This is a genomic window from Pseudoalteromonas sp. TAE79, from assembly GCF_000498015.1.
Classification (GTDB): Bacteria; Pseudomonadota; Gammaproteobacteria; order Enterobacterales; family Alteromonadaceae; genus Pseudoalteromonas.
On record NZ_AUTL01000266.1, the window covers coordinates 57,672 to 149,318 of the forward strand.

At 39.5% G+C, this 91,647-nt stretch carries 95 protein-coding genes, 1 tRNA gene and 1 pseudogene (1 of these 97 cut by a window edge); 20 read left to right on the forward strand and 77 right to left on the reverse strand.

Annotated features, from left to right (window positions below):
• A protein-coding gene (gene ilvC, locus L655_RS0121025) for a ketol-acid reductoisomerase (protein ID WP_024589917.1) crosses the window boundary here: on the forward strand, nucleotides 1–1,079 show its 3' portion. It extends 394 nt beyond the left edge of the window; the window shows 1,079 of its 1,473 coding nt (coding positions 395–1,473); its start codon lies off the left edge, out of view; the stop codon is at nucleotides 1,077–1,079.
• A 194-nt stretch (nucleotides 1,080–1,273) separates the two neighbouring features.
• Nucleotides 1,274–3,193, forward strand: a complete 1,920-nt coding sequence (locus tag L655_RS0121030) for a methyl-accepting chemotaxis protein (protein ID WP_024606188.1) — start codon at nucleotides 1,274–1,276, stop codon at nucleotides 3,191–3,193.
• Nucleotides 3,194–3,281: 88 nt separating this feature from the next.
• On the opposite strand, the gene L655_RS0121035 is transcribed toward L655_RS0121030, so the two are convergent.
• Nucleotides 3,282–3,611, reverse strand: coding sequence for a GIY-YIG nuclease family protein (locus tag L655_RS0121035; protein WP_024606189.1), 330 nt, complete (start codon nucleotides 3,609–3,611; stop codon nucleotides 3,282–3,284).
• 107 nt (nucleotides 3,612–3,718) lie between these two features.
• Here L655_RS0121035 and bamE point away from each other — a divergent pair, with 107 nt between their 5' ends.
• Nucleotides 3,719–4,078: an outer membrane protein assembly factor BamE gene (gene bamE, locus L655_RS0121040; RefSeq protein ID WP_004335706.1), complete on the forward strand. Its 360-nt coding sequence runs from the start codon at nucleotides 3,719–3,721 to the stop codon at nucleotides 4,076–4,078.
• Between the two features lie 133 nt (nucleotides 4,079–4,211).
• On the opposite strand, the gene L655_RS0121045 is transcribed toward bamE, so the two are convergent.
• On the reverse strand, nucleotides 4,212–4,535 hold the full coding sequence (locus L655_RS0121045) for an RnfH family protein (protein ID WP_007584122.1): 324 nt from the start codon (nucleotides 4,533–4,535) through the stop codon (nucleotides 4,212–4,214).
• Nucleotides 4,532–4,972: a type II toxin-antitoxin system RatA family toxin gene (locus L655_RS0121050; protein WP_007584120.1), complete on the reverse strand. Its 441-nt coding sequence runs from the start codon at nucleotides 4,970–4,972 to the stop codon at nucleotides 4,532–4,534. Before L655_RS0121050 ends, L655_RS0121045 begins: the two co-directional genes overlap by 4 nt.
• Nucleotides 4,973–5,118: 146 nt before the next feature.
• On the opposite strand from L655_RS0121050, the gene smpB reads away from it, so the two are divergent.
• Nucleotides 5,119–5,598, forward strand: coding sequence for an SsrA-binding protein SmpB (smpB, locus tag L655_RS0121055; RefSeq protein WP_004335699.1), 480 nt, complete (start codon nucleotides 5,119–5,121; stop codon nucleotides 5,596–5,598).
• 462 nt (nucleotides 5,599–6,060) lie between these two features.
• The gene (locus tag L655_RS01000000125990; RefSeq protein WP_050582232.1) at nucleotides 6,061–8,616 is read left to right on the forward strand and encodes a TonB-dependent receptor; all 2,556 of its coding nucleotides are present in this window, start codon (nucleotides 6,061–6,063) and stop codon (nucleotides 8,614–8,616) included.
• Between the two features lie 87 nt (nucleotides 8,617–8,703).
• Here the strand turns inward: L655_RS01000000125990 and L655_RS0121065 are convergent, their stop codons facing one another.
• Both L655_RS0121065 and fadR read right to left on the reverse strand, forming a co-directional pair.
• Entirely contained in the window at nucleotides 8,704–9,309 is a 606-nt protein-coding gene (locus L655_RS0121065) for a peroxiredoxin C (protein WP_007378637.1), read from the reverse strand.
• Nucleotides 9,310–9,671: 362 nt separating this feature from the next.
• Entirely contained in the window at nucleotides 9,672–10,385 is a 714-nt protein-coding gene (gene fadR, locus L655_RS0121070) for a fatty acid metabolism transcriptional regulator FadR (RefSeq protein ID WP_024606190.1), read from the reverse strand.
• Nucleotides 10,386–10,929: 544 nt separating this feature from the next.
• Between fadR and dsbB the strand changes: the two genes are divergently transcribed.
• On the forward strand, nucleotides 10,930–11,448 hold the full coding sequence (gene dsbB / locus L655_RS0121075) for a disulfide bond formation protein DsbB (protein ID WP_007584117.1): 519 nt from the start codon (nucleotides 10,930–10,932) through the stop codon (nucleotides 11,446–11,448).
• Between the two features lies 1 nt (nucleotide 11,449).
• Entirely contained in the window at nucleotides 11,450–11,752 is a 303-nt protein-coding gene (locus L655_RS0121080) for a DUF6170 family protein (RefSeq protein ID WP_024606191.1), read from the forward strand.
• Nucleotides 11,753–11,776: 24 nt separating this feature from the next.
• Here L655_RS0121080 and L655_RS0121085 read toward each other — a convergent pair whose 3' ends face one another.
• The gene (locus L655_RS0121085) at nucleotides 11,777–12,073 is read right to left on the reverse strand and encodes a ComEA family DNA-binding protein (protein WP_024606192.1); all 297 of its coding nucleotides are present in this window, start codon (nucleotides 12,071–12,073) and stop codon (nucleotides 11,777–11,779) included.
• 313 nt (nucleotides 12,074–12,386) lie between these two features.
• Here L655_RS0121085 and L655_RS0121090 point away from each other — a divergent pair, with 313 nt between their 5' ends.
• Nucleotides 12,387–12,704: a YebG family protein gene (locus L655_RS0121090; protein WP_024606193.1), complete on the forward strand. Its 318-nt coding sequence runs from the start codon at nucleotides 12,387–12,389 to the stop codon at nucleotides 12,702–12,704.
• A 273-nt stretch (nucleotides 12,705–12,977) separates the two neighbouring features.
• Here L655_RS0121090 and putP read toward each other — a convergent pair whose 3' ends face one another.
• Nucleotides 12,978–14,456 carry a sodium/proline symporter PutP gene (gene putP, locus L655_RS0121095; protein WP_024606194.1) on the reverse strand — a complete coding sequence of 493 codons (1,479 nt, stop codon included), beginning with the start codon at nucleotides 14,454–14,456 and terminating at the stop codon, nucleotides 12,978–12,980.
• A gap of 332 nt (nucleotides 14,457–14,788) precedes the next feature.
• Here putP and L655_RS0121100 point away from each other — a divergent pair, with 332 nt between their 5' ends.
• Nucleotides 14,789–16,015, forward strand: coding sequence for an HDOD domain-containing protein (locus L655_RS0121100; RefSeq protein WP_024606195.1), 1,227 nt, complete (start codon nucleotides 14,789–14,791; stop codon nucleotides 16,013–16,015).
• Nucleotides 16,016–16,162: 147 nt separating this feature from the next.
• Here the strand turns inward: L655_RS0121100 and L655_RS0121105 are convergent, their stop codons facing one another.
• Genes L655_RS0121105 through ccmA form a run of 10 tightly spaced genes read right to left on the reverse strand, consistent with a single transcriptional unit; the run spans nucleotide 16,163 to nucleotide 23,880 of the window.
• Nucleotides 16,163–16,894: a VacJ family lipoprotein gene (locus tag L655_RS0121105; RefSeq protein WP_024606196.1), complete on the reverse strand. Its 732-nt coding sequence runs from the start codon at nucleotides 16,892–16,894 to the stop codon at nucleotides 16,163–16,165.
• A gap of 9 nt (nucleotides 16,895–16,903) precedes the next feature.
• Nucleotides 16,904–18,154: a c-type cytochrome biogenesis protein CcmI gene (gene ccmI, locus L655_RS0121110; protein WP_024606197.1), complete on the reverse strand. Its 1,251-nt coding sequence runs from the start codon at nucleotides 18,152–18,154 to the stop codon at nucleotides 16,904–16,906.
• Nucleotides 18,155–18,616, reverse strand: coding sequence for a cytochrome c-type biogenesis protein (locus L655_RS0121115; protein ID WP_007585854.1), 462 nt, complete (start codon nucleotides 18,614–18,616; stop codon nucleotides 18,155–18,157).
• On the reverse strand, nucleotides 18,616–19,185 hold the full coding sequence (locus tag L655_RS0121120) for a redoxin family protein (protein ID WP_007585852.1): 570 nt from the start codon (nucleotides 19,183–19,185) through the stop codon (nucleotides 18,616–18,618). Before L655_RS0121120 ends, L655_RS0121115 begins: the two co-directional genes overlap by 1 nt.
• Complete coding sequence (locus tag L655_RS0121125; protein WP_024589932.1) at nucleotides 19,182–21,152, reverse strand: heme lyase CcmF/NrfE family subunit; 1,971 nt, start codon at nucleotides 21,150–21,152, stop codon at nucleotides 19,182–19,184. Before L655_RS0121125 ends, L655_RS0121120 begins: the two co-directional genes overlap by 4 nt.
• Before the next feature lie 2 nt (nucleotides 21,153–21,154).
• Nucleotides 21,155–21,634 carry a cytochrome c maturation protein CcmE gene (gene ccmE / locus L655_RS0121130; protein ID WP_007585848.1) on the reverse strand — a complete coding sequence of 160 codons (480 nt, stop codon included), beginning with the start codon at nucleotides 21,632–21,634 and terminating at the stop codon, nucleotides 21,155–21,157.
• Nucleotides 21,631–21,834 (reverse strand): heme exporter protein CcmD, encoded by a 204-nt coding sequence (ccmD, locus tag L655_RS0121135; protein WP_007585846.1) that lies wholly within the window; start codon nucleotides 21,832–21,834, stop codon nucleotides 21,631–21,633. The genes ccmE and ccmD overlap by 4 nt, the downstream gene beginning before the upstream one ends.
• Before the next feature lie 2 nt (nucleotides 21,835–21,836).
• Nucleotides 21,837–22,574: a heme ABC transporter permease gene (locus L655_RS0121140; protein ID WP_024606198.1), complete on the reverse strand. Its 738-nt coding sequence runs from the start codon at nucleotides 22,572–22,574 to the stop codon at nucleotides 21,837–21,839.
• Nucleotides 22,574–23,260 (reverse strand): heme exporter protein CcmB, encoded by a 687-nt coding sequence (gene ccmB / locus L655_RS0121145; protein WP_002959286.1) that lies wholly within the window; start codon nucleotides 23,258–23,260, stop codon nucleotides 22,574–22,576. The genes L655_RS0121140 and ccmB overlap by 1 nt, the downstream gene beginning before the upstream one ends.
• On the reverse strand, nucleotides 23,260–23,880 hold the full coding sequence (gene ccmA, locus L655_RS0121150) for a cytochrome c biogenesis heme-transporting ATPase CcmA (protein WP_076915300.1): 621 nt from the start codon (nucleotides 23,878–23,880) through the stop codon (nucleotides 23,260–23,262). The genes ccmB and ccmA overlap by 1 nt, the downstream gene beginning before the upstream one ends.
• 113 nt (nucleotides 23,881–23,993) lie before the next feature.
• On the opposite strand from ccmA, the gene L655_RS0121155 reads away from it, so the two are divergent.
• Both L655_RS0121155 and L655_RS0121160 read left to right on the forward strand, forming a co-directional pair.
• Nucleotides 23,994–26,447 (forward strand): flagellar hook-length control protein FliK, encoded by a 2,454-nt coding sequence (locus L655_RS0121155; protein ID WP_024606200.1) that lies wholly within the window; start codon nucleotides 23,994–23,996, stop codon nucleotides 26,445–26,447.
• A 2-nt stretch (nucleotides 26,448–26,449) separates the two neighbouring features.
• Nucleotides 26,450–26,758, forward strand: coding sequence for an EscU/YscU/HrcU family type III secretion system export apparatus switch protein (locus L655_RS0121160; protein WP_024606201.1), 309 nt, complete (start codon nucleotides 26,450–26,452; stop codon nucleotides 26,756–26,758).
• 29 nt (nucleotides 26,759–26,787) lie between these two features.
• On the opposite strand, the gene L655_RS0121165 is transcribed toward L655_RS0121160, so the two are convergent.
• The 31 genes from L655_RS0121165 to L655_RS0121315 form a co-directional block, all read right to left on the reverse strand.
• A complete protein-coding gene (locus tag L655_RS0121165; RefSeq protein WP_024595394.1) occupies nucleotides 26,788–27,189 on the reverse strand; it encodes a DUF2802 domain-containing protein in 402 nt (133 codons plus the stop codon).
• A gap of 17 nt (nucleotides 27,190–27,206) precedes the next feature.
• Nucleotides 27,207–27,704: a chemotaxis protein CheW gene (locus L655_RS0121170; protein WP_002959294.1), complete on the reverse strand. Its 498-nt coding sequence runs from the start codon at nucleotides 27,702–27,704 to the stop codon at nucleotides 27,207–27,209.
• A gap of 24 nt (nucleotides 27,705–27,728) precedes the next feature.
• Nucleotides 27,729–28,523, reverse strand: a complete 795-nt coding sequence (locus L655_RS0121175; protein WP_024606202.1) for a chemotaxis protein CheW — start codon at nucleotides 28,521–28,523, stop codon at nucleotides 27,729–27,731.
• Nucleotides 28,524–28,526: 3 nt separating this feature from the next.
• Nucleotides 28,527–29,297 (reverse strand): ParA family protein, encoded by a 771-nt coding sequence (locus L655_RS0121180; protein ID WP_002959298.1) that lies wholly within the window; start codon nucleotides 29,295–29,297, stop codon nucleotides 28,527–28,529.
• A gap of 12 nt (nucleotides 29,298–29,309) precedes the next feature.
• A complete protein-coding gene (locus L655_RS0121185) occupies nucleotides 29,310–30,269 on the reverse strand; it encodes a flagellar motor protein MotB (protein ID WP_024606203.1) in 960 nt (319 codons plus the stop codon).
• Nucleotide 30,270: 1 nt separating this feature from the next.
• Nucleotides 30,271–31,035, reverse strand: coding sequence for a flagellar motor protein (locus tag L655_RS0121190; RefSeq protein WP_024606204.1), 765 nt, complete (start codon nucleotides 31,033–31,035; stop codon nucleotides 30,271–30,273).
• On the reverse strand, nucleotides 31,028–32,191 hold the full coding sequence (locus tag L655_RS0121195; protein WP_024606205.1) for a chemotaxis response regulator protein-glutamate methylesterase: 1,164 nt from the start codon (nucleotides 32,189–32,191) through the stop codon (nucleotides 31,028–31,030). Before L655_RS0121195 ends, L655_RS0121190 begins: the two co-directional genes overlap by 8 nt.
• A gap of 58 nt (nucleotides 32,192–32,249) precedes the next feature.
• Nucleotides 32,250–34,472, reverse strand: a complete 2,223-nt coding sequence (locus L655_RS0121200; RefSeq protein WP_024606206.1) for a chemotaxis protein CheA — start codon at nucleotides 34,470–34,472, stop codon at nucleotides 32,250–32,252.
• A gap of 15 nt (nucleotides 34,473–34,487) precedes the next feature.
• Nucleotides 34,488–35,261, reverse strand: a complete 774-nt coding sequence (locus L655_RS0121205) for a protein phosphatase CheZ (RefSeq protein WP_024606207.1) — start codon at nucleotides 35,259–35,261, stop codon at nucleotides 34,488–34,490.
• 17 nt (nucleotides 35,262–35,278) lie between these two features.
• Nucleotides 35,279–35,662 carry a chemotaxis response regulator CheY gene (cheY, locus tag L655_RS0121210; RefSeq protein ID WP_004588308.1) on the reverse strand — a complete coding sequence of 128 codons (384 nt, stop codon included), beginning with the start codon at nucleotides 35,660–35,662 and terminating at the stop codon, nucleotides 35,279–35,281.
• Between the two features lie 40 nt (nucleotides 35,663–35,702).
• The gene (locus tag L655_RS0121215) at nucleotides 35,703–36,413 is read right to left on the reverse strand and encodes an RNA polymerase sigma factor FliA (RefSeq protein ID WP_002959310.1); all 711 of its coding nucleotides are present in this window, start codon (nucleotides 36,411–36,413) and stop codon (nucleotides 35,703–35,705) included.
• 26 nt (nucleotides 36,414–36,439) lie between these two features.
• Nucleotides 36,440–37,300, reverse strand: a complete 861-nt coding sequence (locus L655_RS0121220) for a MinD/ParA family protein (RefSeq protein WP_002959312.1) — start codon at nucleotides 37,298–37,300, stop codon at nucleotides 36,440–36,442.
• A complete protein-coding gene (gene flhF, locus L655_RS0121225) occupies nucleotides 37,293–38,774 on the reverse strand; it encodes a flagellar biosynthesis protein FlhF (protein ID WP_010553900.1) in 1,482 nt (493 codons plus the stop codon). The genes L655_RS0121220 and flhF overlap by 8 nt, the downstream gene beginning before the upstream one ends.
• A 21-nt stretch (nucleotides 38,775–38,795) precedes the next feature.
• Nucleotides 38,796–40,907, reverse strand: a complete 2,112-nt coding sequence (gene flhA / locus L655_RS0121230; RefSeq protein ID WP_024606208.1) for a flagellar biosynthesis protein FlhA — start codon at nucleotides 40,905–40,907, stop codon at nucleotides 38,796–38,798.
• Nucleotides 40,908–40,979: 72 nt separating this feature from the next.
• The gene (gene flhB / locus L655_RS0121235; protein ID WP_007585806.1) at nucleotides 40,980–42,110 is read right to left on the reverse strand and encodes a flagellar biosynthesis protein FlhB; all 1,131 of its coding nucleotides are present in this window, start codon (nucleotides 42,108–42,110) and stop codon (nucleotides 40,980–40,982) included.
• Nucleotides 42,111–42,119: 9 nt separating this feature from the next.
• Nucleotides 42,120–42,899, reverse strand: coding sequence for a flagellar biosynthetic protein FliR (fliR, locus tag L655_RS0121240; protein WP_024606209.1), 780 nt, complete (start codon nucleotides 42,897–42,899; stop codon nucleotides 42,120–42,122).
• Between the two features lie 2 nt (nucleotides 42,900–42,901).
• Entirely contained in the window at nucleotides 42,902–43,171 is a 270-nt protein-coding gene (gene fliQ / locus L655_RS0121245; protein ID WP_002959325.1) for a flagellar biosynthesis protein FliQ, read from the reverse strand.
• Nucleotides 43,172–43,211: 40 nt separating this feature from the next.
• Nucleotides 43,212–43,952: a flagellar type III secretion system pore protein FliP gene (fliP, locus tag L655_RS0121250; RefSeq protein ID WP_024606210.1), complete on the reverse strand. Its 741-nt coding sequence runs from the start codon at nucleotides 43,950–43,952 to the stop codon at nucleotides 43,212–43,214.
• 4 nt (nucleotides 43,953–43,956) lie between these two features.
• The gene (gene fliO, locus L655_RS0121255) at nucleotides 43,957–44,340 is read right to left on the reverse strand and encodes a flagellar biosynthetic protein FliO (RefSeq protein WP_007377952.1); all 384 of its coding nucleotides are present in this window, start codon (nucleotides 44,338–44,340) and stop codon (nucleotides 43,957–43,959) included.
• Entirely contained in the window at nucleotides 44,337–44,735 is a 399-nt protein-coding gene (gene fliN, locus L655_RS0121260; RefSeq protein WP_024599211.1) for a flagellar motor switch protein FliN, read from the reverse strand. The genes fliO and fliN overlap by 4 nt, the downstream gene beginning before the upstream one ends.
• Nucleotides 44,736–44,755: 20 nt before the next feature.
• Entirely contained in the window at nucleotides 44,756–45,847 is a 1,092-nt protein-coding gene (gene fliM / locus L655_RS0121265) for a flagellar motor switch protein FliM (protein WP_024606211.1), read from the reverse strand.
• A 9-nt stretch (nucleotides 45,848–45,856) separates the two neighbouring features.
• Nucleotides 45,857–46,384 (reverse strand): flagellar basal body-associated protein FliL, encoded by a 528-nt coding sequence (gene fliL, locus L655_RS0121270; protein WP_024606212.1) that lies wholly within the window; start codon nucleotides 46,382–46,384, stop codon nucleotides 45,857–45,859.
• Nucleotides 46,385–46,441: 57 nt separating this feature from the next.
• Nucleotides 46,442–48,520 carry a flagellar hook-length control protein FliK gene (locus L655_RS0121275; RefSeq protein ID WP_050582233.1) on the reverse strand — a complete coding sequence of 693 codons (2,079 nt, stop codon included), beginning with the start codon at nucleotides 48,518–48,520 and terminating at the stop codon, nucleotides 46,442–46,444.
• 89 nt (nucleotides 48,521–48,609) lie between these two features.
• Complete coding sequence (gene fliJ, locus L655_RS0121280; RefSeq protein ID WP_010553907.1) at nucleotides 48,610–49,056, reverse strand: flagellar export protein FliJ; 447 nt, start codon at nucleotides 49,054–49,056, stop codon at nucleotides 48,610–48,612.
• Entirely contained in the window at nucleotides 49,056–50,393 is a 1,338-nt protein-coding gene (gene fliI / locus L655_RS0121285) for a flagellar protein export ATPase FliI (protein WP_024606214.1), read from the reverse strand. The genes fliJ and fliI overlap by 1 nt, the downstream gene beginning before the upstream one ends.
• A gap of 18 nt (nucleotides 50,394–50,411) precedes the next feature.
• A complete protein-coding gene (gene fliH / locus L655_RS0121290; protein ID WP_024606215.1) occupies nucleotides 50,412–51,218 on the reverse strand; it encodes a flagellar assembly protein FliH in 807 nt (268 codons plus the stop codon).
• 3 nt (nucleotides 51,219–51,221) lie between these two features.
• Complete coding sequence (gene fliG, locus L655_RS0121295) at nucleotides 51,222–52,262, reverse strand: flagellar motor switch protein FliG (protein WP_007581881.1); 1,041 nt, start codon at nucleotides 52,260–52,262, stop codon at nucleotides 51,222–51,224.
• Nucleotides 52,255–53,970, reverse strand: coding sequence for a flagellar basal-body MS-ring/collar protein FliF (gene fliF, locus L655_RS0121300; protein WP_024606216.1), 1,716 nt, complete (start codon nucleotides 53,968–53,970; stop codon nucleotides 52,255–52,257). The genes fliG and fliF overlap by 8 nt, the downstream gene beginning before the upstream one ends.
• Before the next feature lie 20 nt (nucleotides 53,971–53,990).
• Nucleotides 53,991–54,323 carry a flagellar hook-basal body complex protein FliE gene (gene fliE, locus L655_RS0121305; RefSeq protein ID WP_008168784.1) on the reverse strand — a complete coding sequence of 111 codons (333 nt, stop codon included), beginning with the start codon at nucleotides 54,321–54,323 and terminating at the stop codon, nucleotides 53,991–53,993.
• Nucleotides 54,324–54,479: 156 nt separating this feature from the next.
• A complete protein-coding gene (locus tag L655_RS0121310) occupies nucleotides 54,480–55,946 on the reverse strand; it encodes a sigma-54 dependent transcriptional regulator (protein ID WP_024606217.1) in 1,467 nt (488 codons plus the stop codon).
• The gene (locus L655_RS0121315) at nucleotides 55,943–57,055 is read right to left on the reverse strand and encodes an ATP-binding protein (protein ID WP_007581877.1); all 1,113 of its coding nucleotides are present in this window, start codon (nucleotides 57,053–57,055) and stop codon (nucleotides 55,943–55,945) included. Before L655_RS0121315 ends, L655_RS0121310 begins: the two co-directional genes overlap by 4 nt.
• 132 nt (nucleotides 57,056–57,187) lie before the next feature.
• Between L655_RS0121315 and L655_RS0121320 the strand changes: the two genes are divergently transcribed.
• The gene (locus L655_RS0121320; protein ID WP_024606218.1) at nucleotides 57,188–57,784 is read left to right on the forward strand and encodes a DNA-3-methyladenine glycosylase I; all 597 of its coding nucleotides are present in this window, start codon (nucleotides 57,188–57,190) and stop codon (nucleotides 57,782–57,784) included.
• Between the two features lie 302 nt (nucleotides 57,785–58,086).
• Here the strand turns inward: L655_RS0121320 and L655_RS0121330 are convergent, their stop codons facing one another.
• The gene (locus L655_RS0121330; RefSeq protein ID WP_024606219.1) at nucleotides 58,087–59,523 is read right to left on the reverse strand and encodes a sigma-54-dependent Fis family transcriptional regulator; all 1,437 of its coding nucleotides are present in this window, start codon (nucleotides 59,521–59,523) and stop codon (nucleotides 58,087–58,089) included.
• 409 nt (nucleotides 59,524–59,932) lie between these two features.
• Here L655_RS0121330 and fliS point away from each other — a divergent pair, with 409 nt between their 5' ends.
• Nucleotides 59,933–60,334 carry a flagellar export chaperone FliS gene (gene fliS / locus L655_RS0121335; RefSeq protein ID WP_024606220.1) on the forward strand — a complete coding sequence of 134 codons (402 nt, stop codon included), beginning with the start codon at nucleotides 59,933–59,935 and terminating at the stop codon, nucleotides 60,332–60,334.
• Nucleotides 60,335–60,342: 8 nt separating this feature from the next.
• Nucleotides 60,343–60,657: a hypothetical protein gene (locus L655_RS0121340; protein WP_024606221.1), complete on the forward strand. Its 315-nt coding sequence runs from the start codon at nucleotides 60,343–60,345 to the stop codon at nucleotides 60,655–60,657.
• 94 nt (nucleotides 60,658–60,751) lie between these two features.
• Here the strand turns inward: L655_RS0121340 and fliD are convergent, their stop codons facing one another.
• From fliD to L655_RS0121425, 17 genes and pseudogenes are all read right to left on the reverse strand, one after another.
• Nucleotides 60,752–62,185, reverse strand: coding sequence for a flagellar filament capping protein FliD (fliD, locus tag L655_RS0121345; RefSeq protein ID WP_024606222.1), 1,434 nt, complete (start codon nucleotides 62,183–62,185; stop codon nucleotides 60,752–60,754).
• Nucleotides 62,186–62,246: 61 nt separating this feature from the next.
• Nucleotides 62,247–62,669 (reverse strand): flagellar protein FlaG, encoded by a 423-nt coding sequence (locus L655_RS0121350; RefSeq protein ID WP_024606223.1) that lies wholly within the window; start codon nucleotides 62,667–62,669, stop codon nucleotides 62,247–62,249.
• Nucleotides 62,670–62,816: 147 nt separating this feature from the next.
• Entirely contained in the window at nucleotides 62,817–63,653 is an 837-nt protein-coding gene (locus L655_RS0121355) for a flagellin domain-containing protein (protein ID WP_024606224.1), read from the reverse strand.
• Nucleotides 63,654–63,961: 308 nt separating this feature from the next.
• On the reverse strand, nucleotides 63,962–65,485 hold the full coding sequence (locus tag L655_RS0121360) for a flagellin (RefSeq protein WP_024606225.1): 1,524 nt from the start codon (nucleotides 65,483–65,485) through the stop codon (nucleotides 63,962–63,964).
• A gap of 298 nt (nucleotides 65,486–65,783) precedes the next feature.
• The gene (gene flgL, locus L655_RS0121365; protein WP_024606226.1) at nucleotides 65,784–67,049 is read right to left on the reverse strand and encodes a flagellar hook-associated protein FlgL; all 1,266 of its coding nucleotides are present in this window, start codon (nucleotides 67,047–67,049) and stop codon (nucleotides 65,784–65,786) included.
• Between the two features lie 2 nt (nucleotides 67,050–67,051).
• Entirely contained in the window at nucleotides 67,052–69,148 is a 2,097-nt protein-coding gene (flgK, locus tag L655_RS0121370; protein ID WP_024606227.1) for a flagellar hook-associated protein FlgK, read from the reverse strand.
• A gap of 1 nt (nucleotide 69,149) precedes the next feature.
• Nucleotides 69,150–70,166 carry a flagellar assembly peptidoglycan hydrolase FlgJ gene (gene flgJ / locus L655_RS0121375; protein WP_024606228.1) on the reverse strand — a complete coding sequence of 339 codons (1,017 nt, stop codon included), beginning with the start codon at nucleotides 70,164–70,166 and terminating at the stop codon, nucleotides 69,150–69,152.
• 166 nt (nucleotides 70,167–70,332) lie between these two features.
• Nucleotides 70,333–71,427, reverse strand: coding sequence for a flagellar basal body P-ring protein FlgI (locus tag L655_RS0121380; protein WP_024592771.1), 1,095 nt, complete (start codon nucleotides 71,425–71,427; stop codon nucleotides 70,333–70,335).
• An 11-nt stretch (nucleotides 71,428–71,438) separates the two neighbouring features.
• Complete coding sequence (gene flgH / locus L655_RS0121385) at nucleotides 71,439–72,122, reverse strand: flagellar basal body L-ring protein FlgH (protein ID WP_002959418.1); 684 nt, start codon at nucleotides 72,120–72,122, stop codon at nucleotides 71,439–71,441.
• Between the two features lie 16 nt (nucleotides 72,123–72,138).
• Nucleotides 72,139–72,927: a flagellar basal-body rod protein FlgG gene (flgG, locus tag L655_RS0121390; RefSeq protein WP_002959420.1), complete on the reverse strand. Its 789-nt coding sequence runs from the start codon at nucleotides 72,925–72,927 to the stop codon at nucleotides 72,139–72,141.
• A gap of 21 nt (nucleotides 72,928–72,948) precedes the next feature.
• On the reverse strand, nucleotides 72,949–73,692 hold the full coding sequence (locus L655_RS0121395; RefSeq protein WP_024606229.1) for a flagellar basal body rod protein FlgF: 744 nt from the start codon (nucleotides 73,690–73,692) through the stop codon (nucleotides 72,949–72,951).
• 157 nt (nucleotides 73,693–73,849) lie between these two features.
• Complete coding sequence (flgE, locus tag L655_RS0121400; protein ID WP_024606230.1) at nucleotides 73,850–75,217, reverse strand: flagellar hook protein FlgE; 1,368 nt, start codon at nucleotides 75,215–75,217, stop codon at nucleotides 73,850–73,852.
• A 59-nt stretch (nucleotides 75,218–75,276) separates the two neighbouring features.
• A pseudogene (locus L655_RS01000000125995) lies at nucleotides 75,277–75,949 on the reverse strand (flagellar hook assembly protein FlgD).
• A 13-nt stretch (nucleotides 75,950–75,962) separates the two neighbouring features.
• A complete protein-coding gene (gene flgC / locus L655_RS0121410) occupies nucleotides 75,963–76,394 on the reverse strand; it encodes a flagellar basal body rod protein FlgC (protein ID WP_010553247.1) in 432 nt (143 codons plus the stop codon).
• Between the two features lie 5 nt (nucleotides 76,395–76,399).
• Complete coding sequence (gene flgB, locus L655_RS0121415; RefSeq protein ID WP_024606231.1) at nucleotides 76,400–76,807, reverse strand: flagellar basal body rod protein FlgB; 408 nt, start codon at nucleotides 76,805–76,807, stop codon at nucleotides 76,400–76,402.
• Between the two features lie 145 nt (nucleotides 76,808–76,952).
• Nucleotides 76,953–77,783, reverse strand: a complete 831-nt coding sequence (locus tag L655_RS0121420; RefSeq protein WP_010553245.1) for a protein-glutamate O-methyltransferase CheR — start codon at nucleotides 77,781–77,783, stop codon at nucleotides 76,953–76,955.
• 17 nt (nucleotides 77,784–77,800) lie between these two features.
• The gene (locus tag L655_RS0121425; protein WP_010553244.1) at nucleotides 77,801–78,736 is read right to left on the reverse strand and encodes a chemotaxis protein CheV; all 936 of its coding nucleotides are present in this window, start codon (nucleotides 78,734–78,736) and stop codon (nucleotides 77,801–77,803) included.
• 140 nt (nucleotides 78,737–78,876) lie between these two features.
• Here L655_RS0121425 and flgA point away from each other — a divergent pair, with 140 nt between their 5' ends.
• From flgA to L655_RS0121440, 3 genes are all read left to right on the forward strand, one after another.
• Nucleotides 78,877–79,584 (forward strand): flagellar basal body P-ring formation chaperone FlgA, encoded by a 708-nt coding sequence (gene flgA, locus L655_RS0121430; protein ID WP_024606232.1) that lies wholly within the window; start codon nucleotides 78,877–78,879, stop codon nucleotides 79,582–79,584.
• Nucleotides 79,585–79,660: 76 nt separating this feature from the next.
• Nucleotides 79,661–79,981: a flagellar biosynthesis anti-sigma factor FlgM gene (flgM, locus tag L655_RS0121435; protein ID WP_024606233.1), complete on the forward strand. Its 321-nt coding sequence runs from the start codon at nucleotides 79,661–79,663 to the stop codon at nucleotides 79,979–79,981.
• Nucleotides 79,974–80,405 (forward strand): flagellar protein FlgN, encoded by a 432-nt coding sequence (locus L655_RS0121440; RefSeq protein WP_024595784.1) that lies wholly within the window; start codon nucleotides 79,974–79,976, stop codon nucleotides 80,403–80,405. Before flgM ends, L655_RS0121440 begins: the two co-directional genes overlap by 8 nt.
• Nucleotides 80,406–80,555: 150 nt before the next feature.
• Here the strand turns inward: L655_RS0121440 and L655_RS0121445 are convergent, their stop codons facing one another.
• Complete coding sequence (locus L655_RS0121445; RefSeq protein WP_024606234.1) at nucleotides 80,556–80,822, reverse strand: hypothetical protein; 267 nt, start codon at nucleotides 80,820–80,822, stop codon at nucleotides 80,556–80,558.
• Nucleotides 80,823–81,030: 208 nt separating this feature from the next.
• The gene (locus L655_RS0121450) at nucleotides 81,031–81,489 is read right to left on the reverse strand and encodes an LPP20 family lipoprotein (protein ID WP_008168853.1); all 459 of its coding nucleotides are present in this window, start codon (nucleotides 81,487–81,489) and stop codon (nucleotides 81,031–81,033) included.
• Between the two features lie 130 nt (nucleotides 81,490–81,619).
• Here L655_RS0121450 and L655_RS0121455 point away from each other — a divergent pair, with 130 nt between their 5' ends.
• Nucleotides 81,620–82,813 (forward strand): flagellar assembly protein FlgT, encoded by a 1,194-nt coding sequence (locus tag L655_RS0121455; protein WP_024606235.1) that lies wholly within the window; start codon nucleotides 81,620–81,622, stop codon nucleotides 82,811–82,813.
• Here L655_RS0121455 and L655_RS0121460 read toward each other — a convergent pair.
• A complete protein-coding gene (locus L655_RS0121460) occupies nucleotides 82,810–83,709 on the reverse strand; it encodes a LysR substrate-binding domain-containing protein (protein WP_010553232.1) in 900 nt (299 codons plus the stop codon). The two genes, L655_RS0121455 and L655_RS0121460, sit on opposite strands and share 4 nt — an antisense overlap.
• Before the next feature lie 112 nt (nucleotides 83,710–83,821).
• On the opposite strand from L655_RS0121460, the gene L655_RS0121465 reads away from it, so the two are divergent.
• Both L655_RS0121465 and L655_RS0121470 read left to right on the forward strand, forming a co-directional pair.
• The gene (locus tag L655_RS0121465; protein WP_024606236.1) at nucleotides 83,822–84,550 is read left to right on the forward strand and encodes a glutathione peroxidase; all 729 of its coding nucleotides are present in this window, start codon (nucleotides 83,822–83,824) and stop codon (nucleotides 84,548–84,550) included.
• A 70-nt stretch (nucleotides 84,551–84,620) separates the two neighbouring features.
• Nucleotides 84,621–86,069, forward strand: a complete 1,449-nt coding sequence (locus L655_RS0121470) for a dihydrolipoyl dehydrogenase (protein ID WP_024606237.1) — start codon at nucleotides 84,621–84,623, stop codon at nucleotides 86,067–86,069.
• A gap of 408 nt (nucleotides 86,070–86,477) precedes the next feature.
• Here L655_RS0121470 and L655_RS0121475 read toward each other — a convergent pair.
• From L655_RS0121475 to L655_RS0121510, 8 genes are all read right to left on the reverse strand, one after another.
• Nucleotides 86,478–86,552, reverse strand: a tRNA-Arg gene (locus L655_RS0121475).
• 72 nt (nucleotides 86,553–86,624) lie between these two features.
• Entirely contained in the window at nucleotides 86,625–87,299 is a 675-nt protein-coding gene (locus L655_RS0121480) for a FlgO family outer membrane protein (protein ID WP_024606238.1), read from the reverse strand.
• An 8-nt stretch (nucleotides 87,300–87,307) separates the two neighbouring features.
• Entirely contained in the window at nucleotides 87,308–88,009 is a 702-nt protein-coding gene (locus tag L655_RS0121485; RefSeq protein WP_010553226.1) for a FlgO family outer membrane protein, read from the reverse strand.
• A gap of 13 nt (nucleotides 88,010–88,022) precedes the next feature.
• Complete coding sequence (locus tag L655_RS0121490) at nucleotides 88,023–88,616, reverse strand: FlgO family outer membrane protein (RefSeq protein WP_024606239.1); 594 nt, start codon at nucleotides 88,614–88,616, stop codon at nucleotides 88,023–88,025.
• Between the two features lie 55 nt (nucleotides 88,617–88,671).
• Entirely contained in the window at nucleotides 88,672–89,256 is a 585-nt protein-coding gene (locus L655_RS0121495; protein WP_029752277.1) for an SPOR domain-containing protein, read from the reverse strand.
• Between the two features lie 111 nt (nucleotides 89,257–89,367).
• On the reverse strand, nucleotides 89,368–90,051 hold the full coding sequence (locus tag L655_RS0121500) for an SPOR domain-containing protein (protein ID WP_024592961.1): 684 nt from the start codon (nucleotides 90,049–90,051) through the stop codon (nucleotides 89,368–89,370).
• A gap of 498 nt (nucleotides 90,052–90,549) precedes the next feature.
• Nucleotides 90,550–91,005: an IS110 family transposase gene (locus L655_RS0121505; RefSeq protein WP_050582234.1), complete on the reverse strand. Its 456-nt coding sequence runs from the start codon at nucleotides 91,003–91,005 to the stop codon at nucleotides 90,550–90,552.
• Nucleotides 91,006–91,086: 81 nt separating this feature from the next.
• On the reverse strand, nucleotides 91,087–91,647 hold a 561-nt coding region (locus L655_RS0121510; protein ID WP_024604693.1), incomplete at its 5' end, for a transposase.

Here is a 91,647-nt window from a genome sequence, read left to right on the forward strand (position 1 = left end):
ATGGTTTTAATATCGTTGAAGAAGGCATGCAAGTACGTGAAGACATTACTGTAATCATGGTTGCACCTAAGTGTCCTGGTTCTGAAGTACGTGAAGAATACAAACGCGGTTTTGGTGTACCAACTCTGATCGCAGTTCACCCAGAAAATGACCCTCAAGGTCTTGGTTTAGCACAAGCTAAAGCGTATGCAGCGGGTACGGGCGGACATCGCGCAGGTGTACTTAAATCATCATTTATTGCTGAGGTTAAGTCTGACCTAATGGGCGAGCAAACCATTTTATGTGGCATGTTACAAACTGGCTCTATTTTATGTTTTGATAAAATGGTAGAAAAAGGCGTTGATGCGGGTTATGCATCAAAACTAATTCAATACGGCTGGGAAGTAATTACCGAAGCACTTAAGTACGGTGGCGTTACTAACATGCTTGACCGCCTTTCAAACCCAGCAAAAGTAAAAGCGTTTGAACTAAGTGAAGAGCTAAAACTAATTATGCGCCCGCTTTATAATAAGCATCAAGATGACATCATCGACGGCACTTTCTCACGCACTATGATGGAAGACTGGAATAACGATGACGTAAACTTACTTAAATGGCGCGCAGAAACGGCAGAAACTAACTTTGAAAAGACCCCTGCTGGCGATGTGGAAATCTCAGAACAAGAATTTTTTGATAACGGTATTTTAATGGTAGCAATGGTTAAGGCAGGTGTTGAACTTGCATTTGAAACCATGACAGCAGCCGGCATTATCGAAGAGTCGGCCTACTACGAGTCATTACACGAAACGCCATTAATCGCCAATACTATTGCCCGTAAAAAGCTTTTTGAAATGAACCGTACTATCTCTGATACTGCAGAATACGGCTGTTATTTATATAACCATGCATGTTTACCATTACTTGCTGATTTTATGAAAAACGTTGATACAGACATTATCGGTAAAGGCCTTGGCGAGCACAGTAACCAAGTTGATAACCAAACATTAATTCAAATTAACGCTGCATTGCGCGAACACCCAGTTGAGAAAGTAGGTGCTAAATTACGTGGCTACATGTCAGCAATGAAAAAGATTGTTTAACCCTAAACAGTAAATGTTTCGCTTGTTAGAAACCAAGCCCGTATGCTTTTTGCATGTGGGCTTTTTTATGCTCATTCATAAAACTTTAATCATCCAACGCTACCTTTTATCCATCCCTTTATAGGCAATATTTAGATCAAAATAAATAATGTGCTAATATAGTCCTCTACTCAGTTGTAAAATTAATTAATATCATGACGATACAAAACCTTTCTATTACTCAAAAAATCACAGCTTTAGGCAGTGCTATTGCTATATGTGTAGCCGCGCTTATTGGCTTGACCTCTTTATACAGCTCAGAAGATATAATTGAGCAACGTATGATTGAGTCAGAGCTCCCTAGTAAACTGCAAACAATCAGCAATCACATAGGCGGTGAAATCAACGAGTTACTCGGTGCTGCTCAGCAACTATCATCAAACGAATTTATTTTACAATGGGCTCAATCAAACAACCAAGACGATACATTACTATTAAAAGAATTAAATCGCGTTGCCCAGCAATACGATTTAGCCACAGCATCTTGGGCAAATAGAGACACTGCACAGTACTGGAACCAGAATGGGTTTTTGCGTGTGTTAAAAAACGATGCAGCCGATGGCTGGTTTTTTGCTTTTAAGCAATCAAAACAACCTTACTCTATCAGTATTTATCAAGAGTCAGCCAATGATGTGAAAATGTTTGTAAACCATCAGCAGGCCAATGGTACTGGTTTAGCAGGTCTTGCAAAAAGCATCACTGATATGCAAAAGCTATTACAGCAATTTAAAATTGAGCAAACAGGCTTTGTATTCATTGCAGATAAAAATGGATTGATTCAGCTTCATAAAGATGCAAGTAAAGTAGCTAAAGCAAATATTGATGATTTGTATACTGCAAATATCCACAGCCAACTATTTAATAGTAATGGCTTTGCACTAGAAGAAATTAATTTAAATGGCGAACCGACACTTGTAGCTGCTACGCCTATTAAAAACACCGATTTATATGTTGTAGCTCAAGTACCAAAAAGTGAAGTTTTCGCAAGTGTAAATACCTTACAATGGCAAATTTTTACCTTTACGATAATTACAGCATTAGTTGCGAGTTTAATCAGTTACTTACTTGCACGCTCACTTTCATCTCCACTTTCTAAAATGGCTGAGTTATTTTCACGATTAGGCTCAGGCGATGCAAATTTAGCGTACCGCTTACCAGAATCGAGCCAACCAGAGCTTAACAACCTAAGTAATGGCTTTAATCAGTTTATTAACAAAATAGAAACAGCCATTACTCAGGTTGCAAGCGAAAGCCACGATATACGTCAAAGCTCTGATCATGTATTTGAACAAGCCAAACGAAATTCTCAAGCAATAGATCACCAAAAAGAACAAACAATATCTGTCGCAGCAGCAATCAACGAAATGGGCGCCACAGTACAAGAAATAGCGCAAAGCGCAGCAAATACAGCTAAATTAACCGATAACAGCCGCGAAAACACCATTCAAAGTCACAAACAAGTACTCCAAAGCCAAGCAACTATATCAGCCCTTGCCAGCGATATTGATGGCATAACAGAGCAAGTTACTTTGCTTTCTAAAAAAACGGTTGATATTGCAAGTATTGTTGACTCAATTAGAGGCATATCGGATCAAACTAATCTACTTGCTTTAAATGCTGCAATTGAATCTGCTCGCGCAGGTGAACACGGACGCGGCTTTGCTGTTGTTGCTGATGAAGTACGTGCACTGGCAAACCGTACATCGCAATCAACCACCGAAATTCAATCTATGATTGAAGAGCTTACAAGAATATCTGACGATGTAGTTAACGATATTGGTCAATCGAAAGATAAAGCTCAGCAAAGCGTTGGTGCTATGCAAAGCTCTGTTGAATTACTTGATACAATAACCGAAACAGCAAATGAGATAAACGATATGGCTACGCTCATAGCGACTGCAACTGAGCAGCAAAGTAATGTGGTTGCCGATGTAAGTCGTAATATTGAGCAGATTAGCGAAATTAGCGATAAAGCAATGAGCGAACAAATCAATACAGAGCAAGCTATTCGAGACTTAGCAAACAGCGCACAAACCCTTGATGCACTTGTAGCTACCTTTGAAAAGCATCGCTAAGCGACTCTAATATTACACGCCAGCTATGAGCAAAAACTATATTCGAAGATAGTTTTTGCTCATAGCTAATATGCTTAATTTATACAAACTAAGTGTTTTCACTATCGCCGCTATTAAACGCTAAAACGTACGCTTCCTTTTTAGCTCTAGGAAGCTTTTTTAATTGATACTCAAGCTTACTTGCTTCACTTTTATTACCTACTTGTTGTTGATGGATAAGTAAAAGAGGCCCTTTTCCTCTAAGGTTTTTAGCTCCTTTACCAGCCTGATGAGTTGCAAAGCGTTTTTCAACATTAGTCGTGATCCCTGTGTACCAATGACCAAATCGTGTTTCAACTATATATAAAAACCAAGTAGACTCAGTTTTTAAAATATTCGTTTCAATATACTGTAAACTTTTTTCATTATCATTGGTCAAAACATTACCTTAACGCCCTTAACATAAAACAATTGCTTAAAAGGGTTTTACCTTCAGTGACTAATCGGTATCATGCAGATTATAAAAAATAAGGATCACAACTAACAATGCAGTCGTTAAAAACTTTTTCTCTTTGGCTTATCGTCGCTTTAACACTTAGCTCAGCAGCAGGTTGCTCTAGCTGGGTATACCGAATTAACATCCCACAAGGCAACTTTTTAGAGCAATCGGATGTTGAAAAACTTCGTGTAAATATGACCCGAGAGCAAGTTGTTTATGTATTAGGTAGACCTATTGCCGAGGACGCCTTTGATAACAATACTTGGCGCTATATTTACAGCTTTAATAAAGGCCGTAAAAACGAACAAAATAAAGAGTTAGTAATTAACTTTGAAAATGAAAAGTTAGTTTCAATCTCAGGTGATTATGACCAACCTGAAAACTTTACTACACCGCTAGAGCAATAAACGTCTCAGGTAGTAAAAAAGGTGAGCATGGCTCACCTTTTTTATTGGTTTACTTAAAAAGCTTTTACCATTTTAAACGACGTTAGCGTGTGATTTAATCTGTTAAATTGTTCGAAGTTTATGCCGATTGGTATTACTTCTCGAGTGGGCGACCACCCGTTATTTTATTTGCACGCCCCTCTTCTTTTGCTTTTTCTGCACGTTTTCTGCGGGCATCTTTAGGATCTGCAATTAGTGGACGGTATATTTCTATACGGTCACCGTCTTTTAATTCATAGTTAGCTTTTACAGTTCGATTCCACACACCTAACGTTAGCGATGTGGCATCTATTTCTGGGCACTTTTCTATAATACCTGACTGAATAACAGCTTGCTCGACTGTAGTCCCTTGTGGCACTTCAATTGATAAACACGTGGCCGTGGTCGGTAATGCAAAGACCACTTCAACATTAATCATACTCGCGCTCCATAAACCTGTTTTGCACGTTGAGTAAATGCACTCACCATATTTTTTGCTACATCGTTAAAAATCTTTCCAAAGGCAAGCTCTATTAACTTACTTGAAAATTCAAACTCTAGGTGCAAATGAACCTTACATGCTTTGGCGTCAAGCTCTTGAAAATGCCAGCGCCCTTTTAACGTCTTAAACGGACCATCAACAAGGCGCAGTAACACGGTTTGCTCATCAACAAAGGTGTTTTCGGTGGTAAACCACTTTTTTATACCCGCCTTAGATATTTCTAAACTCGCGGTCATGTTATTATCATGCTGTGAAACAATTTTTGAGTCTGAGCAATTTGGTAAAAACTGCGAATAAGCTTCTACATCATTAACTAGATCAAACATCTCTTTAGTGCTGTACATAACCAGCGCACTTTTTTCTATTTGTGGCATACTCACTCCCAACTGTGTGGGCGAATTTTAGCAAGCTTTGCGCGTTTCCCCAAATTTTCATGCTGCTTAAGTTACAGCTTAATTTTTAAAAGCATTATTAAAAAATCGATGTAAAACATCTCACATTACGTATATTATAGGGCACTATGGCTAAGAAAAATTCATCAAAATCGACAAGTAATACCATCGCGCTAAACAAAAAAGCGCGACATGAGTATTTTTTACACGATAAGTTTGAAGCAGGTGTTGAACTACAAGGCTGGGAAGTTAAAAGCATCCGAGCTGGTAAGGTAAACATCACCGAAACTTATATTCATCTTAAAAATGGCGAAGCATTTTTGCTTGGCGCGCAAATCCAGCCACTTAATAGTGCTTCAACCCATGTAATTTGCGATCCGTTGCGTTATCGTAAGTTACTATTAAGCAGACGCGAACTTGACCGTCTACTCGGTGCAACAGAGCGAGATGGCTATTCATTAATTGCTACAGCTATGTACTGGAAAAAATGTTGGGTGAAACTTGAATTTCATCTAGCAAAAGGTAAAAAGTTGCACGATAAACGTGACGACGGGAAAAATAAAGATTGGTCTCGCGAAAAAGAACGTTTAATGAAACACAAAGTATAAGCACAACGCCTAACTAACAAGTTAGGCGTTTTTTTTTATTAAAAAAAACCAACTATTATTTGTTTTATTAATATACAACAAGATTACTATTCATTCAGAATATACATGTAAATAATTTATTACAATTTTATTGTGAATTAATTAATTTAATTATTACTCGCATTTAGGCTGTATTTGTTATTTCCAAAATAAAGCATATGCGCCTATTTCAACCTTCTTCAGCGCATAACATCTGTTTTAAAATCATCCAAAAACACACAAAAAACCATACTAAAATCACATTTCAGTCTAATTGCTAACACTTAAGTTACATGATATTAATGTCGTCGCTTGTTATATCAATCCGCTTAAATATGGGATTTATTTAACAGTTTAAAAAGGATTGGTATAGAGCAACTAAATTTATAACATATCAACAAGGACTTAAGGATGAAGTAATCAACTGCATTTACACCCAGCTTAATTGTAGGTGCTACAATCGCACTTTCAGCAGGTTTTACAACAACTTACGCTGCTGAAGAAGCTAACAAAGTAGAGCGCATTGAAGTAACTGGCTCACGAATCAAACGTTCAGATATCGAAGGACCTTCTCCGGTTCAATCAATCGCAAGAGCTGATATTGAGAACATGGGTTATGACAACCTACAACAACTCCTCGAAAGAATGCCTGTCGCGGGTAGCGGTACTTTCTCAACACGTGGTAACAACCAAGACTCAACTGCAAATGGGTCTGCTGCTGTTAGTTTACGTGGCTTAGGTGCTGATGCTACGCTCGTACTAATCAATGGCCGTCGTGTCTCTATTAGTGCATTTGCCGAAGGTATCACAAACTCATTTGTAGATATTAACAGTATCCCAGTTTCTGCCATTGAGCGAATCGATATACTAAAAGATGGTGCTTCAGCTATCTACGGCTCAGACGCAGTGGCGGGTGTTGTAAACGTTATCTTGAAAAAAGACATTGACGGTGTTGAAGTTAATTTGGGCTACGGTGGTACTGATGATCCCAATTATGAAGAAACGACAGCAAGTTTAGTATGGGGTACTACTAGCGAGAAAAGTAGCGCGTCAGTTATTATCGATTACTTTAAAAATACATCTCTTTCTTCTGATGAAATGGGCAGCTTAGGTACAGCAAATCAATCACCTTATGGTGGTGAAGATTTTCGCTCATCTCGTGGCTTCCCTGGATATTTTTATGTAGACGGTGTTAAAACAATTGATCCGGCTTGTCCTGCTGAAAATGCAACTTCAAGCGGCAGTTGTTTATTTGATTACGGCCCTTACGGTTATATCGCACCAGCGTCTGAACGCGTGGGTGCTATTTCTCAATTTGAATATAACTTTGATAATGGCATTACGGGCTTTTTAGAAATGGCAGTACAGCACAATACGTCTGTTGCGGCCGGAGCCCCTACCCCACTTGATGAAGATGCAGGCTTAACTGTCCCAGCTAGCCACCCTAACAATCCATTTGGTGAAGACATTCAAATTGGTCGTTACCGTACAGTTGATGCTGGCGCACGCCAATGGGATATTGAATCAGATACTCTTCGCTTTGTTGCAGGGCTTAGAGGTGAGTTTAATGATTGGAGTTGGGAAACCGCTGTACAAAAAGGCCGAAGTAAATCTCTGCAAACAGGTGATAGAACACAAGGTTGGGTGCGTACTGATTTCTTACAACAAGAAATTGATGCAGGAAACTACAATCCATTTGGTGGTACATACAACGACCCTGCTGTAATTGATCGTATTACAACAAGCTTAGTGCGTCGTGGTGAGTCTCACATGACTTCCTTTGATGCAAACATTACAGGTGAAGCATTTAGTTTTGGCGATGATGTAGTAATGATGGCTGCAGGTATTGAGTACCGTGAAGAAGACGTTAATGACATTCCTGATGATCAATTTCAACGTGGTTTAATATTTGGCACAGAGTCTGTATCTGCATCTGCAGATCGTGAACAATACGCAGCCTATGTCGAGTTTTCTATCCCTCTTGCTGATAATTTAGAGCTACAACTTGCTGGCCGTTACGATGACTACAGTGACTTCGGTACAACAACAAACCCTAAAGTAGCTCTTCGCTGGGCGCCTACTGATGAAATCACAGTGCGTGGCTCTTGGGCACAAGGCTTTAGAGCGCCTTATTTGGCACAAGTTGGTTTAGGTCCATCTCAAGAAAGCCAATTCTTTGTAGATACATACCGATGTGAAGCAACGGGCCTTGATTGTGATGCACTTGATTACAACATTGAATTTGCTGGTAACCCTGACCTTGAAGCTGAAGAATCAGAATCATGGAATGTCGGCTTTATTTGGGCGCCTTCTGCAGAGTTTGGTTTAAGTGTCGATGTGTGGAGCATCACTCAAGATAACAAAATTGATGAGCAAGAGTTTGGTCCAATTTATAACTCTGAGTGTAATAACCAAGATAGTACTGTATGTGTACGCTTAACACCTACAGGTGGCGATAGCTTAGGAACAATTCAAAAAATTTACAGCACATTTGAAAACGTTTCCTCGCAAGAAGTATCTGGGGTTGATGTTTCAGCTAACTACAATCACTCACTTGATGACTTAGGTTTATTGAAATTTAATTTAGAATGGGCATACCAAGATAAATTTGAAAAAGATGGCCGCGATTACACCGGTGAGTATGGCTATCCAGAGCACCGCTGGATTTTCTCTACAAACTGGGAAATTGGCGAGTTTAATACAAACGTAAACATCAGTTATGTAGGTGAGTTTGAAGATACCCCAGATATTGATTTTGACGGTAATTTAGACTTTGATAGCAATACATCACGTATGGTTGATTCGCAAACATTGGTAGATTTACAAACATCTTATCGTGTTACTGACTCAACTAAAGTATCGTTAGGTGTAAATAACTTATTTGATGAAGAGCCACCATTTGCAATTGGTGATGGCGACGCTGATCTATACGGTTATGCTTCAGGTGTACACAACCCTAGAGGCCGATACTTCTACACTAAAGCTAGCTTCTCGTTTTAACTTTGCGAGCTTATTTTAAAGTGAGCTAACGCTACAAATAAAAAAACCGCCAATTGGCGGTTTTTTTATTTAAAACTAAGGGCTAAATTATAGCTCGCCTTCGTTTTCAGATAAGAACTTAGCAACGCCTTCAGGGCTTGCGTCCATACCTTTTTTACCTTCAGTCCAACCAGCAGGACATACTTCACCGTGCTCAGTATGGAACGCTAGCGCGTCAACCATGCGAAGCATTTCGTCTATGTTACGACCTAGTGGTAAATCGTTCACTACTTGGTGACGTACGTTACCTTCTTCATCAATTAAGAAAGAACCACGGAACGCAACACCCGCTTCTGGATGCTCAACGTCGTATGCTTTACAAATTTCGTGTTTAACGTCTGCAACTAGTGCGTATTGAACTTTACCAATACCGCCGTCTGCAACAGCAGTGTTACGCCATGCGTTATGTGAGAATTGTGAATCGATAGAAACACCAATTACTTCTACGCCACGCTTTTGAAACTCTTCAAAACGCTTATCAAATGCAATAAGTTCAGAAGGACATACAAACGTGAAATCTAGTGGGTAAAAGAAGATAACTGCTTTTTTACCTTTAATTGTTTCATGAAGGTTATAGCTATCTACAATTTCACCGTTACCAAGAACAGCTGCAGCGGTAAAGTCTGGTGCCTGGCGGCCTACTAATACACCCATTTTATTCTCCAAATATTTTGAGTTTGTTTTCAATTGCTTTCGCAATGCTGGTACTTATATGGGCGCTAAAAATTAAAAACCAATAGCGCATACATATAATTAATTGGTATTCTAAAGTTATTCACTACAAAAGAACAATCGCATTTAACGATGTGAGCAATCGAAAATAACGAACACTTGCAACTTGCGCTAATATGCTTAAATAATAGGTCTAATTTAAAGTGTAAGTTGCGTTGTAACTAAGTAGAAATTTTAAAAATATCGAAGTGGTTTATGCATTAAACTTTTTAGAATTTCATATACGGTGGCGCTAAATTTTACAGATATAAAAAAACCTGCAAATGCAGGTTTCTCGCTTAGACTTAGTCCATTATATCTGAGGGCATATCACCACGGATTTTTTGCCAAATCTCACCCGTTTGATGACCATATTTACGCATCATAGAAATAGCACCATCATGCTCTTTCTTTTCTGCCAAAATGGTTAAATCTTTATAAAACTGACGAGCAAGTTCACGAGTTCCAGCATCAGAGAAGTAATGACAACCAATCTTTGAATAAAAGCCTCTAAAGCCGTTAAGTATTAATACATAAATACGGTTATTACCCGCAACGGCTAATTCGTGATGCACTTTATAATCATAGTCAGCAAATGCTTGAGCGGTGTCTTCTAGCTCATGGCTTTGTGATAAAATTTCAATCACGCGTTCAGGATTTAACTTAATTGCAGCACGTGTATAAATAGCACTAATATTAGTACGTGCAGATAAAAGCTGATCTGTCAGCTCTGGCATCTTGTCTTCATCTAAGCGCGCTAATGTTTCAAGAATGTTTAAGCCAGACGTTTCCCAAAAGTTATTTACTTTTGTTGGTTTACCATGCTGAATTGTTAACCAACCATCACGTGCTAAACGCTGTAATACTTCTCTCAAGGTCGTTCTTGTTACACCAATTAACTCTGAAAGTTCTCGCTCGGCAGGTAGAATTGAACCTGGAGGGAAATCGCCGTTCCAAATAGATTCAACTATATATTCTTCAGCAAATCCTGCTGGGCTTTTCGCTTTAAAAATTCTCATCCAGTTCCCACTCGAATTAATCAACACTCATCGTTTTACACGAATAACTGACTGATTGTACCAGAGGAAGCATAACTAACAAGTAAAGTCAGGTATATTAATAAGCAAATGAGTAGAAATTAAAGATTAATAAATAATAAAATTTAGGTTTTTCTAATATAGCTACAATGTATAAATATACAGAGCAATATTCATTGTAGGTACATTGTAATTATTGGTATTTTTTATTTACACCATACCTAGCTGAATCAACTTAAAACACATAAGTACATTAAAAAGGAACACCTATGCAACAGAGCGTTCTAACCGCAACTTTAAAGAATTGATTAGGCAATGTACCAATGTTGTATAAGTAAGCGATATAACTAAGCTTATGTATCAATGGGAACTAAGTCGAGCGTCATGTAGCCTCTGCTGAGGCTGCATTGAGTGGTCAAAAATTTCATCTTATAAAAAGCGACTTCGGTAGCTTTTTTTTCCTTTTTGTTGTCGCATACATTATCCTAGGTCATAATCTAACGTCTTATTTAAACGCGGAATTTTTATGAACTGGCTTGCGCAATTACCCACCCAACGTACCCCGTGGCTTTTATTTACAGCTATCGTTTTTTTACTTGAAGTGACCGCCCTTTTCTTTCAATACCAAATGGGATTGGCGCCTTGCATAATGTGCATATATCAACGTACAGCCGTACTGGGTCTATTAGGCGCAGGAATTGTAGGTTCGACTAAACCACAGAGCAAAGCAGTTCGTATATTAGCGTATGTAATTTGGGGTGTATCGAGTGTTTGGGGATATTTAATTGCTCGCGAGCATATTGATATGCAAACCACCACGGACCCTTTTGCATTTAGCTGTGAGTTTGAACCAAACTTCCCATCGTTTATGCCGTTACATGAATGGATACCTAGCTTTTTTCAGGCGACCGGGGATTGTGGAAATATAGATTGGCAATTTGTTGGTTTGAGCATGCCTGCTTGGATGGAAATTATATTTGGGATTTTCTCACTAACACTATTTATTATAGTTATTGGCCGTTTATTAATTAAAAAGTCGATTTGATATGTTCACATTTTTTTCAAGCCAATTAGATGAGCTTAAGCACCTAAAGGTACGCAAGCGTCAGGATGTAATAGCACTTTCTTTAAGTATGTTATCGCCAACTGATAAAGTGTTACTACGTATTATTAAATTAATATTACTAAGTCCACTATTTTTAATATTCACAGTATTTAAAGGTTGGATATTAATCCCGTTTTTGGTACTCGGCGGACTTTGCTACCCACTTTTAACAACACCTATTGAAATCAACTTTGCTAAAAAACACTTAAGCGATGCATTAAAACAATTTAATCAGGGCGCATAGCGCCCTGATTGTTATCTACTGCTATTAAAGTGAAATTTTCCCCTCTAATTTGGCTAATAGTTTTTTACCAATTCCTTTAACTTGCGATAAATCACTGACGCTTTTAAATTCGCAATTTTCTTCACGGAAGTCCACTATTGCCTGCGCTTTTTTCTTACCTATACCAGGTAACTTAGCAAGCTTCTCTGCATCGGCATTATTTATACTAATTGTCTCAACTTGAGGCATTTGCTTAGTTACTTCTGATAATTGTGCATACGCGGTAGTCGCGGGTAGTAAGCATAATAAGCTTATTATGAATAAATTTTTTAACGTTTTCATCAAACTTGTCCCTATTCTTCTTTTCTTAATTTTGAATATTGCTCAGGAAAACCAAAAAGTAAGGAACTGAAAAGCTCATCATTTAAAGTGTACCTAAACGCATTATCACTATGATCCGAAATCCTGAAAATGCAGCTGGTACAACAAGTGATTGCTTAACTAAAGTAAAGTTACCGTTTTTTGTCAAATTTAAGACACCTAAAAATTAATACTTCGCGCTTGCAAATTTACGCCCAAACCATTACTGTACATAAAAACAGTAATCTAATGGTTTTTACAAACCACGGTGCCAAGCAATTTTGCAGGAGAAATCATGGCTGTTGTTGTTAAATATGTTGTAGAACGAAACGGAGTCGAGCGTATGACGTTTACTACCAAAAAAGAAGCTGATGCTTATGATAAGATGCTCGATATAGCAGAATCACTTGAGCTAATGCTAGAAAAGGTAGACGTACCGCTTAGTGAGCAACAAATTGAATCACTTGCTTTAGAAATAGCGAAAAGCAAAGATGACTTTATGACCATATTAAAGGGCGGCAAAGATCCAGTTGTTACCAAAGCGCCAGCAAAAAGTAAAAAGTCAGATAACGTTGCATCAATTGAAGATAACAACGATAAAAAAGTAAGTTAATTCATAGAATGTTCCCTCCTCGAACGGGACAAACTAAATAAAAAAGGGAGCAACTAAGTTGCTCCCTTTTTTATTATACCAATTCGCTTAATTAAGTGATCTCTTTGAGGGTGGAAAAACGTGTTGATAGCTAGGCAAAAATTCGATATTTAGTTGTACTAAATGAGAATTTTTTAACGCCGGTAGCAACACGTTTAGCCCCGCAAAATGATTAAGTATTATTGCGGATTGGTATTAATTACTACTCACTTTAAAATAAGTAGTAATTGCTAATTAAAGCTCTTTTTCTACTTCATCAAATAAAGCAGTGATGTTTTGCTCTGGCTCTTTTGTTACTAAGCTAACAACAACAATTGCAATACTCGCTAAAATAAAGCCAGGTACTATTTCGTACATAAAGCTACTTAAGCTTTCACCATTGATAGTAAATGGTCCATATATCCAAATTAGCACAGTAAATGCGCCTACTAACATACCAGCTAACGCACCAGCAAAGTTCATGCGTTTCCAATAAAGGCTAAACAATACAAGTGGTCCAAACGCAGCACCAAAGCCAGCCCACGCATTACTTACTAGGTCTAAAATAGAGCTATCTCTATCGTAAGCCAAATAAATAGCGAACATAGCAACTACGGCAACACTAATACGGCCAACAGCAACTAGCTCTTTATCACTGGCATCTTTACGTAAGAATGTTTTATAGAAATCTTCTGTTAATGAACTTGAACTAACCAATAATTGAGATGAGATAGTACTCATAATCGCAGCCAAAATTGCAGCAAGTAAAAAGCCAGCAATAAGTGGGTGGAACAGCAACTCAGAAAGAATTAAGAAAATTGTTTCAGGATCTTCAACTACAATGTTGTTCTCATAAGTATAAGCTGCACCAAATATACCAGTACCAACAGCACCAATGGCAGCAACAATCATCCATGTCATACCAATACGGCGTGCTTTAGGCATATCTTTAACACTACGCACCGACATAAAACGAACAATGATATGTGGTTGGCCAAAATAACCTAAACCCCAAGCCATTGCAGAAATAATACCTAATGCAGAACCTGCACCAATCCAGTTAAGCATATCTGGATTTACGCTATGTAAAGTTGATTCTAAAGGTTGTTCAAGCAAAGAGTATGCAACCGTTGGTACTAGAATAAGTGCAATGAACATAATACAACCTTGCACAAAGTCAGTTAAGCTGACAGCTAAAAAACCACCAAACAAGGTATATAAAACAACTACGCCCGTTGTAATGTATAAACCCATCTCATAAGTTAAACCAAATGAGCTTTCAAACAATTTACCACCAGCGACAACACCAGATGAAGTATAAAGAGTAAAGAAAACAATAATTACCACAGCTGATACAACACGTAATAGGTTGGATTTATCATTGAAGCGATTTGAAAAGTAATCTGGGATGGTTATAGAGTCATTTGCTTTTTCAGTGTAAACACGTAATCTCGGTGCAACTAACAAATAGTTTAACCAAGCACCAATCACCAAGCCAATTGCTATCCATGTACTACTAAAACCAGTAACAAACATCGCACCAGGTAGGCCCATTAAAATCCAGCCACTCATATCAGATGCACCTGCAGACAGTGCAGCTACACTTGGAGATAGATTTCGTCCACCTAACATGTAACCAGATACATCGTCAGTAGATTGCTTATATGCATATAGTCCGATACCTAACATTACAACAAAATATAATGCTAGTGAAATAATCATTCCTGTTTCCAAATTAGCCTCCGCATAATTATTAATAACAGGCTCTTGATCCGAATATTGACTCTTAAAATATTATAATAAAGACACTATTAGGATAAAAACCATTCTCGCTGACTATATCATGCCTAACAATAAAATCTCCAACTTGTTGCTTCCAGCTGATACAAAAATACTCATGTTGAATAATTTTAAAGCGAATTGGTAAAATATAATAAATTAAATAGAAGAAACACCTTAATTTATAATGATAATTTATTAATCTAGCAAATATACGTAATGCTATTTTGAGTCTTTTGCCATATATTATTACAATAACTAATTACATTAATCTTACGGAACTATTTATGTATTTTTACGCTGCACGCCAACCAATTTTAGACAGAGATAAAAAACTCATCGGATATGAGCTTTTATTTCGCGATGGCGTTGATAACGTATTCCCCGATATAGATGGTGACGAAGCAACAACACGACTTATAGAGGGTAGCCAGTTTAATTTTGGTTTAGAAGATTTAACCGACAATAAACCTGCCTATATAAACTTCACCCTAGAAACACTATCAAAGGGTTACCCTACACTACTAGGTAAAGACACTATAGTTGTAGAAATACTTGAAACTATCCAGCCTGGTAAGCGTTTATTAGCTATCGTTAAAGATTTAAAAGATAAAGGTTACACTATTGCTCTTGATGACTATATTCATCAACCTGTATGGCGTCATTTTTACCCATTTATTGATATTATTAAAATAGACTTTTTAGCATCTGATATAGATACAATAAAAACGGTTCTTAATGATTTAAAACTGCACTCGCATATTAAGTTACTTGCCGAAAAAGTAGAAACCTATGAAATTTACCAACAAGCTCTAGAGCTTGGTTTTGATTATTTCCAAGGATTTTTCTTCTCAAAACCTGAAATGGTACAAAGTAAGGCTCTACCGCCTTCAGAAATGGCATTAGCTGAATTACTTTACGAAACATCAAGCGTTGATATGGATCTTAAAAAAATCACTGATGTGTTTGAGCGTGATGTAAACCTATCTTACAAATTACTTAGGTATTCAAATTCTGCTGCCTTTGCAAGGCGTGCTGAAATAAGTACCATTAAGCAAGCCCTTATAGTGCTTGGTGCTAACGAAATTAAAAAACTATTATCATTATTATTTGCAGCGCAAGTATCAGCAGATAAACCTGTAGAGCTAATTAGGCTATCGCTTACGCGCGCTCGTTTTGGTGAGTTACTCGCTATATCCCATGGACAATTTAAAGATACCGGCATGGCATTTTTAACCGGTATGATGTCTCTTATGGATGCTATTTTAGATGAGAGTATGGAAAGCGTTATGAAAAAGCTTCCACTTTCGAATGACATAAAAGCAGCGTTATTAAACGATGAGGGGTTGCTGGCAAAATATTTAAACTTAGTTAAGTATTATGAACAAGCTAACTGGTCAGCCGCAAACGAATTAACGAAAGAGCTAAACCTAGGTGAAAAAGTTCCTGATGCCTATCATGAAGCACTCACTTGGGTTAATGAGCAAATGCAGTTAATAGTTAACGAAAAATAAGTAACCCGAACTCTGGTTAAGGTATTTACTAATATATTGAATCATAATGATACTTAAGTTTATTTTTCTCTAGCCAAAGTTCAGATTATATATAAACAGTCAATAAAAACGCCAGCATTTAGCTGGCGTTTTTATCATTGGCTTCAATTATAAACTTTCTAAAAAGTCTTCATCAAAATCAGCTGGCTCTTCTTTTATAGGTGGGTTGCCATCGTACAGCTCATAAATTTGACGCTGGAAGTAAATATCTTTTACAAATAAGTACGGATCAAGTGAATCATTTAATAGCCCTTCTTGTGGGATTAATGATGCACGCGCCTCAACTGCTTTTAAAACAAATACTAAAATAGTTTGTGGAGTCGTTAGCGCAACTTCAGGTAATACAAAGTTATCGACTACATCACCGGTCAGGTTACGTACTGTTGTAGGACCCATGCCAGGTAGCATTAAATAAGCGCCATCACCCACGCCCCATACACCTAACGTTTGTCCAAAGTCTTCATCTACAATTTCAAGACCAAGTGAACTGGCAACATCAAAAATACCAAAAATACCAACCGTAGAGTTAACTAAAAAACGCGCTAAGCTCACACTTGCATTACCCGGCTTACCTTGCAAACCCGCATTAATCATATCGACAGGTGCTGTAATATTACCTGTAAAATTAACAATACCGTTTCTTACCGGTACAGGCGTTACTTCAACATAACCTACAGCAACTGGGCGCAATAAATAAGCATCCAGTACATCCATATTAAAGTCATATAATGGACGATTAATACTTTGCAGCGGATCTCTATCATCTACTTTGCTTTGTGGTACTTGAGCACACCCGGCTAGTATCAATAAACATAAAAAAGTAAAACTGTGTTTTAACATTTAACGTCCTTAAGGTATTAATGTATCAATTTGAAGTTGGTAGTCACTTACACTTTCACGCTTTAACGACTCTGAATGACCTTCTAGCTCACCAGAACTTGGCATAACCGAGTCATCTATAGAAATACGCGCCGAAATAATAATATTTTCTGCACTAGATAAGTTAAGCCCTGCAACCATTGCACTACTATCACTCAACTCAACTGTAATTGGAAATGAATATTTAGCGAGTTTAACAGCAGCTAATGGCATTGGCGAACCACTTGCTGCTTTTGCAAATATAAACAAGATACCGTCTTTTGGCTGTTTATCTATAAGCTCTTTTGCAATGTCGACTGTAACTGCAATAGCACCCGTTGTAGTAACTGGCATAACAGAGCCATCCGTTTGCATTTGCTTCTCTATATCAGCGATACGCTCAGAGATCATGCTATAACGAGAATCATTTTTTTCCATACTCGCAAGTAAAACTTCAAATGCAGCTTTGGCTTGAGGCCAATCTTTACGCTCATAAGCAATGAGTGCTAATAACGAAATTGCATCTAAATTGGTAGGCTCTACTTTTAGTACTTTTGAGAGCATACCTGCCGCACGGGTCATATTAGCTTCGCTGCCTTCTAGTAATAAAACTTGGCTGTAACTAATAAGTACCTGCATATTATCAGGGTTCATACGAAGTGCTTTATCAAATGACTGCTGCGCCATGTCAAATTCATTAAGCGACATAGCAACTCGTCCAAGTAGCATCCAAGCAACTTCGTCATCACCTGAGCGGCTAAGCTTTGTACGAAGTGCTAATGCAAAAGCCTGCAGCTCATTTTGGCTAAGCGGCTCACCTTTTTGCATTACAGCACGCTCGCCGTAATCAGCTAAATTATCCATTGCATCATGCCAAGCCGAAATTTGCTGCTGGCTACCCGTTAAACCATAAAAAACACCTGTTAGAGCAAGAACAAATGCGCCACCAGTTAAAGCAAAAATACGATTATTACCTTTGCTGTTTAGTGATTTTTCTGGTGATAACTCATTCAATAAACGGCGTTTTAATTCAATAATTGATTCTGCATGATTTACGGTATCAATACGCTGATTATCTAAATCGGTTTGTAAATCAACTAAACGCTGCTCATAAATGCTAATTAGCTCAGCATTGGCGTTATGAGTAATTGTTTGAACGCGCTCTTTTTTTAAAAAAGGCAACATCACAAACCCAAGAGCAACCAGTGTGAGTAAAGCAAAACACGCCCACATTAAAATCATTTAACTTTGCTCCTGACGTTTATTTTGTTCAATTAGCTTCGCTAACAGCATTTCGTCGTCACTGCTCCACGTTTGTTTTACTGATGCTTTTCGCTGGCGAATAACAATAAAACCAAAGCCGACTATGACAATTAATACAGGTAATACCCAAAGTACTAAAGTCGCTGGTGTAACTGGTGGGTCGTAATGAACAAAATAGCCAAAGCGGTCAATCATGTAATCAATCACTTCGTCTTTGCTCTTACCTTCTTTAACCAATACGAGCACTTTATCGCGCAAGTCTTTAGCAACAACAGCGTCAGAGTCCGCAATGTTTTGATTTTGACACTTAGGACAGCGCAGCTCTTTAGTTAGCTCTTCAAACAATATCGCTTGTTTGTTGTTATCAAATTGATAGCGATCTTGCTCTGCAAACGCACTGATGCTTACAAAAAGGCTAAGCGTAAGTAGTAACCATTTCATTATTTAAGCTCCTGCATAATTGGCGCAAATTTAGCTCGCCATACTCGCGGGTTTATATCGCCCGTGTGATGCAACAAAATAGTGCCGTTTTTATCGACTAAAAATGTTTCAGGCGCACCCGAAACACCTAAATCCAACGACAAAGTACGATGTAAATCCAAGATATTAAATTGATATGGGTCACCCGCACGTTGCAGCATATCGCTCACTTCTGTTCGAAGTGATTGCATATCAAACGGGCCATCAAAGTCGGCGTCGTAACCTTGTACGTAATAAAGCCCAATAATTTTAACGCCTTGCTCACGTAACTTAGTTAAATAACCAAGTTCAACTAAACATGTTGGGCACCAAGTACCCCATACATTTAGTAAGTAAACTTCGCCTTTTAAAGACTCGTTAGTCCACGGCTTATTGTCTTGCATTAAATCAGGTAAATTAAATGCTGGCATTTCTTGACCTAACCGACCCGTTTGAATTTCACGAGGATTAGCAAAAAGGCCTTGGTATAAAAATACACATACAAAAGCAAATACTAAAAGCGGCGCAATAGCTAAAATTTTACGGTTCATAAAACATTCTCCGATGCAGCTCTACGCGCTGTTTTAGCTGATGTGCGGTAGCGTTTATCAAATAAAATCATAAATCCAGCTAGGGAAATAAGCACACCACCAATCCACATCCAACGAACAAACGGTTTATGATAAATGCGAAGTGACCATGCACCTTGGCTCAACTGCTCACCTAACGCTAAGTATAAATCACGTGTAAAGCCTGCATCTATGGCCGCCTCGGTCATAAACTGCATACCAATATCATACTTACGTTTTTCGGCATGTAAGCGTGTTACTAGCTCATTATTTTTAAGCACCGATACAACACCAGCATGACCACTGTAGTTCGGCCCGCGAATAGTTTTAACACCATCAAAACGGTATTCATACTCGTTAAGCTGAACTGTGTCGCCTTGTTTCATCGATACATCACGCTCAACCGAATACGCCGATGTAAGCGTTACACCTGCAATAACAAACGAAATACCAATATGCCCAAGCACCATAGCCCAGTAACTTACACCTAAGCGTTTTAAACCTTCTTTTAAGGTGCCATGCACAGCAGATTTAGTGTAAATGTCGATCCCAGTTGATATGGCAATCCAAACCGCAAGCGTAGTGGCTAGTAGCGTAAGTGGTTTTACTAAATCGTAACTTGAAAACAACCAAGCACAGGTAATCACTACACTGGCTAATACGCCCATTAATATTTTGTTTTGTAAGAAAGCCCATTTATTTTGCTTCCAGCGTAAAAATGGTCCTATACCCATCAAAATAGCAAATGGTACTAAAATTATTGCAAACATCTTATTAAAAAATGGTTCGCCAATAGAAATACTGCCCAAGCCCATTTCTTTATGAACCATAGGTAATAACGTACCCAGTAATACGATTAATGTAGCAACTACTAAAAATATATTATTGAGCCATAACGCCACTTCGCGTGATACAAACTTGTATCGGCCTTCACTATGTACTTGCGATACACGCAGTGCATATAACGCTAAGCCACCACCTACAACGATGCCTAAAAAGGCGAGTATAAATAAGCCTCTATCAGGGTCTGTTGCAAAAGCATGCACCGATACAATAATACCCGAACGTACAATAAAGGTGCCTAACAAGCTTAATGAAAATGCTGCGATAGCAAGTAGTACGGTCCACGATTTAAATACACCACGTTTTTCGGTTACGCTTAATGAGTGTAGTAATGCTGTTGCAACAAGCCATGGCATTAATGATGCGTTTTCGACTGGATCCCAGAACCACCAGCCGCCCCAGCCAAGCTCTGAATATGCCCACCAGCTACCAATTGTGATTCCTAGCGTTAAAAAGCCCCATGCAGTCATTGTCCACGGACGTGACCACTTAGCCCATGTGTTATCAAGTTTGCCGGTTAACAACGCAGCAATAGCAAAAGAGAAAGCAACTGATAGCCCTACATAACCCATGTACAGTAATGGCGGGTGAATAATCATGCCCGGATCTTGAAGTAACGGATTTAAATCACGCCCTTCAACAGGGAAATAAGGAAGTAGGCGCTCAAACGGGCTTGAAAGTAGTAAGGTGTACATCATAAAACCCACACCTAAAAAGCCAAGTACGCCCAATACGCGAGCACGTAACACCCAAGGCAATGATTTAGAACGCGCAGCGACAACGGCGGTCCAACCTGCTTGCATTACTAACCACAGTAAAATAGCGCCTTCATGGCCGCCCCATGTAGAGGTAATTTTATAATACCAAGGCAGTGTGCTACTTGAATGATATGCCACGTACGATACGGTAAAATCATCCGTTACACTGGCATAGATAAGTGCTGCAAAAGAAATTAATACAAAGGCAAACTGCCCTATTGCTAAAGAGGGAGCCGCACGCATTAAGCGAAGATTACCGGTATGCGCGCCCCAAAGAGGAAAAATACACAGTAAAACGCTTAGCACCATGGCAAGCGTTAAAGAAAAATAACCAATTTCTGGGATCATAGCTAATTACCACTATCTAAGTTGTATTTTGGTTTTTCGTGCTTAATACCTTTAACTGCCTCAGCAACTTCTGCTGGCATATATTCTTCGTCATGCTTTGCGAGCACTTCAAATGCTTCAATAACATTAGGTTCGATTAATACGCCCTGCGCTACAATGCCTTGCCCCTCACGAAACAAGTCTGGCAATATGCCTTGATAACGCACGGTCACTAATGGACCTGTATCAATTAGCTTAAAGCTTACTTGTAAGCTCTGTTCATTACGCTCAACCGTGCCTGGTACAACCATGCCACCAATACGTAGCTTTTGGCCAATGAATGGTTTTTCTTTATTAGGCCCTTTGCCATCAATAAGTTCGCTTGGCGTATAAAAAAGATTAATATTTTCTTGAAGTGCATAAAGCACTAAACCAATTGATCCACCAATACCAAACAGTACGGCAATAATTACCAATAGGCGCTTTTTACGTCTTGGATTCATGAGGCTTGTTCCTGTTTAGCTTTTTTAATTCGCGCTTCACGTATTATTTGCTGCTCAACTGAAGCCATAATACGTTTAGTATCTCTTAAAGAGTTCACTAAAATACCAAGTAAAATAAGAGCGCATGTACCAAAAGAAAGCCAGATATAAAACCCATAGCCTCCCATTGCAATAAAATCAGAAAAAGAGTCAAACTGCATAATTACCCCTTATTTAACAACAAACGCACCCACGGTCGGTGCTTTTCGCGTTGTAAAATTTCATTTTTAAGACGAATTAAAGTCACTGTTCCTACAAAAGCAGCAAAAGCTAAAATATTAACCATAAGTGGCCAAAACATACTTGGGTCTATTGCTTTGGTGTCTAGTTTTGTAATGCTTGCGCCTTGGTGTAGCGTATTCCACCACTCAACAGAGTAATGAATAATAGGTAAATTAATTACGCCCACAATCGCTAAAATAGAAGCCGCACGCCCTGCTGACTTCTTATCTTCAAATGCATGGTAAAGCGAAAGCACGCCAAGATATAAAAATAATAAAATAAGTTCAGACGTTAAACGCGCATCCCATACCCACCAAGCACCCCACATAGGTTTACCCCATGCAGCGCCAGTAATAAGCGCTATAGCAGTAATACAAGCACCAACAGGCGCTATAGCAATAACGGCAAGTTCGGCATTTCGTAGTTGCCATACAAGTGCAACAACAGCTGCAATAGCCATTGATGAGTAAGCCCCCATAGACAAAATGGCAGAAGGAACATGAATAAAGATGATACGGTAGCTGTCTTTTTGTTGGTAATCGGCAGGTGAAAAACCAAGCCCCCATACCCATCCAACAATCATACTAACTACAGTAACTACGGCAAAATAAGGCAGTAACGTATTGCATAACTGGTATGCACGCTCTGCTTTAGCATAGGGATGTAACCACTTCCACATTAACTTACACTCACTTTTAAAGCTGACGATATGGCAATTGGTGCGCTAATAATAGCAATAAGTAACATTGCACCAAGGATGGCAAGCTGCCCACTATAATCCAGCGACATGGTGCTGGTATCGATAGCCGACGTTGCAAAAATCAAAACAGGAATATACAAAGGCAGTACGAGTAAACTCATCAAAATACCCCCTTTTTGTAGCCCCACAGTAAGCCCTGCGCCTATTGCGCCAATAAAGCTCAATAGTGGTGTGCCTAATAATAATGTTAAAACAGTCGCTGTTAACGCCGTACTTTCTAGGTTTAACAACAATGCAAACAGCGGCGTCATTAATACAAGCGGTAAACCTGTTACCACCCAGTGAGCGGCTACTTTAGCAAGTACGGTTAACGATAATGGATAAGAGGACGCAATTAGCTGCTCCAATGAGCCATCGTTAAAATCATCTCTAAACAGTTTATCCAAGCCCAGCATGGTAGAAAGTAATGCGGCAACCCAAATAATTCCCGGTGCCATTCTCGCTAGTAAGCCAGGCTCAGGCCCGATTGCTAACGGAAATAATGAAATTACAATTAAGAAGAACAAAATAGGATTTACAATTTCAGCGCGCTGGCGAAACGCAAGTTTTACATCTTTGGTAAATACCGCACTAAATAGCAACCAATAAGAATGTTGACGAGTCATTAGTGACGATACTCCAGTGTAACCGTTTGCAAGTTACTAAAATGGGTCGTTAAATCTTGGTGGGTCGTTAACAAAATAGCTCCACCGTTTAGTAAGTGCTCGGTAAATCGCTGCTGTAAAAAGGCAACACCGCTTTTATCAAGCGCGGTAAATGGCTCATCAAGTACCCATAATTTAGCATCACTTAACCAAAGCCTAACCAAAGCTACACGTCTTTGTTGTCCAGCAGATAACATTCTAACCGGTACATCTTCAAGTCCAACAAGGCCAAGTTGCGCTAAAATGGGATACAAGTCAGGCTGGTTTATGTAGCCATTAATTTGTAACCAGTGACGAACATTTTCAACTGCACTAAGCTGAGTATTTACACCTGTTTTGTGGCCTATAAAGAGTAGTTCTCTGGCATACTCTTCGTAATACTTAGATATAGGCTGTTCTTGAAATAAAACAGTTCCTTCATCAGGCACAGAAAAGCCTGCGATAATACGCAATAGCGATGTTTTACCAGCCCCATTAGGACCCGCTAATTGCATGATTTGACCGCTATTAAGGCTAAAATTAAGATCCGCAAACAAACAACGATCTTGCTTGATGCAGGTGACGGACTTAATGTGTAACAAGATGACGATTCTCTCTGCCAAAAATTAGGCGTTAGTCTACCATAATGATAGGGTAATACGAATATTGCTTTAAAATCGATTCACTTAAAATAGAGAAAACTTGATTTAAAATAATGAATACGCCAACGCAAATAACATTATCTAATTCATTGGTTATCAATCAATCGACAAACCCTCAAACCAATGAGTTATCGCAATTACCTAATGAGGTGCTTGCGGCTAAAAACATTCAATTTTCGAAAGACTCGATTACGCTTGATGTATTTATTGATAAACATTGGCAAACATTAAGACTTGGCACTACAAGCGCACCTCAAAATTTACAAAAAATAGCCAGTGCTAACATACAACTTAGTCCCGATGGCAAACAGCTCAACATCACGCCAAACACTACAACCCTTACTTTAAATCAACCAGTACAATTACAGCGTTTATTAAATTATGTAAGCACGGGCACTGAGGTACAAAGCAAACCAATGGATTTACAAGTGGTTATGTCCCCTACCCCAAAATTAGTAATTGATAAACTTAACGCCAGTATTGCCATAAATAAAGACGTAGCGCAGTTACTTTTAACTGAGCAGCCTTTAAAAGTAGTTGTTAGTACGACTAACAAAGGCGCACAGCTTAATGTTATTAATCGCTTTGCAGATACAATTCATACGCAACCACTTAGCCAAACTAAACTTACTAAATTACTCGTGGCCTTATTACCTAGTGCGCAACTTCAAGCAACACCTAAACTAGCTATTTTGACTCATCCTCAAAAGTCAGGTTCGTTTACAACGCCTATTACTAATCAACAAGTTAGTGAGCTACCTAGCACGCCCATTAAGGTAAATTTAATAAATCAGGCTGATAAATTACTTATTAAAACCGATACTAATAATATAAAAGTGACGCTTAATAACTCATTTTCTAAACCGTTTAACGAGTTACTTTTAGCTCAAAAAAGCAGTGTCTCTGAAATACATTTTTCTGCGTCCACTATTAAAGCAAGCCCACTGCTTACACCTGATAGCCCAATAAAGTCGTGGCTACAAAATAGCTTTAGTGATTTAAAAACGCGAATTAATGATGCAGTTAAATATTTTGAAAGTAAGCCCTTTGCAGCAGCAAATAAATCTGAGTTAATGCCGCCGTCTGCATCATCTGCGATACAAAGGCCGGGCTTAGTTATGCAATTAACAGTATCACCGTTAAATAGAGTGAACATTACCCAAAATGTAAGTACTGCGTTAAATAGTAATACTAGCAATACTTTACCAGAGCACTTTTCAAGACTCCCACCACTTGTACAATTAACTCAGCAAATAAAAGGAAGTGTTAGTGTTTGGCAATCACCTTCAAACACAGCAACAACCTACACGCCAATAACAAATAGCATTACTCAAAATGAAGTGGCGAGCGCTAAGCTAAGTAATTTAAAAGCAAGCCAATTAAAATCCCTTATTACTAGTGAAAACAGTAAATCGAACACCTTGCTTAACCCTACCAATGAAGTAGTCACTAAAGGACTTACCACCTCCTCAGCACAGCTTGCAATAAACGATAACAATCAAAACAACACAAGCACAGTGAACACTAAAAGCATTACCTTGTTAACTGAGCCGTTATCTAATGCGCCCTCTCGTAGTCAAATGCTACAACCAATAGAAGCAAAACTATTAAGTACATTATTAAAGCTTCCTGATGCCACAACCCCTACAGATAGGCTGGCTTACAATAAACAACTTTTAAGCAGTCAAATTACTGATATTACAAATAAGGCAACAAAAGACACCCCTGATTTAACTCGCTTAATTAATCAAGCATTTAACCGTATGGTTTCAAGTAATAACATAAACCCTGCAACCATACAGCGTGAGATACTTGCTACTTTACAGCCCACTCAACTAGCGGGTGATATGCTGCAAAGTAGTTTCACTAAAGGGCTTGAGCAGGTGGCTGTGAGTATTTTAGCTGCGCCTCTGATTAGCCAATCCGTAACGCCTATCAGTTTTAATAATCAAACTGGCTTAGATGCACTTTTGCAAGTACTTATACCTACTTTTAAAATGGGTAACACGGGAGCAAAAATGCTTGAACAGCTTCAACAAGCTCAAGTACAAGCTTTGGCCAGCGAAATCGTACACGTTAAAAACACACTTACCCAAGTAAGTGTCTCAACACCAAATCAACAGTCAGACACAAACCCGCTTGCACAATTTTTATTACCGATGAGATTACCTCCAGAAGCAGCCCAAACAGAAATAACACTTGGACAGTATAAAAAGCCAAGCGCCGGTAAATTAGAAGATAAAAATGTATGGTTTGTCAGATTAAACTTTGATTATGCCCAACTTGGGCAGCTACAAATTACTGCAGAGTTAATGGATAAAGCACTCGATTGCCAGCTATTAGCCTCGAGCCAAGAAGTAAGTGCAATTGCTCACCCTCACTTAGATAATTTAAGATCAAAACTAGCTAAACATGGCTTACAAGTTGGCGAGCTCAATTTAAGGCGAGGCGATGCCAACAATCAGGCATTCTATAAATCTCACGCAATTATTAATATTAAGGTTTAGCTATGAGTGAAACACCGATTAATAAATCGGCCATTGGGCTTTTGTACGAAGCTGGTAACACACCCACTGTAAGTGTTAAGGGGTTTGGTGAATTAGCTGATGAAATAATAGCTGCGGCTAAACTAAAAGGAATTATGATCCACGAAGATGCAGCACTTGCTAAAACGTTGTCGCATTTAGAGTTAGGAGAAGAAATTCCTAAAGAGCTTTATTATGTTATTGCAGAGCTTATTGCGTTTTCGTATGTATTAAGAGGTCAATTTCCGCCAGGTTGGCAGAATTTTCAAGGTAAGTTAAATATTAAGGCTTGAGCCAATTTATCCGCACATAAAAAAAGGCGCTAAGCACCTTTTTGTTTATGTAATGAAAATAGTAATTCGGCTTCTGCTCGTGGTAGTTCGCACTCGCGTATTACTTCATCAAGGTCTGCACCTAACTCAACCATTTTTACAGCACGAGAGTAAATTTTAGCATCAGGGTCATCGTATTTTTGCGCCGCTTGCTGTTGCATTAAATCTTGGTTTTGTTGTTCGACTTCAAGCACTCGCTTACCAATACTTAAGAGCCCGGTTCTAATCTCCGAAATTTCACTGCGCAAAATATGAGTCTGCTCAGAGCTATCTTTAAGCTGCTGCGATACAGCATTAATTTCATTCGCGTGTTTATTTTTTAATGCAATAATTAACGCCAGCGATATAAGTCCTACCGCTAACGCTGATATAGCTATACTAAGTAACACCATAATTTATTTGGTAAAGCTTATATATCGCTTAACTCATCCCATTCGTCATCACTGAGTAACTTATTTAAATCAACCAAAATCAGTAATTCATTATCGCGATTACAAACACCTTGAATAAACTTAGCGCTTTCTTCAGTACCAACATTTGGCGCACTGTCGATTTCAGAGCTGCGCAAGTAAACTACTTCCGATACGCTGTCGGCTAAAATACCAATAACTTGCTCTTCTGCTTCAATAATTAAGATGCGAGAGTTGTCAGTTGCATCAGCAGCTAGCAAACCAAAACGTGCGCGAGTATCAATAACGGTAACAACGTTGCCGCGTAAGTTAATAATACCAATCACATATGAAGGCGCACCTGGTACAGGAGCTATCTCTGTATAACGAAGTATTTCTTGTACTTGCATTACATTTACGCCGTAGGTTTCTTCCTCTAGCTTAAACGTAACCCACTGTAAAATTTCATCGTTATTATCTGCGTTTTTATTTGCTGACAGTAATTTATCTTGATTCATGCTATTACCCCGTAATGGTCATTACTACTGACGGCTATCTAAGCCTTTCTCTAATAATATATTTAAATTATCTACGTCTATCAAAGCACACATTTTTTCTTTTATAACGCCAGCAAGCCATGGGCGCTTGCTTTTATTTGTACGCCATTTTACATCTTCTTTACTCAATGTAATGTTATTTATCAACTTCTCAGCTAATAAACCCCACTGGCTATCACCTAATGTAATCAAATATTGATAATCTAAAGATGCCTCTAATTTATCATCATATTTTTCTGGCATAACCCAACGCGCAGTATCAACAACATTAAGCTTTTCTTCTCTGTTGAGCATAACGCCTTTAAACCATTTTGGCTTACCAAACAAATGATTTACTTCACCTAATTGATGTATTCCACCGAGTGCTTTTAATGGCACAGCCAAGGTCAAGCCAGCAACTTCAAAAAATAGTGCCTGAAATTCACCATCAAAATAGTCTGATTGGCTAGTAGTTACAATCTCCAGCTCTGGCTTTTCTATAGTAGTAATTGCAGGTGCTATTACTTCCTCGTCAACCACTTCATTAACTTTTTCGGTTTCAAACGCTGGCTCAGCTATTGGCTCAATTTCAACATTGAGCAAGTCATTATCAAATGTGCTCTCTGCTGCTTTTAATTGTTCTTTAGGTTTTGAATGAATATGCTTGTGTTGTGAATCATCAGGGATTTGCTCAAGTAATTTTGCAACTGGCTCAAGGTTATCTACAGGCTCATCTTCACATAACAAAGCCCCGAGGTATTGTTTCATTACTTTTTCATTAGCAAACAATTGCTTACTCATTCATTAACCTTGTTCAATTAAATATTCTAGCAGTGCTTTATATGCGTATACACCGCGTGAGCGAGGACAATACTCTACAGGTACTTTTTGTGCAAAGCTTGCATCTCTAAATTTGGTATCCACCGGTATCACACCTGGCCAGACTTTATCACCATATGTACTTTGCAATGTTTTGTATGCCTCTAACGATGCTTTGGTACGTTTGTCGTACATGGTAGGAATTATAGTATATTGATAATCTTTTGCTTGAGAGGATTGCATCAAATCCATAGTACGCATCATTCTATCAAGCCCTTTGAGTGCTAAAAACTCCGTTTGCACCGGTACTAAAATTCGCTCACTTGCTGCAAGCGCATTGACCATTAACACCCCTAAAACTGGAGGGCAATCTAAAATGGCATAATCGTAATGTTCGCTAATTTTTGCAAGCGCTTTTTTTAGTATTAACCCCATCCCTGTTTTATTACCCATACTTCGATCAAGCGTAGCTATTGCCATAGTTGCAGGTAAAATATCCAGGTTTTGGAGTGTTGATGGACACAAAGCTTGGAGTATCTCTTCACTTTGCATACTTGTTCCACGCGCAAAAATATCGTACACACTGACTTCTAAATCCTCGGAGTCAATGCCAAAGTAATAAGTGAGTGACGCATGAGGGTCTGTATCTATAAGCAATACACGCTTGCCTTGTAATGCCAAAATACCGGCAAGACTCACTGCGGTAGTTGTTTTACCAACCCCCCCTTTTTGATTAGCGACAGTCCAAATTTTCACATTACATCCTAATTACTGTTCATTGCGCGTTGTTATGCGAATACCACCATGAGGCAAACGAATTATTTTTATTGTATCGTCATCTGAAGGAAGCTCAATTTCAGGTTCAACCACTGCAGGCTCATCAGCTTGCCCGTCACTTTTAACCTCTTGTTTTGGCGGTAATCCATACTTAGAAAGTGCGATAACAACTTTACGATTTTCTGCGCGCCCTTGTTCTGTATCGTTACTTGCAAAAGGTGAATATTGGCCATAACCTTCTATCGCCATTCTAGCTGAATTAATGCCTAATGCTTCCAGCTCTACTAAAATTGACGTGGCTCTAGCTACCGACAGTTCCCAGTTCGAACGAAATATCTCATTACGAATACTTTCATCATCAGTATAACCTCGTACTCTTACATAGTTATCTACTGGTGCAATAATATCTTTAACAATCTTGACGACCTGTTTTGCTCGAGAGTGTGCAACTGAACTACCACTTGAAAATAACATACCTGAGCTTAGCTCTATAATCAGCCAATCTTGGTTCAGCTCTAAACTGGCTTCTCCATCACGGATTTCATCAATAAGCGCTGACTGTAATTTAATTAATAAACTATCAAGAGGTTTGCCTAAATACTTTTGCTGGATGTTGCTTGTATCACTTTGGCCGTCGAGTAGCTCAGGACCTTGCTCTTCTTTTAATATACTTTCGCCATAAAGAACTTCTTGTTCAGGTGTCACTCTATCTGTCAATATTCCATTACCGTTGACACCTTCACCTTGCTGGGAGTATTGGCGAGCTGACTTATCAAAAACCTGTTCAAGGGAATCTGACAATATTTGGAATTGTTCTTCTTTATTAATCGCTATCGCATACAGAACCACAAAAAAAGCAAACATAATAGTCATATAATCGGCATACGATACAAGCCAACGTTCGGTATGTTGACTTTTAGCAGCAGAGTGACGAAGTCGTCGGCGTAACATGTTATTCGTCCACTAAATTAGGGCGCTCTACACGATAGGCTTCAAGCTTTAATTCTATATTTACTGGGCTTTCACCTATGCTTATTGCAATAACGCCTTCAGCAAGCATTTCATGGTAAAGCATTTTTTGCTCTACACGCTGTTTTAACTTATTTGCCATAGGTAAAAACAATAAATTAGCTAAACCAACACCATAAATGGTCGCAATAAATGCCGTTGCAACGCCGGCGCCAAGCATTTGTGGATCGGTAATAAACGACATTGCCTGTATTAAGCCAAGCACCGCACCTAAAATACCAATGGTAGGGCTGTAACCCCCCATTGCTTCATAAACACGCGCGGCTTCAAGCAAACGATCACGCTCTAGCAGTAAATCAATTTCAAGCGTGTCACGTAGTTTTTGCTCTGAGCAGCCATCGACAAGTAAGCTTAAACCTTTTGCTGCATACGCATCTGGGTGAGCTAAGGCTTCATTCTCAAGCGCTAAGTAACCTTCTTGACGTGCTTTATGAGACCATCGTTTAACTTGCTCTATTGCGTCTTCAATATCGTATTGTGGTGCAACAAAAACCCACGAGCTCATATTTAGCATCTTTTTGAATGTGCTAGCAGAGGTTTGCAACATAACAGCGCCAAGCGTGCCACCTAGTACAATAATAAGCGCAGGGCCATTAAATAAAGCTGAAACAACACCGCCTTCTAAAGAATAACCTAGACCTATTGCACTAAGTGCTACCAATAGTCCAAATATTGAGAGTTTATCCACAACCTACCTCTCTCATTATACGCGCTGCAACATCGCTCAATGCTAAGCTTTCACTTGAAAGCCCCGCATTAGCAATGGCTTGGGGCATTCCATAAACGACACAGCTTTTCTCATCCTGTGCCCAAATAGTTGCCCCCGTTTGTTTTAACATTCTTGCACCATCACGACCATCAGCGCCCATACCTGTTAAAACAATAGCAAGTACATCGCCTTGATACGTTTTAGCTGCACTAGCAAACGTTACATCTACGCTTGGTTTATAACTTATTCTCTCGCTATGATCTTCAAATACGCGCAGCGTTCTATTTGCTCCACGCCCCTCTACCATCATCTGCTGTCCGCCAGGCGCTAAATAAGCAGTTCCTGGTTGTAAACGATCGCCTTGTTGTGCTTCTTTCACTTTTATTTGGCACAAACCGTTTAAGCGCGCTGCAAACGCGGGTGTAAATGCAGCTGGCATGTGCTGTATAAGTAAAATAGGGTGAGGAAAATTAGCAGGCAATTGAGTCAATATAGTTTGCAAAGCAACAGGACCACCTGTAGAAGTACCAATAGCTAAAAGTTGATATTGTTTTCCACTTGCTCGCATTGAGGCAACATTTGAACTTGTCGATGCAGCAGGCGCAGCTCTTTGAAAGCTTCTACCAGGCTGCTTGGTTTGAGTTGTTGATGTGCTTGCTCTTTGCGAAAGTGAACTTGTTGGTTTAGTTGAAATGGCTGGTTTAACTGGTGTTGCCGCTCTAAATGTTCGCGGTAAACGTCTTCGCCCTATATCTTTTACTTTACTTTGCAAAAGCTTAATTGCATCTTCATTATTGCGCGCAATATCTTCAAATTTTTTCGGTAAAAAATCCATTGCGCCAGCATCTAACGCATCAAACGTTGCTGTTGCACCATCACGTGTAAGTGATGAAAACATTAAGATAGGAGTTGGGTTACTCGCCATTATCTCTTTAACTGCGCTAATACCATCAAGCACAGGCATTTCGACATCCATGGTGATCATGTCAGGACGCAATTGAGCTGCTTTCTCAACAGCCTCTCTGCCATTAACAGCAAAGCCTATAACTTGTATATCGCTATCTTGCTCAAGGATTTCGCTTACTCTACGGCGAAAAAAGCTTGAATCATCAACAACTAAAACTTTAACGGCCATTTAGCTCTCTTATTAAATTTATGCGTAGGTATATATTAAATATATACCTACTTTATTATTAGCCTGCGTAATGTTTTAACATGTTTGGAACGTCTAAAATCAGTGCAATGCCACCATCCGAAGTTATTGTAGCCCCTGCCATACCTAGCGTTCCTTGAAGTAACGCATCGAGCGGCTTAATCACTACTTCTTCTTGGCCAATCAATGAGTCAACAACAAAGCCTATTTGTTGCGTACCAATTTGTACAATAACGACGTGACCTTTAGATTTTCGCTGAGAACGATCTGAGCCTTTTACTAACCAATGCTCAAGGTAAAATAACGGTATCGCCTTTTTACGCACAATAATTGTTAATTGCCCATCAACTACATTCGTCTTCGTTAAATCCAAATTGAATATCTCACTAACACCAGCCAGTGGTAACGCAAATGTTTGTGCGCCAACAATGACCATTAATGTCGGTAATATAGCCAAGGTAAGTGGTACTTTTATTTCTAAAATAGTACCGACACCAAGTTCAGACTGAATGCTTACTGAGCCATTAAGTTGCGTGATCTTAGTTTTAACTACGTCCATTCCTACACCACGGCCTGAAATATCAGATATTTCTTCTTTTGTAGAAAAGCCAGGTGCAAAAATCAGGTTATATGCTTCGGTGTCAGAAAGTCGACTCGCTTGGTCATGATCGAGTACGCCTTTACTAATTGCAATTTTTTTCAGTTTTTCAGCATCCATACCTGCACCATCATCTTTGATGGTTAGCAAAATATGGTCGCCCTCTTGAGACGCTGATAAAGTAACATTACCTGTTCTAGACTTACCTGCAGCTTCACGGACAGCGGGCATTTCAATACCATGGTCAACTGAGTTTCTAACTAAATGCACAAGTGGATCTGCAAGTGCTTCAACTAAGTTTTTATCTAGATCGGTTTCTTCACCAATAAGCTTTAAATCAATATCTTTATTTAAGCTACGTGCTAAGTCGCGTACAACGCGAGGGAAGCGACCAAATACTTTCTTAATTGGTTGCATTCGCGTTTGCATAACCGCACCTTGAATATCCGCAGTCACTACATCTAAGTTAGAGATTGCTTTACCCATCGCTTCACTGTCTGAGTTAGTCGCTAAACTAACCAAACGATTTCGTACAAGAACTAACTCACCAACCATATTCATAATTTGATCGAGTCGTTTTGTATCTACGCGAACGGTGGTTTCTGCAGCTGGTGGCGCTGATTTTTTTGGAGCTGCTGCTGGTGGTGCTTTAGCTGCTGGCTTCTCTGGCGCTTTTTCAACTGGTTTTGGAGTAGGAGCTTTAGCTGGCGCAGCTTTTTTTACTGGTTCACTCACTTGTTTAGCTGGCGGTGAAACAGGTTCAGGTTGTTTTGCAGCTGGCGCACTTTCTATCGATTTAGGAGCAGTACCTTTACCATGAAGTTCATCAAGAAGCGCTTCAAATTCGTCATCACTAATTTCATCATCTGATGAATTAACTGTATTTGCCGCTGGTGTAGCTGGTTCTACAGGTGTTTTATTGGCATCATTTTGTTCAGGTTTGCTAGTAACTTCACCAAAACTGCCAACACCATGTAACTCATCTAATAAGCTGTCAAATTCATCATCAGTAATATCACCATTAAAATCACTACTACTACTTGCTACTGGTTTTTCAACTGCAGGACCTTGTCCTTTACCGTGTAGCTCATCAAGTAAGCTTTCAAATTCGTCTTCAGTGATTTCATCTATTTCAGCATCGCTAACCGAAGGCGCTCCGCTAAATAGTTCATCAAATGCAAACGGATCTTCATCATCAGCTACCGGTGTATCCACCACTTCATTATGAGGTTGTTCAACCTCTGTTTGTGAAGAGGCTTCATTGGCTTCGGCTTCTGTTGGAGGTAGACCTAAGATATGAAGAGTATGAAGTAATTCAGGATCTGCAGGTTCAGGCTTGTCTCTGTTTTGGATAGTCGCAAACATCTCATTAATGGTGTCTAGTGCTTGTAAAATAACATCCATTAACTCTGAGTTGACTGTTCGCACGCCTTGACGTAGTAAATCAAATACGTTTTCAGCACCGTGACAAGCATCAACAAGCTCTGTCATAGCTAAAAAGCCTGCACCACCTTTTACAGTGTGAAAACCTCTAAATATAGCGTTTAGTAACTCGGTATCTTCTGGATTATTTTCCAGCTCAACTAACTGTTCAGATAAAAGCTCTAGGATTTCTCCAGCCTCTACAAGAAAGTCTTGTAAAATATCTTCATCGACTTCAAACATGCAGTTACTCTCCTCTTAGAAGCCCAAACTTGATAAAAGATCATCAACTTCATCTTGATCAGATACAACATCATTACGCGATTCTTTATCAATAATAGGGCCTTCAGGACCTGCTAAAGTTTGTGTGGCAACTGGTTCTTTTATTTTTTGTTGTTCTACTTTATTCGCGGTGCTGTTACTGTCGTCTTGTTCAGCAAACGCAGTTAAAAGATGCAGTAAACTTTCTTCTACTTCCCTAACAAGTTCAATAACACGGCGAATAACTTGACCTGTTAAGTCTTGATAGTCTTGAGCCATTAATACATTTGTCATTAAGTTTTGAAGCTCATCAGTCTTATGATGAGAGTTGTTCATAAACTTATCGATGCTATGGCAAAGTTGCTTAAACTCACCAAGCTCAATCTCGCGGCTCATTAAACGATCCCATGTCGGTTTGATATGAGATATTTCGTCCGCTAACTGTTGGGCTATAGGAAGACTCTCTTCCACTGCATCCATTGTTTTATTAGCCGCATTTTCTGTCATTTCTATAACATAATTAAGCCGCTTTTTAGCATCTGGAATCGCATCTGTCGTTATATCAGTTAAGCGAGTATCAAGCTCAAAACTTTTAAGAGCTTCGTGCAGTTGACGAGTCAACTTTCCAACTTCAGCAAATAATTCAGATTGCTCTTTAGAAGCAGCCTCTAAAATCAACTGATTTGCTTTGTCTTGCTCATCATTTTCTAAAAAAACAACGAGCTGACGAGCTTGTTCTAACGTTATTTGAGGCGCAGCTGGTGCTGGCATAAGCCTCTCCCCCATCATTAGCCTAAGCGTTCAAATACTTTTTCTAATTTAGTTTTTAATGTTCCAGCCGTAAATGGCTTAACAATATAACCATTCACGCCAGCTTGCGCCGCAGCTATTATTTGTTCTTTTTTAGCTTCTGCCGTTACCATTAATACAGGGATATGTTTTAACTTCTCGTCTGCACGTATTGCTCTTAAAAGATCAATACCCTGCATTCCAGGCATATTCCAATCCGTAACTACAAAATCAAACACTTGATTTTGCAACATAGGCAAAGCTGTAGACCCATCATCAGCTTCTTGAACGTTAGTGAAACCTAAGTCACGTAACAGGTTTTTTATAATGCGTCTCATCGTTGAAAAATCATCAACTACAAGAATTTTCATGTTTTTATCCAAAACATCCCCCAGTGAGGTATTAACCTTTGTTTACTTACTACTAATTTATCCAGTCATTGATTTTAGCTTTAAGCTTAATCATCGCCTGACCATGTATCTGACTTACACGCGATTCACTTACATCGAGTATATGTCCTATTTCTTTTAAATTCATTTCATCGTTGTAGTACAAAGAAAGCACCATTGCATCACGCTCTGGTAATGACTTAATTGCACTTAGCAAAGACTCATTAAACCTATCATTTTTAACATTATTAAAAGGTTTATCTTGTGCTAAATCTTGGCCTACAGGAGTAATAACATCCTCATCTACACCAAGGTCTTCAATGCCTAATATTTTACTCGTATTCGCATCATTTAAAATATGATGGTACTCATTGAGCGAAATTTCAAGTTTTTCAGCAACTTCTATGTCCGTTGGTTCGCGGTTCAGACTACTTTCGAGCTCAGTAATTGCTTCTGCAACTTGCCTGTTTTTACGGTGAACTGAACGAGGAGCCCAATCACCACGGCGCATTTCATCAAGCATAGCACCGCGAATACGAATACCTGCAAAAGTTTCAAAGCTTGCGCCTTTTGTTGCATCAAAGTTTTTCGAAGCTTCTATTAAGCCTATCATTCCTGATTGAATTAAATCATCAAGTTGAACGCTAGGTGGTAATCGAGCAATTAGATGACATGCCACTTTTTTAACAAGTGATGCATGCTTCTCAACAATCACATTTAAATTTTGTGTTGATTGATATCCCATAGCTCTATTCACCAGTGTTGTCATAATTAACCGTTTACTAGTTTCTCAATGAAAAACTCTAAATGCCCAGATGGTTGGTTGGGTATTGGCCATTTAACTGCTTTTGTTGCCAGCGTTTTAAACGCAAGAGCGGCTGGCGAATTTGGAAAGAGCTCTACTATTACTTTTTGACGACGCGTTGCTTTGCGCATATTTTCGTCATAAGGAACCGTTGCTACTAGCTCCATTGACACATCTAAAAAGCGATCGGTAACTTTAGATAGTTTTGCAAACAATTCAGTACCTTCACGCATACTGCGGACCATATTTGCAACAATTTTGAACTTATAAACACCATGCTCGCGGCTTAATACTTTAATAAGTGCGTAAGCATCGGTTATTGATGTTGGTTCATCGCACACTACAACCATTACATCTTGTGCTGCTCGTGAGAAGCTTAGCACCATGTCTGAAATACCAGCGGCTGTATCTACAATTAAAATATCAAATTCGGTATTCAATTCGCTAAACGCACGAATTAGTCCAGCATGCTCCGATGGTGATAACTCAACCATACTTTGCGAACCCGATGTAGCGGGTACAATTTTAATACCAGCAGGACCTTCAACTAAAATTTCGTCAAGCTCACATTCACCAGACAAAACGTGTGACAAATTACGCTCTACACGTAAACCAAGCATCACATCACAATTTGCCAAACCTAAGTCAGCATCCAGTACTAGTACTCTATTACCTTGCTGCCCTAGTGCTATAGCAGTATTTAGAGAAACATTTGTTTTCCCCACCCCACCTTTACCACCGGTTACAGCGATAACTTTAACGCCGTTGTTATTGTTTTGACTCATTTTGCGCAGGCCGCTTGCTTGATCTAATACTGTGTTAATCATACATCCCTACTGTACTTGGCGCCACTGCTTGATGCCTTGAATGTTGTGCTTTTGTTCTTTTTAAATATAATTGCTCAGCCTTTTTCACTAGTTTTTCAGCATTTGCAACACGAATATCTTCTGGTACTCGTTGTCCATTAGTAAGATACCCTATTGGAAGGCGATTTTGAATCGCAATACTAATAATCTCACCCAAACTTAATGATTCATCCAACTTGGTAAAAATACAACCACTTAACTGTACTTTTTTAAAGTGGCGTACAGTTTCTTGTAGTACATTAATTTGCGCTGTGGCACTGAGTACTAAGTAGCTGCGAATATCCACACGCTGGTTGCGCATTAACGTATTTAACTGCTCAGTTAAGCGTAAATCTCGCTGGCTCATACCTGCCGTATCAATTAACACTAGACGTTTATTTCGTAAATGATATAAAACTTCAGCTAACTCATTAGCATCTTTAACTTGTTTTACACCACAACCAATAATACGACCGTAAGTTGCAAGCTGCTCATAAGCACCAATTCTGTACGTATCAGTGGTTATTAAGGCAACTTTATCGGCGCCATACTTTTGTGCACCTAGAGCTGCAAGCTTAGCAACTGTCGTGGTTTTGCCCACACCTGTTGGACCCACTAACGCATATACACCACCTTGGCGAAGTATTTCGTTATTGGTTGTTTGCATTTGATCTTCAACCATTGTTAGCAATGCTTTCCAGCCTTGCTGACGAGACACGTCGTCAGGTACGAAACATGCCATTTGTTGCGCGACTTCTTTATCAATACCCATACCGACTAAACGGTCAACCATGCACGCACGCGTTGGATCGCGACGCGCCATATCTTGTTGCATTAAACCTGATACTTGATGTTCAAGTAACTGACGAATCGCGTTCATTTCTTCACGCATTGTTGTCATTTCTTCGCTTTCATTATTTTTATTTTGTGGGCGAGCAGTTACCGGGCTATCTAAATCATCAAAATCGCGGTCTAAATCATCAAAACCTAAACTATCGGCTTGAGTTTGTGGGCGAACTGGCGCTGCACTTTCAGGAATAAACATATTTTTAGTACGCGGCTGCGCAGCCGGCTCTTGATAGTTATCGGTAGTATCAATACCCGATTGTGAAAACATAGAAGCAAGTTCAGGGGAGCGAGGACGCGGTGATTGTCGCTCTAGTAATGCTTGTAAGCTGTCAGCAACCTTTGCTTGTGGCTCAGGCTTAGCACGCTGTGGCTCTGGTCTTACAAAGTTATGCATGCTTTGCTGTGGCGCTTGAGCACGAGGTTCAGCATTACGTTGTGGTTGCGCTGCTACTTTAGGGGCTGCTTTGTCATAATCAACTGCCGCTACAATTTCTACACCGTTAGCCAGCTTCTTATTTGACATAATAACCGCATCAACACCTAATTCATCTTTAACTTCTTTAAGTGCTGTGCGCATATCTTTAGCAAAAAAACGTTTAATTTTCATGATTCAACCCCTGTTAAAATCTTATTGTTGCCCTACAGAGCTAACAATCTTTATCTGTCTTTCATCTGGTACCTCTTGATAAGACATCACTCTCAATCCTGGAATGGTGTACTTAACAAAACGAGATAACACAGTGCGTAACATTCCTGACGTTAGCAATATAGAAGGTTCACCGGCCATTTCTTGATTTTGATGCGCTTGTGTTAATGACACTTGAAGTCGCTCTGCAAGTCCTGGCTCAATACCGGCACCTTCATCACCTGCATTTTGTAATGACTGATGCAACATCTGTTCCAACTCAGGCGCCAAGGTTATGACAGGAATTTCTGATGACATTCCCACCGCATCTTGAACAATTAATCTACGCAGGGAAATACGCACTGCAGCCGTTAATACATCAGGGTCTTGGCTACGCGGACCATATTCAACAAGGGTTTGAACAATTGAGCGCATATCGCGAATAGCTACACCTTCATTCAATAAATTTTGCAGTACTTTTACAATTGCAGTTAATGGCAACACATCAGGTACTAGTCCTTCTACTAAGCGAGGATGGCTTTTAGCAAGCATATCAAGCAGGTTTTGAACTTCTTCATGCCCTAGTAGCAACGCCGCACTGTTAGTTAATAACTGGCTAATATGAGTGGCAACTACCGTGGCTGAATCTACAACGGTATAACCTAGTGATTGCGCTTCATCTTTTTGATCAGGCTTGATCCATACTGCATCAAGGCCAAACGCAGGATCTTTAGTTTCAACCCCTTTAATAGGACCAAATACTTGCCCTGGGTTAATCGCTAGCTCGTCGCCATGTTTAAGTTCGCTTTCACCGGTTGAAACACCCATTAGCGTTATTCTGTAAGCATTTGGATCAAGCTCTAAATTATCGCGAATATGAACAGGTGGTACTAAAAAACCAAGTTCTTGAGAAAGCTTTTTACGTACACCTTTAATACGATTAAGTAGCTCACCACCTTGAGATTGATCTACCAACGGAATTAATCTGTAACCTACTTCTAGGCCAATTACGTCAACCTGCTGAACATCATCCCAACCAAGTTCTTTTTGCTCTTGTTTATTGGCAATACCTGTTGCAGCGCTTCCGCCACTGGCGGCTTCTTCGGCTTCTGCTGCAGCGGCTTTTAACTTAGTTTGCTGTGTGTAGTAAGCTAAATAACCCAGTAACGCACCTAAACTTAAAAAAGCAATATGCGGCATACCAGGTACTAAGCCCATGATGATCAAAATACCTGAAGCAATAAAGAGTGATTTTTCGTTACCTAGTTGTTTCTTAAATTGGTCACCCATATTGAGCGACTCATTTTGACGTGTTACAACAATCGCGGTACCAATTGAAAGCAGTAAAGAAGGGAGTTGAGCAACTAAGCCATCACCAATGGTAAGTAATGTATATACTTCCATTGCGTTGCCAAAACTCAAATTATGTTGAATCATACCGACAAATAAACCACCAACAATATTGATGATTAATATAACAATACCTGCAATGGCATCGCCTTTTACAAATTTACTCGCACCATCCATTGAGCCGTAAAAATCAGCTTCGCGAGTTACTTCCTCGCGGCGGTCACGCGCTTGCTCAGCACTGATAAAACCAGCGTTTAAATCGGCGTCAATTGCCATTTGTTTACCCGGCATTGCATCAAGGGTGAAACGTGCAGATACCTCAGAAATACGCCCAGCACCTTTAGTAATTACCACAAAGTTAATAATGATCAGAATTAAAAATACGACCAAACCAACTGCGTAGTTACCACCAATAACAACTGAGCCAAACGCTTCAATTACTTTACCGGCAGAATCACCACCATTATGACCTTCAAGTAATACAACTCGAGTGCTGGCAACGTTAAGCGCTAAGCGCATAATCGTAGCGATTAGTAATACAGAGGGAAATATACCAAACTCAACCGGCTTCATCGTGTAAACAGTCACGAGTAAAACCACTAATGCGAGGGCAATATTAAACGAGAAAAGGATATCGAGTAAAAATGGCGGTAACGGTAAGATCACCATTCCCAAGGCTGCAAGCACAAGCAAAGGAGTACCTACCCCTTTGGCATAGTCTTTTTTGTCTCTGTTAAGTTGTTGTAATACCGCTTTAAAACTCATAATTCTACAATTTCAAAAAATTGACACTACGTAGAATTTGCAATAACTATTCCAAGTTACTAAGTTAACGGTTTAATACTTGTAGGCATCGGGGATTGGGAGCTTGTTATTGAGCTTAGTTGGACGTTTACCGCGCCCTTTATTAAAGCGCTTAAGCTGAAATACATACGCTAAAACTTGCGCTACTGCAGTAAATAGCTGATCGGGTATTTGCTCTCCTACTTCAGCCGTATGATAAAGCGCTCGGGTCAACATGGGGGATTCTAAAATAGGTACTTCATTCCCTATTGCTACTTTTCTAATTTGCATCGCCATTTCATCGATACCCTTAGCAAGCACTATTGGCGCTCCTGCGCGCTCTGTATCGTATTTTAATGCTACTGAGTAGTGAGTTGGGTTGGTAACAATAACATCAGCGTCAGGGACATCTTGCATCATACGGTTTTGCGACATTTGCCTTTGAGTTTGCCTAATACGCGCTTTTATTTGTGGGTCACCTTCAGAGTTTTTATACTCATCTTTAATCTCTTGCATTGTCATTTTAAGTTGTTTGTTATGGTTATAACTTTGAAATGGTGCATCAATAGCCGCAATAATAATTAAAGTGCACGAAAGACCTAAAAACATCCAGCCTAAAATCTCTAAGGCATGGATAATATTACCTGGCGCACTTTCTAAACTTAAATGCAGTATTTCATCAAAATAGGTATTAATTAAAAATATAGCAAAACTTGCAACCAAGCCAAATTTTAAAAGTGACTTTACAAGCTCAATAGCCGCTTGCGGGCCAAACATCCGCTTAAAGCCTTTCATTGGCGACATTTTACTTGCTTTAGGTGCAGCAGCTTCCCAGCTAAAGTTAAAACCACCGAGTAACGTATTACCAATAAATGCAGCCAAAACGATAATTAACACAAACATAGCCATAGGAAACATCAACGCGTCTGCAACCTCTCCCCACACGGCAAACATTTTAGTGGTATCAAAGGCTTCGTTGCGGTTTAAGCTAAGGGTTCGGCCCATTACATTGTATAAACCTTTACCAATTTCAGGACCATACATCAAAAGCGATATAGCCGAAAAAATAAGTACAAACATGGTACCTAACTCTTTTGAGCGTGCTATTTGGCCTTTCTTTTTAGATTCTTCAAGCTTTTTGGATGTCGGTTCTTCTGTTTTTTCTTGTCCTGAGTCTTCAGACATGACTTTCTCCTAAGGTGAGCAACCAACTAAAGTACACATTAGCTCAACCATTTTTAACCATTGAAACTCAAACTGAGTAACAAAGTTACCTAGTGTCGCCCAAATAATAATAAGTCCCGCTACTAAGGTAAACGGAAAACCAATAGAGAAAATATTTAATTGCGGCGCTGCACGCGTCATAATCCCAAACGACATATTAATAACGAGCATTGCGGTAAGCGGTGCAAGTGAGAGTACCAGTGCTGTAGTAAACATCCAGCCGCCCCAAGTCACTATGTCCCAGTAATGATCTACAGACCACCATGTGCCATCAATGGGTAGCACTTGAAAGCTATGCACCACCATTTGAATCATCATTAAATGACCGTTAAAAGCAAAAAATAGCAAGGTGGCCAAAATAAGGAAAAACTGGCCAACCGCTGGGACGCTTGCGCCATTAGAGGGGTCAATAACCGAAGCAAAACCTAAACCGGTTTGCATCGCAAGTATTTGCCCTGCTAACACAAAAGTATTTAATAAGAGTATAGATGCAAAACCAATAGCAACACCAATCAGCATTTGTTGAATAACGACTAAAATCATCTCAAACGAAAATAAATTAGTGAATGTAGCGGGCGGCAGAACAGGAACGACAAGAAAAGTTACAACAACTGATAACCCCATTTTTATGCGCGTAGGGACATTTTTAGCACCTAAACCAGCCATAATCATAATCATTGAGCTAATGCGTACCAGGGGCAGCAAAAAATCGCTCAACCATTGAATAACAACTGAAAAGGGGTATTCCACGTTTAACCTGCAATTTCAGGAATAAGTAATACTAGGCGAGTAAAAAAATCCATCAGTTCTTGAGTAAGCCAGTGCCCACCTACAATTAGCGCACTAATGGTAATTAATAAACGAGGTAAAAAGCTCAACGTTTGTTCATTGATTGATGTTGCCGCCTGAAATACAGCAACCACTAAACCAATAATTAGGCCTGGGACTACAATTGCAGACACCAATTTAATAACTAAAAACAGCGCGTCACTTAGAATATCAACAAAAATTTCCGGTTCCATGTTGTACTCCTATCGTTGGGTCATGTTAATGCTTTGCATACTAAGTCCCTAAACCAAAGCTTTTAGCTAGAGTCCCCATCACTAAGCTCCAACCATCAACAAGTACAAACAGCATAATTTTAAACGGTAAGGACACTATCATGGGGGAAAGCATCATCATACCCATCGCCATTAATACCGAAGCGACCACTAAATCAACAATTAAAAATGGGATAAAAAACATAAACCCAATTATAAATGCCGTTTGCAGTTCGCTGGTTACAAAGGCCGGTATTAACACTATTAATGGCGTATCTTGTGGCGAATTTAGCTGATCGTAACCGGCAATTTTAGCAAACGTTTCTAAGTCTTTGAGACGCACTTGAGAAAGCATAAATGCTTTCATTGGCTCTTTAGCAAGCTCTAAAGCCTCTACTGATGTAACCTGCTCATTTAAGTAAGGCTCTATAGCTCGCTCGTTTACCTGCTGATAAATAGGCGCCATTATAAAAATACTTAAAAAAAGTGACATGCCTAATAACACTTGGTTTGACGGTGTTTGCTGTAAACCAATTGCTTGGCGCAAAATAGCGAGTACAACAATAATTCGTGTAAATGAGGTCATCATAATTATGGCAGCCGGTATAAAACTCAGCGCCGTCATAATTGCTAAAACTTGTAACGTTACTGAGTAATCTTGTGTGCCATCAGCGTTTGTTGTAATAGTAAGCGCATCAATTCCCTCTGCGCTTACACTTGGTACAAACACCATGGCAAAAATAATAAGCAGCCACTTTGTCATAGGTTTAATTCTTTTTATTTTGGTTTGATTGTGGGTTTAAAAGTTTACCAAATCGTTTAGCGAGTTCAGGCAGTTCTTTTTCACTTAATGGGGTTTCTAACTTGTGTAAATAATTAATACTATGAGGAGTTACACCAAGCAAATGCTGAGCATTATCTATCTCAACAACCATTAAACGCTCACGAGAACCCAAAGGCAGGCTTCTGACTACTTTAAATTCATCGCTGTTTGCTAAATTTGGATTAAGCTTTTTAACAAAAAATGCCAGCACAATAATTAGTACTAGCACCATTACAAGCGACAGCACCATAGAGAGTATATCTCCAGTTGGTGTTGCCACATCTGCTTTTGAAAAAACGGAACTAGTTAAAGCAACTAATAAGCTCATCGTAGTTTTTTGATCCGCTCTACTTGGCTGATCACGTCAGTTAAGCGAATACCAAACTTGTCGTTTACTACAACTACTTCGCCATGAGCTATCAAAGTACCATTAACTAGTACGTCTAGCGGCTCGCCCGCAACACGGTCAAGCTCAACAACAGAGCCTTGGTTGAGTTGCAGTAAGTTACGAATATTAATTTTAGAGCGCCCTACTTCCATTGAAATAGTAACGGGGATATCTAAAATAGTGTCGAGTTTTCGTTTTTCATCGCCACTCATTTCGTGTTTTGAATCACTTAACTCATCAAGCTCTGCAACATGTGCTTCGCTACTATCATCTGGACCTTCGGCTTCTGCTAATGCTGCTGCCCATTCGTCCATTGTATCTTGATCATCGCTCATACTTTTAACCTTTTAATCAATTACCAGTCTAAGTCTACACCGTCAGAGAGGTGTAAATCATCTTCTAGTTCTGCTAATTCTGCATCTGAGTCAATTTTCTTGCCGCCTTTGGTAAATACATGCAGCTCAGATTTAACTGAATCAGGTCGTTTAATTTTTTCACTAATTTGAAGCGCAACATTATCGCGAGAGCGGCCCATCTTGGCTCTAAATGTAGGTAGTTCTTCAACAAACACGGTTATATGCTCAGGCATTTCAACCGGAATAATATCACCTGCTTTTAATTCCATAATTTGCTTTAAGGTCAAATCAACTTCAAGTAACTGAGTCGACATATCAACCTCAACATCCATTATTTCATCGCGAAGTGCTTTGCTCCAACGTAAATCAGTATCTTCAGTATCAGACTGAACACCCGCATCTAAAAGCTCTCGGATTGGCTCAAGCATCGAATACGGAAGTGCAATATGAAAATCGCCACCACCGCCATCAAGCTCAATATGAAAAGAGCTAATAACCACAACCTCTGTTGGACTTACAATATTCGCCATAGCGGGGTTTACTTCTGAATCGAGATATTCAAACGATACATCCATAACCGGAGCCCATGCTTCTTTATAATCTTCAAAGATTATTTTAAGGAGCATTTGCACAATACGACGTTCTGTAGGCGTAAATTCTCGACCTTCAATTTTTGCATGATAACGCCCGTCACCACCAAAAAAGTTATCTACCAAAATAAACACAAGTCGTGCTTCCATGGTAATAAGGCCGGTACCTTTAAGCGGTCTAAAACGCACCATATTTAAGCTGGTTGGAACAAATAGAGTATGGATATACTCACCAAATTTAATCATTTGCACGCCGTTAATAGACACCTCTGCGGTGCGGCGCATCATGTTAAATAGGCTAATTCGCATATGACGAGCAAAGCGTTCATTAACAATTTCCAGTGTCGGCATACGACCACGCACGATCCGATCTTGCGAAGAAAAATCGTACTGAAGCGTACTTCCTCCGCCATCTTCACCGTCGTGTATATCTTCCTCTTCAACGTCATCAACGCCATGTAATAGCGCATCAATTTCGTCTTGGGATAATAAATCGCTCACGCTAACCCCTTATTGCATCACAAAGCCGGTAAACAATACCCGCTCAATAACTTTGCTGCCTTCAACATCAATTAAAGCTTCCTGGACTTTTTCAAGTGCAGAAAAACGAAGTGTTTCTTTACCCGTACTCGTACTTAACTCATCGGCTGTTGTAGTAGAAAACACACTTAATAGAGTACCTTCTATTAATGGAATGTGTTTTTTAGCTGTTTCTTCATTTACTTCACCACGTACTAGTAACTGTACTTTAATTTGCACAATTCTGTCGCGACTTGAGCCAGGTACGTTAAATACAAATGGGCGTGGCATAGAAACATATAAAGCACTGCCTATTTCAGCTGAATCACCAAATCCAGTTGACAGATCTACAGAGATTCCCGCTTCTTCACCTAAGGTTTCGACTGACGCATCCGAGCCCAACATAAAAAAGTAACCTGCAGCACCACCTATTATAAGTAGTACAGCCACTATAATTATTATTAGTTTCTTTTTACTTTTACCGGTTTCTTCAATTTCTAAACTTGCTTCTTCAGCCATCATGATTCCTTTAATTGCAAAGGTACTTGCTTGTTTTAACTATTATAATAGCAGTACTTAGGCATAGTAATCTATTGATGATGAAGTTTGTTGTCGAGAACTTTGTGCAGTGTTATTTGCTTGCTCGTCGTTTTCATCATTAACTGACTTATTATTAGCCAAATTACCTTGAGTTCCAGCTTCACTGTGCTCAGCAGTTTCACCATCAGATTGCCCATAAGAAATAGTGCTTTCACCAAGCTCTAATCCCTGTTGCGCTAACATTTCACGTAAGCGCGGCATTGATTGTTCAAGTGCTTCTTTGGCTTGCTGGTTTTGTACTACAAAGTTTATATGTGCTTGTTCTGCATCGCTACGAATACGTATTTGCATACTGCCCATTTCGGGAGGATCGAGTCGAATTTCTGCTTCTTTATTATTAATGCTCAGCATTGAGCTGACGCGCTCTTGCAATAATTTAGCTGCATCACTTTTAACAATATTAATTGCCTGCATTACGCCAGGATCAATACTTACTTGCTTAACCTGTGACGTGCTTTGTAATTGTTGAGTTTGTATTTGGGTATCAAGTAAGCTCTGCTCGTAACTTAGTGAGTCGTATTGGCTTAATGTGCTCATTTGCTGAGTATTTAAAGCAGCTGTAATTTGCGTAAATACTTGTGCTACGCGTGCAGGTGTTTGTTCTGCAGTTATTTTTTTAAGGCCATCTTTTTGCATCAACTCAGATGACTTTGTGGCGTTTTCATCCTTTATAGAAGCTGTGGCAGCCTTACTTGGTTCAACATTTTCACTTGTCGATATTTTTGAGCTGACTTTTTGCGAGTCATTTACAGCGCTCTGAGTAACTGGCGCTACAAACATTTTTGAATCTGATTTTGCTGTATCGGCCAAACCTATTTCAATTGAAGCCTTTAACTCATTAACTGTTTGCTTAAGCACTGACAGCTGCTCGCCTTTTGGCTGTTCAGCTTTAATATAAGCGTTTAATTGTGTTAACAAGCTTTGTTTTTCAGTGATATTAAGCGTATCAATCTCAGAACTAAAAGACTGTTTAGCTACGCTACCCTGTGCTTCTTCATTATCAGTAATAAATTGCGCAAGCATTTGTTTAAGGTTGGCAGTGCGATTAGTAGTCGAGCTATTAGTCGAGTCGGTATTGTCTAATGTCTTAATTTGCGCATTAAGTTGCGAGCGCTGCTCAGGCGTTAAACTAGCAATGACGTTATTAGCTTTAATTAAGCTCGTATCCTTAGTCATTAAAGTATCTATTGCAGCACTTTTTTCACTTTCAGATGTTTGTGGAGTTGCTGGCGTAGGCACTGGTATTGGCAACACTATATTTTTTGAGCTTTTATCAACGGGTTTGCCTTGAGCTAATTGCTCCTTTAAATCCATTGAAACTAATTTAGCATCATTAACTATAGGGCCAATACTGTCATCAGGCTTTTTATTTATAGGATTTAATGGCTGTTCAATACCTTCGGCAACACCACTTTTATGATTTTTGCCTTCATTTAATGGTAACGAATTTAAAGGTAGTGAGCTTAAGTTATCGCTTTTTGAATCAGTTAATTTAGCCGCTTTAGAGTCTACACTAGTGGCAATCGGATTTTGCACTACACTCGCTTCTTCAGTCGATACTTCAGTCGATACTTCACTGCTTGTATTAGCAGATGCAATTCCTGGTGTGCTTTTTAATTCTGTATTTTCTATTTCTGTGTTTTCTATTTCGGTATTCTCTACCTGTGTAGCTTCTAGCTCTGCATTTTCTGATTCTAAACTGTTAGTTGCATCGGACGGCTTATTGACCGAAGTGCTCATTGCTTGTGCTGAATTAATTTGATCAAGCATCTCAACAGACACAAAAGTAACTTTGTCCGTTGTTTCGTCACCAGGCTTTGCGCTCAGATTTTCATTTTCTTCTGGCTGTTTATGCTTAGGAATAGCAATCGAGTTTTCGGCATCGGGATTTTTATTGCCTTTAAGCAAAGACTCCATAGAGTTATGCGCTTCGTTTAGCTGGCTTAAAAACTCCGCGCCTAAATCGCCTTCACTATTAGCTAAGCTATTGTCTTTAAAGGCTAACAAAGAGTCTTTTTCAGAAGAAACTAAAAACGAAATGCTATTCATCGCCATAAATCACCTAATACCATTACGGCAATATGCGACCGCATACCGCCAAAAGTTGAATTCCACTAAGTAATAAAGCAATTAGCGTGCCTGAATTACAAAGCTTTACGACGTTGGAAAAACTGATTAGCTGAAAATTCATCTAACATTTTTTGCTCATTTTTAGCCATTAACGCATTTGCTTTGAGTTTTTGATTTTCGATTAATTTGGCGACTGCTTTAGCTTTAATTTGCTGCTTAAGCCATAGCGTTTTACGTTGAGTAACAACTTGCTTAGCGGTATTTACCGTACTTGCTTGTTGGCGAATTGCTTCTTCAATTTTAGCTATAAAGGCATGATACTGCCCAAATCCGGCACTAGATAAACCCGATTTCCCCTTGAGGTGTAACTGCTGAGAGTACTCAAGTCTAAAATTATTTAAACCTTGTAGCTTTTGTTGATTCGATTGCAAGTTTTGATTGGCTTGTAAGTAACTCATGCGCAAACTTTCTTCTTTGTCATTTTCAATTTTGAGCAATAAATCGAGTTTATTTTTAGCCATTATGCTTGTCCTAGTAACTGAGCAAGACCTTGCAGGCCATCATCGTAACTAATGACATCTCGCATACCTTGTTGTAAAAATGCATTTACTCTTGGCATCATATTTATGGCTTGGTCGAGCATTTGATCGGTCCCTTTTTGATAGGCACCTAAAGTAATCATATCTTTGTTTTGTTGATACATTGAATATACTTGTTTAAGCACTCGGGCTTGTTGCATATGCGGCTCAGAAACAACTTGAGGCATAACACGCGAAATCGACTTTTCTATATCTATAGCGGGATAGTGCCCGCTGTCGGCTAAATCACGCGATAGTACAATGTGGCCATCTAATATAGCTCGCGCTGCATCTGCAATAGGGTCTTGCATATCATCGCCTTCACTAAGCACTGTAAAAAAGGCAGTAATTGAACCTTGCCCTTCTCCGCCATTACCGGCGCGTTCTACTAGCGCAGGTAATTTAGCAAACACCGAAGGCGGATAACCTTTGGTTGCCGGCGGTTCGCCTACAGCAAGTGCAATTTCACGTTGCGCCATTGCGTAACGCGTTACCGAATCGAGTAACAATAATACGTTTAAACCCTGATCTCTAAAATACTCTGCAATAGTTACGGCGCTCTCACAGCCTTTTAAACGCATAAGTGGTGATGAATCAGCGGGTGCTGCAACAACAACTGAGCGTTTGCGTCCTTCTACACCGAGTATTTCTTCAATAAATTCTTTTACTTCGCGGCCACGTTCCCCCACCAAGCCAACAACAATGACATCGGCTTCACTACCTCGGGTCATCATACCCAATAATACAGATTTACCCACACCGGAGCCTGCAAACAAGCCCATACGTTGGCCTTGCCCTACTGTAATTACCGAGTTAATAGCACGCACACCTACATCCATAGGCTTAGTGATTGGTCTTCTAGAAAGCGGGTTTATAGTATTTTGCGCAAACTTTAAATGATGCTCAGCATTAATTTTACCAAGGCCATCTAGCGGCCGGCCTAAACCATCCACCACGCGGCCTAATAAACTCATCCCTACAGGCAAACCTAAGTTATTAACTTGAGGAATAACACGCGCACCAGGTAATACACCAGAGATGTGGTCGTTAGGCATTAAGTACAAAGTTTGGTCGTTAAAACCGACTATTTCGGCGTCTACAAAGCCGTTCATGGTTTCTATTTTACATTGGCTACCAACGGGTGCACGTAAACCTCTAGCCTCAAGGGTAAGGCCAACAACACGCGTTAAAATACCNCCTGCCACAGCAGGCGCCGGGGTTTTAATATGTTGTTGATATTGAGATAAGCGTTCGCTTAAAGGTGCACGTTGAGTTGACATAACACGCCAATAAAATAGTTAGATACCACTATTATGCAAAAAACTATCCAACGTTTCTTTGACACGTGTTTTAAGGGTCATGTCGAGTGACGATTGCGCTGTTTTAACTTCACAGCCACCGCGCTCAAGAGTGGGCTCTGCCATTAATTGCCAGTTATTATCAATAATGGTTTGTTCGCCGTAGCTCTCTTTTATGAGTTCTAAGTCTTCGGGGTTTAAATGGATTCGTACTTTTTCTTGCTCCGCATTAAGTGAATCAATACTTTGCTTTAACGTATGTAAAATTACATCAGGCGATGTTTTTACTTCTTGATAAATAACAGCTTCCGCCAACATGCTAGCAAGTTGTACTAATTGCTTCTCGGCTTGTTCGTCCACTTTATCTAGCGGTGCAGTTAACCCCTCTAAAATGGTTTTTAAACTTGTTAACTGCTCTTCAATTAATGGTTTTACGTCATCAAGGCCTTGTGTTTTACCTTGTTCTAAGCCTTCTTTGTAGCCTGCTTCTTTACCTTCACCAACACCTTTTTCAAAGCCGTCTATGTAGCCTTGCTCATGACCTTGTTTAAGGCCTTCTTCGTACGCGTCTTGTCTAATGCGTTCAAGCTCAACCATGGTAAGCGCAGGGAGTTCTGGCTCTTGTGGCTCATCAATTGGCATTTCTTCAGCTAATTCTTTTTTGTACAGCTCACTAAGCGGTGTGCCGTAAGCTGTAGAGCGATTGCCAAAGCTGCTCTCATCTGGTGCTACATCCGGTATAGCCCAGTTTTTTAATAGTTCATCTGCTTCATCAGCGTGAAGAGTGCGCCCTTTGAGTTTGCTCATGGTTTACAGGAACTCCTCGCCACCGCCGCCGCCCAGCTGAATTTCACCTGAGTCAGATAAACGACGCGCTGTTGATAAAATCTCTTTTTGCGCCGCTTCTACTTCACTTATTCGAACAGGTGCCATAGCTTCTAAATCATCAGCAAGCATTTCGGCTGCACGCTTAGACATATTGCCCAGTATTTTGTCTTTAAGCGCATCGTCGGTGCCCTTAATTGCTTTCATTAATACGTCTTGTTGTACTTCTCGTAGGATTGCTTGAATACCACGGTCTTCAACATCCATTAAGTTTTCAAACACAAACATAAGATCTTGAATTTGCTGCGACATCTCTTCGTCATGTTCACGAATAGAGTCCATTAACTGCCCTTCTACATTAGTATCTAGGTAGTTCATAATATCTGCAGCAGCTTTTAAGCCACCCATTTTAGCGGCTTGTGCACCTGCTTGGCCGGCAAATTGTTTTTCCATGATTTCGTTTAGCTCTTGCAGTGCTGCTGGCTGAACTTCTTCAAGGTTTGCAATACGCATGGTTAAATCTAAGCGTACTTTTTCAGGGAACTGAGCAATAATTTCAGCAGACTGTTCTGGCTCTAAGTACGATAATACAATGGTTTGAATTTGCGGATGCTCATTACGAATAATGTTTGCTACCTGCTTAGAGTCCATCCATTTTAATGAATCCAAGCCTTTAGCGCCTGAGCCCATAACAATTTGGTCAATAAGGCTAGCGGCTTTGTCTTCACCAAGTGCTGCTGTAAGCGCTTTTTTAATAAAGTCTTCTGACTGAAAACCAATGGTACTAAAGCTTTGAATTTGTTCTATAAACAAGTTGTGTACAGCGCTAATCTTAGCTTGTGATAAGTCCTGTAACCCAGCCATCGCCATACCCACTTTTTGTACCTGTTTAGGTTCTAAGTGTTTAAGGATTTGCGCTGCATCTTCTTCTGATAAACTCAAAAGTAATATAGCGGCTTTATCTACCCCATCTAGCTTATCAACATCAAAGGCTGGCGGGAGTTGTTTTTGTTCTTGATCAGTCATCTTCTGTTAACCACGCTTTGACTACTTGTGATGATAGTTCTGGTTCGTTAGCTACAAGGGCACGAATTGCTTTAAGTAGATCTTCGTCGCCATGTAAATCCGGTAACTGCAGTGTACCATCACTTGAGAAACCAACCGAAGCAGAATCAAAGTCTTTATTTAGCATATCAAGAGTATTGTCGCCAATATCTACGCCTGAGCTTAGTGCATCTTCGTCGTATTCTTCTAGTGTATCGTCTGGGTAAATCAAGCGTTTAAGCATTGGTTTTACCACTGCCATTATTAATACAATGATAACTAAGGCGCCCAATACAAGGCGGGCTATTTTCATAAACCAGTCTTGTTCCCACAGTGGCACTTCTATAGCTAAATCTGTTGCTTCACGTACAAACGGCACTGTTACTACTTCAAGTGCATCACCACGTTGCATATCAAAGCCCACACCGCCTTGTAGTAAGCGACGAATATTTGACAATGCTTCAACCGAGCGTGGAGCCATGGTTGTTTCGCCGTTTTCTCCCACTTTAGGAATATAGTCAACAGCAACTGATACGCTTATTCTGCGTATAACACCACTTTGCTGGCGCTTGTGCGAAATGGTTGTATCGAGTTCATAATTACGTGTAGCTTCTTTGTGGCTGCGTGTTGGAGAAGTAGCAGTGCCTGCACCACCTTGCCCCGCAACCTCAGGAATATTTGAATTTAGCGGTGGCTGATTTGTAAGCGCACCTGGAATACCAACAGCTAGGCCGCCAATGTTATTTTCTTCAAATGTGGTTTCGCTTCTAACCGCTGGTAAGTCTGGGTTATAACGCTTTTGAGTTTCCTCAATCGAGCTAAAGTCCATACTCAAATCAACTTGAGCTGTATAGTTTGCAAGCCCAACAACCGGTATTAAAATACTGTCTATTTTTTCAAGGTACTCTTGTTCGCGCTTACGCTCTAAATCGTATTCTTTACGAGAGCGTGCTGCTAGTGAGCTTTGCGAACCTGAATTTAATAATCGACCATTTTGATCGGTAACTGTAACACGTGCAGGTTCTAAGCCTTGTACTGCTGAGGCAATCATATCAACAACAGAGTCTACTTCTTCACGGTCAAGTGAACGCCCACGTTTAAGTGTTAATACAACGGTAGCTGATGGTTTTTTCTCTCTGCGGGCAAATACGTTTTCTTTAGGAATGGCTAACAATACTTTGGCGCGAGTAATGTTGTTAAGCTCTTCAATTGTGCGTGCTAATTGCTGTTCACGACCATGTTTTAGGCGCTCACGCTCCAAGCGTTGGCTTACGCCAAAGCCCATATCTTGCATAATAATGTCAGAGCCTGATGCTGGACCTTGCTCTAACCCTTCACGGGTCATTAGTAGCTTAATGTTTTGGTATTCACTTTCATCAACCGATACAACATTGCCATCGAGTTGATATTCAATTTTTTGTGCATCTAAAAAGTCTAATGTTTGAATAAGCTCTTCAGTTTGCATTTTGCCTAACGGGCGCATATCTGGCTGACGAGCCCAAATAATAATGAAAATCGCGATAGCTAAACAAATCGCTAATGCTATTACCAGTGTTACTTGGCGCAATACATCAACACCACTTAAAGCACTTAAGTAGCCTGACTTTTGTTCTTGTTGATCATCACCACCACTTTGGTCGATACCGCCGCCAGCAAGTGCTAGGTCTGTAGATTGGTTAGATTGCGCCACAATAATTCTCCACTACCTAATTAAACAGGCATGTTCATGATTTCTTTATAAGCTTCAACAAGTTTATTACGAACCTGTACTGTAGCCTCAAAAGCAACTGACGATTTTTGAGAAGCAATCATCGCCTCAGCAAGCGATACACTTCGATCACCCATTTCAACCGCTTTTACTTTTTGACCTGCATCTTGCTGTAGACCGTGCACTGTATTTAGTGCATCACTAAGCATGTCGCCAAACTGGGAAGTAGAAGTAGGCTGAACTTGAGTCGGCAATTTATTTATCTGATTATTACGGCCGGCTTCTAAAGCCATTGATTGCATTTCTTGAAATACAGCACTGTTTTGAATTTTCATAATTTATCTCTGACACGCAGTGAACTCTTACAAGTAATAAAGCACAAAACATGCCAAATAATTAATTGTTAAAATACATGAAGTTAACTTTAAATTATGTGAGTCAGAGTTTTGACAACCCTAAGTTCGCAGCGCAAACTTAGGGTTTATAGGAGGTTATGCAGGAAGTGAAATACCTAAATCGCGCATTTGCGCTAGTTTATAACGTAAAGTTCGTGGGCTTATGCCCAACGTTTCAGCAACGTCTTTACGCTTACCTTGGCAACGTGCAAGGGTTTCTAAAATAATGCGATGCTCTTTGTCTTTAAGCTCATCTTTATAGCTACCGGTATCTGCCGCTAGCAAGCCCTGCTTAGGTTCAGCCTCAACAGGTGCTTTTTCATCGTAGTATGCCGAGCTTAGCGTACTTTTATCAACGCCTTTATCTGCGTGAGCTAATTCTGTTGGCGATAATGTTTGCGCCGGTGCCAATGATGGCTCCATAACAAAGTTATTAGATACTAAGTTTTCGATAAAAATAGCATGCTCGTTTATTGTATCGCCACTTCGCAGTATAAGCGCACGCTGTATAACGTTATCAAGCTCGCGCACATTTCCAGGCCACGCGTGAGCCAGTAACTTTTGCTCGGCAGCTTTATCTAAATACGCCATAGGCTCTTTGCTTTTACTGATATGGCGCTCAATTAAATGCTTAGCCAATACAATAATATCGCCAGGGCGTTGGCACAATGGTCGCCACATTAGTGGAAAAACATTAAGCCTGTAATATAGATCTTCTCTAAATTGGTTTTCAGACACGGCTTCTTTTAAATCACGATTACTGGTTGCCAAAATACGTACATCAAGCTGGATTGTTTTACGACCCCCTAAACGCTCTACTTCACGCTCTTGCAGTACGCGTAACAGCTTTGCTTGTAGCCCTAAGTCCATCTCTGTAATTTCATCAAGTAAAATAGTCCCGCCTTGTGCTTGCTCAAACTTACCCGGACATGCTTGAATCGCGCCTGTAAAAGCCCCTTTTTCGTAACCAAATAAAGTGGCTTCGAGCATATTTTCAGGAATAGCCGCGCAGTTAATCGCCACAAATGGCTCATTACAGCGGCTCGACTTATCATGAATATAACGAGCAAGTACTTCCTTACCTGAACCACTTGGGCCAAGTACCATTACACTTGCATCAGAGCGTGCTACTTTACTCGCAAGCTCCAATAATTGAATACTAGTTGGGTCAGCAACAATAGGTCCGTCGGTTTCTTTTGCTTTTTCAGGCAAATAACGGCTCACCATATTTAACAGCACTTCAGGTGCAAATGGTTTAGCCATGTAGTCAATTGCACCTAAGCGCATGGCTTCTACTGCATCGTCAATTGTGGCGTACGCCGTCATCATTAATACAGGTAAATCAGGGTGGTTTAATTTAATACTGCGTAGTAAATCAAGTCCACTCATTGCGCCCATTTGCACGTCGCTTACAACAAGCGAAAATTGATCTTTTTTAAGCAATATCATTGCTTGCTCAGCACTGTTCGCTGCAACACATTCAATACCCGACATTTCAAGGGTATCTATTAAGGCTTCACGAAGCCCAGCGTCATCTTCGACAACTAAAATAGTGTTACTCATAATGAACCCTCTAATTTAGATGTTGCCTTAATAGGCAGTAACAAGCTAAAGCAGGCACCACCCTGCGTATTATTAGTCACATCAACACGGCCTTGGTGTGCACTAGCCACCGAACTCACTACAGCAAGCCCTAAGCCTGTGCCCTGACTTTTTGTAGTAAAAAATGGTTCAAAGATTTTATCGCTTTGGCTTAAATCAACACCTGGGCCATTGTCGCTCACACTAATACGAACCATATCTAAATCTTTTAAATCTCTTTGTGCGCTAATTTTTACTTTTGCACCGCCGCCAATAACTTGAATACTATTGTGCACAAGATTTTGAATAGCACTGGCCAGTGCCGTTTTATTACCGACTATTTGTATATCTGGCTCTGGTAAGCTTACATCCAGTTCACTTTCATTAAGTGCGACCATCGCATCAGCGCCTGCTTTAACTTCTGTTAAAAGCTGCTGCATTGAAACTTGCTCAACAACTTGCTGATCGCCACTTTTAGCAAATAACAGCATGTCGTTTACTTGAGTTTCTAAATCTTTTAAGCGCGACATTAACTTTGTTTGAAAGTTATCGCGAGATGCTTCGGGTAAGCGCTTAGACCCTAAATTAGCAGCATAAAGCATAGCGGCTGAGAGCGGCGTACGGACTTGATGCGCTAATGATGCAACCATTTTACCCAGCGCGCTCAATCGCTGCATATGTGCAACACGTTTTTGTAAGCGGCGGGTTTCGGTTAAATCCGTCATTAAAATAAGTTGCCCAGGCTCTGGTGCTAAAGCAGTAATATCAAGCTTTATTAGGCGCCCGTCTTTTAAAGACACTTCGTGACCATCATCTTGATGTGGCCTAAAAGAGCGCTGAATAACATTAAACCAGCGTTCGCCTTCAAGTGGCTCGCCAAGCATATCAATCGCTATTTGATTCGCTTTTGCAATCAACCCTTTGCCATCAAGTACAACCACGCCTGCTGGCATTGTATCAACCAAATGCGAAAGCCAACTTGCTTGCTTGCGCAGATCGCTTAATTCACCAATGTACTCCTCTTGAAGTAAACATGGGTTATACTGATTTGCAGAAAAAAACTGTGGTTTTAGCACGCTAGCAAGGGCCATAATCAAATCTCGAATTGATGTAGATATATGTCTAAATGCACGATTTATACCAAAATTTATTTGCATACTTATCATTAAGTTACATCAACAATTTGAGCGACATAAAAATGACGCACGCAAAAAGGAATAATAATGAGTGAGCAAATAAAGTGCCGTTGCCCGTGGCTCGACACCACTAAACCCGACTACGTTATTTACCATGATGAAGAATGGGGCGTCCCTCTTTATGATGATACAAAGCTGTTTGAATTTATTACGCTTGAATCAGCGCAAGCCGGCTTAAGCTGGTACACAATTTTAAAAAAGCGTAGCGGTTACAAAAAAGCATTTGCTAATTTTGATGTAGATAAAGTGGCACAATTCACACAAGATGACGTTGAGAGACTAATGCTTGATGAAGGGATTGTGCGCAACCGATTAAAAATTGCGGCAACTGTTAACAACGCAAAGTGCTTTATAGAAATACAAAAAGAATTTGGAAGTTTTAGTAACTACCAATGGCAGTTTGTCGATAATAAACCGATTATAAGTAATTTAAATAACGCTGAGGACTACCCAGCAATTACAGAGGCATCAACTGCATTTGCTAAAGATTTAAAAAAACGGGGTTTTAAGTTTTTAGGCCCTACAACGGTATATGCGCATATGCAGGCCTGCGGTATGGTTAACGATCACAGTAATGATTGTTTTAGAAAAGAAGAAATTATTGAGGCTTTTAGTAGTAAGTGATTAAAAGCTATAAAAGTAATTTGTTCACAAAGAGGTTAAGAGACGCTGCGCTTTAGATAAGTAAAACGTAAGTTGACTATGGTTTCTCATTTAGCTTCGTTTTTCTCTTTGTGAAATAACGTTTTATTTAAATGATTAAAAGCTACGCTTTTCACGCGAGCAAGCTCAGCGTCTACCGCCAAGGTTTAAGTTTGGGTTATCTTGTAGACGCCAAGCTTGCTTGCGTGACGGGCAAAGCCCGTAAAGTGATTGATCACAAATGAATAATAAATAACGAAAAGTATTTCACCATTTTCGTACTTCTAATCTCGTGAAAGATTATACTTTTTCATTTTCTCAACGAGTGTTGTTCTGCGTACACCTAATATTTCGGCTGCGCGAGCTACAACATAATCATAGCGCTCTAATGCTTGGGTTATTAAGCTAATTTCAAGCTCTGCTAAATAATCTTTAAGTTCAATACCATCATCAGGCAATAGCCCACTACCCGTTTGGCTAAACTCAGTATCTGGCTCACTTTCGTAATCGCTAAAACCGGTGCTAAATATGTCGTTAAAAGCGTCTTTTTCCATTAACTCTTCAGGGTATTCTGGCTCGTACGCTTCAACTTCAATGTAACGATATTTATTAGGTAAATCGGGAATATCAACCACTTTTTCAGGAAACATAATAACCATACGCTCCACTAAGTTAGCAAGCTCACGAATATTACCAGGCCAAGCATGTTCTTTTAAGCTCTCAACTGCGCGCTCGGTAAACTTAGCGGTAGAACCAGTCTGGTCGTTAACACGGCGCATTAACTCTTTTAAAAGCAGCGGAATATCATCAGCACGTTCACTAAGCGATGGGTTTTCGATAGGAAATACATTTAAGCGGTAATATAAATCTTCCCTAAAACTACCCTCTTCAATCATTGTTTCTAAGTTACGATGCGTGGCTGCAATAACGCGTACATCAGCCTGAATAGCCTTTGTACCACCAACACGTTCGTAGCTGCGCTCTTGCAATACTCGCAGCAACTTAACTTGCATTTGCAGTGGCATATCGCCTATTTCATCTAAAAATAGCGTTCCACCTTGAGCGAGTTCAAAGCGCCCTTTACGAGCCGATATAGCACCAGTAAACGCGCCTTTTTCGTGGCCAAATAGTTCACTTTCGAGCAGCTCCGCTGGAATAGCACCACAGTTAACAGGCACAAACGGTCCATTAATACGCTTTGAAAGCAAGTGTACATTACGGGCAACCACTTCTTTACCTGTGCCTGATTCGCCTAAAATTAAAACATTGGCGTCGGTTTTTGCCACTTGTTCAATTAAAAAGCGAACATCTTTTACGGCCTCTGTTTCACCAACAAGTCCATCAAAAATTTTATGCGGTTTAGTATGCTTATGCTCATTAGGCAGCATACGCTGATACTGCTGGCAGTCGTGAAGTAACTGAGTTGTCACTTCGTGATTAAATGGCTCGCAAATAAGCCCCACCACATTAGCTATACTTAATAGTGGTTTTAGCGTTTCGCCAATTAATAAAAAGGGTAGAGTTGGATAGCGTTTAATTAAGCTTTCGTGGTCAAGTGATTGCAATGCTCCTAAAATGATCATGCATTCTTGCTGCTGATATTTCTTGCATTCTTGTTCAAAGCAGTCTTCGCTTAATAGTTGGACAGCTTCACCAATAAAGCCAAGTGAAGCATTTAATCCTATTGCGCGGTTGTTATTATTATCTAAAATCAAGATCATATTTAGCGAGCCGTACNGGCAGTTTTTTGACATTAACGCCAAAAAACAGACGGGCTAGTTAAGTCAATCATACTTAATAGTTAATAGTTAATCATTAAGTATGAGTTGTAGTTTTAACTTAGTTATTACTCAGCGATTACTTAACGATTACCTAAATACAACCTAGCCTTAAAAATTAATTTACTCAGCAATAAAAATGCTATTGTTAGTAAATAAACTCAATTATAAATTTAAGTTGAAGTTAAAAATGCCGATACATAAATAAGCGAAAATGCTTGGCATTAATATTGCTTTATTCTTATAAAAGTATAAAAGTATAAAAGCTATATTGATTTTTTATATAAGTTTTTATACAAGTTTTTATATCAACTTTCACATAATTTTATCGTTTTAAATTTTAGGATTTTCCATGGCTCACATCTCAGTAAAAAAATACGGTCAAGTTCGTGCTAGTAGCATTGCCGAAATGACTCCTTACGAACAAATAAACCTTATATTTAGTAATATTATTGGCCGCTTAGCAGCAACAAAAGGGTTTATTGAGCGCAAAGAAATAGCTAAAAAAGGTGAGAATATTTCAGCTTGCATTTTATTGCTTGGTGCTCTGCAAGATGCACTTAATTTAGAGGTAGAGCAAGACCCTAGTATTTCTAACAATTTATTGGCACTTTACGATTACTGCCAACGCCGTTTAACGCAAGCGAACATAAACAACGATATTGAAGCAATTATTGAAGTATCAAGTATTGTTAAAGAAATTAAAGAAGGCTGGGATAATATTCCGCTAGATCAACGCAGCCCTGCGGTTTAACTTTAATTATGGACGCGCCAACATTTTCAGAGCCACTAACGGACTACTCTGAGCTCATACAAACGTTGCTTAGTAACATTGAAGTGTTAGTAAATGATGATAATGCAGACGAAGCTCAGCCTTTTTTAGACACTTTAAATACTGAACTAAAGCAATGGTGCGAAAGCAGTGACGGTCCAAGTGCAGAGCAATTAGAATTAATTCAGCTTAGTATAAATACCATTTTAGTAAAAGCGAATAGTGCAAAAAACGAATCATCAAAAGCTATTATTAAACATAAAAAATCAGGAAAGGCGATTAAAGCCTATAAAGCGAGTAGCTAAAACCTACTCAAATAGCTGCATAAAAAAACCGTTGTAAATAACGGTTTTTTTGTGTTTTCTTAATTAGCTATTAATTTAATATTATATTTATCTACTAAGAGTTATCTCGTACTACGCCTGGCATATTCTCTAATTGAGCTTGAACATAACTACTGGTGTTATTAAGGCTCGCCACTAATAAATCCATCGCATTATATTGAGCATATAAGCGAGACGATAGCGACTCCATTTTACTGGCAAGGTCCAAGCGATCATCATCTAAATCATCTAGTTGATTTGTTTTACTATCTATTCGGTTTTGTATGATGCCGTCAGAATCTGTATAAAAGCTCATTAGCTCATCAAACGACTGTGCAAAGCCATCATCGTCATCGCCTACAAAAAACTGTTGCACTAGATTTACGTTAGCGTCTATTTGCTCATCCAGTGTTTCTGTATTTAGCGTTAAAACACCGTAGCGGTCTGTTTCTACACCTAACTGCGAAAGCGATAGCGAATTACCACCACCTAAATCAACGGGATTTGTTATTTCGCTACGAAGCTTTGACATAACACCACGAAGCAGTGAATCCCCCGCCATAACGCCTGCGCCAGCTTCGCCGGAGGCACCCAAGTTATTACTAAGCTCTAATAGTTCGTTGTAACTTGAAATAAAACTATTTAAGCCTGTTTTAATATTATTGTTGTTTTCGGTAACCGATATATCACTTAAGTCGTCGTCAGTGGCATGCAACTTTTTAGCGGTAATATCCACGCCATCAATCACATTAGTAAATTCATTGGTATTGCTTGATACAGTTAACGTGCCATCAATCGTTATTTGTGCATTTTGTGCAGCATTAACTTGCGTTAAATTAGTTGTGTGGTTAGCCGGGTCTGCATCTGATACATCATAAGCTAATCGAGATAACCCGCCTGTATCGGTATTATTACCGTCATCGTCTTGTACGGTAATTGTTATAGCGTTGTCTTCGCCGGTTTCTTTACTTGTAAGTACTAAATGCTGACCAGTATCACTAGTTATTATAGTGGCGACAACCGAATCATTACTATCGCTGCCAGTAAAAGGGCCATTGTTAATCTGGTCGCGTAAATCTTCTAACGTATTTGTAGCCGATAAAACAGTAGAGAAACTATTTGCACCAGAGCCAATTGTAATTACGCCAGCACCAATGGCTTCGTCTGCTGCAAATGCAGGGGAAGATAATTTGTGAGCTTGTGCTAATGCGTCTACTTTTATGTTGTAACTACCTGGCTGAGCGTCTTTATCCGAACTAATTGATATAAAATCATCATTACCTGATGCTGTTCGCTTTTGGTAGTTATCACTATCGCCCAATGCTTCCATTGAGGTTTGTACTTTTTCAAGCGCTGACTTGAGTGCGCCAACGGCAGAAATATCCGTTGTTAATTTGCCTTCAGTAGTATTTAAACGAGCTTCAGCAGGTGCTTGTTCAGCATTAACTAGTGCATCAACAATATCTACTACCGCTAACCCTGAGCCTAAACCATTAAACGTAATAGACATACCTTACCCCTTTAAACACTCAAAAATAAACTAACTCAATATTAGTAATGCAAACTACCGATTAAACTGTTTGGTCAATTAAAATACCTGCCGATTCAGACAACTTAGACACTAAACTTAACACTTCTTCCGAAGGGTATTGTTTAATCACATCGCCAGTGCTTTTGTCGAGCACCTTAATTACATCACGGCCTGAATCTTCATCAACTTTAAATTGTAAGCTGCGGTTCATTTCACCCATAAAATCCTGCAATTGTTGCGCCATTTGTTCTAGTTGTTCACGCTCTAACGGCTGAGCAGTAACTTCTTGGTTATTTTTTTCGTATTGATTTTGCTGTAATTGTTGTTGATTTTGTGTATCAGCTTGCTTTACATCGTCAACAGCGCGTTCAGTTAGCGAACTAGCTGCTTGGCCAGCTACTTTATCTTCACCCGCTAGCGGGGTTGGTAATGTAACTTCTGCATTGGAATTAATGGTATTCATAACAGATTCCTATTTATTAGTTAATTAAACAATAGCTCAATTAAAACCCTTAAACCACAAAAGGAGGTAGCTAAAGCCACCTCCTTTATTGTAAAACTAATACTGACTTTATGTACTAGCTAAACATTAAGCTATTACTTTAACTTATTAACCTAATAAGCTAAGCGCTGCTTGTGGTAACTGATTCGCTTGCGACAAAATTGACGTACCTGCTTGTTGTAAAATTTGGTTTTTAGTCATTTGTGCTGTTTCGGTTGCAAAGTCAGTATCTTGAATTCGACTACGTGATGCAGATACATTTTCTTGAATATTTGCAAGGTTACTAATAGTATGACCAAAACGGTTCTGCACCGCACCTAAATCTGCCCGCTGTGCATCAACCTCCTTAATCGCAGCATCTATTGAATCTAACGCTGCATCTGTATCACCCGAATCTGAACCTATATTGACTGCATCAACATTGAGACCATCAGCACCTGCGGTCATATCACCAATTGTAAAATCAATAATTTCTTCTTTATTTGCGCCTATTTGGAAAGTAAATGTACCATCAGTTCCGCCAGTACCATCAAGTAGCTTCTGCTCACCAAAAGAAGTTGTTGTCGCGATACGTGTTATCTCTGCTTTTAAAGCTGTTACCTCTGTATTTAGCGCATCTTGATCCTCCGCTGAGTTCGAACCATTCGCTGATTGAAGAGTCAATTCTCTCATTCGCTGCAAAATAGTTGTCGTCTCATTTAGAGCTCCTTCAGCAGTCTGCGCCATTGAAATACCATCATTTGCATTTCTTTGTGCTACACCTAAACCGTTTATTTGTGACGTTAAACGGTTTGAAATTTGTAAGCCCGCAGCATCGTCTTTTGCACTATTAATACGCATACCTGATGCTAAACGTTCCATCGATGTTGCTAAACCCTCCCCTGAACGTGCTAAATTACGTTGGGCGTTTAGTGAAGATACATTTGTGTTTACTGTTATAGCCATGATAAGACTCCTAATTACTTTCGTAATGTTGCTATTTTAATTTAACCAAGAGCTGTCACAAATGTATGCTCAGCTCCGTACTGATTAATTTAACGGCAGGAGGTTGATTATCTTTAGGGGTATTTTGAAAATAAATTAGTTTATTTATTTAATAGAACATAACCAACTGTTTTAAAGCGTAAAACATTTATTTATTAATTTTTATAACACATAAAGTGATGTTTCAAATAATTTTACTACCTCAAAAAACAAAAACGCACTTCAAATTGAAGTGCATTTATATAAACAGTTACGAGTAAACTAAATAATTAGCCACCTAATAAACTAATTGCCGCTTGAGGTATTTGGTTAGCTTGCGATAAAATTGACGTACCCGCTTGTTGCAATATTTGGTTTTTCGTCATTTGTGCGGTTTCAGTAGCAAAATCTGTATCTTGAATACGGCTACGCGATGCAGATACGTTTTCTTGAATGTTAGCAAGGTTACTGATTGTATGACCAAAACGATTTTGCACCGCACCTAAATCAGCACGCTGACTATCTACTTGGGCAATTGCAGCATCGATGATTGCTAGCGCATCCTGCGAGCCAGATTGAGACGTAATATCAACCTCATCAACACCAACAGAAATACTTGAAATACCAGTATCAACACTCGCTGCTGCAACAAGTGCATCATCATTACCTGTTACAGTAAAAGATTTTGATGAATTTAACTGAATTGCACCAAGTACTCGAGTTGAATCCGCACCAGTACCATCATCTGCGGTGTCTGCAGTTATAAGAACTGGCGCTGCAGCTTTAGTCCCATCATATCCTATTGCTGTAATATTAGCAGTTAGCGCTGTGCTTGCAACGCCATCATCAGAAACTGCAAAGTCTTCAATTAAAATGTCATCACCATCAATGTCTTCTAAAATAAGCTCATTATCTTCATTTAATGACGCTGATACACCTGTAGTTGCGCTTTGCGCGTTTATTGCATTTGAAATATCGCTTAAACTAGCGTCAGCATTTATGGGTTGACCATTCAATTCAAAAGATACTGTATCTTCAGTTGCTACGTAACCTGCACCTAAAGCGAACTGAAGTTGCGTTTTAGCTGACGCCTCTACTCCTGTTTTGTTAGAAATACCATTAATATCTGCCGCTGCCGTTTTCGCAGAAGAGCCAGCCTGCAATGCAACAACTTCATCTTCACCATTTGAGCCTTTAATCGTGTATTGCATAGTAGTGGCAATAGGATTGGCACCAGCAGCATCACCAGATACTGCAACAGCTTGACCAAAACCGTCAGCTGATTGCAGGTTAACTTGTTTAGTACCTATGTCTTCTGCTGCGACACTTGACAAGGAAACGTTGATTGTTTCATTTGCGTTTGCGCCGACTTGAAAAGCTTTAGTACCAAAGTTACCATCTAGCAGTTGCTGGCCACCAAACGAAGTTGTATCTGCAATACGTGTTAACTCTACTTGTAGAGCCGAGACCTCCTTCTGCAGCGCATCACGGTCATCTGCAGAGTTTGAACCATTGGCTGATTGTAATGCTAGCTCTCGCATTCGCTGCAAAATATTAGTAGACTCTTGCATTGCCCCTTCAGCTGTTTGCGCCATTGAAATACCATCGTTGGCATTTCGTTGTGCTACAGCTAAGCCATTTATTTGTGATGTTAATCTGTTTGAAATTTGTAGGCCGGCGGCATCATCTTTTGCGCTATTGATACGCATACCTGATGATAAACGCTCCATCGAAGTTGCTAAGCCTTCACCTGATTTATTAAGGTTACGTTGTGCGTTTAGTGACGACACATTAGTATTTACTGTTAATGCCATTTTACCATCTCCTAGGTTTAAACAGAGTGTGGTTCAACACGATTTAACAGGAACCACTGTTCGATAATTTCTTACAATAAGAAAAGCATTTACTGTGCCAACTTTAATTCATTTTTAAGCCATTGTTTTTAAATGAAAATATATAATTTATTGAATTGTAAATAAAGAGTGAAGTTATTTGGAAGGGAGTGACAATTTTTTGCCGCGGTTTTGTAGCAGGTTATTGCCGCGATTTTGTAGCAAGTTATTGCCGCTTTAAAGTAGGTAAAGCGGCAAGGTATTTCTGCTTATAATCTGCTTATAAGTAATCGAATAATGAAAGGTTAGTTAAACGGCCAAAAGTGGCTTGCGATGCTTGCAGTGCCGTTTCTTGTTTGGTTAGTTCGCTAATAGCTTCTGCCATATCAACTTCAACTAAGTTAGAGCGATTACTTTTATTTTGAATATCGAGCGCTAAGTTTGAATCGCTTACTCTTTCAAGCGCGTTCATACGACCGCCTAAACTTGATTGGGTAAACACCACTTGCTCACTCGCATTTTGTAATTGCACTAAGCCATCAGCAAGTACTTGCTGAAAGTCATCACCTTTAAGTGCGCCATTAAGGCCGGTAATAAGTGATTGCAGTGTATTGAGTACGTTTTCTTTGCCTGGTTTTTCAAGGCTAAAATCGAGTTGACCTGGTGCTGTGCCTTCAAATTCAATTTTCATACCTGCAAAATCGATAGGCTCATCAGTAACTTCACCTGTTACTGCGGGGGTTAATGCTGCGCCGTCTCGGTATATTTCGTAGGTTTGTGGATCTGTTGCTGTAGCACCAGGGCTTACTAATACACTATATGTATTTGCTGTTGCTGAAGCTGTTGGGTCTGCGTTGTAATTTGCTTGATGAAACTTATCAAACTCAGCTTGCCCGTCAACATACACTGTACCAGCCGTTACGTTATTAGCAGGTACTAGTGTAGGAATTGAAGCAACATTTGATTCTACATTTAATCGCGCGTTAGTTTTTTCAAACGTATCAAAGCCGTTATCACTCGCTTTAATTGATACGCCTTCAGCTATAGTTATTTGGTGCTGGCCCTGGTCGCCATTATAGGTGTACTCACCCGCTGCAGAATCAAACTGATACGGCTGCGTGCTGTCTTGATATCCTGAAAATATGAATTTTCCATCTTCTGATCGGGTGTTCATTAAGTTAGCTAACGTTTGTTGAATGCCACTAAGTTCTGATGCAAACGTCTTTAAATCATCTTTAGTATAAACACCATTACCTGCCTGAATAGTGAGCTCTTGTGCTTGTTGAATATTACTATTTATGCTTTGTAATACGCTTTCTTCTGTTTCTAGGCGGCCATTTAGCTGGTTAATATTTTTAGTGTATTGCTCATTAGTTTGTATTTTATTTGAATACAGCATAGCTTGCGAAATAGCAGCTGGCGCTTCTGAGGTAGATAAATACTTTTGCCTAGTATTTACTCGCTCTTGAGCATTTGCAACACCTTGTTGGTTGTCGAGTATTTTATTTATGTTGTTTTGGTACATTAGATTATTTGATAAACGCATAATTACCTCGCCGCATTTAATAAGGTGTCAAAAATTTCTTGAGCTGCTGCTAAAACTTGTGCTGATGCTGAATATGATTGTTGAAAACGCAGTAAATTTGCGGCCTCTTCATCAAGATTTACTCCAGATAACGACTCGTACCATGCCTCAGATTGCTGTGCTAGAGCGTCAAATGCAGCGCCACTTGTGATTGCTTGACCAGTTACAACACCTACATCGCTCACTAATCCTGAATAAGCTTGGTTGAACGTTTTATGGTTGTCGGCCGTTGCTGTTGTTTCTACATTTAAACGGACTAACTCACCATTTTGTAAATCTGCTAATTTTAAACCATTACGGTTATCGTCAAAGCCGCCTTTATTTGCCTCTATTGTGAATGAATCACCTAATGCTGGTTTGCCTTGAATGTCAAAATCAAAGCCTAACTCTTCCGCTGTAAACGCTGTAATATCAGTTAGTTCACCTGCATCTTCCGCTTGTGCAATTATATTTTTACCTGAAGAGTCAATTGCAAAAGAGTCTGTCGTATTTGTACCATCACTTAGAGTATACATATTAGGCTCTTCTACTTTTTTTAATGTTAGCGGCTCTATGCCTAAAGGAATTGACAGGTTTAAAGGTTCACTCGTAAAGTTTGAGATATTTGTAACACTGCCAGCAGAAATAGCGCCGCTACCGGTATTATTTATAGCATCGGCGGTGCGTATTGGCGATGCTAACGCTAGGTCTTCACCGCGCCCAGTGGCGAGAGTAATATTAGCTGCGGCTTCTGAATTGAGCTTAATTTGAAATTTATCGCCTGGATTACCAGTACCATTAATTTCTAGTTTTAAGCCAAATGAATCTTCAACTGTAGGTGGTTTTGGCGGCGTTGCATTAGGATCACCGGGTGTAGCTGGTTGTATAGCATCTTCACCTATGATGTTATTTGCAGGAATAACGGCTATGGCCGCATGGCCTATCGGCTCGCCTTTATTATCGATTGGCTGAATACTCACTTCGTTTGGATTATCAGTATAAGTCACAATAAAGTCACTGGCCGGTAACTCCTTGCCTTTACCGGGTTCTACTGTTGCACTAACCCCAGCACCACCGGTATTAGCTTGATAGGCAAAGCCTTTTGCCGTAGGAATAGTGAATATATCGCCGCCCAATTTACCGTTAGCATCCATTCCTAAGTGATTTTGCTGATTAAATGCATCTGCTAACGCTAAACCCATTTGGCCTATTTGATTTTGCGCAGGTACTAAAATATCGTCTCTGAAGGCAAGTAAACCACCTATTTTGCCTTTTAATTTACTGGCATCAACTTCAAGCGGCACAGCTTTGCCGCCATTAACGTCAAGCGTGAATTCTTTAAAATTAGGATCAGGATCGCCCGTCATCGAAAATAAGTTAAATGCGCCATTTTGCATGACAACCGCTTCGCCTGTGCCCATAAAAACGAGTTTTTCGCCATTTGGACCATCAAGCGTTTCTATGTCTATTAGCTCTGATAAGTCGCGTATTGCTTTATCGCGTTCGTTATAGGTAGAGCTCGCATCTGCGGCGTTATTAGTGCCGTTAACGGCTGCAATATTTTGATTTAGCGTGCTAATACTTTGAATGAGTGAGTTTGCTTCATCTGAAAATATTTCGAGCTGCTCGTTCACTATACTTTTTTGATCAAGCACGATGCCCGAAAGCCTATCCATTTGATCAATTAAGCTTTGCGCATCTGTCATTACTAATGAGCGAGCAACAGTAGATGAGGGCTGATTTAGCGCTTCTTGCACGTTATTAAATAAAGAGTTAATACCAGTCGAAAGATTATTCGACTCTTCAGAAAAAATAGTATCAACTCGATTAGCCTCAGTAATAAATTGATCGAAAAACGATTTATTAGAGGTGTCACGATTTAGCTGTGACTGAGCAAACTCATTTAGTAATCGGTATGTTTCGCCTCGCCCTACTTGGTTGTCAACCATAGTAGTAAACTCTGTACGCTCACGTACGTAACCCACGGTATTTACATTGGCGATATTTTTACTTGTCGTTTGCAGTAGCTCCGAGCTTGCTCTAACCCCAGAACTGGCAATGTTTAATAAATTAAACGACATGTTACTCTACTCCTTGGCGGATCACGTTTGCCGCAATGTCTTTTAGCTGGCTGCTATTGAGCACATTTTTTATTTTGCTGGCGTAATTTGGATCGGTTGCATAACCTGCTTTTTGTAATGAATCTAAAAAGTCATTTGGTTTTGCTGTATTTTGTAATGCTTCTTTGTAGCGTGGGTTTTGCGTTAAAAAATCAACGAAGTCGTTCACACTATCTTTAATTGAATCGTAGGCTCTAAAACTGGCTTGTTTTTTAACGGGTGTGCCTTGCTCAAACTCAAGCGTTACTTTGCTTGCTTTATCGCCTTCCCAGCTTTTATCTGACTTGATATTAAATAAGTTATTTGAACTGCCGCCGTCACTTTTATTAATAATGTGCTTACCCCAACCGGTTTCAAGTGCCGCTTGTGCAACCATTACCGCAGGGTTTAAACCTATTTTTTGTGCTGCAGTTTTAGCGTGTTCCCACACTGAACTTACAAACTCTTCTGCATTTTTAAAGGTTGGGCTATCGGCTTTAGACTCTGCAGTATTAACCTTAGGCTCAGCAATATCGGCCTTAGTACTCTTAACGATAAGATCGGGTTGATTATTTTTTTGCTCATGAGGAAGCGCGGATCCGACTTGTGTATCGCTAAAAATATCGTTGGTTGTTCTAAGCACCGAGCCTGGCATAAAGTTTTTAGACTCAGGCGATAACTGCTGAACAATTAAATCGGCAAGGCCTAACGAGCCATTTGATGAAAGCTCTGTTGAAAGTTGCTGATCGTGCATTTCTTCAAAAAACTTTACGCCACTTGAATTAAATGGACTGTCTTTGTCTTCAAATGCTTCGTTAGCTTTGCGCATTCCTTTGAGCAGCATTTGCGTAAAAATAGCTTCAAATTGTGCGGCCGCTTTTTTGAGCGCAGCTTTAGAGGCATCAGTTGATGCATCGCCACTCGTTAAGGCTTCTTTACGAAGTGAATCTAAGTTGCCTAAATCAAAAAAGTTTTGTTTATCGAGATGATTAGTTTCCATCGGCTTTTTGACACAAAATGAATAATGCAGTTAAAAATGCAAAAATTGAGCCACTACCGATAAAACAAGGAAGATAAAAATAATAAACTTAAGTTGCTGTAAATAAAAAGCCCTAATTTCAAAAATATAGGGCTTAAGTAATACGTTATTTATTGGCTTGGGTTATTTATATAACAACTAACTGTCCGTTAATTGCGCCGGCTTCTTTTAGTGCTTCTAAAATAGCCATTAAGTCACCAGGCGCTGCGCCTACTTCGTTAATTGCGCGAACTAAATCGTCAAGGCTTACACCTGGGTTAAATACAAAGGCGCGCGAGTCATCTTGGTTTACATCAATAATACTTTGCTGGGTGACAACTGTATCACCGTTTGCTAGCGGATTTGGTTGCGACACATTTTGTTGTTCTGCAATAGTTACGGTTAAGCCACCGTGCGTAATAGCCGCAGGCTGAAGCTTAACGTTCTTGCCAATCACAATGGTACCGGTGCGCGAGTTAACGATAATTTTAGCAGCCATGTCAGCTGGCTTAAATTCTAAGTTTTCGAGTGTTGATAAATACGATACACGCTGGGATGCATCGCGTGGTGCTATAACACGAATGGAAACTGAATCAATTGCTTGTGCGCTATTTGGGCCAACTAAGTCATTAATTGTTTTTTCTAGGCGTTTTGCCGTTGTAAAGTCTGGGCGGTTTAAGTTAAAGGTAATGTAATCACCTTGCATAAATGGGCTTTCTACAGTGCGTTCGACTGTTGCACCATTAGGTATACGACCAACGGTAGGGGTATTAATTACAACCTTACTGCCATCAAGGCCTTGTGCGCCTAAGCCACCGACAATTAAGCTACCTTGTGCAATAGCGTACACGTTACCGTCTACACCCTTTAAAAAAGTTTGTAGTAAAGTACCTCCACGTAAACTGCCTGCACTACCAATAGAAGAAACCGTAATATCTATTGTTTGCCCGGGTTTTCTAAATGCAGGTAATTCTGCATGTACAGCAACAGCAGCAACATTTTTAATTTTAGGACTTTGAGTTGAAGGTAGCGTAATACCAAAGCTGTTCAACATGCCTCTAAAACTTTGTTGTGTGTATGAGTTTTGCTCGCCGGTGCCCGGTAAACCAACCACTAAGCCATAACCGACTAATTGGTTAGAGCGTACACCTTCAACCATAGACACATCTTTTATGCGCTCAGCACTGGCAGTAAACTGCCAACCTAATAACACAACTAAACATAAAGCTTTAAGGCTATTCATGTTGTTACCCTCTAAAATGGAAACAGCGAACTGCTAAAGAAACGTGTAAGCCAACCAGGACTTTGCGCCTCTTGCGTTTGCCCTTTACCTGAGTATTGAATACGTGCATTAGCAATGCGGTTTGATTCAACCGTATTATCGGCGCTTACGTCTTGAGGGCGTACTAGCCCTTCTAAACGAATAAACTCTTCGCCGGTATTAAGCGTTAGCCATTTTTCGCCGCGTATAACTAAATTACCGTTAGGTAAAACGCGCATAACATTTACCGAAATATCGCCTACTAAGCTGTTTGACTGGTTTGATTTTGAATCGCCCGTAAACGACGAATCACTACCAATACCAAACTGAATACTATCGCCACCTATATTTACAGGTAGACCACCTAATCCAATAACGGGATCTAAGCTTGCGTCAGTTTCTTTGTCTGTTTCTGTTTTAGCGGCTTTTGTTGCTTGAGTAGACTCTTGCAATTTAACCGTAATTATATCGCCAGTACGTAGCGCTTTTTTATCGGAATATAAGTCGTTTGATGTATGAGTATTAAACAATGAACCTGTGGCTACCAGCGGCTCTAAAATAGGCTCGGGGTACATAGGTGCGTAGTAAGGGTCGTCCTGCACTACTTCACTATTTTGCGTAGACATACAGCCACTTAAAAATAATGTGCCCGCTGCAAATAAAATAATATTACGCATAATTCCCCCTACTCTATTAAAGCTGTTGATTAATGTAACTCATCATTTCGTCAACGGCCGAAATTACTTTTGAGTTCATTTCGTAAATACGCTGAGTTTCGATTAGATTTACTAGCTCTTCAGTTACATTTACGTTTGAAGTTTCAAGAGAGCCTTGAATAATGCTCCCTAACCCTTCAACACCCGGGTTACCTTGTACCGGCGCACCACTTACAGCAGTTTCGGTATAAAGGTTTTGACCAATTGGCTCAAGGCCCGATGGATTAATAAAGTCACTAATTGTTAGCTGACCAATGACCACGTTATCGGCTTGCCCTGCAACACGTACAGATACTTCGCCGTCTTGCGAAACTGTAATTGATTGCGCGTCATCAGGTACATTCATTTCTGGCTGAATAACGTAACCAGCGCCCGATGTTACAATTCGTCCATCGCCATCAGTAGTAAACTGACCATTGCGCGAGTAAGCAATATTGCCATCTGGTTGCAGTACTTCAAAAAAGCCTTCGCCAGAAATCATCCAATCTAGTGAGTTTTCGGTGGTCAACATGTTGCCTTGCGTAAACTCTTTTTGGTTAGCTACAACTTTAGCACCCGCACCTAACATTAAACCCGACGGCATTTCGGTATCTTGCGATGAACGACCACCTGGTTGATTAATATTTTGATAAAGTAAATCTTCAAATATAGCGCGGCTTTTTTTGTAACCTACGGTACTCGCATTCGCTAAATTATTTGAAATAACCGATATATCGGTTTGTTGAGCGTCTAGCCCAGTTTTACTGATCCACAATGCTGGATTCATAATCGTGTCCTCACTTTAAAGTTAAACTATGCGTAATAACTGATCTTGACGCTCGTCAATTTCTTCAGCTGTTTTCATTAATTTCACTTGTAATTCAAATTGGCGCTGGTGGCTTATCATGTCGACCATTTCGTGAACAGGGTTCACATTCGACATTTCAAGCGAACCACTTAAAACTTTTACATTGGCAGAGGTATCTACTGTTACATTTGCTTTTGGTCTAAATAAACCATCGTTACCTTTTTCGAGCTGTGAGCTATTTGCTTCTACCACTCTAAGCGTATCTATTTCTTCTAAAAAGTTAGCGGGAGCGCCTTGTGGTCGTACTTGAATAGCGCCATCTTGGCTAAACCCTATTTTTTCGACTGGGACGGGTAGAATAACAGGTCCCCCTTCGCCAATTACTTGACGACCACCGCTGGTTACTAACATGCCTTGCGCTGTAATATTGAGCGTACCTACTTTGGTATAAGCTTCGTTGCCTGAGGCATCTTGCACGGCAAGCCAAGCGTTATCACTCATCGCGATATCTAAGTCGCGCCCGGTTTGAACAATGCCACCCGATACCATGTTAGAACCCGGACGCTCTTGCATTGAAAATACACGGGTAGGTAAACCTTCGCCAAACGCTTGCATAGAACGCGCCTGCGCAAAGTCGGCTTTAAATCCTGTTGTATTTGCATTCGCCAAATTATTGGCTTTAAGCGCAAGCCCTTGTAGGCTTTGCTTAGCGCCAGAGGCCGCAATGTAGACCATTTTGTCCATAGTATCGACTCACATAAAAAATCTCTGAACTTATAAATGCAAAATAGGTGCCAGATTAAATTTGACGCAACATTGAGAGGTATTTAGAACGGCTTACAAAGAGGACTTATAAAAAAGGCTGCAAAAATGCAGCCTAATATATTCAATGGGGTTTAACTTATCGAATCTGCAAAATACTTTGCTGAATTGTTGAGTTAACTTCAAGCGCACGTGAGTTTGCTTGGTAATTACGCTGTGCAGTAATTAAGTCTACAAGCTCATTAGTAAGGTTAGTATTTGATTGCTCAAGTGCTGATGAGTTGATTCCACCAAACGTACCCGAACCAGCTTCACCCGCTACAGGTTCACCTGAATCAATACTTTGCTTCCAACTTGTATCACCCACTTGTGATAACCCTTGTGAGTTTGGAAAACGTACCATAGCCACTTGGCCTAAAAATGTTGAGTCGCCATTACTGTAAGAGGCGACAATTTTACCGTCTGTGCCTATATCAATTCCGGCTAAACGGCCAACCGTTGAGCCATCTTGATCAAGTGCTTTTACTTCAAAACCACTTGAATACTGAGTAGGAATACGCCCTGCTGTGTTATTTTCATCGCGCCAGTTAAGTTCAATACCAGTACTTGGGAAAGTTGCACCATTGTCTAATAATGTTGATAAACCAGCACCAGAACCCGCTGGTAGTAGTATTTCATCAAAAGTAGTTGTATTTGTATTTGCCACACCACCTGTTGTTGATGGCAAACCACTTGAGTTAAAACCAAGAGTTGTAAGTGGCGCATAAGTTGCTGTTGTTTGTTCTTCACCGTTACTGCCAACTACCTTGCCATCGAGTGTTGCGTATACATCCCAGCTATTTTCAGCACCAGTTGGAGATGCAGGATCCTGCTTCGCAAAAAAGTACTGTAAAATGTGCGGCTCACCTAGTGAGTCATATACCGTTGTTGACGTAGATGAGTTATAAGTACCACTAGACGTAGGGTCAAAATCTAGACCTGATGGATCCGCCGTTGCATCTAAATTAAACGACAAAAATACATTTTCTGTTGCGCGAGGAGAACCAGACGAATCAGGGATTTGAATTGGATCAGTTGTGCTCAAACTTACCGACGTTGTATCACCTGTAGATGAATCAACTGGGAATGCTTGTAAAAAGTTACCTTTAGCATCTACCATAAAGTTATCTTGGTTAAGCTTGAATGCACCTGCACGTGTATATGTTAAATCTTGCGAAGATAAATCGTCGGTCATCGCAAAATAACCTTCACCAGTGATTGCTAAATCAAGTGAGTTATTTGTAAATTGCAGTGAGCCTTGGTGAAACTGCTGCGCAACCATGGTTGTTTGTACACCATCACCATTTTTAGTCTTACCAGAGCTAAATACTGATGAAGCGTAAACATCAGCAAACTCAGCGCGTGACTCTTTAAAACCTGTGGTATTAACGTTGGCAATATTATTTGCCGTTACGTCTAAATCTTTTTGCGCGGCAGCAAGGCCGGTTAATGCAATATTGAAGCTCATAATTCACCTCTAACCTGTTAGTCTGTGGCCTGCTAGCAGGCGAAAAATACTAAAATTTATTACGCGATTTCTGCTACATCTGTCAGCCTAACCGCACCTTCTTTAGTGTTAATAATAATGCCACTTGAGCCATTAATATTAACGCTTTCAATGTTTTTAAATGTAGCAATGGGCAAGCTTGAAAATTCGCCGTCAGTGCTTCCTTCAGCGGTTACTGAATATTCACCTTCAGGTAAACGCTCACCGGCTTCATTTTTGCCATCCCACGCAAAGCGAACTGCACCTGCTGATTGAGAACCCATATCAATAGTTCTCACTAGCTGACCCGATGCATCTGTCACTTTGATTTTTAAGTTATCAACGGCTTCTTCTNGAGCCTCTGGCATCACCCGTTTCATTTAAATCAAGAGTATTTGACTCAAGTAAAGCTTGTTTGCCTACAAGTGTAGATGCTTGCAGTGCTGAATTAGATGTCATTGAAGAGGCTAAAGATTCAAAGTTAGTATTTAAATCTGTAATCCCTTGCGCCATTGTAAAGCTCGTCATTTGAGCAATCATTTGGTCATTATCCGCAGGATTACTGGGATCCTGATACGATAATTGCTGAGTTAACAAAGAAAAAAAGTCTTCTTGCGTTAACGCATCACTTTCACCATCGCTGGTCGCTACTTGCTTTTCTTGCCAGCGTATAGAGTCTAAATAGGATGAAGATGTACTAATATCGTTACTCATAACCTACCCTCGGTTACCGCTGCCCTAGCAACAGTGTTTTACTTAGCATTTGCTTTGCTGCATCAGCAACTTGCACGTTTGTTTGGTAAGAACGAGAGGCAGAAATCATATTTGCCATCTCCTCTACAACATTAACGTTGGGTTTATAGATATAGCCATTTTCATCCGCACTTGGATGGTTTGGGTTATATTCAATTTGTAATGGTGCATCGCTTTCAACAATGCCCAAAACTTTAACACCAACTGCGGAGCCCTGCTGATTACTTGCTGATGCTGAAGCTTTTGTTAGCTCAGCCGCAAATACAGGTTGGCGCGCTCGGTACGTTTTGTCTTGAGATGAACTAATGGTATTAGCATTAGAAATATTACTAGCTGTAGTATTTAAGCGAACGTTTTGTGCGCTCATACCCGAACCTGCAATATCAAAAACATTATATAAACTCATAATTTTTATCCTTGACTACCGAGAGCTTTATTCAGACCCTTGAATCTGCCGCTTAAAAATTGCAAGCTGGCCTGATACTCCATAGCATTCTGTGTATACAAGTTTCGTTCCACTTGTATATCAACCGAGTTACCATCGCCCGTATCTGATTGATTTGGCAAACGAAATGATTCAGAGTTGCCCATACTATGAGTACCTCCACCAATGTGTTTATCGTTAGTTCTTACCATGGTATTGCCGCTTTGCTGGGTTGACCTTGCCGCTTTTAATGCCGAGGCAAAGTCTATATCTTTTGCTTTATAGCCAGGCGTATCAGCGTTAGCTATATTAGTTGCAATTAATTCTGCTCGCTGTGAACGGATCAACATGGCTTGCGGATGCACACCTAATGCTTTATCAAAACTGATAGCCATAACCTTCTCCAAAAAATTGACTTACCCATGGATAAAGCAAAAAATAAGCCATTTATAATAAGGAGAGTTATATTTTTATAAGGCCATGTATCTAAATAGAAAAAAGACGCTGAGTGCGTCGTTTTAGGGAAAGGAATTAGCTTAATTATTTCTTTTGGTAAATAATACCGGGGTTGCATCTAACCATATCAAACTCAGTACTTAAGCCAGTCAAGGACTCTGACGCACCTAAAAACAAGTAACCTTTTGGATTTAACGCTTGTGCAAACTGATTAATAATTTTAGCTTTTATTTCAGGAGCAAAGTAAATAAGTACATTACGGCAAAAAATAATATCAAACTTGCCCATTAACGCGTACGAATCAAGCAAATTTAAATGCCTAAAACTAACTTGTTTTTTTATTGTATCGTTTACTTGTGCCATACCGTTGCCGCTATCTTTAAAAAACTTTTTACGACGTTCTGCCGATAAGCCTCTGGCAAGTGCAAGCGCGTCGTATTCTGCATTTTTACACATATCAAGCATGGTATTAGATATATCTGTACCAATAATTTGCGCTCCCATACGTAGCACGCCAGGTTGCTTAGCTTGAAACTCGGCAACCGACATAGCAATCGAGTAGGGTTCTTGCCCTGATGAGCTGGCAGCAGACCAAATTTTTAATGGTCTTCTTAACTCTTTAAACTCAGGGAATAATTTATTTTGAAGTAATTCAAATGGGTATTGATCTCTAAACCATAACGTTTCGTTTGTGGTCATTGCATCAACTACAGCGGCTCTTAATTGCCGCTCATGAAGGCCAAGTGTTTTACTTACTAATTGTGATAAAGATTCCACATTAAATCGAGCCATGAGTGGAGCAAGTCGACTTTTAACTAAGTATTGCTTGTTTTCACCTAAAACAATACCGCATTGCTGCTCTAAAAACGAACGAAACTGGTCGTATTCACTTTGCTGCAAATCTTTATTATTCAAATCAATAACACCTATTTTTATTGGTCACTATGGACCCATTTTTTAACCGCAGTTGCTAACTCATCAGGGTTAAATTTGGCGATAAAGTCGTCAGCACCTACTTTTTCTATCATTGCTTGGTTAAACACACCACTCAATGATGTATGTAAAATAACATGTAATGGTGCAAGCTTAGGATCTGCTTTTATTTCAGCTGTTAATGTATAACCGTCCATTTCTGGCATTTCAACATCAGAAATAAGTAATGCAACTCGCTCAGTAATGTCATTTTTACAATCAAGTTCTGCTATTTCTTTAAGCCTAATTAAAGCTTCTTTACCATTTTTAGCAAGCTCTGTTTGCACGCCTAACGGCTCTAGGGCACGTTTAACTTGGTTACGCGCAACAGCGGAGTCGTCTGCAATAAATACGATACGCTCGCCTAAGTCTTTTTGAATGTCGCCACTTTGTGCAACTTCAGCACTTACTTCTGTATTTACTGGGCAAATTTCGTTGAGAATTTTTTCTACGTCTAAAATTTCTACTAATTCATTCTCGATTTCGGTCACGGCTGTTAAATATGAATAACGCCCGGCACCTGATGGCGGTGGCATTATTTTTTCCCAATTCATATTTACAATACGCTCAACCCCGCCCACTAAAAAACCTTGAACCGAGCGGTTGTACTCAGCAATGATGATAAAACTGTCTTTAATATTTTCTATTGGGCGCCCGCCTACAGCCATCGACAGGTCGATTACTGAGATAGTTTGACCACGAATATGAGCAACACCACGAATATAAGCATTCGATTTTGGCATACTTGTAAGTGGAGGACATTGCAATACTTCCCTCACTTTAAATACATTAATGCCAAAACGCTGACGCCCTCTGAGCTTAAATAAAAGTAATTCTAGGCGGTTCTGCCCAACCAACTGCGTGCGTTGGTTTACTGAGTCTAAAATGCCTGCCATTCAAATCTCCTAAAGAAAACAAATAATGCGGAACGATAATTGCTTCCTATTAATAAAGCTACATAACATCGCGGGAGCGTCTACTTTTTGACGCAAAATATTTATACCCTGTTTGAAACCATAAGCATAGTCGAAACATTATGAGTTTGTTAAAAAAAGTCAGAAGATACAGTGTTTTTTATTTTGTTGCTAGCCTCTGCTTTGCATTCCCTTTGCAGGCCAAAGTATTTAGCAAAGATTTATTACAAGAGATGGCTGTTGCTTATATAACTGAGCAGATTGGTATATTAAAAAATACTAATATGCAATTAAGTGCACTGCCTTTAGATAGTCGCATTCCTGATCGTATTTGTAATTCTGACCTTGAATTATCAACTTCCGATGAACCACCATTTAACCGCCAAGTAACTTTACAAGCTAAATGTAATGATGCTCAAACATGGGCTCAATATGTCCATGTAAGAGTTGTTGAAATGGCGCCTGTTGTTGTAGCAATTGCTAACTTAGCTCGTGGTGAGGTAATAACTAAATCGCATTTGAGTGTTGAAATGAAACCAACTCACTTTGTAAGAGTGCAATATTTAGATGATCCCACAATTTTAATAGGTAGCAGAAGTAAACGAAATATTAGAAGCGGGATGCCCGTTTTACTAAACCAAATTTGTATGGTTTGTAAGGGGGATTCTGTTAATATTTACGCAAACCTCAGAGGCCTTAGAATTAAAACAACAGGTATTGCATTAGAAGACGGTACTTTGGGCGATCAAATACAAATTAAAAACAAAAAGTCAGGTAAAATTTTAAATGCGCGAGTAGATGGTGTAGAGTCTGTTCAAGTAAATATTTAATTTAGATTTATACTAAAGTATCCTACGTATATGCCGATAACTTGGCATAAGTTGGGTAATATACAGGTTTATTATTATGGTTAGTCAAGTTAATGGTAGTAATCAACAAGCTAATGCACTTACAAATGCAAAGCAACAACAAGTTGATTTAAAAAAAGATAATGCAAATACACAAGCTGCTCAGGCTCCTTCGCCTAAGGCTGCAAGTGATTCTGTAAGTTTAACGCCGCAAGCGCAGCAATTAAAAACGCTTCAAGATAAAGCACAGCAATCACCTGGCTTTGACAGCGATAAAGTTGCTGAGCTTAAAAAAGCAATAACTGAAGGTAAATACCAAGTGGATAGTGAAAAGCTTGCCAAAAATTTAGCTGATTTTGAGTTTAACGTATATGGCTGATCATAATAGTTTAATTAGCGTAAAACTAAACCAACAAGTAAGTTGTTTAGACTCTTTGCATACGCTATTAAACGACGAGCTTACTGCTATTGCCTCACGACGTGGTGCTGGTTTAAAAGAAATTGCCCAACAAAAAATGTCTTTTTTAACTAAGTTAAGCACTCTTGATAAAGAGCTAAGTAAGCTAATTGCTAGTAACGACTCACAAAATCCTGAAATATCTGAGCTAATAAGCCAAGTTAAAACTCAACTTGCACAATGCCAAAAACAAAATAACGTTAATGCTCATGCTGCCCGCCAAGCGCAACTAAGTGTTAAACAATTAAAAGAGATATTAATTGGCGCACCAACGTCAATGACCTACGATCAAGCCGGTAAATCTGTAAATACCGAGAGTAAACTGGTTCGTAACTTAAAAGCTTAAGCCCCAAATTTTACATTAAAAAAGCCTTATTGACTTATCAATAAGGCTTTTTTAATGTCCTTTATTCTTAAATTTAGTTATAAATAATACCAATTCACTTAATTATGTAAGCCCCCCCCTTAATAAATAATTAGGGGGGCTTTATTGGTATTAAATATCCGTTTGATTATTACTACTTTCAATTAAGTGTTTAATCATTTCCTCCGATTGATTTTGTACATCAACTGCAGGTGCTGCTGTATCAATGCTTCCCCCGCTTTGGGCTGGGGTATAAGCAATTGCAGAGCCTTCGTCTTCAACCAGTGTATTTAGCGCTATAAGCTGCTCTGCATCTTCGTTCATGATTACATCATCAATATTAAGCGGCTCCGCCGAACTCATTTGCACCGTTTGCTCAGGTGTTGATAGACCACTCAAGTTACCTAAATCTATCGTTTCAGTGCTTAATATGTTGTTGCTTGAAAGCAGATAAAACCTTTGTTATTGAACGATCTAAAATAAGTGGCAATAAAATACATCTGTTGAGCACTACGCAATCTGATTAAAAATTAATCCTAACAACAGCATAGCACTCAATATAAGAGGATGAGATATTTTGAATAACTTTTTTAATTAACTGGGCTATTTAGTAATAAGTTACTTTTTTAACTTCGCGTGGTTTTACTTCACCTATGTATAAATCGTGCACACGCTTCATATTAAGCTCAAGCTCGGTCACGTAAGTGTCATCTACTGCGTAAGTTTTAATTATTTGTGCACCTTTAATAAGCCCCTGCACTTTACTTTCTAGGTAATCGTCTTGAGCAATTGAACCTTCCACCGTTGTTCCTGCGGTAATTTTTTGCCCATATACTTGTTCAGTAAGCTCGCGGTAAGCCTCAAGCTTAGAAGCTTTAATTGCCATAAGTTGCTTTTGCGACGCGTTAGCGCCTTTTTGTAAGCTAATAGGTGCATACCCTATCGCTTTTAAAACTGGGTAATTATTTGGCTCTACATATTTATATTCAACATGCTTATCAAAAACGCTGCTACAACCACCTAAGGTTAAACACCCAAGTGTAATAAGTAATGAAATCGCTCGCATAGCATCTAGCCCTTGTATAGTAATTAGCAGTACATATGCACGTTTAATGCCATTTATAGTATTACCAAATAACATTGGTACAGTCCTTGCTCTACCTAGTTAATAGCTAACGTTTAATTGGAGTAAAAGTATGAAGTCGTTTTTATCATTGGCATTTGCAGGATTAAGTGTAACGGCATTATTAACTTTCTCCCCTTTTACTAAAGCGCAGTGGTATGAATCAACAGGCCATGCGAACGTTCAAAATGGTGATACGAGCGCAGCTAAATCTGCCGCTATAAAAGATGCGATTACACAAGCGTTAGTGTTCTCTGGCGCACGGGTTAGCTCGGTGCAAACCTTGGTAGATGGCGTGTTAATGCAAGATCAGCTAAAAATTAGCAGCCACGGCGAAATTCAAAAAATTGAACTGATCAGCGAAAATAAATACGACAATAAATTTGCTGTTACATTACGACTCGATATTTTTTCTCAAACAGAGCAATGCCCACAAAATAGTTTTAATAAGTTTGTGGCCGTTACACAAAGCCAACTTGTTCATCGTGAACATGCCAAAATGGGTCAAATATTTGACGTAAGCAAAGCGATTAGCAAAAATATTTTTACCTCTCTGCAAAAATCAAAAATGAGCGCAGTGCCTATTGCTTACTATAATAATGCAATAAGCGTTGATAAATACTTTTCGCAGCAGCACGACTATTCAAACGCTCAATTAGAAGAAATATCTTCGCGCAGTAACGCTCAATATGTTCTGCTTAGCCAAATAACCAGCCTTTCGACTAGCGACAAACTCAATAACGATTATGCATTTTGGCAAGACGAGGCGTATGAGCGCAGTTACAACATTGAGTTTGCACTGTTTGATGGCACTACCTATGAGCAACTTTGGCAAAATAGTTACCATACTGAAGCAATTTGGCCATTTGAAAAAACAACCATAGTTGACGTTAATAGTGATAGATTTTGGCAATCGCCTTATGGGCAAAGCATAACCGATATCAACCAAGCAGTAAGTTATGACATTCAAGCAGCCATGGCGTGTTTACCTACTCAAGGTAAAATAATGCATATGGAAAATAGCAAAATCGTTATTAACTTGGGTAAAGCTCATGGGTTAAAAAAAGGCCAAATGCTAAGCATTGCGCACCATAACTATTTAACCGACGCGGCAGGTAATGTTATGCCGCACACCATCACCACGCTTAATAAAATTCGTGTAGAGCAGCTTTATCAGCAAACCGCAGTAGCAGTCAGTATTGATGAAAAACCGCTACCTGGCGTGCAAATTAACGATGTAGTAGAAATAATCAGCCAAGATCTTTAGAGTTTTTTACTCAATTTAGCTTTTAAATTAGGGTGAGCCGATAACCACTCGCCCAATTGTTCTACACCAGATAAATGCGGATAATGCTTTCTGCATGCAAACACCACATTACGCTGCTGATTAGGGAATATAGGCAAGTAATCAATCCCTACACGGTCGGTACATGCCAACTTTGGTACAAATGTAATACCGTCATCCATGGCCACTAACGCTAATAATGTTTCTAAACTATTACCTTTATACTGGTTAGATACATCGACTCCTGCAGAAAAACAAAACTTTTGGGCTTGATCTTTAAAGCAATGACCATCACTTAACATTAATAGGCTGCATCCTTGAAGATCGCTCAGCGCTACTTTTTTATGCTTAGACAGCGCGTTATCGTGTGATACCGCCACTAAAAAATCTTCTTTGTATAAAGCAACCGTATGGTAATTAATAAGCTCTGGCACATCGGCTAAAATAGCAAAGTCGAGTTCCCCCTTGTTTAAAGCTTCTAAAATTGTTGCTGTTTGCATCTCAATAAACGAAAACTGGCTATCAATAAATGCCGCTTTCATCGATGTTAATAACGCAGGCAACAAGTAAGGCGCAATGGTAGGAATAATACCAATAGTTAATTTACCTTGTAGAGGCTCATTAGAAGTAGCAGCAAGTTCTTTGAGTATTTGCGTTTGTTCTAAAATAATCTCTATTTGCGTCAACAAACGTTCACCTTTAGCTGTTAAGGTAACTTGCTTGGTTGAGCGATCAAACAAAGTAACGCCAAGCTCATTTTCGAGTTTTTTTACTTGGCCACTTAATGTAGGCTGACTAACAAAACATGCATCGGCAGCTTTGCGAAAATGTTTATATTGCGCTATTGCTTTTACATATTCAAAATCTTTTAAGTTCATATTCAGCTCTACGTGATAGTTTATAACTATCAGTTTAATACAAACAAACGATTGGAACTATATTTAATTATTCACCATAATGGCTATCAACAAATCAAGAGGAACAAAAACTATGTTAAACAATATCGAAGGTCAAACGATCCCAAGTGTTACATTTGCAACTCGTCAAAATAACGATTGGAAATCAGTAACAACAGATGACATTTTTAAAGGTAAAACTGTTGTAGTTTTTTCACTACCAGGTGCATTCACACCAACATGTTCATCAACTCACTTACCACGTTACAACGAATTAGCAGGCGTACTTAAGCAAAACGGCGTTGACGAAATTGTATGTTTATCAGTAAACGATACCTTTGTAATGAACGCATGGGCTGAACATCAAGAAGCGCAAAACATTACTTTATTACCAGACGGCAACGGCGAATTTACTGACGGCATGGGCATGTTAGTAGACAAGAACGACCTAGGCTTTGGTAAGCGCAGCTGGAGATACTCTATGCTTGTTAAAGATGGCGTGATTGACAAAATGTTCATCGAACCAGATTTACCAGGTGACCCGTTTGAAGTATCTGACGCAGACACAATGCTTGATTACATCAACCCTAAGCAAGCTAAACCAGAGCCAGTAACTGTATTTACTAAACCTGGTTGTCCGTTCTGTTCAAAAGCTAAAGCGCTTCTTACAGAAAAAGGCTTTGCATTTGAAGAAATTGTTATGGGCTCAGGCGCATCACTAACAAGCCTTAAAGCAGTATCTGGCCGTGAAACCGTTCCACAAGTATTTATTGGCGGTAAGCACATTGGTGGCTCAGACGATTTAGAAAAATACTTTGCTTAATTAATAATTTTGCTCAATTAGTAAATATAAATAGGGGCACTGGTTGCCCCTATTTTATAAGGAAAAAATAATGAAAGAATTGCAAACCGACGTTGTTGTTATTGGTGCGGGTACTGCGGGTTTAAGTGCTTATCGTAATGCTAAACAATTTACAAATAACGTACTTATGATCGAATCAGGCCCTTACGGCACTACCTGCGCACGAGTTGGTTGCATGCCGAGTAAATTATTAATTGCAGCTGCTGAAGCTGCGCACTCAATCACAATGGCACCTGCATTTGGTGTACACAGCTCTGCACCACGTATTAATGGTAAAGAAGTGATGGCACGCGTTAAAAGCGAACGCGACCGCTTTGCCGGATTTGTAGTAGAAGCTGTAGATGAATTACCAGATGGTGATAAAATTCGTGGTTACGCTAAATTTTTAGACACAAACCGCATACAAATAGACGACCACACAATTATTACAGCAAAACGCTTTGTAATTGCTACCGGTTCACGCCCTTCGTACCCTGGCGTATTTAATAACTTTGGCGACAAACTTATTATAAACGACGACGTATTTGACTGGGACGACCTTCCAGAATCGGTAGCCGTATTTGGCCCTGGTGTAATAGGTCTTGAAATTGGCCAAGCACTTAGCCGACTAGGCGTAAATGTAAAACTATTTGGTGTAGGCGGCGCAATTGGCCCACTTACAGATCCAGTAGTAAAAGACTACGCAAACACTGTTTTTGCCGAAGAATTTTTTGTTGATACCGACTCAAACGTATCCGACATGATGCAAGTAAACAGCAAAGCGCAGCTTACTTACACCGACAAACAAGGTGCTAAACACACCGAGCAATTTGACTACGTACTTGCCGCAACGGGGCGCGTACCAAACACAGATAAACTCGGCTTAGAAAACACCGGTATTGAACTCGATGAGCGCGGCGTACCTCACGCAGACACGCACACAATGCAATGTGGTGAATCAAACATATTTATAGCAGGCGATGCAAGTAACATGCTACCACTGCTACACGAAGCATCTGACCAAGGTGCTATTGCAGGTCAAAATGCAGGGCGCTTCCCAGATGTACGTATAGGTCTGCGCAGAGCTAAAATTGCAGCTGTATTTAGCGACCCACAAATAGCAATGGTAGGCGAAAGCTACAAGCAAATTACTGACCGATTAGGCCCATGTGGTTGTTTTGAAGTAGGCGAAGTCAGCTTTGAAAATCAAGGCCGCAGCCGAGTAATGCTAAAAAATAAAGGCCATATGCGAGTATACGCAGAGCAAGGTACAGGCTTATTTTTAGGTGCTGAGTTTATTGGTCCACAAGCCGAACATATTGCTCACTTACTAGCATGGGCTGTACAAAACAAAATGACCATACCAGAAATGCTTGATATGCCATTTTACCACCCAGTAATTGAAGAAGGCTTACGTACAGCACTTCGTGACTTAAACGCCAAACTTAAATTTGGACCAGACATTGTAAATTCATGTATGGAATGTGGCCCAGGCGCATAAGCTTAGGACTTAGGGCTTAGGGCTAAATAAAAATAATCAGCGAGTAAATTTATTTATTCGCTTTTTTATGCTCAACTTAAAGTGAGTGACAGCCAATCGATAATGCAAAATAGTGATATTAATTGATAACATACTTTTTCGTTGGGTTTCGCTGCGCTCAAGCCAACCTACGTATAAGCCACTCCGCCTGCGCGACAAAAACTTGAATAAGGTTTTTTATATCACGACCTAGCTTTAACTTAGTGCTGTAATATTTATTCGACTGAAGTGATAAATTGAATTAGATGTTTAAAATACAGAAGTATTAATAATCTTTTTTGAAAATGAATGCCTGAGTTAGCACTGCTACATATGTGCTAGATGAAGTTTGAATTTCAAAGCACCAACCTCGTAACTAATTGATTTTATTGGTAGCCCCTGCAAGAATCGAACTTGCAACTGCCCCTTAGGAGGGGGCCGTTATATCCATTTAACTAAGAGGCCACAAATAAGCTGTGTGCTTAGAGGTGTGAATTATAACGGCATCTGGTTTTTTATATCAAGCGACAACTGAACTTAATTGCTTGATAAGTATATATCTTCTTTATTTAGTACATAAATTGGGATTAGTTTTCGACTACTTGCGACGATTTTTTTTGTATGCGCGTTAATTACACGTGTATTTACAACAACAGCATCATGGCGATAAATTAATGTACCCGCTAATACATGGCTCGCCATTTGCTCTTCACTAAGCTTTTCAATATCACGTGAAAAAGCAAAATCACCACGGCTATTTACATCTATTGTTTGGGTTGTTTTAAAATCAACCACGCCATAACCAAACTTTTGTAACTGATGAATTAACGTCTCAGATATTTGATTACCCAATTGATTGCTTTTAGTAAGCGATGAATCAAGATCGACCAAGGTAGTAACGGCAATATTAATATTGGTGTCGGTATCACTTTCAAATTCAAGCGTATCAACCAAATCAAGTGCCATTTGCTCTACATAGTTAGCAAGTGTTTTATGGTGCTTAAGTGGTGTGAACTGCTGAGATGGATCGTATTCAACTTGCAATTGTATTGCTTGATTACTATAAGCAATATTAAGCTGATCATTACCACCGTTTACTGTGTAATCTGTTCGTGTTGTGTTTTCGTTATGCTCATTATTATGCGTCATTGAGCAGCCTGTTAACCCAATTAAAGTAGTAAATCCAACGATAGTAATTAGTATATACGACATAGTTAGCCTCACTTGCTTGCTTGCTTAAGCATTATGCCATCAGTGCGGTAGTTACTATTAAGTGCATCAACAACTGACTGCGGAATAAAACCTTGCGCAGTGCCTACTACGGCTTTGCTTTGCAGCCCAATAATACGTGCATTTACAAGGACTCCTCCTTGACTACTCACTAATGTGCCAGCGAGTACGTATTTAAAGTTTTGATCTTGGTTAAGCTCTAAATAATCTCGACTAAATACAAAGTCTCCTTCAGGTGTAACACGCATGTAGTCGGTTGTTTTAAAGTCAATAACGGGTATGCCAAAATTATGTAGCTCGTGCATAAAGCTTTCTGATATTTGATTACCCAGTAAACTACTGTCATTAAAATCATCATCTAAAAATACAAAGCTTGAAACAGCTAATGGTGTTTTTCCATTAACATATTGCAGATTTTCAACCATGTCTTGCATTATCCCGCGTACATAATGGTTTATGTTCTTTCGCATTGGCGGAGTCGGCTTAGTATGACTATTTTTTTGAGCAAAGTCCGATTGAAATAAACGGTCATTGGATACTGGATCTGCAACATCACGCTGATTATTAACGAGTTGCGTTGTTTGGTTATTATTTTGAACCTGGGTCTCATCCGTACCTGTATTCATACCATTTAGTATATGCGAACAGCCAAAGCCCAAAGGTAAACAGAGGGTAATTAATAGATTTCTCATTTTGTGCTCCTGGTTAGTATTCGCTGCGGTATAAGTAGCCATCGCGTTGCTGTATTTTTTCATTGCCCCACATTACATTAATTGGGATCTCTGTACTGCCGGCAGACAAAACTTGTTTATTATTAATATTTATCAAACGTGCATTTACAATATAAGCGTGTTGCTGACGGGTCACTGTGCCGGTAATAATTAAGTCAATATTCTGACGAGCGCGTAATTTATTTAAATCACGACTGAGTATACTGTCGGCATGTTCTGATAAGTTTAAGTTGTTTCCCAATCTATACTCAACGGTGTTATATCCCAGTTGGGTCATTTGAGTTAAAAGACTTTCTTGGATCTGTTGGCTTAAACCAAAACCTTGCTCTGTCATTAGTTTTGAGTCGATCTTATCGGCAAGAAAAAAGCTACTTACACCAATACGTGCATTTCTACTTAGCGGCCCTTGAAGATTATTAAGTTGGGCTGTTAAGTTATTAACGTATTCGCTTACTGTGTAGGCTGCCATAGCTGCTTTGGGAGCATTAGTACTGACACTCGGCTCGGGTTGAGGCGTTAAACTACAAGCTGCTAGGTTTACAAATAATAAGGGCAATAACAGGCGCATAGTTGCCATCCTCTTTTAAATATATAAGAGTTAAAGCAATTATTATGCCTAAAGATCACTGTTTGTAAGGTTGTTGAACATAATAGCTAACAAAACATGCTACTTGTTGCTTTATAAGAGCTAAACAATCATTTTTCGCATCCGCTGAATTGCTATAAGCACCTAACTTCAATCGATAAAAAGTTGTGTTATTAACACTTACGGTTTCTACATTTATCTCAGTGGATAAGATGATATTTTGTGGTATTTTTTTTTGAAATTCGCTGAGCTTCTTTTGCAATGCATTTTTATTTTTAAAAGCGGCAATTTGCAAAGCAAACAATGCCGAATCGGTTTTTAATATACTTTCGTTATTAACTACATCATTTACACGAGTATTTAGAACATCAGACTCATTTAGTTGTTTTAGGTTAGTAGCAAGCTGCGTTAATTTATTTTCTAACTTGAGTAGCTGCTCTACTTTTGGTTGAGAGCTTTCCCATTGTGCCGCAGAGCTTTTGAGCAGCTCCAAATCAGACTTTTCAATAAGAATCGGTTGCGGGGTTGCTTGAGCCATTTTAACTTGTTGAGATGAGTTACATGCAGATAAAACAAGTACACCCATTAGCATCATGCATTCTAAGCTCCGTTTTAAAAGCATTTTCCTTCCCTGAAATGACGTTGTTTTATGGGGTCATATACCCCTAAACGCATTTAATTATGAAGGGTGTATTTTATGGATAAACAGATTTTAAGCAAGTTTCTATTTTAACTACAGCTTTACTGGCTTATCAGTGTAGTTACTTACTATGCAATCGAGTTTGTACAGTTTGAATACGTCACAGTCTGCTTTTGCATTTTTAAAGTTTTGGTAAGAGCCAAGTTTCAGCCTGTAAAACATTTTGTCGTTTATTTTGGCGGTTTCTACGTTAGTCAATATTTTGTCTCTAAACAACGGTGCTGCTTTAGTATTTAGCTCTTGCCATGCTTTAGCCACACCTTGCTCTGAGTCAACCGAAGCTACCTGTAAAGCAAATACATGTTTAGGTTTATTTAATTTTACAGTTTGTTTTTTATTACTGTAATTTTGTTTAACTTGTTGGCGTGATTTAACATTACGTGTGTTTCGTGGTGAGCGTACAGACTTGCTGCTATACCCTTGATTAGACTGCGCAATAGCTTTGCTGTTTATAATATCGATATGATTTACGAGGTAAGTTATTTCTTTTTCTAATCTTAAAATTCGCTCTATGCCTTCACGAGCTTGTTGCCACTGCATTGCGGCATCTTTTAGCTGTGCAAGTTCAAGGGCTGTAATTGATACGTAGTCAGGCGAGTTACTTTGAGGTTGTTCATCAATGGTTTTTATTTCAGGCGAGACGCTGCATGCTGTACCAAATAAAAGCATTAGCAAGCTAAGTAAAAGCCCAATGTTATTTTTTTTATATATAAACATGTATTAGTTGTCCTGAAAGCAGTGTTTTTACACTACATTTCAGTTAAACATTCTCACAAGAAAGCGTTTAACTTTATTTAAGCTGTGAGCTATAAAACTTAGCTCTTCGCATGCTTGTCAGTGTTTCGTAAAACACAACGTTGCATACTCCATCCCTTCCTTGAGAGCATTATTTAATACAAATTCAATGCCAATTAACACAAACTTTACAACATAAATAACAATATGTCTGTAATGACTTAAAAACTTTTATTTTAGAGCTATTCCTTTTCTTATTTGATTCTAGGGCCTTATATGGACTCCCTATTAATGTCAAAAATAAAATTGAAATAAATTAGATGCTAGCTTATATACGGGCTCAAATTGAGGAGCTACCCCTGGCCTCAAATGTATTCGCACCTTCATGACTTTTCTGTTGAGCAGTTTTTCAAACTTCAGACCCTAACAGTCTATTGAAGGTCGGTCTTACCTATTTCAATCGATCTTTCTGACAAGTTTTTAAGCCACAAGTAATTGTGGCTGATAATCTTTGTTATGCTTTTGCATTGCAAAAGCCGTTCTGATTGTTTTATTTGCTAACGCTATTGCGGCTACTTTTTTGCCTCGACGTACACTTAATTCTTTTAACCATATATCTTTTTGGCTACGAACTTCTCTTTTTTCTAGTTGTGAAACAACAGCTAATGCGCCTTTATACAAAGCACTACGCAGCTTCTTATTTCCTATTACTTTAGATATCGAGCCTATCTTTTGTTTTCCCCCGCTACTATGCTGTACTGGTGTTAGACCAAAGCAGGCCGCAGCTTCTCGACCATTTTTAAAATGGGTTGTATTACCTAGTGCTATTTTAATCAGTATTGCACAGACCGGTCCCACGCCTTCTAATGCTTGCAAGCGTATACAGGTTTGATCTTCTTTAATTACTTCATGCAATTGCTTTTCAATCAGCTTCACCTCTTCGACCGCCTCAGTAAAACGCTGATAAACTCGGTTAATTGTGAAGCGAAAAGCGCCTGTTAGGCTAACACCATTCAGTTAAGCATGCTTTGACTTAATGGTGTACCGAGTTTTTGAAATTCGAACGGTCCTACTTTTGGGCCGTTTTCTTTTTTCTGGAAGAATATAACGTTTCACTCGTTCTCGCATTGCCCTTAATTTCTTTGGAATTGAACCTGGCGAAGCGATGGCACACCAGAGTATTTCATCCTGTATATCCCGCAAAGCCATGACAAAACTAATTCTCAGCGGGGAGACTTTAGCCTCTTTGGCTATTCGACTTATCTCTACTCGAATTAAATTGTAGGCTAGCAATATACCCCATAGCTCTTGATTGACTCCATCCACAGTCTGACTACGCAAAAGAATACTATCCTCAAGCATCTGGTGTTTTATTTCTCCATAGCTATTTTCAATTTCCCAGCGCTCGAAATAGACATCAAGAATGGCCTGTGCACCAAAGGCCTGTTTATCATCCAAAGAGCACAGCAGACCTTTTATTTTTCCAGGCCCCATTGGCTCAGGATAAAGAACCAGTCTGGCCTGCCAGCACTCAGGAAGCGAAGGGTCTTGTTTTCTGGCATGCGCAGATACACTCAT

Excerpts from the sequence above, each read along its gene's own strand:
- L655_RS0121115 (WP_007585854.1), bottom strand. The coding sequence starts at position 18,616 with ATGAAATGGTTACTACTTACGCTTAGCCTTTTTGTAAGCATCAGTGCG.
- L655_RS0121160 (WP_024606201.1), top strand. The coding sequence starts at position 26,450 with ATGAGTGAAACACCGATTAATAAATCGGCCATTGGGCTTTTGTACGAA.
- flhF (WP_010553900.1), bottom strand. The coding sequence starts at position 38,774 with ATGAAAATTAAACGTTTTTTTGCTAAAGATATGCGCACAGCACTTAAA.
- fliS (WP_024606220.1), top strand. The coding sequence starts at position 59,933 with ATGGCTCACATCTCAGTAAAAAAATACGGTCAAGTTCGTGCTAGTAGC.
- L655_RS0121050 (WP_007584120.1), bottom strand. The coding sequence starts at position 4,972 with ATGCCACAAATAGAAAAAAGTGCGCTGGTTATGTACAGCACTAAAGAG.
- L655_RS0121175 (WP_024606202.1), bottom strand. The coding sequence starts at position 28,523 with ATGAGTAAGCAATTGTTTGCTAATGAAAAAGTAATGAAACAATACCTC.
- L655_RS0121205 (WP_024606207.1), bottom strand. The coding sequence starts at position 35,261 with ATGCCAGCACCAGCTGCGCCTCAAATAACGTTAGAACAAGCTCGTCAG.
- dsbB (WP_007584117.1), top strand. The coding sequence starts at position 10,930 with ATGAACTGGCTTGCGCAATTACCCACCCAACGTACCCCGTGGCTTTTA.
- L655_RS0121455 (WP_024606235.1), top strand. The coding sequence starts at position 81,620 with ATGAAGTCGTTTTTATCATTGGCATTTGCAGGATTAAGTGTAACGGCA.
- L655_RS0121485 (WP_010553226.1), bottom strand. The coding sequence starts at position 88,009 with ATGAGAAATCTATTAATTACCCTCTGTTTACCTTTGGGCTTTGGCTGT.
- L655_RS0121470 (WP_024606237.1), top strand. The coding sequence starts at position 84,621 with ATGAAAGAATTGCAAACCGACGTTGTTGTTATTGGTGCGGGTACTGCG.
- fliH (WP_024606215.1), bottom strand. The coding sequence starts at position 51,218 with ATGAGCAAACTCAAAGGGCGCACTCTTCACGCTGATGAAGCAGATGAA.
- L655_RS0121350 (WP_024606223.1), bottom strand. The coding sequence starts at position 62,669 with ATGAATACCATTAATTCCAATGCAGAAGTTACATTACCAACCCCGCTA.
- L655_RS0121425 (WP_010553244.1), bottom strand. The coding sequence starts at position 78,736 with ATGGCAGGCATTTTAGACTCAGTAAACCAACGCACGCAGTTGGTTGGG.
- L655_RS0121450 (WP_008168853.1), bottom strand. The coding sequence starts at position 81,489 with ATGCGAGCGATTTCATTACTTATTACACTTGGGTGTTTAACCTTAGGT.
- L655_RS0121045 (WP_007584122.1), bottom strand. The coding sequence starts at position 4,535 with ATGATTAATGTTGAAGTGGTCTTTGCATTACCGACCACGGCCACGTGT.
- fliE (WP_008168784.1), bottom strand. The coding sequence starts at position 54,323 with ATGAAAATTCAAAACAGTGCTGTATTTCAAGAAATGCAATCAATGGCT.
- L655_RS0121360 (WP_024606225.1), bottom strand. The coding sequence starts at position 65,485 with ATGGCATTAACAGTAAATACTAATGTGTCGTCACTAAACGCACAACGT.
- flgB (WP_024606231.1), bottom strand. The coding sequence starts at position 76,807 with ATGGCTATCAGTTTTGATAAAGCATTAGGTGTGCATCCGCAAGCCATG.
- L655_RS0121195 (WP_024606205.1), bottom strand. The coding sequence starts at position 32,191 with ATGGCCGTTAAAGTTTTAGTTGTTGATGATTCAAGCTTTTTTCGCCGT.
- bamE (WP_004335706.1), top strand. The coding sequence starts at position 3,719 with ATGCAGTCGTTAAAAACTTTTTCTCTTTGGCTTATCGTCGCTTTAACA.
- flgM (WP_024606233.1), top strand. The coding sequence starts at position 79,661 with ATGGTTAGTCAAGTTAATGGTAGTAATCAACAAGCTAATGCACTTACA.
- L655_RS0121480 (WP_024606238.1), bottom strand. The coding sequence starts at position 87,299 with ATGTCGTATATACTAATTACTATCGTTGGATTTACTACTTTAATTGGG.
- flhB (WP_007585806.1), bottom strand. The coding sequence starts at position 42,110 with ATGTCTGAAGACTCAGGACAAGAAAAAACAGAAGAACCGACATCCAAA.
- L655_RS0121165 (WP_024595394.1), bottom strand. The coding sequence starts at position 27,189 with ATGGTGTTACTTAGTATAGCTATATCAGCGTTAGCGGTAGGACTTATA.
- L655_RS0121275 (WP_050582233.1), bottom strand. The coding sequence starts at position 48,520 with ATGGCGATGAATAGCATTTCGTTTTTAGTTTCTTCTGAAAAAGACTCT.
- L655_RS0121465 (WP_024606236.1), top strand. The coding sequence starts at position 83,822 with ATGTTAAACAATATCGAAGGTCAAACGATCCCAAGTGTTACATTTGCA.
- L655_RS0121495 (WP_029752277.1), bottom strand. The coding sequence starts at position 89,256 with ATGCTTTTAAAACGGAGCTTAGAATGCATGATGCTAATGGGTGTACTT.
- L655_RS0121500 (WP_024592961.1), bottom strand. The coding sequence starts at position 90,051 with ATGTTTATATATAAAAAAAATAACATTGGGCTTTTACTTAGCTTGCTA.
- flhA (WP_024606208.1), bottom strand. The coding sequence starts at position 40,907 with ATGAGTTTTAAAGCGGTATTACAACAACTTAACAGAGACAAAAAAGAC.
- L655_RS0121355 (WP_024606224.1), bottom strand. The coding sequence starts at position 63,653 with ATGGCTATAACAGTAAACACAAATGTATCTTCACTAAACGCCCAACGT.
- flgE (WP_024606230.1), bottom strand. The coding sequence starts at position 75,217 with ATGAGCTTCAATATTGCATTAACCGGCCTTGCTGCCGCGCAAAAAGAT.
- fliQ (WP_002959325.1), bottom strand. The coding sequence starts at position 43,171 with ATGGAACCGGAAATTTTTGTTGATATTCTAAGTGACGCGCTGTTTTTA.
- L655_RS0121330 (WP_024606219.1), bottom strand. The coding sequence starts at position 59,523 with ATGATCTTGATTTTAGATAATAATAACAACCGCGCAATAGGATTAAAT.
- ccmE (WP_007585848.1), bottom strand. The coding sequence starts at position 21,634 with ATGAATCCAAGACGTAAAAAGCGCCTATTGGTAATTATTGCCGTACTG.
- L655_RS0121395 (WP_024606229.1), bottom strand. The coding sequence starts at position 73,692 with ATGGACAAAATGGTCTACATTGCGGCCTCTGGCGCTAAGCAAAGCCTA.
- L655_RS0121490 (WP_024606239.1), bottom strand. The coding sequence starts at position 88,616 with ATGCGCCTGTTATTGCCCTTATTATTTGTAAACCTAGCAGCTTGTAGT.
- L655_RS0121100 (WP_024606195.1), top strand. The coding sequence starts at position 14,789 with ATGTATTTTTACGCTGCACGCCAACCAATTTTAGACAGAGATAAAAAA.
- fliO (WP_007377952.1), bottom strand. The coding sequence starts at position 44,340 with ATGAGCTTATTAGTTGCTTTAACTAGTTCCGTTTTTTCAAAAGCAGAT.
- fliN (WP_024599211.1), bottom strand. The coding sequence starts at position 44,735 with ATGAGCGATGATCAAGATACAATGGACGAATGGGCAGCAGCATTAGCA.
- L655_RS0121200 (WP_024606206.1), bottom strand. The coding sequence starts at position 34,472 with ATGTTTGAAGTCGATGAAGATATTTTACAAGACTTTCTTGTAGAGGCT.
- L655_RS0121155 (WP_024606200.1), top strand. The coding sequence starts at position 23,994 with ATGAATACGCCAACGCAAATAACATTATCTAATTCATTGGTTATCAAT.
- flgL (WP_024606226.1), bottom strand. The coding sequence starts at position 67,049 with ATGCGTTTATCAAATAATCTAATGTACCAAAACAACATAAATAAAATA.
- L655_RS0121090 (WP_024606193.1), top strand. The coding sequence starts at position 12,387 with ATGGCTGTTGTTGTTAAATATGTTGTAGAACGAAACGGAGTCGAGCGT.
- L655_RS0121125 (WP_024589932.1), bottom strand. The coding sequence starts at position 21,152 with ATGATCCCAGAAATTGGTTATTTTTCTTTAACGCTTGCCATGGTGCTA.
- flgJ (WP_024606228.1), bottom strand. The coding sequence starts at position 70,166 with ATGGAAACTAATCATCTCGATAAACAAAACTTTTTTGATTTAGGCAAC.
- L655_RS0121065 (WP_007378637.1), bottom strand. The coding sequence starts at position 9,309 with ATGGGTGTATTAGTAGGCCGCCAGGCACCAGACTTTACCGCTGCAGCT.
- fliL (WP_024606212.1), bottom strand. The coding sequence starts at position 46,384 with ATGGCTGAAGAAGCAAGTTTAGAAATTGAAGAAACCGGTAAAAGTAAA.
- L655_RS0121030 (WP_024606188.1), top strand. The coding sequence starts at position 1,274 with ATGACGATACAAAACCTTTCTATTACTCAAAAAATCACAGCTTTAGGC.
- fliP (WP_024606210.1), bottom strand. The coding sequence starts at position 43,952 with ATGACAAAGTGGCTGCTTATTATTTTTGCCATGGTGTTTGTACCAAGT.
- L655_RS0121380 (WP_024592771.1), bottom strand. The coding sequence starts at position 71,427 with ATGAATAGCCTTAAAGCTTTATGTTTAGTTGTGTTATTAGGTTGGCAG.
- smpB (WP_004335699.1), top strand. The coding sequence starts at position 5,119 with ATGGCTAAGAAAAATTCATCAAAATCGACAAGTAATACCATCGCGCTA.
- L655_RS0121085 (WP_024606192.1), bottom strand. The coding sequence starts at position 12,073 with ATGAAAACGTTAAAAAATTTATTCATAATAAGCTTATTATGCTTACTA.
- L655_RS0121310 (WP_024606217.1), bottom strand. The coding sequence starts at position 55,946 with ATGAGTAACACTATTTTAGTTGTCGAAGATGACGCTGGGCTTCGTGAA.
- flgC (WP_010553247.1), bottom strand. The coding sequence starts at position 76,394 with ATGAGTTTATATAATGTTTTTGATATTGCAGGTTCGGGTATGAGCGCA.
- fliD (WP_024606222.1), bottom strand. The coding sequence starts at position 62,185 with ATGTCTATTACGTTTAATGGTTTAGGCTCAGGGTTAGCGGTAGTAGAT.
- L655_RS0121185 (WP_024606203.1), bottom strand. The coding sequence starts at position 30,269 with ATGTTACGCCGACGACTTCGTCACTCTGCTGCTAAAAGTCAACATACC.
- L655_RS0121080 (WP_024606191.1), top strand. The coding sequence starts at position 11,450 with ATGTTCACATTTTTTTCAAGCCAATTAGATGAGCTTAAGCACCTAAAG.
- L655_RS0121460 (WP_010553232.1), bottom strand. The coding sequence starts at position 83,709 with ATGAACTTAAAAGATTTTGAATATGTAAAAGCAATAGCGCAATATAAA.
- ccmD (WP_007585846.1), bottom strand. The coding sequence starts at position 21,834 with ATGCAGTTTGACTCTTTTTCTGATTTTATTGCAATGGGAGGCTATGGG.
- L655_RS0121320 (WP_024606218.1), top strand. The coding sequence starts at position 57,188 with ATGAGTGAGCAAATAAAGTGCCGTTGCCCGTGGCTCGACACCACTAAA.
- flgA (WP_024606232.1), top strand. The coding sequence starts at position 78,877 with ATGAGTTTGTTAAAAAAAGTCAGAAGATACAGTGTTTTTTATTTTGTT.
- L655_RS0121315 (WP_007581877.1), bottom strand. The coding sequence starts at position 57,055 with ATGGCCCTTGCTAGCGTGCTAAAACCACAGTTTTTTTCTGCAAATCAG.
- flgK (WP_024606227.1), bottom strand. The coding sequence starts at position 69,148 with ATGTCGTTTAATTTATTAAACATTGCCAGTTCTGGGGTTAGAGCAAGC.
- fliJ (WP_010553907.1), bottom strand. The coding sequence starts at position 49,056 with ATGGCTAAAAATAAACTCGATTTATTGCTCAAAATTGAAAATGACAAA.
- L655_RS0121140 (WP_024606198.1), bottom strand. The coding sequence starts at position 22,574 with ATGTGGAAGTGGTTACATCCCTATGCTAAAGCAGAGCGTGCATACCAG.
- L655_RS0121170 (WP_002959294.1), bottom strand. The coding sequence starts at position 27,704 with ATGAATCAAGATAAATTACTGTCAGCAAATAAAAACGCAGATAATAAC.
- flgH (WP_002959418.1), bottom strand. The coding sequence starts at position 72,122 with ATGCGTAATATTATTTTATTTGCAGCGGGCACATTATTTTTAAGTGGC.
- L655_RS0121105 (WP_024606196.1), bottom strand. The coding sequence starts at position 16,894 with ATGTTAAAACACAGTTTTACTTTTTTATGTTTATTGATACTAGCCGGG.
- L655_RS0121215 (WP_002959310.1), bottom strand. The coding sequence starts at position 36,413 with ATGGGATATCAATCAACACAAAATTTAAATGTGATTGTTGAGAAGCAT.
- L655_RS0121440 (WP_024595784.1), top strand. The coding sequence starts at position 79,974 with ATGGCTGATCATAATAGTTTAATTAGCGTAAAACTAAACCAACAAGTA.
- L655_RS0121120 (WP_007585852.1), bottom strand. The coding sequence starts at position 19,185 with ATGAACCGTAAAATTTTAGCTATTGCGCCGCTTTTAGTATTTGCTTTT.
- flgG (WP_002959420.1), bottom strand. The coding sequence starts at position 72,927 with ATGAATCCAGCATTGTGGATCAGTAAAACTGGGCTAGACGCTCAACAA.
- L655_RS0121220 (WP_002959312.1), bottom strand. The coding sequence starts at position 37,300 with ATGATTAACACAGTATTAGATCAAGCAAGCGGCCTGCGCAAAATGAGT.
- ccmI (WP_024606197.1), bottom strand. The coding sequence starts at position 18,154 with ATGATTTTAATGTGGGCGTGTTTTGCTTTACTCACACTGGTTGCTCTT.
- fadR (WP_024606190.1), bottom strand. The coding sequence starts at position 10,385 with ATGAGAATTTTTAAAGCGAAAAGCCCAGCAGGATTTGCTGAAGAATAT.
- ccmB (WP_002959286.1), bottom strand. The coding sequence starts at position 23,260 with ATGACTCGTCAACATTCTTATTGGTTGCTATTTAGTGCGGTATTTACC.
- L655_RS0121340 (WP_024606221.1), top strand. The coding sequence starts at position 60,343 with ATGGACGCGCCAACATTTTCAGAGCCACTAACGGACTACTCTGAGCTC.
- fliG (WP_007581881.1), bottom strand. The coding sequence starts at position 52,262 with ATGACTGATCAAGAACAAAAACAACTCCCGCCAGCCTTTGATGTTGAT.